This window comes from Exiguobacterium alkaliphilum, from assembly GCF_018138125.1.
GTDB classification, from domain to species: Bacteria; Bacillota; Bacilli; order Exiguobacteriales; family Exiguobacteriaceae; genus Exiguobacterium; species Exiguobacterium alkaliphilum.
On record NZ_CP073101.1, the window covers coordinates 928,195 to 1,043,537 of the forward strand.

The 115,343-nt window shown below is 56.2% G+C and carries 109 protein-coding genes, 2 pseudogenes and 1 other annotated feature (2 of these 112 only partly in view); of the genes and pseudogenes, 63 read left to right on the top strand and 48 right to left on the bottom strand.

What is annotated here, in order from left to right:
• The 5 genes and pseudogenes from istB to KB235_RS04915 form a co-directional block, all read left to right on the top strand.
• Positions 1-258, top strand: a pseudogene (gene istB / locus KB235_RS04895) (IS21-like element helper ATPase IstB) (it extends 532 nt beyond the left edge of the window).
• A 54-nt stretch (positions 259-312) separates the two neighbouring features.
• The gene (locus KB235_RS04900; protein WP_246514344.1) at positions 313-468 is read left to right on the top strand and encodes a hypothetical protein; all 156 of its coding nucleotides are present in this window, start codon (positions 313-315) and stop codon (positions 466-468) included.
• Positions 465-1,403 carry a glycoside hydrolase family protein gene (locus tag KB235_RS04905; protein WP_211780597.1) on the top strand — a complete coding sequence of 313 codons (939 nt, stop codon included), beginning with the start codon at positions 465-467 and terminating at the stop codon, positions 1,401-1,403. Before KB235_RS04900 ends, KB235_RS04905 begins: the two co-directional genes overlap by 4 nt.
• Entirely contained in the window at positions 1,400-1,816 is a 417-nt protein-coding gene (locus KB235_RS04910; RefSeq protein ID WP_034817327.1) for a GNAT family N-acetyltransferase, read from the top strand. The genes KB235_RS04905 and KB235_RS04910 overlap by 4 nt, the downstream gene beginning before the upstream one ends.
• A gap of 120 nt (positions 1,817-1,936) precedes the next feature.
• Positions 1,937-2,581, top strand: coding sequence for a DsbA family protein (locus tag KB235_RS04915; protein WP_034817326.1), 645 nt, complete (start codon positions 1,937-1,939; stop codon positions 2,579-2,581).
• 18 nt (positions 2,582-2,599) lie between these two features.
• Here KB235_RS04915 and KB235_RS04920 read toward each other — a convergent pair whose 3' ends face one another.
• The 6 genes from KB235_RS04920 to KB235_RS04940 form a co-directional block, all read right to left on the bottom strand.
• Complete coding sequence (locus tag KB235_RS04920; protein WP_034817324.1) at positions 2,600-3,259, bottom strand: hypothetical protein; 660 nt, start codon at positions 3,257-3,259, stop codon at positions 2,600-2,602.
• Positions 3,260-3,360: 101 nt separating this feature from the next.
• Positions 3,361-4,212 carry a polysaccharide deacetylase family protein gene (locus tag KB235_RS04925; RefSeq protein ID WP_211780598.1) on the bottom strand — a complete coding sequence of 284 codons (852 nt, stop codon included), beginning with the start codon at positions 4,210-4,212 and terminating at the stop codon, positions 3,361-3,363.
• Positions 4,209-4,673, bottom strand: coding sequence for a poly-beta-1,6-N-acetyl-D-glucosamine biosynthesis protein PgaD (gene pgaD / locus KB235_RS04930; protein WP_211780599.1), 465 nt, complete (start codon positions 4,671-4,673; stop codon positions 4,209-4,211). Before pgaD ends, KB235_RS04925 begins: the two co-directional genes overlap by 4 nt.
• The gene (locus KB235_RS15755) at positions 4,631-5,266 is read right to left on the bottom strand and encodes a glycosyltransferase family 2 protein (protein ID WP_276514419.1); all 636 of its coding nucleotides are present in this window, start codon (positions 5,264-5,266) and stop codon (positions 4,631-4,633) included. The genes pgaD and KB235_RS15755 overlap by 43 nt, the downstream gene beginning before the upstream one ends.
• The gene (locus KB235_RS15760; RefSeq protein ID WP_276514420.1) at positions 5,263-5,868 is read right to left on the bottom strand and encodes a glycosyltransferase family 2 protein; all 606 of its coding nucleotides are present in this window, start codon (positions 5,866-5,868) and stop codon (positions 5,263-5,265) included. Before KB235_RS15760 ends, KB235_RS15755 begins: the two co-directional genes overlap by 4 nt.
• A 202-nt stretch (positions 5,869-6,070) precedes the next feature.
• Complete coding sequence (locus tag KB235_RS04940) at positions 6,071-6,307, bottom strand: hypothetical protein (RefSeq protein WP_034817380.1); 237 nt, start codon at positions 6,305-6,307, stop codon at positions 6,071-6,073.
• Positions 6,308-6,500: 193 nt separating this feature from the next.
• On the opposite strand from KB235_RS04940, the gene KB235_RS04945 reads away from it, so the two are divergent.
• Positions 6,501-7,742 carry a UDP-glucose dehydrogenase family protein gene (locus tag KB235_RS04945; protein WP_211780600.1) on the top strand — a complete coding sequence of 414 codons (1,242 nt, stop codon included), beginning with the start codon at positions 6,501-6,503 and terminating at the stop codon, positions 7,740-7,742.
• A 14-nt stretch (positions 7,743-7,756) separates the two neighbouring features.
• Here the strand turns inward: KB235_RS04945 and KB235_RS04950 are convergent, their stop codons facing one another.
• Entirely contained in the window at positions 7,757-10,483 is a 2,727-nt protein-coding gene (locus KB235_RS04950) for an EAL domain-containing protein (RefSeq protein WP_211780601.1), read from the bottom strand.
• 129 nt (positions 10,484-10,612) lie between these two features.
• Positions 10,613-11,086: a DinB family protein gene (locus KB235_RS04955; RefSeq protein WP_211780602.1), complete on the bottom strand. Its 474-nt coding sequence runs from the start codon at positions 11,084-11,086 to the stop codon at positions 10,613-10,615.
• A 125-nt stretch (positions 11,087-11,211) separates the two neighbouring features.
• Between KB235_RS04955 and KB235_RS04960 the strand changes: the two genes are divergently transcribed.
• Positions 11,212-11,940: a DUF3784 domain-containing protein gene (locus KB235_RS04960; protein WP_211780603.1), complete on the top strand. Its 729-nt coding sequence runs from the start codon at positions 11,212-11,214 to the stop codon at positions 11,938-11,940.
• Positions 11,937-12,197 carry a hypothetical protein gene (locus KB235_RS04965; protein ID WP_211780604.1) on the top strand — a complete coding sequence of 87 codons (261 nt, stop codon included), beginning with the start codon at positions 11,937-11,939 and terminating at the stop codon, positions 12,195-12,197. The genes KB235_RS04960 and KB235_RS04965 overlap by 4 nt, the downstream gene beginning before the upstream one ends.
• Positions 12,198-12,230: 33 nt before the next feature.
• Here the strand turns inward: KB235_RS04965 and KB235_RS04970 are convergent, their stop codons facing one another.
• Positions 12,231-14,930 (bottom strand): EAL domain-containing protein, encoded by a 2,700-nt coding sequence (locus KB235_RS04970; RefSeq protein ID WP_211780605.1) that lies wholly within the window; start codon positions 14,928-14,930, stop codon positions 12,231-12,233.
• Positions 14,931-15,044: 114 nt separating this feature from the next.
• The gene (locus tag KB235_RS04975) at positions 15,045-16,865 is read right to left on the bottom strand and encodes a C40 family peptidase (protein WP_246514346.1); all 1,821 of its coding nucleotides are present in this window, start codon (positions 16,863-16,865) and stop codon (positions 15,045-15,047) included.
• Positions 16,866-17,141: 276 nt separating this feature from the next.
• On the opposite strand from KB235_RS04975, the gene KB235_RS04980 reads away from it, so the two are divergent.
• The 3 genes from KB235_RS04980 to KB235_RS04990 all read left to right on the top strand — a co-directional run bounded on the left by KB235_RS04980 (position 17,142) and on the right by KB235_RS04990 (position 20,490).
• Positions 17,142-18,974, top strand: coding sequence for a bifunctional diguanylate cyclase/phosphodiesterase (locus tag KB235_RS04980; RefSeq protein ID WP_211780606.1), 1,833 nt, complete (start codon positions 17,142-17,144; stop codon positions 18,972-18,974).
• 438 nt (positions 18,975-19,412) lie between these two features.
• Entirely contained in the window at positions 19,413-20,135 is a 723-nt protein-coding gene (locus tag KB235_RS04985) for an ABC transporter permease family protein (protein ID WP_211780607.1), read from the top strand.
• Between the two features lie 13 nt (positions 20,136-20,148).
• Positions 20,149-20,490, top strand: coding sequence for a YxeA family protein (locus KB235_RS04990; protein ID WP_034817826.1), 342 nt, complete (start codon positions 20,149-20,151; stop codon positions 20,488-20,490).
• A 54-nt stretch (positions 20,491-20,544) separates the two neighbouring features.
• Here the strand turns inward: KB235_RS04990 and KB235_RS04995 are convergent, their stop codons facing one another.
• On the bottom strand, positions 20,545-20,985 hold the full coding sequence (locus tag KB235_RS04995) for a MerR family transcriptional regulator (RefSeq protein ID WP_034817825.1): 441 nt from the start codon (positions 20,983-20,985) through the stop codon (positions 20,545-20,547).
• Between the two features lie 320 nt (positions 20,986-21,305).
• On the opposite strand from KB235_RS04995, the gene KB235_RS05000 reads away from it, so the two are divergent.
• The 7 genes from KB235_RS05000 (at position 21,306) to KB235_RS05030 (ending at position 26,917) form a co-directional block, all read left to right on the top strand.
• Positions 21,306-21,518: a hypothetical protein gene (locus KB235_RS05000; protein ID WP_034807491.1), complete on the top strand. Its 213-nt coding sequence runs from the start codon at positions 21,306-21,308 to the stop codon at positions 21,516-21,518.
• 72 nt (positions 21,519-21,590) lie between these two features.
• Positions 21,591-21,731, top strand: a complete 141-nt coding sequence (locus KB235_RS05005) for a YvrJ family protein (protein ID WP_081825866.1) — start codon at positions 21,591-21,593, stop codon at positions 21,729-21,731.
• A gap of 26 nt (positions 21,732-21,757) precedes the next feature.
• Entirely contained in the window at positions 21,758-21,970 is a 213-nt protein-coding gene (locus KB235_RS05010; RefSeq protein WP_034817824.1) for a hypothetical protein, read from the top strand.
• A gap of 28 nt (positions 21,971-21,998) precedes the next feature.
• Complete coding sequence (locus KB235_RS05015) at positions 21,999-22,211, top strand: DUF2922 domain-containing protein (protein WP_034807495.1); 213 nt, start codon at positions 21,999-22,001, stop codon at positions 22,209-22,211.
• Between the two features lie 120 nt (positions 22,212-22,331).
• Entirely contained in the window at positions 22,332-24,173 is a 1,842-nt protein-coding gene (locus KB235_RS05020) for a methyl-accepting chemotaxis protein (protein WP_211780608.1), read from the top strand.
• A 188-nt stretch (positions 24,174-24,361) separates the two neighbouring features.
• Positions 24,362-26,065 (top strand): methyl-accepting chemotaxis protein, encoded by a 1,704-nt coding sequence (locus KB235_RS05025; RefSeq protein WP_211780609.1) that lies wholly within the window; start codon positions 24,362-24,364, stop codon positions 26,063-26,065.
• Positions 26,066-26,170: 105 nt separating this feature from the next.
• Complete coding sequence (locus KB235_RS05030) at positions 26,171-26,917, top strand: SDR family NAD(P)-dependent oxidoreductase (RefSeq protein ID WP_211780610.1); 747 nt, start codon at positions 26,171-26,173, stop codon at positions 26,915-26,917.
• A gap of 42 nt (positions 26,918-26,959) precedes the next feature.
• Here KB235_RS05030 and KB235_RS05035 read toward each other — a convergent pair whose 3' ends face one another.
• Positions 26,960-27,841 (bottom strand): tetratricopeptide repeat protein, encoded by an 882-nt coding sequence (locus KB235_RS05035; RefSeq protein ID WP_029334427.1) that lies wholly within the window; start codon positions 27,839-27,841, stop codon positions 26,960-26,962.
• Positions 27,842-27,967: 126 nt separating this feature from the next.
• Here KB235_RS05035 and KB235_RS05040 point away from each other — a divergent pair, with 126 nt between their 5' ends.
• Positions 27,968-28,192 (top strand): hypothetical protein, encoded by a 225-nt coding sequence (locus tag KB235_RS05040; RefSeq protein WP_034817819.1) that lies wholly within the window; start codon positions 27,968-27,970, stop codon positions 28,190-28,192.
• Positions 28,193-28,210: 18 nt separating this feature from the next.
• Complete coding sequence (locus KB235_RS05045) at positions 28,211-28,375, top strand: hypothetical protein (RefSeq protein ID WP_034807509.1); 165 nt, start codon at positions 28,211-28,213, stop codon at positions 28,373-28,375.
• Between the two features lie 16 nt (positions 28,376-28,391).
• Here KB235_RS05045 and KB235_RS05050 read toward each other — a convergent pair whose 3' ends face one another.
• The gene (locus KB235_RS05050) at positions 28,392-29,606 is read right to left on the bottom strand and encodes a trypsin-like peptidase domain-containing protein (protein ID WP_211780611.1); all 1,215 of its coding nucleotides are present in this window, start codon (positions 29,604-29,606) and stop codon (positions 28,392-28,394) included.
• 171 nt (positions 29,607-29,777) lie between these two features.
• Here KB235_RS05050 and KB235_RS05055 point away from each other — a divergent pair, with 171 nt between their 5' ends.
• Positions 29,778-30,059, top strand: coding sequence for a hypothetical protein (locus KB235_RS05055; RefSeq protein WP_211780612.1), 282 nt, complete (start codon positions 29,778-29,780; stop codon positions 30,057-30,059).
• A gap of 4 nt (positions 30,060-30,063) precedes the next feature.
• Here the strand turns inward: KB235_RS05055 and KB235_RS05060 are convergent, their stop codons facing one another.
• Positions 30,064-30,975: a cation diffusion facilitator family transporter gene (locus KB235_RS05060; protein WP_211780613.1), complete on the bottom strand. Its 912-nt coding sequence runs from the start codon at positions 30,973-30,975 to the stop codon at positions 30,064-30,066.
• Between the two features lie 234 nt (positions 30,976-31,209).
• On the opposite strand from KB235_RS05060, the gene KB235_RS05065 reads away from it, so the two are divergent.
• On the top strand, positions 31,210-31,632 hold the full coding sequence (locus KB235_RS05065; RefSeq protein WP_211780614.1) for a hypothetical protein: 423 nt from the start codon (positions 31,210-31,212) through the stop codon (positions 31,630-31,632).
• 93 nt (positions 31,633-31,725) lie between these two features.
• Positions 31,726-32,286, top strand: a complete 561-nt coding sequence (locus KB235_RS05070) for an AAA family ATPase (protein ID WP_211780615.1) — start codon at positions 31,726-31,728, stop codon at positions 32,284-32,286.
• Positions 32,287-32,320: 34 nt separating this feature from the next.
• On the opposite strand, the gene KB235_RS05075 is transcribed toward KB235_RS05070, so the two are convergent.
• From KB235_RS05075 to KB235_RS05090, 4 genes are read right to left on the bottom strand one after another with little or no spacing between them, the layout of a single operon-like run.
• Complete coding sequence (locus KB235_RS05075) at positions 32,321-32,719, bottom strand: ChbG/HpnK family deacetylase (RefSeq protein ID WP_211780616.1); 399 nt, start codon at positions 32,717-32,719, stop codon at positions 32,321-32,323.
• Positions 32,712-33,005, bottom strand: coding sequence for a PTS sugar transporter subunit IIB (locus KB235_RS05080; RefSeq protein ID WP_211780617.1), 294 nt, complete (start codon positions 33,003-33,005; stop codon positions 32,712-32,714). Before KB235_RS05080 ends, KB235_RS05075 begins: the two co-directional genes overlap by 8 nt.
• The gene (locus KB235_RS05085; protein ID WP_276514422.1) at positions 33,002-33,334 is read right to left on the bottom strand and encodes a PTS lactose/cellobiose transporter subunit IIA; all 333 of its coding nucleotides are present in this window, start codon (positions 33,332-33,334) and stop codon (positions 33,002-33,004) included. The genes KB235_RS05080 and KB235_RS05085 overlap by 4 nt, the downstream gene beginning before the upstream one ends.
• On the bottom strand, positions 33,331-34,269 hold the full coding sequence (locus KB235_RS05090) for a PTS sugar transporter subunit IIC (protein WP_246514348.1): 939 nt from the start codon (positions 34,267-34,269) through the stop codon (positions 33,331-33,333). Before KB235_RS05090 ends, KB235_RS05085 begins: the two co-directional genes overlap by 4 nt.
• Between KB235_RS05090 and KB235_RS05095 the strand changes: the two genes are divergently transcribed.
• From KB235_RS05095 to KB235_RS05120, 6 genes are all read left to right on the top strand, one after another.
• Positions 34,216-34,590 (top strand): GntR family transcriptional regulator, encoded by a 375-nt coding sequence (locus KB235_RS05095; protein WP_246514398.1) that lies wholly within the window; start codon positions 34,216-34,218, stop codon positions 34,588-34,590. The genes KB235_RS05090 and KB235_RS05095 overlap by 54 nt on opposite strands.
• Positions 34,591-34,713: 123 nt before the next feature.
• Positions 34,714-34,941 (top strand): DUF6440 family protein, encoded by a 228-nt coding sequence (locus tag KB235_RS05100; RefSeq protein ID WP_211780618.1) that lies wholly within the window; start codon positions 34,714-34,716, stop codon positions 34,939-34,941.
• A gap of 27 nt (positions 34,942-34,968) precedes the next feature.
• Entirely contained in the window at positions 34,969-35,673 is a 705-nt protein-coding gene (locus KB235_RS05105) for an ABC transporter ATP-binding protein (RefSeq protein ID WP_034817811.1), read from the top strand.
• Positions 35,670-36,443, top strand: a complete 774-nt coding sequence (locus KB235_RS05110; RefSeq protein WP_211780619.1) for an ABC transporter permease — start codon at positions 35,670-35,672, stop codon at positions 36,441-36,443. Before KB235_RS05105 ends, KB235_RS05110 begins: the two co-directional genes overlap by 4 nt.
• A complete protein-coding gene (locus tag KB235_RS05115; RefSeq protein WP_211780620.1) occupies positions 36,440-36,802 on the top strand; it encodes a VOC family protein in 363 nt (120 codons plus the stop codon). Before KB235_RS05110 ends, KB235_RS05115 begins: the two co-directional genes overlap by 4 nt.
• Positions 36,803-36,981: 179 nt before the next feature.
• Positions 36,982-38,622, top strand: a complete 1,641-nt coding sequence (locus tag KB235_RS05120; RefSeq protein ID WP_246514308.1) for an IS1182 family transposase — start codon at positions 36,982-36,984, stop codon at positions 38,620-38,622.
• Positions 38,623-38,653: 31 nt separating this feature from the next.
• On the opposite strand, the gene KB235_RS05125 is transcribed toward KB235_RS05120, so the two are convergent.
• The 4 genes from KB235_RS05125 to KB235_RS05140 are packed head-to-tail and all read right to left on the bottom strand — an operon-like array spanning position 38,654 to position 40,196.
• Positions 38,654-38,995: a nuclear transport factor 2 family protein gene (locus KB235_RS05125; protein ID WP_211780621.1), complete on the bottom strand. Its 342-nt coding sequence runs from the start codon at positions 38,993-38,995 to the stop codon at positions 38,654-38,656.
• Between the two features lie 22 nt (positions 38,996-39,017).
• Entirely contained in the window at positions 39,018-39,353 is a 336-nt protein-coding gene (locus tag KB235_RS05130; RefSeq protein ID WP_034805809.1) for a DMT family transporter, read from the bottom strand.
• 11 nt (positions 39,354-39,364) lie between these two features.
• Positions 39,365-39,673: a DMT family transporter gene (locus tag KB235_RS05135; protein ID WP_211780622.1), complete on the bottom strand. Its 309-nt coding sequence runs from the start codon at positions 39,671-39,673 to the stop codon at positions 39,365-39,367.
• A 1-nt stretch (position 39,674) separates the two neighbouring features.
• Positions 39,675-40,196, bottom strand: coding sequence for a TetR/AcrR family transcriptional regulator (locus tag KB235_RS05140; protein WP_211780623.1), 522 nt, complete (start codon positions 40,194-40,196; stop codon positions 39,675-39,677).
• Positions 40,197-40,512: 316 nt separating this feature from the next.
• Between KB235_RS05140 and KB235_RS05145 the strand changes: the two genes are divergently transcribed.
• From KB235_RS05145 to KB235_RS05165, 5 genes and pseudogenes are all read left to right on the top strand, one after another.
• Positions 40,513-41,514, top strand: a complete 1,002-nt coding sequence (locus KB235_RS05145; RefSeq protein WP_211780624.1) for a siderophore ABC transporter substrate-binding protein — start codon at positions 40,513-40,515, stop codon at positions 41,512-41,514.
• 107 nt (positions 41,515-41,621) lie between these two features.
• A pseudogene (locus KB235_RS05150) lies at positions 41,622-42,521 on the top strand (ABC transporter permease).
• Positions 42,518-43,579, top strand: a complete 1,062-nt coding sequence (locus KB235_RS05155) for an iron chelate uptake ABC transporter family permease subunit (protein WP_211780625.1) — start codon at positions 42,518-42,520, stop codon at positions 43,577-43,579. Before KB235_RS05150 ends, KB235_RS05155 begins: the two are co-directional and overlap by 4 nt.
• The gene (locus tag KB235_RS05160; protein ID WP_211780626.1) at positions 43,576-44,328 is read left to right on the top strand and encodes an iron ABC transporter ATP-binding protein; all 753 of its coding nucleotides are present in this window, start codon (positions 43,576-43,578) and stop codon (positions 44,326-44,328) included. The genes KB235_RS05155 and KB235_RS05160 overlap by 4 nt, the downstream gene beginning before the upstream one ends.
• A 20-nt stretch (positions 44,329-44,348) precedes the next feature.
• Positions 44,349-45,071: a dihydropteridine reductase gene (locus KB235_RS05165; RefSeq protein ID WP_211780627.1), complete on the top strand. Its 723-nt coding sequence runs from the start codon at positions 44,349-44,351 to the stop codon at positions 45,069-45,071.
• Between the two features lie 105 nt (positions 45,072-45,176).
• Here KB235_RS05165 and KB235_RS05170 read toward each other — a convergent pair whose 3' ends face one another.
• The 4 genes from KB235_RS05170 to trpE form a co-directional block, all read right to left on the bottom strand.
• Positions 45,177-45,617 carry a small multi-drug export protein gene (locus tag KB235_RS05170; protein ID WP_211780628.1) on the bottom strand — a complete coding sequence of 147 codons (441 nt, stop codon included), beginning with the start codon at positions 45,615-45,617 and terminating at the stop codon, positions 45,177-45,179.
• 96 nt (positions 45,618-45,713) lie between these two features.
• On the bottom strand, positions 45,714-46,757 hold the full coding sequence (locus KB235_RS05175) for a Fic family protein (RefSeq protein ID WP_246514350.1): 1,044 nt from the start codon (positions 46,755-46,757) through the stop codon (positions 45,714-45,716).
• Positions 46,758-47,000: 243 nt separating this feature from the next.
• Positions 47,001-47,576 carry an anthranilate synthase component II gene (locus KB235_RS05180; protein WP_211780630.1) on the bottom strand — a complete coding sequence of 192 codons (576 nt, stop codon included), beginning with the start codon at positions 47,574-47,576 and terminating at the stop codon, positions 47,001-47,003.
• Positions 47,573-48,904: an anthranilate synthase component I gene (gene trpE / locus KB235_RS05185; protein WP_211780631.1), complete on the bottom strand. Its 1,332-nt coding sequence runs from the start codon at positions 48,902-48,904 to the stop codon at positions 47,573-47,575. Before trpE ends, KB235_RS05180 begins: the two co-directional genes overlap by 4 nt.
• Positions 48,905-48,958: 54 nt before the next feature.
• Positions 48,959-49,190 (bottom strand) — a binding site (T-box leader).
• A gap of 173 nt (positions 49,191-49,363) precedes the next feature.
• Here trpE and KB235_RS05190 point away from each other — a divergent pair.
• The gene (locus KB235_RS05190; protein ID WP_211780632.1) at positions 49,364-52,048 is read left to right on the top strand and encodes a S8 family peptidase; all 2,685 of its coding nucleotides are present in this window, start codon (positions 49,364-49,366) and stop codon (positions 52,046-52,048) included.
• A 36-nt stretch (positions 52,049-52,084) separates the two neighbouring features.
• Here KB235_RS05190 and KB235_RS05195 read toward each other — a convergent pair whose 3' ends face one another.
• Positions 52,085-52,777 carry a DUF4956 domain-containing protein gene (locus KB235_RS05195; RefSeq protein WP_034817794.1) on the bottom strand — a complete coding sequence of 231 codons (693 nt, stop codon included), beginning with the start codon at positions 52,775-52,777 and terminating at the stop codon, positions 52,085-52,087.
• Positions 52,774-53,514 carry a polyphosphate polymerase domain-containing protein gene (locus KB235_RS05200; protein ID WP_211780633.1) on the bottom strand — a complete coding sequence of 247 codons (741 nt, stop codon included), beginning with the start codon at positions 53,512-53,514 and terminating at the stop codon, positions 52,774-52,776. The genes KB235_RS05195 and KB235_RS05200 overlap by 4 nt, the downstream gene beginning before the upstream one ends.
• Before the next feature lie 116 nt (positions 53,515-53,630).
• Between KB235_RS05200 and KB235_RS05205 the strand changes: the two genes are divergently transcribed.
• The 5 genes from KB235_RS05205 (at position 53,631) to KB235_RS05225 (ending at position 64,076) form a co-directional block, all read left to right on the top strand.
• Positions 53,631-55,919 carry a CotH kinase family protein gene (locus tag KB235_RS05205; RefSeq protein ID WP_211780634.1) on the top strand — a complete coding sequence of 763 codons (2,289 nt, stop codon included), beginning with the start codon at positions 53,631-53,633 and terminating at the stop codon, positions 55,917-55,919.
• 168 nt (positions 55,920-56,087) lie between these two features.
• Positions 56,088-56,462 (top strand): nuclear transport factor 2 family protein, encoded by a 375-nt coding sequence (locus KB235_RS05210; RefSeq protein ID WP_024370639.1) that lies wholly within the window; start codon positions 56,088-56,090, stop codon positions 56,460-56,462.
• 158 nt (positions 56,463-56,620) lie between these two features.
• Positions 56,621-58,036 (top strand): Ig-like domain-containing protein, encoded by a 1,416-nt coding sequence (locus KB235_RS05215; RefSeq protein ID WP_211780635.1) that lies wholly within the window; start codon positions 56,621-56,623, stop codon positions 58,034-58,036.
• A 642-nt stretch (positions 58,037-58,678) separates the two neighbouring features.
• On the top strand, positions 58,679-61,279 hold the full coding sequence (locus KB235_RS05220) for an Ig-like domain-containing domain (RefSeq protein WP_211780636.1): 2,601 nt from the start codon (positions 58,679-58,681) through the stop codon (positions 61,277-61,279).
• Positions 61,280-61,478: 199 nt separating this feature from the next.
• Entirely contained in the window at positions 61,479-64,076 is a 2,598-nt protein-coding gene (locus KB235_RS05225; RefSeq protein WP_211780637.1) for a hypothetical protein, read from the top strand.
• 73 nt (positions 64,077-64,149) lie between these two features.
• Here KB235_RS05225 and KB235_RS05230 read toward each other — a convergent pair whose 3' ends face one another.
• Both KB235_RS05230 and KB235_RS05235 read right to left on the bottom strand, forming a co-directional pair.
• Positions 64,150-64,425, bottom strand: coding sequence for a hypothetical protein (locus KB235_RS05230; protein ID WP_211780638.1), 276 nt, complete (start codon positions 64,423-64,425; stop codon positions 64,150-64,152).
• Positions 64,426-64,595: 170 nt separating this feature from the next.
• Positions 64,596-66,467 carry an SH3 domain-containing protein gene (locus tag KB235_RS05235; protein ID WP_211780639.1) on the bottom strand — a complete coding sequence of 624 codons (1,872 nt, stop codon included), beginning with the start codon at positions 66,465-66,467 and terminating at the stop codon, positions 64,596-64,598.
• A 182-nt stretch (positions 66,468-66,649) separates the two neighbouring features.
• Between KB235_RS05235 and KB235_RS05240 the strand changes: the two genes are divergently transcribed.
• The 12 genes from KB235_RS05240 to KB235_RS05295 all read left to right on the top strand — a co-directional run bounded on the left by KB235_RS05240 (position 66,650) and on the right by KB235_RS05295 (position 85,892).
• On the top strand, positions 66,650-68,776 hold the full coding sequence (locus tag KB235_RS05240; protein ID WP_211780640.1) for a heparinase II/III family protein: 2,127 nt from the start codon (positions 66,650-66,652) through the stop codon (positions 68,774-68,776).
• Between the two features lie 238 nt (positions 68,777-69,014).
• Complete coding sequence (locus KB235_RS05245) at positions 69,015-71,078, top strand: bifunctional metallophosphatase/5'-nucleotidase (protein WP_246514352.1); 2,064 nt, start codon at positions 69,015-69,017, stop codon at positions 71,076-71,078.
• A gap of 180 nt (positions 71,079-71,258) precedes the next feature.
• Positions 71,259-74,342, top strand: a complete 3,084-nt coding sequence (locus KB235_RS05250; RefSeq protein ID WP_211780641.1) for a CgeB family protein — start codon at positions 71,259-71,261, stop codon at positions 74,340-74,342.
• Positions 74,339-76,498: a glycosyltransferase gene (locus tag KB235_RS05255; protein WP_211780642.1), complete on the top strand. Its 2,160-nt coding sequence runs from the start codon at positions 74,339-74,341 to the stop codon at positions 76,496-76,498. The genes KB235_RS05250 and KB235_RS05255 overlap by 4 nt, the downstream gene beginning before the upstream one ends.
• A 54-nt stretch (positions 76,499-76,552) precedes the next feature.
• Positions 76,553-78,517 carry a hypothetical protein gene (locus tag KB235_RS05260; protein ID WP_211780643.1) on the top strand — a complete coding sequence of 655 codons (1,965 nt, stop codon included), beginning with the start codon at positions 76,553-76,555 and terminating at the stop codon, positions 78,515-78,517.
• Between the two features lie 10 nt (positions 78,518-78,527).
• Positions 78,528-78,881 carry a hypothetical protein gene (locus KB235_RS05265; protein ID WP_211780644.1) on the top strand — a complete coding sequence of 118 codons (354 nt, stop codon included), beginning with the start codon at positions 78,528-78,530 and terminating at the stop codon, positions 78,879-78,881.
• Positions 78,878-80,176 carry a glycosyltransferase family 2 protein gene (locus KB235_RS05270; protein WP_211780645.1) on the top strand — a complete coding sequence of 433 codons (1,299 nt, stop codon included), beginning with the start codon at positions 78,878-78,880 and terminating at the stop codon, positions 80,174-80,176. The genes KB235_RS05265 and KB235_RS05270 overlap by 4 nt, the downstream gene beginning before the upstream one ends.
• Before the next feature lie 145 nt (positions 80,177-80,321).
• Positions 80,322-81,611 (top strand): nucleotide sugar dehydrogenase, encoded by a 1,290-nt coding sequence (locus tag KB235_RS05275; protein ID WP_211780646.1) that lies wholly within the window; start codon positions 80,322-80,324, stop codon positions 81,609-81,611.
• A gap of 17 nt (positions 81,612-81,628) precedes the next feature.
• Positions 81,629-82,426 (top strand): ABC transporter permease, encoded by a 798-nt coding sequence (locus KB235_RS05280; protein ID WP_034798952.1) that lies wholly within the window; start codon positions 81,629-81,631, stop codon positions 82,424-82,426.
• Between the two features lie 13 nt (positions 82,427-82,439).
• Positions 82,440-83,297, top strand: a complete 858-nt coding sequence (gene tagH / locus KB235_RS05285) for a teichoic acids export ABC transporter ATP-binding subunit TagH (RefSeq protein ID WP_024370615.1) — start codon at positions 82,440-82,442, stop codon at positions 83,295-83,297.
• Positions 83,294-84,403: a non-hydrolyzing UDP-N-acetylglucosamine 2-epimerase gene (gene wecB / locus KB235_RS05290; RefSeq protein ID WP_211780647.1), complete on the top strand. Its 1,110-nt coding sequence runs from the start codon at positions 83,294-83,296 to the stop codon at positions 84,401-84,403. The genes tagH and wecB overlap by 4 nt, the downstream gene beginning before the upstream one ends.
• Positions 84,404-84,461: 58 nt before the next feature.
• Positions 84,462-85,892 (top strand): MBOAT family O-acyltransferase, encoded by a 1,431-nt coding sequence (locus KB235_RS05295; protein ID WP_211780648.1) that lies wholly within the window; start codon positions 84,462-84,464, stop codon positions 85,890-85,892.
• A 309-nt stretch (positions 85,893-86,201) separates the two neighbouring features.
• On the opposite strand, the gene KB235_RS05300 is transcribed toward KB235_RS05295, so the two are convergent.
• Positions 86,202-87,461 (bottom strand): alginate O-acetyltransferase AlgX-related protein, encoded by a 1,260-nt coding sequence (locus KB235_RS05300; RefSeq protein ID WP_029334470.1) that lies wholly within the window; start codon positions 87,459-87,461, stop codon positions 86,202-86,204.
• 121 nt (positions 87,462-87,582) lie between these two features.
• On the opposite strand from KB235_RS05300, the gene KB235_RS05305 reads away from it, so the two are divergent.
• Positions 87,583-88,083 (top strand): YdcF family protein, encoded by a 501-nt coding sequence (locus KB235_RS05305; protein ID WP_034798955.1) that lies wholly within the window; start codon positions 87,583-87,585, stop codon positions 88,081-88,083.
• A gap of 24 nt (positions 88,084-88,107) precedes the next feature.
• Here the strand turns inward: KB235_RS05305 and KB235_RS05310 are convergent, their stop codons facing one another.
• The 5 genes from KB235_RS05310 to KB235_RS05330 all read right to left on the bottom strand — a co-directional run bounded on the left by KB235_RS05310 (position 88,108) and on the right by KB235_RS05330 (position 93,286).
• The gene (locus tag KB235_RS05310; protein ID WP_211780649.1) at positions 88,108-89,871 is read right to left on the bottom strand and encodes an acyltransferase family protein; all 1,764 of its coding nucleotides are present in this window, start codon (positions 89,869-89,871) and stop codon (positions 88,108-88,110) included.
• Between the two features lie 156 nt (positions 89,872-90,027).
• Positions 90,028-91,119 (bottom strand): IS200/IS605 family element RNA-guided endonuclease TnpB, encoded by a 1,092-nt coding sequence (gene tnpB, locus KB235_RS05315; RefSeq protein ID WP_211780650.1) that lies wholly within the window; start codon positions 91,117-91,119, stop codon positions 90,028-90,030.
• A gap of 5 nt (positions 91,120-91,124) precedes the next feature.
• Positions 91,125-91,523, bottom strand: a complete 399-nt coding sequence (gene tnpA / locus KB235_RS05320; RefSeq protein ID WP_211780651.1) for an IS200/IS605 family transposase — start codon at positions 91,521-91,523, stop codon at positions 91,125-91,127.
• A 264-nt stretch (positions 91,524-91,787) separates the two neighbouring features.
• Positions 91,788-92,972: a chromate efflux transporter gene (chrA, locus tag KB235_RS05325; RefSeq protein WP_047374589.1), complete on the bottom strand. Its 1,185-nt coding sequence runs from the start codon at positions 92,970-92,972 to the stop codon at positions 91,788-91,790.
• A gap of 5 nt (positions 92,973-92,977) precedes the next feature.
• Positions 92,978-93,286 carry a PadR family transcriptional regulator gene (locus tag KB235_RS05330; RefSeq protein WP_024370608.1) on the bottom strand — a complete coding sequence of 103 codons (309 nt, stop codon included), beginning with the start codon at positions 93,284-93,286 and terminating at the stop codon, positions 92,978-92,980.
• Between the two features lie 204 nt (positions 93,287-93,490).
• On the opposite strand from KB235_RS05330, the gene KB235_RS05335 reads away from it, so the two are divergent.
• The gene (locus KB235_RS05335; protein ID WP_246514354.1) at positions 93,491-96,175 is read left to right on the top strand and encodes an HD domain-containing phosphohydrolase; all 2,685 of its coding nucleotides are present in this window, start codon (positions 93,491-93,493) and stop codon (positions 96,173-96,175) included.
• Positions 96,176-96,213: 38 nt separating this feature from the next.
• On the opposite strand, the gene KB235_RS05340 is transcribed toward KB235_RS05335, so the two are convergent.
• From KB235_RS05340 to KB235_RS05350, 3 genes are read right to left on the bottom strand one after another with little or no spacing between them, the layout of a single operon-like run.
• Complete coding sequence (locus KB235_RS05340) at positions 96,214-97,317, bottom strand: ABC transporter permease (protein WP_211780652.1); 1,104 nt, start codon at positions 97,315-97,317, stop codon at positions 96,214-96,216.
• Complete coding sequence (locus KB235_RS05345) at positions 97,304-98,443, bottom strand: ABC transporter permease (protein ID WP_246514356.1); 1,140 nt, start codon at positions 98,441-98,443, stop codon at positions 97,304-97,306. The genes KB235_RS05340 and KB235_RS05345 overlap by 14 nt, the downstream gene beginning before the upstream one ends.
• Before the next feature lie 5 nt (positions 98,444-98,448).
• Positions 98,449-99,381 (bottom strand): ABC transporter ATP-binding protein, encoded by a 933-nt coding sequence (locus tag KB235_RS05350; RefSeq protein WP_211780654.1) that lies wholly within the window; start codon positions 99,379-99,381, stop codon positions 98,449-98,451.
• Between the two features lie 136 nt (positions 99,382-99,517).
• Between KB235_RS05350 and KB235_RS05355 the strand changes: the two genes are divergently transcribed.
• Positions 99,518-99,916 (top strand): hypothetical protein, encoded by a 399-nt coding sequence (locus tag KB235_RS05355; RefSeq protein ID WP_034804603.1) that lies wholly within the window; start codon positions 99,518-99,520, stop codon positions 99,914-99,916.
• A gap of 56 nt (positions 99,917-99,972) precedes the next feature.
• Complete coding sequence (locus KB235_RS05360; RefSeq protein WP_211780655.1) at positions 99,973-100,173, top strand: CsbD family protein; 201 nt, start codon at positions 99,973-99,975, stop codon at positions 100,171-100,173.
• A 28-nt stretch (positions 100,174-100,201) separates the two neighbouring features.
• Here KB235_RS05360 and KB235_RS05365 read toward each other — a convergent pair whose 3' ends face one another.
• On the bottom strand, positions 100,202-101,128 hold the full coding sequence (locus KB235_RS05365; protein ID WP_211780656.1) for a CAP domain-containing protein: 927 nt from the start codon (positions 101,126-101,128) through the stop codon (positions 100,202-100,204).
• Positions 101,129-101,314: 186 nt separating this feature from the next.
• Here KB235_RS05365 and KB235_RS05370 point away from each other — a divergent pair, with 186 nt between their 5' ends.
• Positions 101,315-101,968 (top strand): SMI1/KNR4 family protein, encoded by a 654-nt coding sequence (locus tag KB235_RS05370; protein ID WP_211780657.1) that lies wholly within the window; start codon positions 101,315-101,317, stop codon positions 101,966-101,968.
• A 67-nt stretch (positions 101,969-102,035) separates the two neighbouring features.
• Here KB235_RS05370 and KB235_RS05375 read toward each other — a convergent pair whose 3' ends face one another.
• From KB235_RS05375 to KB235_RS05405, 7 genes are all read right to left on the bottom strand, one after another.
• The gene (locus KB235_RS05375) at positions 102,036-103,214 is read right to left on the bottom strand and encodes an exo-beta-N-acetylmuramidase NamZ family protein (RefSeq protein ID WP_246514399.1); all 1,179 of its coding nucleotides are present in this window, start codon (positions 103,212-103,214) and stop codon (positions 102,036-102,038) included.
• Positions 103,215-103,437: 223 nt separating this feature from the next.
• Entirely contained in the window at positions 103,438-104,994 is a 1,557-nt protein-coding gene (locus KB235_RS05380; protein WP_211780659.1) for a C39 family peptidase, read from the bottom strand.
• Positions 104,995-105,102: 108 nt separating this feature from the next.
• Entirely contained in the window at positions 105,103-105,861 is a 759-nt protein-coding gene (locus KB235_RS05385; RefSeq protein WP_211780660.1) for an ABC transporter permease subunit, read from the bottom strand.
• Positions 105,858-106,703, bottom strand: a complete 846-nt coding sequence (locus KB235_RS05390; protein ID WP_034804592.1) for an ABC transporter ATP-binding protein — start codon at positions 106,701-106,703, stop codon at positions 105,858-105,860. The genes KB235_RS05385 and KB235_RS05390 overlap by 4 nt, the downstream gene beginning before the upstream one ends.
• Positions 106,700-106,906, bottom strand: a complete 207-nt coding sequence (locus KB235_RS05395; protein ID WP_051690367.1) for a PLD nuclease N-terminal domain-containing protein — start codon at positions 106,904-106,906, stop codon at positions 106,700-106,702. The genes KB235_RS05390 and KB235_RS05395 overlap by 4 nt, the downstream gene beginning before the upstream one ends.
• Before the next feature lie 109 nt (positions 106,907-107,015).
• Positions 107,016-107,429, bottom strand: coding sequence for a universal stress protein (locus KB235_RS05400; RefSeq protein WP_034817869.1), 414 nt, complete (start codon positions 107,427-107,429; stop codon positions 107,016-107,018).
• A 71-nt stretch (positions 107,430-107,500) separates the two neighbouring features.
• Positions 107,501-108,982 carry a SulP family inorganic anion transporter gene (locus KB235_RS05405; RefSeq protein ID WP_211780661.1) on the bottom strand — a complete coding sequence of 494 codons (1,482 nt, stop codon included), beginning with the start codon at positions 108,980-108,982 and terminating at the stop codon, positions 107,501-107,503.
• Positions 108,983-109,204: 222 nt separating this feature from the next.
• Between KB235_RS05405 and KB235_RS05410 the strand changes: the two genes are divergently transcribed.
• From KB235_RS05410 to KB235_RS05435, 6 genes are read left to right on the top strand one after another with little or no spacing between them, the layout of a single operon-like run.
• Positions 109,205-109,522 carry an ArsR/SmtB family transcription factor gene (locus KB235_RS05410; RefSeq protein WP_034817871.1) on the top strand — a complete coding sequence of 106 codons (318 nt, stop codon included), beginning with the start codon at positions 109,205-109,207 and terminating at the stop codon, positions 109,520-109,522.
• 13 nt (positions 109,523-109,535) lie between these two features.
• Positions 109,536-109,895, top strand: coding sequence for an arsenite efflux transporter metallochaperone ArsD (gene arsD / locus KB235_RS05415; protein WP_034804586.1), 360 nt, complete (start codon positions 109,536-109,538; stop codon positions 109,893-109,895).
• An 11-nt stretch (positions 109,896-109,906) separates the two neighbouring features.
• Positions 109,907-111,664: an arsenical pump-driving ATPase gene (gene arsA / locus KB235_RS05420; RefSeq protein WP_211780662.1), complete on the top strand. Its 1,758-nt coding sequence runs from the start codon at positions 109,907-109,909 to the stop codon at positions 111,662-111,664.
• Complete coding sequence (locus tag KB235_RS05425) at positions 111,661-111,939, top strand: Fe-S cluster assembly protein HesB (protein WP_211780663.1); 279 nt, start codon at positions 111,661-111,663, stop codon at positions 111,937-111,939. Before arsA ends, KB235_RS05425 begins: the two co-directional genes overlap by 4 nt.
• 35 nt (positions 111,940-111,974) lie before the next feature.
• Complete coding sequence (locus KB235_RS05430; RefSeq protein ID WP_211780664.1) at positions 111,975-113,261, top strand: arsenic transporter; 1,287 nt, start codon at positions 111,975-111,977, stop codon at positions 113,259-113,261.
• Between the two features lie 12 nt (positions 113,262-113,273).
• Positions 113,274-114,932, top strand: a complete 1,659-nt coding sequence (locus tag KB235_RS05435; RefSeq protein WP_211780665.1) for an FAD-dependent oxidoreductase — start codon at positions 113,274-113,276, stop codon at positions 114,930-114,932.
• A 234-nt stretch (positions 114,933-115,166) separates the two neighbouring features.
• Here KB235_RS05435 and KB235_RS05440 read toward each other — a convergent pair whose 3' ends face one another.
• Positions 115,167-115,343: the end of a GGDEF domain-containing protein gene (locus KB235_RS05440; RefSeq protein ID WP_211780666.1), read on the bottom strand. The gene runs 954 nt beyond the window's last position; the window shows 177 of its 1,131 coding nt (coding positions 955-1,131); its start codon lies beyond the right edge, outside the window; its stop codon occupies positions 115,167-115,169.

Here is a 115,343-nt window from a genome sequence, read left to right on the forward strand (position 1 = left end):
TCGACGCAGAGGACGCCAAAATCTTCTTCCAGCTGATTGACCAACGGTACGAAAAAAAAGAGCACCATCCTAACCACTAACATCAATTTCGGTTCGTGGGAGGAAGTGTTCGTATACCCAAAACTGGCAAACGCCATCTTGGACCGGATCCTTCACCATGCGACCGTCGTGCCGATATCCGGGGACTCATATCGATTGAAGGACCATCGGACGGAACAAACCGTGTCTGACGAAACCGACAATATTGAACATTATTAAACGAGCAAAATTGTACATATAAAGGTTGACATTTATACGCGGGATGACGCGGTCATGAAGTTCACGCGCGCCGAAGCAGGGTTCGACGACGAGATGGTCGCCTATCCGCATACATTCACTGTGAATGGGAAACGCTATCTGCTCTACCTCGGCAACGAGGTCGGACGGGCCGGTTTCGGCATCGCCGAACGGAAGGAGGGGACGACATGAGATGGAAGAAGCTCGGACACATCTTCGACCCGGAGCCGTACGGCTTTTTCGGGGACTATTCGGCGTTCGCGCAGTCGCCGCAGGCGCTCGTGTTTGACGACTTCGTCCGCATCTACTTCTCGACCCGCGAGCGAGATGGGAACCTATTCAAGAGCCACGTCCGCTACGTCGACATGACGCCCGACTTCGACGTGATTCACGTCTCGAGGGAACCGGTCATCCCGCTCGGCAAGCTCGGCACGTTCGACGAGGACGGCATCTTTCCGTTTCACGTCACCCGGACAGAGGACGCCTTGTACGGCTACACGAGCGGCTGGAGCCGGCGTGAGTCGGTGTCGGTCGAGACGGGAATTGGCCTCTCGGTCAGCCATGACGACGGCGTCACGTTCGAGCGGCTCGGGGACGGGCCGGTGCTGTCGGCGAGCGTGGATGAACCGTTCCTCGTCGGCGACCCGTTCGTCTTCAGCCGGGAGCGACACTACATGTATTACATTTACGGGACGACGTGGAAAGAAGGACCGGACGGGGTGGCCGAGCGGACGTATAAAATCGCCCTCGCCACGTCCACAGACGGCCAGACGTTCACGCGGCACGGTCGGGTCGTGCCGGACGCGATCTCCGACGAGAGCCAGGCGCTCCCGACCGTGTTCGAGGCGGGCGGTCGCTATCATATGGTGTTTTGTTTCCGCGACACGTTCGGTTTCCGGACCGATCCGACGCGCGGCTATCGGCTCGGCTACGCCTACTCCGACGACCTCGTCGACTGGACGCGGGACGATGCGGCGCTCGGCTTCGAGCGGAGCGATGACGGCTGGGACGCCGATATGGAATGCTATCCGCACGTGTTCACGATGAAGGGGCGCCACTATCTGCTCTATAACGGCAACGCGTTCGGCCGGGACGGGTTCGGTGTCGCCGTATTGGAGGACGTATGATCACGCTCGGTCGCGGGTCGGTCGCCGACTACGTGGCCCATCTCGAGGCGTGTGACGGCTTGTTCCCGACAAAACTGTCCGAGCGGGTCGACTTAAAGGCGTACGCCGCGAAACTGCACGACCGGGCGACGTCGTTCGAGCTATGGGAAGACGGCCGGCTCGTCGGCTTATTGTCGGCGTACATGGACGCGGACGTCGCGTTCATCAGCCATGTTTGCGTGTTGCCGGAGGCTCCGCGCGGGAGCGGGCACACGCTGTTGAACGCCTTGTTTGATGAGATGAGGCGGACCGCGAAACATGTCGTCCGGCTTCACGTCGAGGCCGATAACGCCCGGGCGATTGCATTTTATGAACGGCACGGGTTCATCGAGATCGGACGGCTGAATCGAGACGTCATCATGGAGCGGGCCTGACACGCGTCGGGACGCTTCTTTTCGTCTGACCGGACAATTGTCGCAAGAACGTCACTCGAGGTTTGGGCGGGGGCATGGTATAACTACTTATGTGAAACATTGAACAAGAGGGGGTTTTTTATGAAACGGCTAGGATTTCTTATGATTGGACTGATATTTCTACTTTCCGCCTGTACGACGAGCGAGGCGGGTGATGCGACCGAGACGTTCACGTACGTCGAGTACGCGCTCCCGCTCGACGAAAAAGTGAAGCTCGGGGACGGGGCCGACGAGATCGTCTTCGTCTTCGACTACAGTTGCCCGTGGTGCAAGAAGTGGATGGAGAGCGTCTTGCCGGAGATCGAGGCGCGGTGGATCGAGACGGGGAAGGTGTCGTTCAAAGGACAGGCGCTCGCCTTGTTGAACGAACGGTCGCAACGGCTCGCGAGCGTCGACGCGAACGCCGAACGGTTGATGCCGGACCGCTATTACGCGCTTCAGCGCCAAATCGGGATGGACTCGGGAACGGACGACTTCGGGACGGAGGCGTACGTCCATCGGCTCGCCGCCTTGTTCGACGTGGACGCTGAGCTGCTCCTCGCGCCGCAGATTGACGAAAGCATCCAAAACGCGCGGCTCTACACACGTGACCTCGGCGTCGAATATGTCCCGACCGTTTACGTGAACGGCATCAAGTTGCTCGATGCGTTCAGCCTCGATGAGATGGAGCGCGTCTTGAACAAAGACATCCAAGCGGGTGACGTCGTCGACGTGCCGGCTGAGTGAACGACACCCGCTGATTGCTCAGCGGGTGTCGTTTTGTCCACAGGCGATGCCGTCGAGATCGGTGTCGAACGTGAGGAGATAGGCGTCGTGTTCGAGCGGGACGCCTTCCGGATAAATCGCGTTCAAGTCCTCGCACGAGCCGTACGTCTCAAAAAAGACGATGTCTTCCGTTTCGTCGGGCGTTGTGTCCATCAAGCGCTCGGCGTCCGCGAGGGCGAGCGTGAGCGCCTCGTTCATCGCCTCGGCCTCACGGAGCCGGTCCTCGAGGGCATAAATCTCACCGCGCTGCGCCTTGATGACGTCTTCTAAATCAATCACCTTCAAGAACAGGTTGTCTTTCATCGTGTCCTCGCGGGCGGCGTAGCGGGCCTCGAGCTTCTCGGTCACGTCGCGCTCGATTTGAATCGCTTGCCACGCCAAGTCGTCGGCATGTTCTTCCTCTAAGGCGAGCAACCGTTCCGCGTAGTCCGTCTCCGTCATCACGCGCGCGTTCGAGGCGTCGCGCGACTCCCGTTCAAGTTCGAACGTATACGTGCTCAAGCCGATGAGGAGGAGACAGAGGACGGTGGCGAACACTTGCAGTTTGATGCGTTCGACGGGCTCTTCGGCGAGCCAAATGAAGATCACGCTCAGCGTGGCCGCGACACAGGCGGCGATGATCCATGTCATGACGGTCATCCGTATCCCTCGCTTCCATAGTCTACTCGTCTTTTCCACGTTCGATTCAAAATGAAAGGGAACGAACGAGCTCATGAAAAAAACACGCCGGCATGGCGTGTTTAGCGTGACAGGTACGGTTTGACGAACTCGTCGAAGACGTGTTTGTCGAGTAAGTAACGGTCGATGAAGTATGGGGCGTTGTCGTTCGTGATCGGGTTCGGGCTCAAGATGAACGCATCGGTGAACCCGGCCGACTCGGCGATGGCGGTGACGGCGTCGTCCGTCTCCCCGAACGGATAGGCGATGGCGGTCGCGTCAATCCCGAGCTGTTCGTTCAAGGCGGCCCGGCTCGCCTCGAGGTCGCGTTTGAACGCGTCGTGGTTCGCCGGGTCAAGGAAAACGGCCATCCCGTCCTCGATGTAATGCATATCGTTCGTGTGCGACCCGAAATCGGCGAGTCCGCTGTCTTTCATCGCTTCTAACTCATGCCACGGAGCGAGGTTCAAGTTTTGGAACGTCTCGCCGACGTGGCCGGTGATGACGAACAACGTGAACGGGACGCCTTCTTCACGGAGGACGGGGAAGGCGTTCTCGTAGACGGTATGGTCGACGTCATCGAACGAGAGCCAGACGCACTTCTCAGGAATCGCTTCGCCGCGCACGTATCCTTCGATTTCACCGAGCGTCGCGAAATGGACGCCGGCTTGCTTCATCCAACGAATCTGGTCTTGGAACTCGTCGGCGTAGACGTTATACCGTTTCAAGTCGTCCGACCCGGTCAACGTCTCGACGATCTTGTTCCATGCGTGTGGCTTTTTGACACGGTGATAGTTGAGCCCAAGGCAGACGCCGTCTTTCGCGACGAGCATCGGGTCCGGCGTATCCGGCCGCTTCGAGGTGACGTCGTTCACTTTCCACGTCACCCCGGCGATGATGACAAGGGCGAGGAGGAGTTTAAAGACTTTGCTCACTTCGTCAACTCCTTTACCGGGTTATCGGTGAAGACGATGACTTTCTCGGTCTGTAGGCGCACGATTTCCGACTCATCAATCAATCCGAGCGCTACGAATTCTTCCGTCGTCGTCGGGGTCGGGGGCTTACGGCGTCTGAGTGAGCCATAGCGTTGCTTATTGTACGTGCGCCAGACGAACAAGATGAGCGCCGAGGCGAGGAGTGACAGGACACCGAAGGCGAGCAGCCCACGGATGTCGGCGTTCGTGACGTTCAACGCGGTCTTGAGCGTGGCGATGTTGCGGTCGTTTTGACCGAGCGCCGCACTGAGGAAGAACCAGCTGACGACGAACGTATACGTCCAAAATACGAGCGTCAAGAAAACTTCGATACTTTTTCGGATGAAGGAGCGCTTCGTCTTGACGAGGACGTCTTGACCTATAAGCTGCTCCGTCTCGTGCCGCGATCTGGAGAGTTCCATGTCGCATAGCCTCCTTTCACTGTCGAGCGGATGGCCCGCGGCGTCGCCGCGATGACGACGAACGTGTTGAGCATCCAATAGATGACCGGGTACCAGGCGGCCCAGACGTAATAGCGGAAGACGTTATCGTACCGCGCATCGTTCCAAAGCGAGATGAGCAACTGGATGTGGCTAATCAAGACGAGCGCGAACGAGTTGTACGTGAACCAGACGAGCATCTGTTGTACCGTGTCGGCCGTCACGAACAAGTAAATCGTGACGACGAGCCACGCATACGCCCAGAGGACGCTGATGACTTGTTCGATATAGACGGGCCAGATGCGGCGTTGGCGCCAGTCTTTGAAGATGTCGAAGTGACGCAAGACGACTTCTTGCCCGCCTTGCGACCAACGGACCCGCTGCTTCCAAATGCCCGACAGTGATTCCGGGACGAGCATCCAGCAGATGGCGCGCGGCTCGTAGCGAATGTCCCAAAATTTCTTTTGGAGCTTCCACGAGACGGCGATGTCTTCGGTGATCATGTCCCGGTCCCACAGCCCGACCGTGAGGAGCGCTTTTTTGCGGAACATGACGATGACGCCAGAGACGGTCATGATTTTCCCATGACGCGCTGCGTGCGCTTAATCGATCCGATAATCGAGGCGTACTCGACGATTTGCATCCGGCTGAGAAGCGTGTCGCGGTTACGGATGCGCGGGTTGCCGGTGACGGCACCGACCCGTTCGCCGCCTTTTAGGAAGTGGCGGACGAGCTGGTACGGGGCTTCTTCGTCGAGGAACGCGTCCGAATCGACACAGAGCAAGTATTCGGAGTGGGCGGCATGGGCGGCCATGTGGAGGGCGTTCGCCTTGCCGCGGTTCTCATGGCAGTCGATGACCCGGAGCCGATCGTGCTTGTCGGCGAGCCCGATCAAGAGGTCGCCGGTTCGGTCCGAGCTGCCGTCATTGACGGCGATGATTTCAAGGTTTGGATACGTCAGGCGATCGAGATATGTAATCGTCTCTTCAATCGTCTCTTCCTCGTTGTAACATGGGACGAGGATGCTGATGAGCGGCCATTCGCGCTCGTTCAAATCAAGCGGTTTCTCTTGTTCACGCGTCAAGCTGAACAAGACGGCGCCAGAAATCCAAAACAGCGCCATGAAAAACGGGTACCAAAAGACGAACTGTGCGAGCGGTTCAATCCATGGTGCCAAGTCGAGCAAATAAAATTGTATAAAAAGGTCCCCTTCGTACGGAATAAAAATGAAAGATGCTTGTATGATAGCACCGTTTAAACTGATTCCTATATGTTTTAATAACTTGTGAAAGACGTCACGATACTAGAATGAATACGTCTTTTTGCAAGGGAATTTTGGTAAAGAAAGAGAATACATCAAAAAAAGCATTTGACGGTCGTCAAACGCTCTTCTCTTGCCGATTGCGATCTCTGCGCCACTTCCAAACGATGAGACCGATGATGAGAAGTAATGGGGCGGCCACCCATGGACGGGCTTCCAAAATGGAGACGATTTCGAAGATGGAGAGCCAACCGCTCACCATGATCAAGATGAGAAGGAAGGTTTTCAGTCCCCCCCGGACCGGAAACCAATAATAGATGAAGAGTGTAACTAAAAAGAAAGCGAGTAAGCCCATGCGGTTAGTCCTTTCTAGCGTCATTTTGACCCATTATAGCACTTCCCCGCGCCAGCGCGCACTTCCGAGCCGACCCGTCACCCTACCAAATGAAAAAAGTCAGTCCCGAAAGAACATTCGAGCGCGTTATCGCCTTCCCTTCATCCCGGCTTTTCGCTACTGTTGAAGGGAGCATACCGAAGGAGGAACTAGCGTGAAATTTGGAATCATTGGTTTAGGCTACGTCGGATTGGCCACGTTGTGCGGACTCGCGAAAGCGGGGCACGAGGTCATCGGCGTCGAGAAACACATACCAAAACTCGAGCAGTTGAAAGGCGGCACGGTCCCGTTCCACGAACCGGGTATGGCCGAAGTGCTCTCCGAATATCAAGACGCGATCACGTGGACGGACGATGTCGGGCTCGCGTCAGGTGCCGACTACGTCATTCTCGCCGTCGGGACGCCGAGCCGCGAAGATGGCAGCTGTGACTTGTCACACATCGAAGCGGCGCTCGCCGCGTTCAAGACACCGCAAAAGATCATCATCCGGAGCACGGTGCCGCCGGGGACGACGAACGTCTTGAAGGTGATGTATCCGGCGCACACGTTCGCCATCGTGCCGGAATTCTTACAGGAAGGACGCGCCTTGGCGGACGTATTGAAACCACATCGCGTCGTCATCGGCAGCGATGACCTCGAGATGTGTGAAGAACTCGCGGGCATTTACGGCCGCCTCGGCGTCCCGCTCGTCTGCACATCACCGATTAACGCCGAGTTCATCAAGTACGCCTCGAACGCGTTCCTCGCGACGAAAATCAGCTTCATCAACGACTTGTCTCGTCTCGCCGACAAGGCCGGGGCAGACATCACGACGATCGCCGACGGCATGGGGCTCGACCCCCGCATCGGGCGTTCGTTCTTGAACGCTGGGCTCGGGTACGGAGGATCGTGTTTCCCGAAAGATATGGCCGCGCTGCTTCACGTCGCGCAGGAGAACGGTCTCGACTTACCAGTCATCCGGGCGGCTGCGGAGACGAATGACGCCCAAATCCGTTACTTGTTGTCGAAGCTCGACGTGACCCGCGGCATGCGCGTCGCCTTCCTCGGGCTCGCCTTCAAACCGGGGACGGACGATATGCGTGACGCCCCGTCCATCGCGCTCGCCCAGCAGCTGCTCCTGCAAGAAGTCGAAGTCATCGGCTACGACCCGCTCGCGACGTGGGACTACCGCCAAGCCGACACGGTGGAAGAGGCGCTCGACGGAGCAGACTACGCCATCCTCGTCACCGAGTGGGAAGAACTCGTCAACTTGAAACCGGAAGCGTTCGCCGGCATGCGTCAACCGCGCTTCATTGACGCCCGCAACGCATGGAAGTTCGCCCGCGACCCGCGTGACGTTCAATACGAGGGCGTTGGTCGGATGCAACAGAAGGTGAATCCTTCGACGTCGAAATGAACAAAGACGAGACCTCAACTGGTCTCGTCTTTTTGTATGCGTGCTTCTGCCCACGCCATGAACGTCATGGCGTCGAGCGGTTCGGTGAAGTAATACCCTTGCCCAATCTCGACCCCTTCCTCAATCATCCGCTTCAACTCAAGTTTCGTCTCGATTCCCTCGGCGACGAGGACGAGCCGTTGTTCCCGTGTGAAGCGGGCGACGGCGCGCAGGAACGACAACGAGTCTTTCGCCTTGCCGCTGACGTACATACGGTCGATTTTCACTTCATGAATCGGAAGATGCCAAATCGCCTCGAACGACGCGTAGCCGGTCCCGAAGTCGTCGATGGAGAGGCGATAGCCGTTTCGGGCAATCGTCTCGAGCTGGCTCAAATCGGTCGGGTACGTCAACAAGTCGCTCGACTCGGTCAACTCGATGACGAGCCGGTCGGTGATCCACGGATGCGTCTCGGCCGTCTCCGTCAACAAGTCGACGATCGCTGCGTCGAGACAACGGGGGGACAAGTTGTAGGAGACGGTGAGCGCCGACAGCGACGTGTCATGCCAACGGAGCAACTGTTCAATCACTTGTTCCAACACGCTGAGCGACAGCCATAAAATCTGATCCGACTTCTCGGCGATGCGGATGAACTCGTCGGGACTGATTTTCCCGTGCGTGTCGCTGTCCCAGCGGGCGAGTGCCTCTGCCCCGACGATGGCGCCCGTCTTCAACTCGATTTGCGGATGGTAGGCGACGTGAATCGCGCGTTTCTTTATGGCGTCAGGCAGAGTCCGCTCAACCAAGGCGAGCCGCTCGACTTGCCGGAGCACGTCCGCGTCGTACCAGACGAAGCGGGTCCGTTGCTCGATGGCGAGTTGCAGCGCGTTCATCGCTTGTTTCAACGCCTCGTCATACGACTGCATCCGGACGACCGTCATCCCGCATTGGCTGTCGAGCGCTTGGCGTCGCGTCCGTTCATCCCAGTCACGGGGGAACAAGTCCTCGACCTCGTCCTTGTCTTCGGCGTCCAAGTCTTGAATGTAGAGGAGGAGGGTGTTGTCACGGTAACGTCCGAGCAGGCTCGTCGCATATTTCTTCAGACGGGCCTCGAGCCGGGAGACGAGCCGTTTGAGCGCCGCTTCCGCGTAAGCCGTTCCGTACCAGTCGGACAAGTGTTGATAGTCGTTCACTTTGAAGACGAGGAACACGCCGTTCGTCGCCGTGAGCCCTCGTTTTCGATACGTCTGAGCGAATCCGTACGCGTTCAACAGGCCGGTCGCGTCATCGTAACGGACGAGCCGGTCGACTTCTTGCTCGCGGACGATTCGCTCGGTCACATCCTCTAAAATGATGTAGTAATGTCGGTGATTGCCGACCTCGAGCGGCAACAGCTTGACGCTCATGTAGCGCCGCGGCGTCTCTTCAAAGAAGAGGAGGAACTCGCTCGGCCGCTGTTCCCGTTTGACGTGGGCGAGGCCATCCTCCCAGATTTTGCGCCCGGTCGCTGTCAGTAGCTGAGTGAACTCGTACAAGTTCCGATTGCCGAGCAGTCGTTCGAACACGTCGTTGCGTTCGATAATCTCGAACTTATCGTCAATCCAGGCGATGGCGAGCCCGGTCTCCGTGAACAGGGACGCCCAACGCTCATGCACTTCGGCGAGCTCGAACGATTTCGCTTCGAGATGGCGGACGGTGAGCGACATGTCGCGAGCGATTCGTTTCAACTCCTGTTCGACCGGTGCGAAATCGTGCCGGTCCGGGAACGAGTTGGCCGGGGGTTCAAGCATCGGGTCGATGGCGAGGGCGCGTTCCTGCAGATGGACCAAGTCGAACCGATAGCGGTAATAATAGCGGACGAACCCGTACGACAGCAAGGCGAGCGTCAACATGCCAAAAATCAAGGTGAACACATAAAATGACTGTTCTTGACGTCGTTCCGTCTCGAGCGCCGCAAGTGCCTTGTCGCTGATGGCGTCGAGCATACGCTGGGTCTGGTCGTAGAAGGCGATGGCGCTCACGTAGCGCGCCTCGTACGGGACGTCGGGGTTCGACAGTTGGTCGAGTGCGGTGAACGCCTGATTGATGCGATCGTCGACCGTGTCTGACAAAATCGGGCGATCGAGCACGAGATTTTGCAACAAGGCTTGTTCCGGGAGGAGTGACGCTTCGAACTCCGCGAGTTGGTCAGTGTCCGGGTCGGCGACGAAAACGCGGTCGATGTTTCGCGTGTACGCCATCTGGAGCCGGAGCAAGGCGTCGGTCGCCTCGTAGAGCGAGCTGTCTTGATTCGTCTGGCGCAGCCCGTCATAGATCCAACGGCGGTCGAGCGACTTCAATAAATCGAACGGCACGAGCCGGAACCAATCCGTGTCGATGCTCGTCGTCGCCGCCTCGATATTGTCGGAGAAGGCGAGCACGGCGTCACGTTCCCGATCGGAGAGGCCGACGTGGACGTCATTGATGAGCGAGCGGTTAAAGGCGAGCGCCTGATCCCGATATTGGTCTGAGACGAGTGTGAACGTCTCGGCACGTTCGATCTCATACTGCCGGGCGACATAATAAAGGATCAAATGGCTCTCGACGCCGGACACGTCTTTCGCGTACGTCATGTTCGTGATGGCTTGGCGCGACGTCTCGGCTTTTTCTTTCCAATAATAGCCGCTCCAAAACGTGAGCAACACGACGGCGACGAACGAGAGGGCGAACAAGACAGTGAGGACGGTGCGGAACGGGACATCGGCGAACGGGGAGCGGCGCATATCGGACCTCCTTTCGAATCACATAACGCTTCCTTTCTTTTCCTGATTCGAGGGAACGGAAAACGACAACGTGATGGAAAAGGCGAGCCTGTTTTCGTGAAACGACAACGACCCGCCGGGGGCGGGTCGTCACGCGTTCATCTGTTCTTTCGTCGGCCCCATGACACCGGGGACAGTGAGGCCGGCTTGCCGGAGCAGCACCGTCATCTGGCCGCGGTGATGCGTCTGATGGTCGAGCATCATCCGGAGGACGGCGCCGCGCGGGGTCATCGTGCCGTGCACGTTCACTTCTTCGAGAAGATATGATTCGGTGAACGATTCGGCCGCCTCGGCGATTTCGTTTGCATAGCGTTCGTACTGAGCGGCAATCACACCCGCCGTGGTCGGTTGGGTCAACGACTTCAGTGCCGACAACCGGAAGCCGAGCAAGTTCGTGAAGTAGCCGAGTGCCGTCGTCACGTGCCACCCGATCCAACCGAGCGAGTTGTGCCCCGGGACGATCGATTGCGTGATCGTCTCGTCGGTGACAGTGCGGAGCACGTCGAGCGTGCCGGCCGATGATTTCGTCCAATCCGTGATGAAATCTTGTTTCGTGCGATACATCGAATTCCTCCTTCTGTGTTTCTACCACCAGTATACGGGAGAACCGCTGTTTCGCGTGCATCTGACGATTGTTGGAACGAAACGTATGTTTTCACGTAGAATAGAGAAGACAGGAGGTCTCATCTATGTGGATTTTAGTACTCGCGGCACTGCTCATGTTCTTCCTCGGCTTCGCCGTCCATCGACTCGGCTGGCATTTCCTCATTTCCGGCTATAACACAATGAATCAGGAACGAAAGGCCCGCGTCGACATCAAGTCGGTCGCAAGACTCATCGGGATCATGGCGTACGGCATCGGCGTCATCTTTCTTCTCATCGCCGCTATCGAAGCGTTCCGATTGAACATCCCGCTCGAACCGCTCTTCATCGCGCTGTTGTTGTTCGTCGTCGTCACGCTCTGGCGCGCCCAGAAGTATGACGGGAACATCTTTGACGAGTCGGGCCGGCTCCGTCCGGATGGGAAGAAGCGCCTCATCCCGCTCGCGATTGTCAGCGTGCTGTTGTTGACGGTCATCCCGGGGCTCATGTTTTGGTTCTCGCAACCGACCGAGGTGACGCTCACCGAGTCGGCGCTCGTCATCGAAGGTGCGTACGGTCAGGCCGTGCCGTATGCCGACATGACGGCCATCACGCTGACGTCGTTCCCGGGCATCGAACGTCGGCAGAACGGGTCGGCGACATCATCACGCCTCACCGGCAACTTCCGCACGATTTATAAAGAAGACGTGCTCCTCTTCATCAGTCGGGACGTCGCCCCGGTCATCCGCATCGATTGGAGCGGCAAACCGATTTACTTGAACCTCGAGACGGAACAGGCGACGAGGGCGTTGTATGGGGAGGTGGTGAATCGATGAGTCCATGGTACACACGCAACATGCCCTTCTTTTTCCTGACGTTCTTCTTCCCGCCGCTCGCGCTGCTCTTGCTCGTCTGGCGCTGGGACAAGTTCACGACGGACAGGGGTATCAAGCTATTCTTCACGGTCGGGATGACGGTGTTCATCGTCTTCGGGCTGTTGCCGCGCGGGTCGCTCCCGATCGTCTTGCCGATCATCTTCAGCTTGATCATTTTGAAGCTAATCCTTAATGGAATCAAACGAAAGACCGGCTGACGAATCGTCAGCCGGTCTAGGTCTAGCGACAGGTCACTCATGGTGGCCTGTTTTTTCATGGACCCACGCCTCGAACGCGTCCGCTTTCAGCGCCGGGGCGTAGTAATAGCCTTGTCCGAGCTCGACGCCTTCAGCGAGGATACGGTTCAAGTCTTCTTCGGTCTCGATGCCCTCGGCGAGCGAGGTGAGCTTCTGTTCGCTCGCGAACCGGGAGACGGCGCGGAGGAACGACGTACTGTCTTTCGCTTTGCCGCTGACGTACATGCGGTCAATCTTCACTTCTTGAATCGGCAAGTGCCAAATCGCTTCGAACGAGGCGTATCCGGTTCCGAAGTCGTCGATTGACAGGCAGTAACCGAGGTCGGCGATATCTTCGAGACGGTCGAGTTCGCTCGTATGCGACATGATATCGGCTGACTCGGTCAACTCAATCTTCAGCCGGTCCGGTAACCACGGGTACGTCTCAATCTTATCGCGCAGTTTCGCGACGATCGACGGTTCGACCGAGTGGGCGGACAAATTGTACGATAGCGAGATCTCGGCGAACGGTGTCTGTCGCCACGTGACGAGCTGGTCGATAACCTGGTCAAGAATCGAGTGCGACAGCCAAAGGATTTGGTCGGACCGCTCGGCGATGCGGATGAACTCGTTCGGCGGGACGTGGCCAATCTCAGGGTGATGCCACCTCGCGAGCGCCTCGGCCCCGACGACCTTGCCCGTCTTCAGCTCGACTTGAGGCTGATAGGCGACGGTGATTTGGCCTTTTGAGATCGCATCCGGCAGCGCCTGTTCAATCAATGCGGCCCATTGGAGCTGGGCGAGGATGCTCGCGTCGTACCAGACGAACGGGGTTCGCGTCTCTTTGGCGTGTTGGAGCGCCTTCGTCGCCTCGAACAGACAGTCCGTATAGTTCGGCGTCGTGTGCGTCGCCCCGATTTGGACGTGGACGGTCTGGCGTTTGCCGTTGATCAAGAGCTCGGTCGGGAACAGCTCCATCAGTTCATGCTCGTCTGCCGCGGCGAAGCCCTTGACATACAGCATGAGCGTGTCGTCCCGGTAGCGCCCAAACAAGTGCTGGGCGTACTTCGCGAGCCTGTCCTCGACGTGGCGCGCGAACTCGGTCATGAGCAGGTCCGCATACGTCGCGTCATACCAGTCGACAAGATGGTGGAAATCGTTCAGCTTGATGAGGACGAACGCCCCATCGATGTCTTGTTTCGCCCAAGCCTGGACGAAACCGTACTCGTTATACAGGTTCGTCGCCATGTCGAACCGGACGAGCCGGTCGACTTTCCGCTCCCGTTCGACGCGCTCGGTCTCATCTTCAAGGATGAGGTAATACGTCAACGCCTCACCGCGTTTGAGCGGGATAATCTTCATGTTCAAGAAGCGGACGTGCTCGCCTTTCAAATGCAGGATGAACTGGGCGCTCGTCCCGTGCTCGGTCACACCGTCGAGCGCTTCGCGGAACAAGCGACGTCCCGTCTCGGTGAACAGTTGGTTGATTTCGTACAAGTTGCGGTCGCCGAAGAACTGACGGAACACATCGTTTCGTTCGAGGAAATCGTACGCGTCATCGACGAGGGCGATGGCAAGGCCAGTCTCGGAGAAGAGCGACGACCAGCGCTCGTGATAGCGCAGCAAGTCCGTCGACTGCGTCTCGAGCGTGTGGACGGTCGAATGGACGCTCACGGCAATCTCTCGGAGCTCGTCCTCGATACCGCGGAAATCATGGCTCACCGGGAACGTCGACTCGACCGGCTCCGTGCTCGGGTCGATGGCGAGCGCCCGCGCCTTCAAATGATCGAGGTCATGGGCGTACGCTTTCCGGGTGAGGCAGAGGGCGGCGAGGAGGCCGAACGACAAGAGAATCGTCAACAGGAGCGCGGCGATGGCGAGCGCCCCGTAGCGATTCCCTTCCGAGGCGAGCGTCGTCTCGGACGAGGAGCGAAGCGAGCGCAGGACGTCATGCGTGTCTTCATAGAAACTCGTGCTGTTGACGTAACGGGCCTCGAGCGTCGACTCGGACGTCGCGAGCCGGCCGAGGGCGAGGGCGCTCTCGATCAAATCGGAGACGGCGCGGGTCCGTAGTGACGGATCGGTTGCGACGATGTCTTCAATCAAGCGGGCCTCGTTCGCGAGCGGGGCGACCTCGATCTCGAGCGCCTCGGCGTCCGGTGTCTCGGCGAGCAAGTTCGGCACGTTTTGGACGAACGTCATCTGCATGCGCATGACGGCGTCCGCGAGTTCGTATGCGGTGTTCTCCTGCGCCGTGCGCTCAAGCCCTTGGTACAACCAACGCCGGTCGATCGACTCGACGACATCGAACGGGACGATGTCGAAGCGGCCCGTGTCGAGCGTCTCCTCGAGGCGTTCCGAGAAGGCGAGGAGCGCCTCGCGTTCCCGTTCGTTCACGCCCGTCTCGAAGTCTTCACGGAGCTGGATGTTGTACTGGAGCGCCCGTTCCCGGTACGGGGCCGAGAGAAGAGTCGTCGGTTGGTCCGAGTTCGTCTCATACAGCCTTGCCGTCTGATGGAGGACGAGATAGGCCTCGACGCCCGCTAGGTCGGCGGCGTGGTTCAAGTTCGTCACCGTTTGGTCGACGGCGGCATGCTTTTCTTTCCAATAATAGCTGAGCCCAAGCCCGAACGAGAGCACGCCGATGAGGCAGGCGATGGCGAGTCCCATCGTATAAATCCGATACGGGATTTTGGCGAAGCGATCTTGGCTCATCGGACACCTCCTTTTTTCTTCTTATCTTATCTCGCATTTCGCATCTTCGGTACGGAATCCTGCATATCGAAAAGAAAACCCGACTAAGGTCGGGTTTTCAAGGTGCGACGAAAGTCACGGACGCTTGTAACCGATGAGGCGCGATTGCCAGTACGGTTCTTTGCTGATTTGGTTGTAGCCGAGGCCGGACGTTCCGGCGTGGATGAACGTGTCCGCGTTGATCATGATGCCCATGTGGGACGGACCGGCCGTGTACGTGTTCTCGAAGAAGACGAGGTCACCCGCTTGCGGCGTGAACGATTTCGGCAACTGTGGGCCGAAGTAGGCGCCGGCCCAATAGTTGGCGACGTTCGTGCGCGGGATGTTGACGCCCGCTTGGTTGAACGCATAGAAGATGAGGCCGGAGCAGTCGAAACCGCCATTGACCGGACTGGACGAGGCCCAGACGTAAGGCGTGCCGACGAAGCGCTGGGCGACGGCGATCGTCGCGAGGCGGGTCGCCTGGGCAGACTGTCCGTTCACGTGCGTCACGAACGACTTGGCGATGAACCCTTCGGCGACGCGGTAATGGGTCGTCGTCTCACCGATGACGTTCAACAGGCCACCGCGAAGCGTCGAACCGACGATCGCGCTCGTGTCGCTCGCTTGGGCGCGGATGGCGGCCGGGCTCGCCGTGAAGAACGTGTGAGCGTCATACGAGCCTGAGACCCACGTCGGGTTCGCCGCTGTCCCTTTCGGCACTTGTTTCACGAACGAAGCCGAGACGAAGCCCGTCGTGTTGCCGATGTAGATTTGGTGCCATCCGTTTGACGTCTGCACGACGCGGAGCGTCTGGCCGGCCGTGACGCTGCCGATGATGGACGAGCTCGTCGTCGCCGAGGCGCGGACGTTCAATGACGGCGTGTTGACGACATAATCGACGTCCGTGTTGCCGGCGCCAGCATCCCCGAGGTTCGGGGTGACCGGTGCGCTCGGTGCGGTCGTCGTCTGTTTCAAGAAGCCAGTGCTGACGTAACCGGACTTGCCGTTATACGTCACGTACACCCACGAGCCGCTCTGTTTCGTCGCCGTCACGGTCGTGCCGTTCGGGATCGTCGTGACGAGGGCGAAGCCGGTCCCTGCGCCTTGGCGCACGTTCAAGTTCGCGGTCGTCACGTACGACGTGTTGATGCTCTCTTCTTTGATTTGCGTCGGTTGCGTCGGAGCTGGTGTAGCCGGCTGGGCCGGTGCCGGCGTGGACGCCGCCTTCGTCAAATATGTATTCGCGACGAAGCCCGTTTGCGTTCCGAATTTCACGTGCGACCATGTGCCTTCGACTTTCAAGACGGTGACGCTCTGTCCTTTCGGAATCGTCGTCAACACGCGTGCGGTCGTCGACTTCGAGGCGCGGAGGTTCAAGTTCGCCGTCGTCTTTGATGCAGTCGTTGCGCTCGGGGTGACGATTGGTGCAGTCGGTGCCGGTGCAGGCGTTGCCGGTTGCGCAGGTGCGGCGCTTAAAAAGTCGTTGTGCACCCAACCCGTGCGGCCGTTATACGTCACTTGCGTCCAGACGCCGCTCGTCTTGAGCGGGGTGAGTCGTTGGCCGCGCGGAATCGTAAGGAGGACGCTATGCGTCGTCCCGGCGCCGCTCCGGAGGTTCAAGTTCGCGGTCGTCGTACGGGTCACGGTCGCTTGCGTCGCGTTATTGTTCGCAGGTGCGAGCGTCACGGCGCCAGAGAGTCTCAGTGTCTGTCCGATGGCGATTCGGTCGGACGTCAAGTTGTTCACAGATTTCAATGTCGCGAGCGGGATATTGTGCTGCTGGCTGATTGACCAGAGCGTATCTCCGGCACGGACGGTGTGCGTGCTAGCGGCAGCGGCGTCGTCGGCCTGAACGAGGACGGTTACGGCGGCGATGGCGGCGAATGAGTACATGAGGCCGGACTTATGATCCATGGAGTCACTTCCTTCGTAGATGGCGTAGGTAACGGTTCGATAAAATCAATACAGTTATATTGTAAGGTGTTTCGAAATTGGCAGGCAATGGGGGGAAGGACTCAAACAGGCCAATTCCGTTGAAAAGGAGGTCAATATTTTTTGACAGGTAGAAATGGGATGAATTAGGTAAAAGGGGTGAATCAGAAATTGACTTTCTGTTGAATTTTGGAAACTATTCTTCCCAAGTATTCATGCTATGATGAAGATAGGATTAATGAGGAGAGTAGGGGACTTATGACCGAGGGGAACTTTTCCGCACAATCGTATCGAAAACATCAAGAGAAACTGTTCGACCTCGTACGGATGCCGGACGTGAATGAAGCGACGGTCCATCAGGCGATCAGCTATATGTGTCAAGTCGTCTCGGATATGCTCGACGTCGACACCGTCTCGATTTGGCACTTCGATGACACGTACGCGTCCATCCGTTGCCAAGTCGCGTATTCGAAAGAGGTCGGGCACACCCAACCGGACTTGATCGTCGATCGGGATGCCGCGCCGGTCTATTTCGATGCGCTCCGCACGAACCGGGTGCTCCCGTTCGACGATGTACGTAGCCACCCGTGGGTGAAGGATTTGTATCAACAATACTTTGTCGAAGGACAGCGCATCTACTCCATGCTCGACGCGCCGATCTATGCGAACGAGTACGCGAAAGGCGTCATCTGTTGTGAGACGTTCGCCCCGCGGACGTGGACGTATATGGAGGAACTCATCGTCAGCACGTTATCGGACTTCATCGCCATCCTCTACCTCCGGCTCGAGCGTCAATCGATCGAGGAACACGTCACGCGTCTCGCCTACACGGACGCGCTGACGGGACTCATGAACGAGAACGCGTTCGTCGAACACGTCGACCGCGTCCGGGAAGAGGCGGACGGCCATCTCGGCTCGCTCATCTATTTGAAGGTCGACAAGTTCCGGGCGATCGAGGACGCGCTCGGGCTCGAGAAGGCCGACGCGCTCGTCAAAGACGTCGCGGCCCGGCTTCGCCACATCGTCGACCCGACGATGCTTGCGCGCATCTCGCAGTCCGGCTTCATGGTTTGGACGCCTTACGGGGACCGCATCAAAGCGTTCGGGGTCGCCGACATGCTCGCGGAGACGGTGACGAAAGAGGCGTATGCCGTAGGCGCGCTCGATGTCGTCTTGACGATGAGCGCCTTCATCGCGATTGAGGACAAGACGTATTCGACGCTCGAGTTGATTCATGCGACGCGGCTCGCCGAGAGCGGCAACGTGCAACGTGGCATCGTCACGTTTTATGAGCCGGAGATGGGGGAGAAGGCGGCGGCCGAACTGACGCTCGAGATGAATCTTCGTAAAGGCATCGCCTTGAACGAGTTCACGCTCTTCTATCAGCCGAAAATCGATGCGGCGACCGGGCGGTTGAACGGGTTTGAGGGTCTCATGCGGTGGCTACATCCGGAACAAGGACTCGTCCCGCCGCTCGACTTCATCCCGCTCGCCGAATCGACCGGCGTCATCATCACGCTCGAAGAACAGATGTTCACCATCGCCTGCAGGCAGTTGAAGGAGTGGCACGATGCGGGGCGCAAGTACCGGCTCGCGCTCAACTTGTCGGCCCGTCACTTCTTGTCAGACGGGGTCGTCGACAAGTTCGCGCACATCGTCCGCGACATCGGCGTCTGTCCGACGTATTTGACGTTCGAGATCACGGAGAGCGTCGGCATGGAGAACCAGTTGCACGTCATCGAACGCTTCATCGACTTCCGGGACGTCGGCTTCTCCATCTCGATTGACGACTTCGGCACCGGCTTCTCGGCGTTCGTCTACTTGAAGCACTATCCGATTCACGAGATTAAGCTCGACCGGCAGTTCATCCAGGCGACAGAGAGCGACCCGACCGGGAACGTCATCGTCCAGTCCATCATCGAGCTCGCCAAAGGGTTGAAGTTACGAACGGTGTGCGAAGGAATCGAGACGGAGAGCCAGCGCCAGACGCTGAAGGCGCTCGGGTGTGATGAGATGCAAGGCTACTACTTCTCGCGTCCGCTCCCGATTGAGGAGCTTGAAGCTTGGATTAAATCATATGAACAAATGTAAAAGGGTTCGCCGCGGTGAACCCTCAGGCTGTAGACAAAACATTGTCTGCAGTTTTTTTATTTGTCCGACCGGGCACAGTTCGCTTTTCTGGGGGCAAGCAGGGAGCCGCATCGCTTAACGCTGCTGGGTCTCCCTTTGCTTGCTATTCCCCTAGAAGTCTCGCCGTGCCCTTGTTCGGTCCACGCATCCATCCCTCTTTTCGTACCCGCGCCCCTTTTTTATAATGAGAGGTAGAGAACCCGTCATGGCGACGATGCTACCCTTTGCCGCCCTCAATCTCAAGAAGATGGCAGGCTTGGCATGGAAGGACGCCCAACCCGCCTGAAAAGTCGCTCGGGCAGAGCGCCTCAAGGCCAGAAAACGAAAAAGTCACGTTTCAGTTCGCCTGAAACGTGACTTTTTCTACAATCTGAGGGTTCGCCGCGGCGAACCCTTTTTGTGTCTTCATGGAGCGTATGGCAACTCGATACGAATCGACGTGCCGACGCCGGACTCGCTCGTCACGTCGACCCGTTCTATGATGAGCGGTTCAATGATGAGATGAATCAAGTCGAAGTCGATGGCGCGACGTATCCTGTCAAAGAGCGGGTCAAAGCGACCCCGCTCAACGTCATGACGTTCGGCGGCATCTTCCTCGTCACCCGGGACGACGTCTATGAAGCGATCGAGAGTGACACGGTCGCGTATCACACGGTGAAAGTCGCCGATTATAAAGACCAGGCGGCATTGTCGGAACGCTTATCCGGACTTCCGAGCTTCTCGAGCGCGACGGACTTGTATCGCGACACGATGGCCGTGAACGGGGCGCTCCTCTTCGTCGGCAGTTTCCTCGGGCTCGTCTTCCTCGTCGCGACCGGGAGCGTCATCTATTTCAAGACGATGACCGAAGCTGAGGCGGACCGGGCGACGTATGCGGTGTTGCGTAAAGTCGGGATCTCGAAACGCGACATCAAACAGACGATTCGGCATCAAGTCGCCGTCATCTTCTTGGCGCCATATGTGCTCGGGTTGCTCCACGCGAGCGTCGCCTTGGTCGCGTTCTCCCGTCTGTTCGCGATGGACTTCACCGTGCCGGTCGTCGTCTGGATGGCGGTCTATTCGGCCGTGTACGCGATGTACTATGTCGTGACCGTCAAACGGTTCACAAAATCTGTATGTTAAGGAGGAAATGAAGATGAAGAAAATCATTGGGTTTACGCTCGCGTTCGTCCTCGTGACGGTCGGGCTGATCAACATCGACTGGCATCGGCTCGGGAAAGAGAACGCGTATGTTCAAGTCGGGGACGTGACGAACGTCGAAGAGACGACGCTCGACTCGGGAGAGGTCGTCCGTCGTTACGTCTATGAGACCGAGGCGTACACGAACGACGGAGAGGCGCGTGACGTCACATTCACGGCAGCGAAAGAATTACGTCAAGGCGCTTTTTTGATGCTCTATATGAAAGATGAAGCGGTCACATCATACGATGAGGTCGAGGCGTCTGACGTGCCGGAAGCGGCGCGGGAGAAGTTATAATCACATATCAATAAAGACCGCCTTTCCTGTTTATGTCAGGGAAGGCGGTCTTTCTCATGGTTGCGGTGATTCATCTGCGAGTTCAAGTTGGAGTATGTACGACAATTCGTTATGGGCCAATTGCGAGAAGTTCGTCTTTTTGACGTGCGTCCGCGGCCGCAGTCCGCATTCCAATGCGATGTCGACGATGGTCCGAATCTGATTTTCTGTATAGTACCGTTTGCGCCCAATCGTGAACGGGGTCGGCGGCAAGATGCCATCGGTCTCCCATTTGATCAATTGTTGCTGGCTGCGGGGGATGCCGGCGATGTGAAACGCCCGGCTCAACTCTTTGAGCGGGTAGACGTTCAGATGCCGGTTGTTCAGCTGATACGGTTTCCCGTGTTCGGGACGGTACGTATCCCATTCGGTCGCACGAAATGTCAGGTCGGTATGGTCGAAGTCGAGTTGAGCGGAAGGAATAAGGGGGTTGAGTGTGATGTCTAAGCTGTTCATCTAAGGTATCTCCTTCTTCAAATCAAACTGGTCATTTCTGAAAATGCCCTCCCTCGTATAGTACCCCATTTTCAAATCATTAACTGTAAGTTTTTTGAAAGTGGGGAAATGAATTCGTGGGACTATTGACGGATTTTCAATGCCGGTTCAACGTCTTTTACAATACCCTAAAAGGTATGAAAACTCAATCACAAAGCGGAGTATGATAAAATGAACTAATATTCAGAATAAATAGTTCGATAGTCCTTGAATCACAAAAACAAATAAATTGAGCAAACTTCTACCATCTTTGGTTAATAGGGGCGAAGGAGGTGAGACATATGGCAATTTATCGAGAATACGCAAGCATTTTTTACCTCGACACGAAACGCGTCGTCGATGGGAAAGACAAGCGGCAACTCGTCCGGTTCGGTCCACTTGGCGCCCGGATGGAGACGGCGGAGATTAAGCAGTTCGGTGATCTCGTGACGCGACTCTTGTCCGTCGACTCGGCTACGTACGTCGTGTCCCGTGAGTTCCACGTGACGGTCTAAATTGGAGGAACCCTCTATGCGCATCCCCCCTCGTCCCGCCGCCGGCAAACGGCACGATGAGCAGGTGGTCACATGAGCTGGCCCGAACTCATCTCGAACCTCGGATTTCCGATTGTCGTCTCGCTCTACTTGCTCCACCGGATCGAGACGCGGCTTGAGCGCATGATTCAGCTGCTCGAGCGCTTGGACTCCACTTACCCTTCTGACTTGTAATCATCCCCCGAAAGGAGCCATCCCCCATGGCACAGCTATCAGAAAAGAAAGCGACGCTCGTCTTGACGACGCATCACAACTTGGAAAGCTTAAAACCGACGAAAAAAGCGCAACGGTTCGGCCCAATCCGTGCGGCGCTCACGGCGAACGAGGCCGAGTCGTTCGGTCACCTCATGCTTGAGTTGATCGTTCAAGAAGACTTCACGCTCGCCGTCGTCCGCGAATACGACCTCGTCTAATCACCCACTTTAAGGAGGAGAATGAACCATGACTGAAACAAAACTCGAAATCGCCTTTTTGGATACGTTTAACAAAGTGACGCGCTTCCGCTTGAACAACGTGAAGCAACCGATTGACCCGATGCAGGTAAAGGCGCTCGCCGACTTCATGGTCGCGAACGACCCGCTCGCCAAGAACGTCGTCAAATGGACGGAAATCAAGATGATCGAAGGCTCGACGACCGTATTGAACGTCCAATAATGGGTTGAAAGATGGCTGAACGTTCAGCCATCTTTTTTTAATGTTGGTCAATCGTCTTCAAAGTTTTCTGATAACGGTCGATATAGGAAGAAACGTTGGTTTTGAGAGGGGACTTTACATATGAAGAGAAAAGTAAGTTGGTCGGCGACGGTGCAACGGGTAAGACGTCGCCTGAGCCAAAAACCTGCATTCCGGTTGCCATCACTCAAATGGCCGGTCAAAGTGCGGCAACGTCAAACCGAAGGGAAAACGAAAGGGCTCACGATTCGCCAGAAGCTATGGGGGCTCGTCCTCCTGTCGCTCCTCATGGTCATCGGGGTCGGCGGCTATTCGCTCGTGTCATTGAACGATGCGAACAAGCAGGCTGGTGAAATCGTCGACGTATGGAACCGCGGACTCGATTATGCTCATGAATTGAACACGCTCGCCGCGAATTATCGGGCGCTCGAACTCGAGCATATCGTCACCGAGGACGCGGCCGGGAAAGACGAACTCATGACGAAGATGCAAGACATCCGGGCTCGCATCAATGAAATTGCCCCGAAATACGAGGCGACGGTGACGAGTGCGACGGACAAAGAACTGTTCGACTACTTCTCGCGTCAATGGGAGATGTATCAGCGAGTGTCCGACAACATGCTCATCTTCAGTACGTCCGGCAACAACGGGATGGCGCGATCTTACTATGACGCCCAGTCCCAAGCGACGTACGACAACTTCACCCAGCGCTTGACGGCGCTCGTCGCCTATAACTCGGAAGAGTCGGTACGGGTCGGTGCCGCTATGGAACGTGAGTTCAAACAGTCGCTCATCGCCCTCATCGCCGTGACGGTCGGCGCGGTGTCGTTCCTCCTCTTCCTTGGCTTGAGCCTGCTCCGTTCGATTATCCGGCCGATGCGGACGCTTCAGACGAAGTTTGACGAGCTCGCGACGCAAGGCGGTGACTTGACGATGTCGATTCCGGTCACGTCGAATGACGAGATCGCACAAGTGAGCCGCTCGTTCAACACGTTCATCGCCTCGCTTCGTGACATCATGATTGACGTCGACGAGACGGCGAAAGTCGTCCTCGTCTCGTCGAAAGAAGTCGCCGCCGAAGTGACGCAGCTCAGCCGTTACATGGAAGAGACGTCCGGCACGGTCGAAGAACTGACGGCCGGCATGGAAGAGACGGCCGCTTCCTCGCAAGAGATGAGCGCATCGACGACAGAGATGGGCAGTTCAATCGATTCAATCGTCGACCTGTCGAACGACAGCGCCGAGACGGCGCAACATGTCGAACAGCGCGCCCATGCGATGCGCACGCAGGCCATCCAATCAAAAACGGAAGCGACCGCGATCATCGAGGCGAAGCGGGTCGAACTCGACGAGGCGATTCGGGGGGCGAAGTCGGTCGAAGAGATTCGCGTCTTGACGACCGCGATCCTCGCCATCGCCGATCAGACGAATTTGCTCGCCTTGAACGCTTCCATCGAAGCGGCGCGGGCCGGGGACGCGGGACGCGGTTTCGCCGTCGTCGCCTCGGAGATTCGGAAGCTCGCCGAGAACTCACGCCAGACGGTGAACGAGATTCGAGACGTATCGAACACGGTCATCGACTCGGTCGAACGGTTGAATACGAGCTCGGCCGATATGTTGTCGTTCCTCGACACGACGGTCTTGTCGGACTACGACCGGCTAGAGGCGTCGGCGACGCAGTATGAGGCGGACGCGACCGTGTTCGGTGAGACGGCGAAGACGTTCGAAGGAAACGCGCTTCAACTACGTCATATGACCGATACGATTCTCGGTGTCATCCAAGAAGTCGCGACGACCGTGACGGAAGGGGCGGACGGGACGCAGTCAATCTCGGAGAAGGTCCAACGCTCGGTCGAACGGTTCAACGACGTGCAAGAGCGGATGCAGGAGACGGAACAGCGTGCGGTCGAACTCTCGAACCGGGTATCGCAGTTCAAACTATAAAGAGGAGACCGCAGCGGACGTCCGTTGCGGTTTTTTTGTCCATTTCGAGAACCAGAAAATCAAAATATAGGTCAATCCGAACAAAAAGTAGTGCTAGCATTGGAAAAACGTTTGCACCATCCGATAAAATCCATGTAGTTCCAAAAAAAGAGAAATAGAGGTGGAAGAGGACACGTTCCTCGAACGACATGAAACGATTCAAAACACTATCGTTAACGCAAAAACTATTCAGTGGCATCGGCTTGATTCTCCTGTTCGTGACGGTTGGCATGGGCTATAACCTGTGGACGCTTCACAACATGACGAGTCAGTATAAGACGATGATTGCCGAGGACGTCATGAAGATGAAGGCGGCCGATGACTTGTCGCTCGGCATGACGCGGCAAGCGTACGGCGTACGCGGCTATATCCTCGACCAAAACGACGAGCGTCGTGAACAAATCGAACGCGGTGGGACAGAGAAGACAGCCGCGATCGAGGAGTTGATGCGACTGGCCAAGACGGACGACGAACGGAGCGAGTTCGAACGTCTGTTGGCTTACGCGGCAGGCTATGACGAGCTGGCGACGCAAGCGATCGCAGCGGCGGATGCAGGGAACGCGGAAGACATCGAGCGACTGACGCTCCGACTCATGCCAGACGTGACGAAGTCGATCACCGAGACCGGTGAAACGCTTCAAGCCGAGTCGGAGGCGGCGATGCTCGCGAAACAAGACGAGCTCGAGAATCTTGGCGAGAGCGCTGTTCTGTATTCGGCCGGCGTCGCTATCCTTATTCTCGTCCTTACGCTCGGAGCGGGCTACTTCTTGCAACGGATGGTCACCGTGCCACTTCGTCTCCTCGCGAGAGAAGTCGATGTCGTCGCGAGCGGCGACTTGACACGAGACGACTTGGAGGCGCTGACGCGTGACGAGATTGGTCAACTCATGGTCGGCTTCAACGGCATGAAACTCAACTTGCGCGAGTTGATTGACGAAGTGAGCCGGAACGCCCAAGAGATCACGGCCCAGTCAGAAGAGCTGTATGCGAGCACCGAAGAGATGTCATCGCAGACGGAAGAGACGACGCGGATGATTGAGCGGGTCGTCGAGGAGACGGTCGCACAGGCGCGCGAGGCGACCGGCAGCGCCAAGGCAGTCGCCGCAGCGGACGAAGGCGTCGACCAAATCGCGCGCTCCATCGGCACGATCAGTGAAGACGTCTCGACTAGCCTGAAGCTCGCCGAGGACGGCGGGGAGACGATTCAGCAAGCTAAACAGGAAGTGCTCGCCCTCGAGACCGAGACACGCCTCACAGGTGAGTCGATCGCGACGCTCAAGCAACAGTCGGACGAGATCGCACTAATCACCGAGGTCATCCAATCGATTACCGACCAGACGAACTTACTCGCCTTGAACGCCGCGATTGAAGCGGCCCGGGCCGGCGAACAAGGAAAAGGATTCGCCGTCGTCGCCGAAGAGGTAAGGAAGCTCGCCGAACAATCGAAGCAGTCGGCGACGCAAATCGCCGGGTTAATCGAATCGATTCAAGTCCAGTCGAATGCGGTACTGACGCGTCATGAAATGAGTGCAAAGCGTGTCGACGTGAACACAAGATTACTCGAACAAGCGACGCATGCATTCGGTCAAATCGTTCAGCAGCTGCAGACGTCGGTCGACAACACGCTCCACATCCGAAAGGCGTCGAGCGAGATCGCTTTGACGACGAAACAAGTCGCGACGGCCGCGCTCGGAATCGCGAGCGAGAGTGAACAGATGGCGACGACGATGCGCAGTGTCGGAGAGACGAGCGACTCTCAGCTTGCGATGATTCAAGAGTTGAACGGGGTCGCCGAATCGCTCGGCAACATGACTGGAGATCTCCAGACGTTGATTGGCAAGTTCAATACGTGACGAAAGCCGTCTTCGGACGGCTTTTTGTACGTCCGAAGGATTGACCGGTATCCATTTCGGGAATTGCCGAAAAGAATGAACTTTAAGATGAAAAGGGGAATCGATATGAAATATACGGTCATTACAGGTGCGAGCTCAGGAATCGGATACGAGGCGGCGAAACGACTCGCGAAAGCAGGAAAGTCGCTCGTTCTCGTCGCGCGTCGTACAGACGAACTCGAGAAGTTGCGTAAAGAAATTAAGTCGATCTCACCGGATAGCGACGTCATCTTGAAGACGAACGACCTCTCGTATAGCGAGAACGTGTACGCCTTGTACGAGTCGCTCGCCGACCTCGACATCGAGACGTGGATCAACAACGCTGGGTTCGGGGACTCGAACTTCGTGAAAGACGCCGAGGTCGGAAAGATGGAAAACATGGTCCGTCTGAACGTTGAGGCGCTCACGGTGCTGTCGAACTTATACGTTCGCGACTACCATGACGTCGAAGGGGCGACGCTTTTGAACGTCGCGTCGGTCGTCGGCTACCATATCGCGAAAAAAGGCGTGACGTACAGTGCGACGAAGTTTTATGTCAGCGCCTATACGGAAGGACTTGCCCGTGAGTTGATGAACAATGGGGACAAATTGCGGGCGAAAGTGCTCGCGCCGGCAGCGACCGAGACCGGTTTCGCGAGCCGGGCCCGGGAAGAGGAGAATTTCGACTATAGCCAAAACGTCGAGAAGTACCATACGGCCGAAGAGATGGCCGGCTTCTTGATAGAGCTGCTCGAGAGCGACGAGGTCGTCGGCATCGTCAACCACGAGGATTACTCGTTCGAGTTGCGCGGACCGATTCATCCGTTTATGTGAGCATATAAAAACAACCCGCCTTCACTCAGAAGGCGGGTTTTGTTAGCGCATCGACGAATCCGCATACCCACCCGTCACACGGTGCGTGAGACGGTGGTACCAATAGCGAAGACGAAGACGATAGACATAAAACTTAGACGTGTTCGGTAAGATGACGTTGTCGACATAGTCGGCGAACATGGCGCGGAACATCTGGTCCTCGCTGTCGTCATACGTCGCGCTCCACATGCCGTGCTCTTCGACTTCGAGCAACATGTGAATCGTCTCGTCATCGAGCGTGTCTTGATCGGGCTTGCCTTTGACGAGCATGTCGACCCGGTGGCTGCAAATCGAAGCGTAGAGCGAATGGGCGTGCGGGTTGCGCGGGTTCGCGTTCAAGTAGCCGATGGCGGCTTTTAAGAGCTCATCGTTCATCTCGAGCGGAATCTCGTCATACACTTGGAAGAAATCGAGTAGCATCGGCACCGTCTCTTCATTGAATCCGGTGAGTCGGACGTAATGCATCAAATGGAGCCCGGCCTCCCCGTAGAACTTGCGGTGGAAGTAATGGATGGCGATGGCCCGCTGCGTCATCGGGACGTTTGGAAACCGTTCGATGGCGCGAAGGTAATGCTGTTCGGCCTCGAACGTGAAGCCGGCGTCGTCGCTGAGCGCGCCGAGCAGGCAATGAATGAGGTAGTGGTCGCCGAGCGCACTCGCCGCGTCGAGCTGTTGTTTCGCCTGGTCGAACTCACCTTCGCGGATGAGCGGATAGGCGCGCATCGCCGGGAAGAACGGGTCGTCCGGGAACCGGGTCTCGCCGCGCGTGACGAGCGTCTCGATCGCCTCGGCGTTATATGTCTCCGTTAATTCTTCAAGCAACATCATCTCGAGGAACGTCCGTTGAAATTCTGGGGTGTGTAAGTCGATGGTGTGTTTCGTCATCTGGGTCCCTCCGTACGTTTAGGATTGTTGCTTTATTATACAAGTGAATCGGCATCACGAGTAGAGTTTTTTCAAAAAATGGGAAAAGAAAAAGTGTACACATCCGACATGAAGGAGGGAGTCAAGATGGCCACGTTCACAGGCTATATCGTCGACATCGGGGAAGCGAAGATTCGCGTCGCCCCATCGCCGGAAGCCGAGCCGTTTGACGGAATCGTTTTTCATTTGGAAGAAGGGCTCGAGCATGAGCCGCCGCTCGCGATCGGCCAACACGTCCGGGTCGAACACGACGAGAAGATGACGCGTTCCTTGCCGCCACAGGCGACGGCGCACCGAATCGATGTGTTATGATGGGGTTGAGGTGAGGGTATGGGAAAAGGAAACATCGTTTGGCTCGGCGCGGTCATCGGATTTAGCGCCTTGCTCGTCTGGTTGTTGCAGGACGTCATGCCGTTTTGGATGTTGTCGATCATTCTGCTGTTGCTCGGTGGGCTGCTCGGCAACTTGCAACGGAAATTCAACAAAGACACGTGAAAAAGCACGTCTTCCGTCATTCGGAAGGCGTGCTTTCTTCGTCGACAGGCTCATCGGACGATGCCGCTGGGTCTTCTTTCGATTCTTCTGATTTCGGCTTGTCTTCTTTTACCGGTGGTTCGGTTTTCGGTTTATCGGTAGGCTTGTTGTCCTGCTTTTTCACCGGCTTCTCGGTGTCGGCCGCCGGTTTTTCCGGCTCGACCGGTTCGGCCGGTTCCGTTACCGGCGTTTCTGGTTCAGCCGGCGGTTCGGTCACTGGCGGCTCAGGTTCGGTCACCGGTTCCTCAGGTGGCGCCGCTTCAGCTGGTGCCTCCTCTTCAGGCGGCGGGGTCGCTTCTAAGGGCTCCTCGACAGCTGGTGCCGGTTCGGCTGGTTCAGCCGGTGCTTCGGGCTCAGCTGGTGTCTCGGGTGCTGGCGGCGTTTCTTCCGCCGGCGCAGGAGCTGGTGCTGGTGCTTCCGTCACAGGGGCCTCTTTCGGTAGCGGAGAGATCGGTGCGACCGGTGCGAGTTCGGCCGTCGGTGGTGCCGGCGTGTCCGATTCGAGGAACGACTGGACGTCTTGTTCGAACAAAATGACCGGTAACGTCAACTCGCGCAAATGGATGGCGAGCACACGCCCGTTCTCGGTGAGGAGCGGACTGCCGATCGCGTAACGCGGCAAATCGAAGTTTCGCTCATAGCCCGTCTCACTGAACGTGACCGTGCCGTTGATGCGGTCTTTCGACGTCATCGTCAGGAGTGACTCATCGCTTGCGGCGATTGCTTGAGTGAACGAGAACGGCGTCAAATCAACTTGTTCGATACGGATGACGGCGATGGCGTCGTTTCGCCCGACGACCGTCCCGGCGATCTCGTTTCCGTCCCGTTCGAGGATGATATCCGTCAAACCGGCCACGTTCGAAGCGGCCGTCAAGACGTCTTGTGGACTGATTAAGAAACCGGTGCCGTTGCTGACGGTGAAGAGGCTGTCTTGCAAGGCGTCGAGGTCGGCGGGAGTCGCCGCATCCGCCGAGACGGTGTCGTCGGTCACATTCAAGCGGACTTTGTCGGCAAGGGAGTCGGCCGAGCGCGAACTGTCCTTGAAATAAGCGTTCGTCACGACGGCGATAAACGCGATGAGGGCGATGGCAAATGGGACGACGAACCAGCGATAGCGACGTGAGCGGTGGCCACACGTCGGACAAGCAGTCGTTCGCGAGCGGGTTTTCGTTCCGCATTTCGGGCAAGTCACGAGGATGACACCTTCTTTCTCCAAAACATAAGATGTATGCCTATTCCTTAATTGTTCGGGGGATAAACAATAATTGACCAGGTTTAGAAGTCGAAATCGGGAATTGAACGATGAGCGCTTTTTTGAGATGACTAAGGGGACTTAAAATCGATGAATTCGAGGTGACTTCCCATGATTGTGAGATGTAGCCATTGCGGGCATGAACAGTTCGTCAAAGACCATAAGTTTGATCGTCACTACCGCGCAGAATATGAAACGGCGATTCTCGTATTTTGTGACCGTAGATGTTGCGACTCGTCACAAGTACCAATCCCAAGAGGCTACATTAAATTAGGCATGTGGCTTGGTGGATGGTCACTCGTCCGATTGATGACGACAGAAGAGTATAAAGCCATGAAACGGACAAAGCGGATACTAGAAGCCGGTCTTGCGCAAATGGACACCGAGGATTAAGGGTTTACTCCGCCCAACGATTGTCATGGGTGAACGAGACGGTCAGCCATTTCTCATACGGTAAGAAGGCGAGCGCGTCGAACAGCTGTTGCCGAATCTTGTCCTGGTCGGCGATCGTGTCGTACGGGTAGTCGCGCGGAACGACGAGGTCGATTTCAAGGAACAAGACGTTGCCGGACTTCGTCGTGCGGACGTATGTCTTGTCGACGTCGAACTGATGGGCGACTTGGAGTACGGTCAACCGAATTTGGTTGCTGTAGGGCGTGCCCGTGTCCATGTCAATCAGTTCTTTGATGGCCGTCCACATCTCGATGAGCGGGGTGCGGACGAGCCAAAGGGCGCTCAAGATGAGCATGACCGGGTCGATGTAAGGGGCGACGGCCTCGAACGAGAGCCAGACGAGCACTTGGGCGATGAGATATCCGATGAGGCCGCTGACGGTGAGTAGTGTATCGAGCCGCCATTGTACGACTTCCGCCGTGACGAGCCCGGAGCTCGCCTTCATCTTGAAGCTGTTCAAATAGCGATAGATGCTATACGAGATGCCGGCGCTGATGGCAAGGTAGACGAGGGCACCGCTAAGGACGAGGTCGTTCCCGCCAGCGCGGATATCATCGATTGCACCGAGGAAGGCGTTGACGATGACGAATAAGAGGACGCCGTATTGGAACAAGATGATGAACGGTTCAATCGTGCTCTTGCCGAACGGGAAGCGCTTATCGGCCGTCAACATGAAGACGCCGGCCCGGAGTGAGATCCAGCTCATGATGACGCTCAAGAATGAATACACACCGTCGAACAAGATGAACGACGAGGACAGCCAGAGGCCGACGAGAATGCCGGCGATGGCGAAGAAGAGCGAGGCAAAAACGGAGAAGCGTAAGACAAAGCGCTCGAGTTTTGGATCTTTTGGCATAAAGATGCCTCCTTATAGCGAAAACTGAATAAGATGGTAACTCTTTTCCCGTTCGCTACACATTTTAGTCTGGTCACTCTCTAGGCCAAAGAAGGAGAAAATGATTGTTTAGATAATGTTGTTAGAGCGGTGACCCGTGCTGAATGTGATAGAACTGTAAGTTGAAAACTTGAACAAAAGGAGCAAAATTCATTGAAAGACAAGCGATATATTATGATAGGAAGCCTAGTTATTGTGGCAATCTTACTACTCCTCCCACTCCAACAAATGCTTGCGATGGATGAGCCGGAATACTTGGTCTTCGAAGGACAAAGTGACTCATGGAAGGTCGTCATCGAGGTGCGGCAATCAAAAAGAAATCTTGATCAGTACGTTGTCAGTGAACGACATGAACTGAATTATAACGGTGAGCCGATAGAAGGCGAGGTCCGAGACTACCCGGTGGAATGGCGGATACAAAGTGTCCTGTCTTCAAAAAAATCATCCAGTATGGTCAGTCATTTTTCGGAGTTCCTTGGCACTGCGGAAGGCGGTACGACGATGGAGACGAATGCTAGCAGTAAAGTGGCAGACGTTGATGATGTATTCCAAGTCGATATCGTTTGGAATGAGGGGATGAATGAACAAGTCACTTTGACATGCGTTGCTTGGGAGTGAATTGCGACCCAGTTAATTGGAAAAATTGGTTACGAATCATGAAACAAATCCTGTATACTCAAACAAACACATAGAGGTTTAGGGGGGATCAGGATGAAGTTTGTGATTTTGTTCGGCCCGCAAGCCGTCGGTAAGATGACGGTCGGGCAGGAGTTGGCGAAAGAGACCGGGTTAAAACTATTCCATAACCATATGACGATTGACCTCGTCAGCCCGTTCTTCAGTTACGGGACGAAAGAGGGACGCCGAATCGTCGAACTGTTTCGGGAAGAACTGTTCGAATCGGTCGCGAAAAGCGACTTGCCGGGCATGATTTTCACGTTCGTCTGGGCGTTCGACATGGAAGAGGACTGGGCGTACGTCCGTCATGTGACGACGATTTTCGAGTCACGCGGGGCTGAGATTTATTACGTCGAACTCGAGGCGGACATCGAGGAACGGCTCATCCGCAACACGACCGAGAACCGGCTCACGCATAAGCCGACGAAACGGGACATCGCCTGGTCGGAAGGGGAATTGAAGCAGACGGCGACGATGTACCGCTTGAACTCACGAGACGGGGAGCTCGTTGTCGACAACTATTTACGAATCGACAACACGCATCTCGACGCGACGACCGTCGCGGCACGCATCAAACAACATTTCCAGCTATGACAAAAGCGAGTCCCAGGGAAGGGTCTCGCTTGTCTTATGTCCACCAGTCGGGGCGTTGATACGATTTCAGTAGTTTTTTTTCGACGAGACGTTGGTCGAGGTAAGACGTGACGCTCGGTAACATGTAATCCATGTCCGCCGGATGTACCATCACCTCGATGGATGCGCCCGGCTGGATGACGTCGAGCGTCTCTCGTGATATACCATCGCCGTAGAATTGATCCGTGAACCGTTCGGTCACCCACAACTCCCGATGTGCGCCAAGAGTCGGTAAGGCCCGAAACGTCGTCTCATATTCTTCGGCGAGCCGGACGATGACGTCTTGAATCGGGGCCCAGCCGTGAACGTGGTGATGGCTGTCGAGGATGCCGCGGTTCACGCCGGTCGTCAGTCCGAAGTCGTCGGCGTTGATCAAGACGTGCGTCTTACGCATGGACGAGACCGAGCGCTTGGTCGAGAACTTGGTCGCCTTTCATGAGACCGTACGCCATGTTGTCGATGACGGCGACCGGCACCGAGACCGACGATTTGATTTTCCCTTCGAGGTAACGGACTTGCGGTCCAATCAAGATGACGTCGACGCTCGTTTGTTCTTTCAAGCGTGACTCCGGGATTGCTTCGATTGTGGCGTCTAGGCCGCGGTTCGCGGCCTCGGCCCGCATTTTCTCTACAAGGATCGATGTCGACATACCTGCCGAACAGACGAGTAAGATGTTCATTTCGTTTCCTCCAATCGATTGAGCCGTGAAATCATATCGATCATCTCGACGGCGAGTTCTTTGACGGTCATCGCCGTCATGAGGTGGTCTTGGGCGTGGACGAGGAGGACGCTCATGTCGCTCGTCGTCCCGCGCGCCTCTTCTTGCAACAGTTCGGTCTGCATCTTATGCGCCTCTAAAAAGGCGGCGTCAGCCTCTTTCAATTTGGCCACGGCCGTCTCCACTTCACCACGCTTGGCGGCATGGATCGCCTCGAACGCGGACGAGCGGGCGTTGCCGGCATGTAGGATGATCATGAACGATAATTGTTGTAGCGTTTCAGTTTTCACGAAATCTTCTCTCCTTCGTTGACTTCTGCTTTATTTTTGTTGATTTCAGCCGTCATCGCTTTGGCGCCGGCCATGACGAACGGGATGTACATCGCCGTCGCGATCGTCAAGTTGACGAGTTGGAGCAAGACGCCGCGGACGCTGCCGCCGGTGACGAGGTAACCGCTGATGATCGGTGGCGTCGTCCATGGCACGATGGCGACCGTCTTCGGTACCATGCCTGTAGTCAAAGCGACGTACGACACGATTGTGAGCGTGACCGGTACCAAGATGAACGGGATCAACATGACCGGGTTCAAGACGATCGGGAGACCGAAGATGACCGGTTCGTTAATGTTGAAGAGACCGGCTGGTGCCGACAGTTTTGCAACTTGATGGTACGGGTGTTGGCGCTGTTTCCGCACGACGATGAAGATGGCGAGCAGGAGCGCGAACGTCGTACCCGATCCACCCATGAAGACGAACGTGTCGAGGAACGGTTTCGTCACCGTGAACGGCACGTCATACGCCGAGGCGCCGGCTTGGAATGCGGCCAAGTTCTGTTCGATGAGCGGCAAGTAAATCGGCTCGATGACCGAACCGATGATGTTCGTGCCGTGTAGCCCGAAGAACCAGAGGATATGGTTCAAGAAGGCGATGACGAGACCGGCCGCGAGCGAGTCGCCGAACCCTTGGAGCGGTTGTTGGATGACTTTGAAGATGACCTCGAAGATGCTGAGCTCGACTTGGAGCGTCATGAACAGTTGCACACCGGCGACGAGCGTCAAAATGAGCATTGATGGAATCAACGCCTGGAACGAACGGGTGACCCCGCCCGGCACCCCGTCCGGCATTTTGATCGTCAGTTTCGTGTTGATGAGGTAACGGAACAGTTCGCCGACATCTTCGCGGTCGACGAACAGGCGCCGATTCAAAAGATTGAACGGCTCCGCCACGCCGACGGGCATCCGACGCAGTACGAGATTTCATTTATTCCGTGGAGTATCGCACCGGGCATCACGAAAGAACAGGCCGAGCACTCGCTGTTTCAAACGCTCGCGAACGTCCATGATGTCCACGTCGCGAAGACGACCGAGGCGCTCGAGATTGCACTCTCGGATGAGAAGGTGAGCGGTCTGCTCGACTGTCCGCTCGGGACGCCGTGTTTTTACATCGAGACGGTGACCGAGGACGCGTCAGGGAAAACGATCGAATATTCACGGTCTTACTTCAGAGGGGACAAGACGAGCTTCGTCATCGAGCGGAGCTATTCCTAACACGCCGGCTATCGGCGTGTTTTTTTATCGATTATCTCGTCTGACAGAGAGACTTCGCTCTCCCTGATTCATTGCAACGCGCGTGTATGTTGCGTAAAGTTGGAGGTAGAAAGGCGGGATGATATGTTGTTCAAAAAGAAAGCAGAGACGGAAGAAACAGACGTGAAGCGATTCGTTGTGAAGCTGACGGAACAGTTGCCGGAACTTGGGCAAGTGACGATCCTCGTCGATACCGAGACCGGCGTCAACTATATCCAAACGTGGGTCGGCACGAGCGGCGGCATCACGCCACTTGTTGACGCGAACGGAGACGTCGTCGTCGAGAATGTGCCGCCTTATGGGCATCGATGAATCGGATTGAGAAAGGATTGAAGTCGTATGCACATCATCGAGTTTAACGGGGTCAGTCACGGGGACATCCTACATAACGTGACGGGCTACTTCCGTGAAGGGCGCATCACGACGTTCGTCGGCCCGAGCGGTGCCGGTAAGACGACGTGTTTGAAGCACATCAACGGACTGCTGTCCCCGGATTCGGGCACGGTGTATTTCAAAGGGGAAGACATTCAACAGCTCGACATCATCGCCCTGCGTAAACGGATCGGCATGGCGTTCCAAAGTGCGCCGATGATTGACGGGTCGGTGTATGACAATCTGAACTTGCCGAAAGCGATTTTCGGGGAGACGCTCGACCGAGATAAGGCGGCCTCGCTATTACAAGCTGTCGACTTGGGCGAACGGATGCTCGACAAGCCCGTCAAGACGCTGTCGGGCGGGGAACGGAGCCGCGTCGCCATCGCTCGGACGCTCGTCAACAAACCGGACGTGCTCCTGTTAGATGAGATCACGGCGAGCCTCGACTATCGGACGGTGAAAGAGATTGAACGGCTCATCGTCCGCCTGCAGCGCGAATATGGGGTCACCGTCATCTGGATCACCCATGACTTGGATCAAGCGCGGCGCGTCAGTGACGACATGTGGTTTTTACGGAACGGCGAGTTGATCGAGTTCGGGGACGCCTCGTTCATCGACGAGTCGGACAATCCGATGATCGGGCGGTTCGTGAGGGGGGAAGAGCTATGACGTTCGTCGAACTGTTGACGTCGCTCATCTTTGTCGCCATCCCGCTCGGACTGGCGCTCTATCTCAAGCTCGGGCTCGAACGTGACATCGTCATCGCGACGGTGCGTTCCATCATCCAACTGTTGGTGATTGGCTACATCTTGACGTTCGTCTTCGAGAGCGACAACCCGGTGTTCATGCTCTTCATGATCCTTCTCATGATCGGGGCGGCGACACAGAACATCATCAAAAAAGGGGACGGCATCCCCGGCATCACGTGGATGATCGTCCTCACGCTCGTCACGGTCGAGGTGCTGACGATGGGGCTCATGCTCGGGCTCGGCATCATCCCGTTCGAGCCGGACAAGGTCATCCCGATTAGCGGCATGGTCATCGGCAACTGTATGGTGTTGTCGCTCCTGTTCTTGAACAAGTTCAAAGACGAGGTCGAGCGGAGCGACGAGGTGATTGAGCTCATCTTGTCGATGGGCGGGGCGCCGAAGACGGCGATTGACCGGAGCTTGAAGAACGCCATCCGCACGAGCATGATTCCGACGGTCGAGGCGCAAAAGACGATGGGGCTCGTCCAACTGCCGGGCATGATGAGCGGGCTCATCATCGGCGGAGCCGACCCGATGGAGGCGGTATTGTATCAACTCCTCATCTTGTTCCTCATCTTGACGACGGCGACGATCTCGGCCGTCATGGTCGGGTATCTCGCGTATCCGCGCCTGTTCAATGAAAAGCTTCAGTTCGTCGGCTTGACGTATCGAAAGGGGAAAGCAACATGATTCTAGGTATCCATCACGTACAAATCACGGTCCCGACCGGGGAAGAAGCACGGGCCCGTGCCTTCTATTGCGAAACGCTCGGGTTAGAAGAGATGGAAAAGCCCGCGTCGCTACGAGGACGCGGCGGGTTTTGGCTCAAACTCGGTGACCAGAGCGTCCACGTCGGCGCAGAGGACGGCGTCGACCGCTCCCGAACGAAAGCCCACGTCGCCTATGCCGTTACGGATTTGGAGGCATGGGGACGACGGTTGGAAGCGGAAGGGATTGACCGCATCACGGGCATCCCGATTCCGGGTTTTGACCGGTTCGAGTTCCGTGACCCGTTCGGCAATCGTGTCGAGATGATTCAAGCGATATGACAAAGAGGTCGGGACATAACTCAGTAGATTTATAAGAAAGAGGCCACCTGGCGCGACTCGTTCGCGCCAGGTGGCCTCTTCTCCTTTTTATGGGTTCTTACGCACATTTCGATATAAACAGATAGGGGCGACCTCTGATAAAGTTAAAGTGACCAAACCATAACTTTGGAGGTGCCCCTATGTACAAAGAGTATACCATGAACCAGTTGGTTTTGCCCCTAGATTTAGAAGTTCGGCTCCCGGAGAACGACATCGCCTTCGCCGTCCACGACCTCGTCGAACAGATCCCGGACGAGGCGTTCGAGACGTTCTGGCGAACGACGGGCTGCCCGGCCTATCACCCGCGGATGATGATGAAGATCGTCCTCTGCGCGTACACGCAGTCCGTGTTCTCGGGTCGGAAGATCGAGGGCCTTCTCAAGGACAGCCTGCGCATGATGTGGCTCGCCCAGGGACACGAGCCGAGCTATCGGACGATCAATCGGTTCCGAGTCCATCCGGCCGTCGCCCCGATCCTGAAGTCCGCCTTCGTCACGTTCCGTTGCCACCTCGTCGAGGCGGGTGAGATCGATCAGGAGGCGATCTTCATCGATGGCACGAAGCTCGAGGCGAACGCGAACCGATACACCTTCGTCTGGAGGAAGGCCATCGAGAAATACAGCGCCGCACTCGTCGAGAAGTCGAATCGGCTATACGAGGAGCTGATGGCCGAGCAGGTCATCCCAGAGATTGAGCGCGAGAGCCCGGAGGCGCTCTCGGTCGAAGAACTCGAGGAGGTCGCGGCGCGACTCGGGGAAAAGGTCGACGCGATCGATGAGGAAATCGGTTCGACGACCGACGTCGAGGAACGCAAACGACTGCGCGCGAGACGCAAGGAACCCCGCCGCCTCGGCAAGCAGGCCTCCGACTTCGCTGCCCGGAAACGCCGATACGAGGAACACATGGCCGCCTTTGGCACGCGGAACAGTTACTCGAAGACCGACAGGGATGCGACATTCATGCGGATGAAGGATGATCACATGAAGAACGGACAATTGAAGCCCGGCTACAACGTCCAGATCGCGACCTCGGGCCAGTACACGCTGGCGTATGACGTCTTTCCGAACCCGACCGACATGAGGACGTTGGCCCCGTTCCTCGACGAGGTCGAAACGTTCCTCGAGTTACCCGCCTACATCGTCGCCGATGCGGGATATGGGAGCCAGCCGAACTACACGGACATCCTCGAGCGCCGGGGGCGCGTTCCCTTGATCCCGTACACGATGTACCGGAAGGAACAGAAGAAGAAGTGGCGCGAGAACCCGTTCAACATCTCGAACTGGGCGTACGACAGGGAGTCCGATGCGTTCACCTGCCCGGACGGGAGACGGCTTCCGTTCAGCCACGAATCCCGTAAGACCGACAGGGACGGGTTCGTCCGCGAGTCCCGCATGTATCTGAGCGAGGACTGCGGCGGGTGTCCGTTCCGCGACCTGTGCACAAAGGCCGAGGAAGGGAGCCACCGCCAGGTCGGTGTGAACGTGGCCTGGGAAGAACAAAAGCATATGACGAGAACGCTGCTTTCGGATGAGAAAACGGGTGCCCTCTACGCCAGACGCAAGACGGACGTGGAACCAGTTTTTGGATATCTGAAGGCCAATTTGGGTTTCACCCGCTTCTCCGTCAGGGGAAAACAGCGCGTGAGACGCGAGCTCGGCTTCGCGCTCATGGCGGTGAACCTGCGGAAGTTCATCGCCACCGTTGTCGCCCGAAGTACAAAGAAGGGGTCCGGTCACCGAAAATCGGTGACCGGACCCCTCTTTTTGATTGAAATACTTTAGAACTGGCTAGTTATGTCCCAGCCTCTTTGTTTTATGGAATGGGTGTTCCTTGATGAAACTTCATTTTCCACGTTCCGTCAATCCGTACCCAAATCGAGCTGCGAAGCGCAACGTTTCCGGTCGCACGGTTCTCGGTCCGATACGTGGCGAGGACAACGTCGTCACGGATGACTTCGAGGTTGAAGTCGGTGAGCGAGACGTCGATCTCGCCGAGGTCCATCGTGTTCGTGTCCTCTTCTTTGTAGAGGAGGCGTCCGGAGCTGCCGATTTCAAAGAAATCTTCGGTCACGAGTTCGCGCAACCGCTCCGGCGACGAACGGACTTCTGACGTCAACAATAACCGTTCCTTCTCTTCAATCAATGGTGCGAGCATCGCGTCACTCCTTTCTGGACGGTCAACCGTGTACCGTATTCGTTTTCCCGAAATTCATGACGATGACACCGAGCACGATGACGATGAGTCCGATACTGTTCAACGTCGACAACACCTCGCCGTAGACGAACACGCCGATCAGCCCCGTCGCGACCGTGCCGAGGCCGGCCCAGACGCTGTAGGCGATGCTGAGCGGTATCGTCTTTAAGACGATGCCCATGAGTGTGAACGAGACGGCGAAACTTGCGAGCAGAATCATGCTCGGAACGAGTTGTGTGAACCCGTCCGACAGCTTCAACATCGAGGTCCCGAGCACCTCGAACGCGATCGAGAACAGTAAGAATACATATCCTTTCATCCGTGTCCCTCCTATACTTTCATCAACACGAGCCCGACGATGACGAGTCCGATGCCGGCGACGGTCTGTTTGCGGACTTGCTCGTTGAAGACGAGAAACCCGATGAGTGCCGTCGCAGCCGTGCCGACCCCGCTCCAAAACGCGTAGGCGAAGCTGAGCGGGATGGAGAGGAGGGCGAGCGACAATAGATAAAACGCCGTCACATAGCCGAGCGCGACCCCGACAATCGGGAGACGGGTCGACGACGTCGCGTTGAGCTTGAGCATGCTCGAGCCGAACACTTCAGAGATGATCGCCAAGGCGAGATAGAGGAAGCCCATCTTAGCCACCTGCCTGTTCGAGCGCGTCACACTTCTGAAGGATGAGCCGGGCGGCCTCGTCCTTGAAGGCGTCGCTATAGCCGTACGTCAACGCGAACCAGAACCCGTCACATAACAGCCGAAGTTCGAGTACGCGCGGGTCGGTCCCGTCGGCAAGAAAGCGTTCATCCCATCGGCGTGCCGCCTCGTTCCAGATAGCACCGCTCGCATCTTCTTGCGACGAGATGAAGACGGCGCTCAGGCCGATTCGTGCCGCCTCCATATAGTCGAGTGTCGCCTGAGCGTAAGCTCGTGTGAACGGGTACGGTCCGTCCGTCATATGATGATGGATCCGTGTCTCGAACTCGGTGATGGCGAGTTCGTTCATTTGGCGGAGCAAATTGTCTTTCGTCTCGAAGTGGTAGAGCACACCGGCTTTCGTGATGCCGACACGCGCGGCGAGCCGCTCGAGCGATAGTTGTTGAATGCCGTCCTCCCGAATCATCTGGGCGGCCGTCTCGAGCAGTAATTGTTTTTTGTTCATCATGTTCACCTCATTAACTTTACTGAACGGTCAGTAAAGTCAATATATCAAGTTTGAATTGTCTTGTCGAACCGATTACTCATACATGAATGATTTTTTTGCGTATAAGGAAAGAAAAATATTCCCAGTCCCTTTTTGACAATTTGGCATTGCACATCCTTTTTTTGTTTGATATGCTTCTCAATGAAAACGATAATGATAATCATTATCAATGAGAACGAGTCCATAGAAGCGTCCATACATAGAACAGAAGACGTGGACACGTTCGAGTTGAGACGAGTGTCATTCAAACTAAATACATAAGGAGATGGACAGAATGGGGAAATTGAAAGTGTCACTCATGTTGACAGTACTCATCTTCGTGCTTGCCGCATGCGGCGGGACGACAGAGACGAAAGAAACAGGAGAAGTGGAAGGTGCCGAGGCGCCGAAAACGGTCGAGATCACCGATGCACACGGCACGATTGACGTACCGGTCAACCCGGAGAAGGTCGTCGCCCTCGACAACCGGACGTTCGAGACGCTCGCGGCGTGGGACATCGAACTCGCGGCGGCACCGATCGGATTGTTGCCGGCCGAGTCGCCATATGCGAAAGACAGCGACATCGCCGACGTCGGCATGCACTTTGAGCCGAACTTAGAGGCGATTGCAGGCGTCGACCCGGACGTCGTCATCGTCGGGCAACGTTTCGCCGATTACTACGAAGACATCAAAAAACTCGTACCGAACGCGGCCGTGATTGACTTGTACATCGACATCCCGGAAGATACGGGCACTCCGGGTGAGATTTTGGTCAAAGGGTTGACGGACACGACGCTCACGCTCGGGAAAATCTTTGATAAGAACGAAGAGGCGGCACAGCTCGTCGCGGACCTCGACAACTCAATCGATGGCGTGAAATCAGCTTACAACGGCGAAGACACGATCATGTCGGTCATCGTCTCAGGCGGAGACATCGGCTTCTCGGCACCGATTTCAGGTCGCGTCTATGGCCCGATGTATGACATCTTCGGCTGGACACCGGCGTTAGAAGTCGAGAAGACGATAGGCGACCACCAAGGGGATGAAGTCTCGGTCGAAGCAATCGCCGAAAGCAACCCGGACTGGCTCTTCGTCCTCGACCGCGACGCACCGCTCGCTGGAGCGGAAGGTGCCGTACCGGCAGCGGACGTCATCGACAACGCCCCGGCGCTTCAAAAGACGACAGCCGTCAAAGAAAAGAACATCGTCTACGCACCGAACGACACATATTTGAACGAGTCGATTCAAACGTACGCTGAAATGTTCAACGACATCGCACAAGCGCTCAAGAAGTAAGGCGTGCGATCGTGCAAACACCACTAACTCGGGCTGAGACATTGTCTCAGCCCTCCTTTTCTACCATATGGACGAAGTCGTTCATCTTCGCGACGCTCGTCGTGTTGATGCTTGCGGTCTTATCGCTCGTTACGGGCGTGTATGATATTCGCGCCGACTTCGATATGTTTTGGATCACCCGTGTCCCGCGGACGGTCGCCCTCATGTTGACGGGGGCGGCGATGGCGATGTCGGGGCTCGTCATGCAGCTCATTACCCAAAACCGGCTCGTCGAACCGACGACGACGGGGACACTCGAATGGGCCGGGCTCGGGCTCTTGACGGTGTACTTGCTCGTACCGGCACCGACGCTCATGATGCGGATGACGGGGGCGATCGTGTTCTCGTTTGTCGGCACGATGGTGTTCTTTTGGTTTTTGCGTTCGGTCAAGCTACGCTCCTCGTTGATCGTGCCGATTATCGGGCTCATGCTCGGTGCCGTCATCTCGGCCGTCTCCACGTTCCTCGGTCTGTTCTTCCGGATGAGTCAGACGCTCGAAGGTTGGTTCGTCGGCTCGTTCGCCTCGGTCCAAGTCGGGCGCTATGAGTATTTATGGCTCATCCTCATCGCGACGGTGCTCATCTTCTTGCTCGCGAACCGGTTGACGCTCGCAGGACTCGGGGAAGACGTCGCGACGAGCCTCGGGGTGAACTATAACCAGCTCATGATGGTCGCGACGGGGCTCATCGCCCTCTCGGTCGGGGTTGTGGCGACGGTCATCGGCAACTTGCCGTTCCTCGGCTTGATCGTCCCGAATCTCGTCTCGATGTTTCGGGACGACGACCTCCGCAGCAACTTGCCGTAGGTGTGTGTCGTCGGCATGGGGACGATTCTCGTCTGTGATTTGATTTCGCGGACGATTATCGCGCCGTTCGAGCTGCCGGTCTCACTCATTCTCGGGACGGTCGGTGCGTTCGTCTTCATCGGGATTTTACTTAGACAACGGAAGCGGGGAGGGGTTCGATGAGTACGGTCATCGAGAAAGAAGTGTATGAAGTGGACGTCCATCCGCTTCAAGAAAAGGAGCGGAGCGCGTCGGCGTTCCGTTCGAGGCGGGAGGAGCGGCGCTATTGGCTCTTCCTTGCCGCCTTCATCATCGGTGGCGTGTTGTGCGCGCTCGGGCTGTTGCTTTACAACAATCCGGTTCCGATTGACTCACCGTCGTTTTGGCCGGTCGTCGAGCGGCGCGTCGTCGCCGTCACGACGATGGCAATCGCGGCGCTCTGTCAGAGCCTCGCGACCGTCGCGTTCCATTCAGTGACGAACAACCGCATCATCACACCTTCGCTCCTCGGGTATGACGCGCTCTATTCGACGATTCAGACGAGTATGATTTTCTTCTTCGGTGCCGGCGCCTTGGTCGGTTTTACGGGGACCGGTGCGTTCTTGACGCAGGTCGGACTGATGGTGCTCATGAGTCTTTTGCTATACGGCTGGTTATTGTCGGGGAAATACGCCAACCTGCAGCTCATGCTGCTCGTCGGGATTATCATCGGGACCGGGCTCAACTCGGTGTCGACGTTCATGCGCCGCATGCTCGCCCCGTCCGACTTTGACATCTTGCAGGCGCGGCTGTTCGGTTCGGTGACGAACGCGGACGCGGCCTACTTCCCGATCGTCATCCCGCTCGTGCTCGTCGTCGGGGTATTATTGTACGCGTTCTCGAACCGACTCAATCTCGTCTCGCTCGGGAAGGACGTGGCGACGTCGTTCGGGGTGAACCATCGCGGGAGCGTCATCTATACGCTCATTCTTATCTCGCTCCTCATGTCGGTGTCGACGGCGCTCATCGGGCCGCTCACGTTCTTCGGTTTCTTGGTCGCGACGCTCAGCTACCAGGTCGCCTCGACGTATGACCATAAATACGTCTTCCCGATGGCGTACGCGCTCGGCTTCTTCGTTTTGACGAGCGCCTACTTCTTCATGTACCACATCTTCAACACGCCAAGCGTCGTCTCCGTCATCATCGAACTGTTCGGTGGCATCATTTTCTTGGCAGTCATTCTTAAGCGGAGGTCCTTATGATACAACTCGAACAAGTGAAAAAATCGTATACGGATAACGTCCACATCGGGCCGATCGACCTCGATATCCCGAAGGCCGGCTTCACGTCACTCATCGGTCCGAACGGGGCCGGGAAGTCGACGACGCTCATGATGATCGGCCGTCTGCTCCATTTAGACGCGGGTCAGATTCAAGTCGCCGGGATGGACGTGTCGAGCACGAAGTCGAAAGACTTGGCGAAAATCATCACGATTCTCCGGCAAGAGAACCATTTCGTGACGCGCTTGACCGTGCGCCAACTCGCCGGATTCGGACGTTTCCCGTACTCGAAGGGACGATTGACGAAAGAGGACGAGGCGATCATCTCGAAATATATCGACTTTCTTGATTTGACGCATCTCGAGCACCGCTACCTCGACGAACTGTCGGGCGGTCAGCGCCAACGGGCCTACGTCGCGATGGTGCTCTGTCAGGAGACGGAATACGTTCTCCTCGACGAGCCGCTCAACAATTTGGATATCGCCCGCTCGGTACAGATGATGGGATACTTACGTCACGTCGCCGACGAGTTCGGCCGGACGATCGTCACCGTGCTCCACGATATCAACTTCGCGGCCAAATACTCGGACCGAATCTGTGCGATGAAAGACGGGCAAATCGCTGCGTTCGGGACGGTCGACGAGATTATGAACGGGGACATCTTGTCCGACATCTTCGAGACGAAGCTCGAGGTCATCCAAGGCCCGTACGGACCGATCGCGGTCTACTAATATAGAAGGAAGTGACGACGATGCAAATTTATTGGACACCAATTTTAGAGGTCATCGAAGAAGCGGCTGATACATACACGTTCCGACTCGAACGACCGGACGGCTTCACGTGGGAGGAAGGGGCGCACACGCATTTTGCGCTCAAAGGGTTCAACAAAGAGGAGCGACCGAACCGGAGTCTGATTCGCCACATGTCGATCTCGACGTTGCCGCGAGAAGGCGTGATTGGCATCACGACGCGCATCAAAGAAGAATGTTCCGAGTTCAAGTCGATTCTCCGGGAAATAGCGCTCGGTGAGAACGTCGCCATCTTCAAGACGCATTCGAACGTTCCGTTGAAGCGCGCCGGGAAGAACGTCTACTTGTTGTCGGCCGGGGTCGGGCTCGCGACGTTCCGCCCGCTCGTCCTCGGCTATGTGGCGGATGGGGAAGGGGTGCCGCACCTCCATTCGTTAAACGTCGACTCGTCGGCGAACTATCTATTTCAAGATATCTTCACATCGACCGATACGTTCACGGCTGACTTCGTCGACAGTCGCGTTCGTTACCACGAGGCGGTCAAGACGCTCGCGCAGGATATGGACGGGCTGTATTACGTCGTCGGGAGCGATGACTTCTTGCGCGAGACGATTGCGATGCTATGTGAGCGGGGCATTGCGCGCGAACAGATTGTGCTCGATAAGCATGACTTTCAAATGGATGCATTTTTCACAGAAAGAGACGAGGACGTGATTTCCTCTTAATGCAGAAAATCAGACTTGAGTAATCTAGCACAAAAAAGGTATTAGATCCATTCATGTCAGAATGAGTCCGATACCTTTTCATTTGCGAACGACGTCAGGCGTGTCTCAGAATGTGAACTCGATGCCTTTCGAGGTGAGCCAAGCGATGATCACGCCATACCCGAATATGCTGATAGCTGAATAGATGAGGAGTGTAGAACGCCTCATCCCAATCGAATGCCCAATCACACCGACGACCCATGACCCGAGTAATGGCGTGACGAGGATAATCGACCAGCTGCCATGCTCGCGCATCAAATGACTGAATCGGTGTTTCTCGAGACGATCGAGCCAGCCGCTGAGGCGTTTGAAACGATGGAGCCAATCGTAAAAGTACGCGAGCAGGGGAACCGGCAAGAAGTTACCGAACCCGGCCCAAAGCACCGCAGAGACATGATCGAGACCGAGTAACATCGTACTCGGGATGGCCAAATAGATTTCGAACATGGGGAAGAATCCCATAAACCATGCAGTTGCAGACAGACTGATGTATTCAAATAGACTCATGTCAATTCTCCTTGATCATATGTCTTTTCAAACGTAAACGTTGTGAAATGAATTTCCGCCTCTGGTTGAGGAAGCGTGCTACCCTCTGCATTCGAGTCATTGCTTAATCCATTTCGCACTCCGGCCGAGTCCAGATGGAGCGATTTCCCCTTCATCCCGCAATTCCCGAAGAACTCGGTTGATGGTTGCCTCACTGATGTCGGGGCAGGCGTTCCGAACATCCGACTTGGTAAACGGCCCGATTCTCCCTTCTACGAATCGTCTAATCCGGATGCTCTTGCTTTGACTTCCTGACGTGACGAGGCCAACACGTTCCTCAAGCTCTTTATAAGCCGCAAGAATCACGCTCAACAGATAGTTGATCCATGGGAACGGGTCTTGTCGGTTCTCATGCCAATGGATCGATGACAACCGTAGAGACTCATAGTAGTCCTCTTTCCGTTCCTCGACAATCTTTTCGAGACTAATATAGCGGCCGACCTCAAAGCCGAATTGATACAACAGCAACAAAGTCACCAGCCGGGCCATTCGTCCGTTCCCGTCATTGAACGGATGAATCGATAAAAAGTCGAGGACGAACATACTAGTCAAGATGAGTGAATCGACGTCTTCGTTTTGCCGACGTTCTTTTACACTGTCGCATAAGGCCTGAACAGCCGTCGGGGTCTCGAATGCTGGGACAGGTACGAAGCGCGTCCGACGCGTACCGTCGGGGAAGGTCTCGCTAATCTCGTTATCGATATTTTTCCAGCGCCCGCCTTCGACCGGAACAAATTTGTAGAGTTCTTTATGAAGCTGGAGCAGGATGTTCGGGTTGATTGGGATATCTTGAGCTGAAGCATGGATTAAGTTCAATACATCCCGGTACCCGGCAATTTCAGCTTCTGAGCGGTCGGCCGGATCCGAGGTCTTCGACATGATGGTGTGTAGGCGGCTCTCGGTCACGACGATTCCCTCAATTGCATTGGAAGCCTTTGTCGATTGAATGACCGCGACGTCACGTAACGTGTTCAAGATTTGAGGCGCCTGTTGTTTATATAGGTCTTGTTTGCCTTTATATTCATTGATGCGACCAATCAATCGTACGGTTTCCATCGGCAAGGCGAGATTTCTTAAATATTGATAATCGTAATTTCGCATAACACTCATCCCCATTTATAATCAAAATTGATTAAATATAGTCATTTGATTGATTTTTGAGTATGTTTAATTCTAATATAACTGATTTATGATGGTATGTACGTGATAAACATACTCATTTTGAACAGAAATAAGTATGTTTAGAGAATGGTGAGCTATATTTCAGGTTATGATTGAGAAACGGTAAAAAAGCGCATCTCCGATTTTCGTGGAGACACGCTTGAGTGATGTATTTCGTCATACTCAGACCGAGGACACATGCCCCGCACTTTTCACGCAACATGCAACGAACCGCTCGAACAGATTTTGTCCCTCGGGCGTGCCGATTGACTCAGGGTGGAACTGGACGCCATACGTCGGATGCTCGGGATGCTCGAGCGCCATGATGACACCGTCTTCCGTGCGAGCGGTCACGATGAGATCCGTCGCGTGAACGACGAGTGAGTGATAGCGCATGACATTGAGCGGATCGCCATCGAATAAGACGGACGGGATCGTCAAAATGCGTGACGTTTTCCCATGCATGACTTGATTTGCTCGGCCGACCGTCCCACCGAACGCCTCGGCGATGACTTGGTGGCCGAGACAGATACCGAGTATGGGCATCACGCCGGAGAGCTCCCGGACGACGTCGAGCGAGACGCCGGCGTCCTGCGGGCCGCCGGGGCCAGGGGAGATGATGATCCCGGATGGATTGACGTCCCGAATCGCCTCGACCGAGAGTTCATCGTTCCGGACGACGGTGACGTCACTAAACCGGGCGACGTCTTGATAGACGTTATACGTGAACGAGTCGTAGTTGTCGATGAGTAAAATCATGCGAACACCTCCAAAAGGGATTTGGCCTTATGCAGCGTCTCTTCATATTCCGACACGGGGTCGGAGTCATAGACGATCCCGGCACCGGCTTGGACATGGGCCGTGTCGCCTTGCACGACCATCGTCCGGATGGCGAGGGCGAAGTCGAACCCGCCCCGGACGTCGAGATACCCGACCGCCCCGGCGTACACTTCGCGTTTCACCGTCTCGAGCTCGTCGATGAGCTGCATCGCCCGAATCTTCGGCGCCCCGGACACGGTGCCGGCCGGAAGACAGGCGCGCAACGCGTCAATCGGATTCAAGTCGTCACGCAGCTCGCCTTCGACCTCGGAGACGAGGTGCATGACGTTTTTGAAACGTTCGAGCTCGATCTGTTTCGGGATCGTCACCGTGCCGACCTTGGCGACGCGGCCGATATCGTTTCGCCCGAGGTCAAGGAGCATCCGGTGCTCGGCGAGTTCTTTTTCGTCAGCGAGGAGCGACTCCCCGTGACGGACGTCTTCTTCGACCGTCTTGCCGCGCGGGCGAGTGCCGGCGATCGGGTTCGTCGTGACCCGGCTCCCGCTCACTTGGACGAGGCTCTCCGGGGAGGCGCCGAGGACGATCGCTTCGCCGAGGTCGATATAGAATAGGTACGGGCTCGGGTTTTGTTTCCGGAGTGTCCGGTAAAAGTGGAACGGGTCGCCGGTGAACGTCGCGTCGATTCGTTGCGACAAGACGAGTTGGAACACCTCGCCTGCAAGAATCGCTTCCTTCGCCTTCAAGACGCGTTCGATGAACTCATCCTTCTCGGTCAAGATGCGCTCGCTCGTCCGGACGACCGGTTCGAGCGTATGTGTCTGTGCCGTCTCGAGTTGGTGTTGAATCATGTCGAGCCGTTCCGTCGCGTCCGACTCGCCGGTGTCGATCAAGATGACCTGTTCCTCGAGGTGGTCATATAAGACGACCGTCTCATAGCGCTGGAACAACGCGTCCGGCAAGCCACGCGTCTCGCTCGGCGTGTTCGGGATCGGTTCGTAGACACGTTGCATGTCGTAACCGATATACCCGATGGCGCCGCCGATGAACGGATACGGGGCGTCCGGGACGTCACGGGTGATGAGCGCGGACAAGTGGACGAGCGGATCGGCCGTCTCAATCGTTCCGTTCGCGTCCGAAACACTCGTCCCGTCGACACGAATCGTCTCGACCGGATTCGCTGCGACAATCGAGTAGCGGCCGTGCTTGCCTTCGGCGCGGCTTTCGAGCAATACTTTCCGTTCACCTGCTAGACGGTGGAAGATGGCCACCGGTGTCAGTTCGTCGCCATTGATGATTCGTTGTTCCATAAGATTGACCTCCTTAAAATAAAAAATCTCCTCGCCCGACATGCCCAAACGGACATGAAGGACGAGGAGATTCCCCGTGTTGCCACCTTCGTTGAGAGACGACGTGTCTCCCCACTCATCGCGAACAATCATTCGCTGTCCTCGGTAACGGGAGGACCCGTCAGAGCCTACATATCGGTCTGAACGCTCAAAAGCCCATTCACGCAAGACACGTCACCGGTTCGCATCGACCACCGGCTTTCTGAAGACGTCCCTTCGCGCTACTCTTCTTTCTCATCGCGAGTTCGTATGATGTTATCGTCACTTTACCGGGCGCGGGACGACTTGTCAATACGCTGGTGTTCAAAATTCCGAAATCAAGATGAAATCTTTTCGTAACACAATTGAAACATTTTCTGTCATATCCCGTATACTATATCCAAGGTGATTCACCTAATACTTGGAAAAGAGGGAAACAAGATGAAACGAATGGTGCAACGGACCGTTGCGACATTGCTCGCGGTCCTACTCGTCGTCTCGCTCGTCCCGCCACGCATCCACGCCGATGCCGGGGCCGGCATGAAGCAGGCGGCACGGCTTGAGGCCGGGAAGGCTGTCACGTTCACGACGGGCGTCGAACCGGTCAATACATACTGGTTCAAGCTAGAACGGAACGGTCCGAGTGACATGACGCATATGCAAATCGTCATGGAAGCGACGAAGCTCGCTCACATCTCGGTCTATCCGAGTGCGGACATGGGCGCGAAGGACGAGACGTTTTACCCGTATCGGGCGAGCGCCTCGAAAGAGGACGGGAAAGCGACAATCAACCTCCCATACGCTTGGGAAGGACCGTACTATGTGAAAGTCGAGTATATGCCGATGGAGACGCCGGACATGTACCCGCCGGAAGAGAGCTTCTCGCTTGAAGAAGGGGAAGAATCAGAAGAACCGCCGGGCGAGCCGGACTTGTCCCAGTTCGCCTCGGAGATCGAGCTCGTCTACAACCCGGTCAAACTGCCGGTGAAGTATGAGCAGCAAGGCGGTGACATGTGTGCCGTCGAAACGATCTTCATGTCAGCGAACGATAAAAAGACGATGCTCGAGTTGATTCGCCACGTCCAGACCGGTGTCCTCAACCAGTCGGAACAAGGGCGTGAGCTCGCGGCACTTTACTACCGCGCCTCGCCGTATATCGTCAAGGCGGTCACGTTCGACAAGGCGAAACGTCAAACGGCCTATCAAGACCTCATGACGTTGAAACCGCTCTTGACGGCGCTCGTCGACCGGAAACAGCATACGGTCTCATCAAAAGAAGCGACGGCAATCAACCGGATGCACGCCCTCGTCAACCAGAGCGTGCCGGAAGGCTTGAAGGCGGACATCGCCTCGGTCGCAGGCAGCGTCGGCATGGATCAACTCGCCGGGACACCGATCACGGACGTGTTCAACCGCATCGGCATCACGGTGAACGTCTCGGACGCGCCGCGTTATATCGTCAAATACAAGTCGTCACCGAGCCAATCGATTGGCAAGATGAACGCGTTGCGTGACGTCTCGGCCGAGCGTCTGTCAATCGGGGCATCGGGCGACCACTTCGCCCTCATCGACGTCGAGGCGGCGTCAGCGAAGACGCAAGCGTCCGCCCAGACGATGCTCGAAAGCGACCCGAACGTCGAGTATATCGAGCCAATCGAGAAATACTCCGCGTTCATGGCCGACCCGACGTACAGCTATCAATGGTCGGTCAACAGCCGTTCCATTTTGAAGCCGTTCGCGGATGCGGGTATCGGGCTCGACAAGTATGAGGCGCTCAAGCTGAACGCCCGTACCGTCAAAGTCGCCGTGCTCGATACCGGGGTCGACTATCGACTCCTCGACTTGAAAGGGAAAGTCGATGTCGCGAACGGCAAAAACTTCGTCGACCCGAACGGGGAAGGCGATGCGATCGACGACCACGGCCACGGCACCCACGTCGCCGGTGTCATCGCGGCCACGCAAAACAACGGCACGTCGATGCGCGGCATGATGCCGAACGTGTCGATCTTGCCGGTGAAAGTACTCGATTCATGGGGTTACGGGGAGACGGACCAAATCGCACTCGGCATCAAGTATGCCGTCGATGCGGGGGCGAAAGTCATCAACATGAGCCTCGGTGGTTCAGAGAGCCGGACGATCGGCTACATGTTGAAGTATGCCCATGACCGCGGTGTCATCATCGTCGCCGCGACGGGGAACGACGGCCAATCGCTCTTGTCGTACCCGGCCTCGTCGAAATATACGATCTCGGTCGGCGCGACGAACACGTTCGGTCTCGTCAGCGACTATTCGAACTTCGGCCTCAACGTCGACGTCGTCGCCCCGGGCTCGAAAGTCGCGAGTCTCGTGCCGGACGGCAACGTCGTCTATATGGACGGGACGAGCATGGCGACCCCGCACGTCGCCGCATCCGTGGCGCTTCTCGTATCACAACACCCACGAATGACGGTGGAAGGTGTTCGTTCGATCCTTCGCCGTTCGGCCGAACCACTCGCCTTCACGGGTGGGGACGCGCCAAAAGATCCGCGCATGTATGACGGGATGCAGCAAGTGCTCGACGAATTGAAGGTGCCGCTCCTCCCATACTATGACGTCGTCAGCGGATATGGGAAAGTGAACGTCTATCGAGCTGAGTCGATGCTTCAAATCGCGCCGAAGCCAGGCCGCGTGTTCGACAACGCGCCGGTGTTCACGGTCGCGGCGAAACCGGGCACGGTCGTCAACGTCTATAACGGGACGAAGCGCATCGGATGGGGGACGGCTCGAAACGGAAACGTGACGATGTCGCTCACGCCGCAAAAGCCGGGCACGGTGCTCCGCGTGACGTATACGAACGGTTCGCTCTTCACCGGGGAGCGCGTCACGGTCGCGAAAGGGCTCCGTCCGAATGCACCGAGTGTCACAGCTCCGCGTGCGAACGCGAAACAAGTGACAGGGAAAGCACAAGCCGGCATGACGGTCGTCGTCCGTGACGCACAGAACCGCGTCATCGGCAAGTCGAAAGTGACGCTCGCTGGCACGTACACGGCGAAAACGCGCGCCTTGAAAAAAGGCGAGCGCTTGTCGGTCCATGTGGAAGATGTGACGAAAAAAGTCAGCAAGATCACGACGGTCATCGTCAAATAAAAAAATCGGTCCTCTCGCGAGGGCCGATTTTTCATGTCAGAAGATTTCCGTGTTCAAATAGTTGACGGACACTTTCAAGTTGCCGTTCATCTTACGGAGCTCATCGATGATCTGTTTGTCTTTGACGCCGTCCTTGTTTTGGACGATATAGACGAGCTGGATCATCGTGCCGAGGTTCGTCGTCTCGACCGAGCGGAGCGCATAATACTTGTAGTGCGCCGAGAGCACCCCGTCAAACGCCGTCTCGTCATGCAGATTCTCCGGCACCGTGATCGACAACCGCTTCTTGTCCGAGCCGCCGCGACCGAAGTCGAACGTGTACAACAGGAGGATGATGACCGACAGCGACACGGTGAACAGGATGGCGAGTATGTAGAAGCCGAGGCCGCACGAGATGCCGGCCGCCATGCCGAAGAAGATGAAGGCGATGTCTTTCGGGTCGCTCATCGCGCTCCGGAAACGGATGATCGAGAACGCCCCGACGAGACCGAAGGCGACGGCGACGTTGTTGCCGATGACGATCATGATGACCGACACGGTGACGCCCATGATGATAATCGTCTGGACGAACGACTGCGAGTAACGGGCGCCGGTATGGGTCCGTTTATACAGATAGGCGATGCAAAGCGTCAAGATGAAACTGAGGAAGATCGCCGCGGCCGCCTCGAGCACGGTTAGGCGCGAGGTGACGTCGGCGAGCTGGCGTACTTCGTTAAAGAAATCGGTCATGACAAAATCCTACCTTCGCTTGAGTTTTCGTGTTCCAATAATTCGACGCTCGTACAGAACTTGGAGACGCTCTGTTTGTTGCATTCGAGGTCCGACAAGATGCGGGCGAGCCAAAACGGGACGACCTCGGACACTTTCACCTCGAGGACGACGAGCCCGGGGTCGATGAAGTGATGCCCTTCTGGCCCGTGTTCGATTCGCAAGTCGTCGTTTCGGCACATGAGGTTGTAGTCGAACGTGACGCGGAGGTCTTTCTCGAACGTCCCGGAGAACGCTTGGCGATCATAGCTGACGACCGTGTTCGGTTTTAAGTCGTACAAGTGCTGGAAGTGGAGCGCCTCTTTCAAAATTTGCGGGTTCGATGCCTCGACCGTCTCGAGCGGCTTGTTCGGGTCGCGCAGGATGTCGTACGCCTGATGGAGCGGGAGGATCGTCCGGCGCTTGTTGACGACGTTCTTGAACTTCTGTTTCACCTCGATGAACGAGGCACTGCCGAGGTCGGCCTGATCGTATACGCGCAGGCGCAACTTCTGGCGGAACGGGAGCTTGTTGCGCGTCTCGTAATAAATCGACTTGTCGTCGGAGTCGAAATAGAGGCTGACGATATTATATTTCCCTTCCGGGTTGCCATACGTGTCGTAATGCATGTACGGCATGATGAGCTCACGGAGCTCAAGGTACTTCGCAAATGGGATTAAATATTTGATCTCGTATCGCTTGAATATCTCTTGGGCCACGGTGTCTCTCCTTCATAAGGGATTATTAAATATTTGTTAAGGTGTGTTAGAATTCAAGTATACTGTTCTACTACATAAGACGCAAACGCATATCGACATCGGGAGGCTCGTATTATATGAAGGTACTAAAAGTCGGATTGTTGGCCGCCGTGCTCGCCGGGACGTGGGGCGGCATGTATTACATCGCCGAAGAGAACGCGACGGCCGGGGCGGCGTTCGAGGCCGCGCTCGCCGAGGAGTTGAACATCCCGGTCGGCTCGTTCAACCAGAACAAGGTCCGAGGCGTCACCGCGCTCGACTTGTCCGGCTATCAGTTGACCGACTTGACCGGGCTCGAACATTTCCAATCGCTCGAGACGCTCGACCTGTCCGGCAACCGGCTGACTGACGTGTCGGCGCTCGCCAACTTGCCTCATTTGAAAGTGGTCGACTTGAGTTTCAACCGACTGACGGACGTACCGGAACTCCCGGACACGCTCGAGACGCTCAATTTAGAAGGGAACGACGTGAGCGACCTGTCGTTCTTACCGGCTTCCGAGACGCTCACGACGCTCAACTTGCGTGACAACGACGTCAGCTCGCTCGAGGCGCTCGAACGGACCCCGAACGTGACGCATCTGAACGTCCGTGGCAACGCCATCGAATCGATTGGACCGCTCCAAGGCCTGACGGGACTCGTCAACGTCAATCTGCGGGACAACCGCATCGCCGACTTCTCGCCGCTCGAGAATCTCGACATCTCGGAACGGCTGTACGTGACGGGGAATGCGACGCACGACTATTCGAGTCTCGACGGGATCGCCGAGCAAGTCGCCGACCGCGACTTCGAACGATTGCCGGACCGACCGACGTTCTCGGTTGACAGTGGCATCATCGCACCCGGGACGACGCTCTCGCTCGAGGCGACGGACGGGGCCGACATCTTCTATACGACAGATGGGAGCGACCCGACACCCGAGTCGACCCGCTATATGAGCCCGATCACGCTCGACCCGTCGCTTACCGCGGACGTGCCCGTCTTATCGAACAATCGGACGGCGACGAACCGGACCCCGCCGACGTTCGAACGGAGGGCGGCCGAACGAGCCCTCGTCATCCGCGCGATCAGCGTGAAGGACGGGGCGACGAGCGCGCTTTCGACGCGGACGTATTTGCTCGACGCGGACTTGTTCACGTCGAACCTCCCCGTCGTCTCGCTGACGACCGATGCGAGGAACTTGTTCGATGAGAAAATCGGCATCTATACGCCGGGCGACGTCCCGGACGGCCCGCTCGAGATCGGGCGCGGCAACTTCTTCGAGACGGGGCGGGAGTGGGAGCGACCGGCCCACCTCGATTACTTCGAAGGTGGCGAGCACGTCTTCGGCCAAGACATCGGCATCCGTATCCATGGCGGCTTCTCGCGCGGTCTCGCGCAAAAGAGTCTACGTCTATATGCACGGAGCGAGTACGGGCAGAGCCGCTTCTACCACCCGTTCTTCCCCGGGAACGACGAGACCGAGTTCAACCGTCTGCTCCTCCGGAACGCCGGCAACGACTGGCAAGGGGCGATGGTCCGGGACGCGTTCATGCAGGAACTCCTCAGTGAGCGACTGCTCGACTTCCAAGACTATCAGCCGACGATCGTCCTCGTGAACGGGGAGTATTGGGGACTTCATAACTTGCGGGAACTGTATTCCCCAGACTATTTCGAAATCAAATACGATATCGACGAGACCGAGCTCGCCATCCTCGAAGCGGACCGCGACATGCCGGACGGTTTTGTCATTGAGACGGGACAAGACGCCGATTTGATTCATTACCGGGAGATGGTCCGTTTCGCTGAGACGAACGACTTGGACGCGCCCGAGGCGTTTACTGAACTCGAACGCAGGATGGACGTCGACAACTTCTTGGAGTATGTCGCTTATCAAGCGTTTTACGGGAATCTCGACAGCATGTTCAACAACTACGTCGTCTGGCGCAAGGCGACGGAGCTGACGGACGATGACGTCTACGGGCACGATGGGCGTTGGCGCTGGGTCGTCTTCGACCTCGACCAAGGCTTTGCCGGACGTTTGCCGCTCGAGGAGAGCATCAATTACGACATGTTCGCCTACTTGACCGGTCCTGGGCCGGAGCACGCGCTGTTCCGCTCGCTCATGGCGAGCGCGGAAGGACGGGAGCGTTTCGTTGAGATCTTCAACGAGCTGCTCGCCGGGCCGTTCACACCGGAGGCGATGACGTCGAAACTGGACGAGGTCGCGAGTACGATCGCGCCGGAGATGCCGCGCCAAATCGCGCGTTGGGGGAACATCCCGTCCGTCGACGCGTGGGAGGCCGAACTCGCCGAGATGCGCCAGTTCGCCGAGCGTCGTCCGGCCGTCGTCCGAGCGCAATTAAATACCCGATTCGGGAGTGAATGAGAAAGGCCGGCTGAGCCGGTCTTTTCTATAGGTATAAGAAAACGCACAGACGGGTATAGACCGGAAGATGATTCACCGTTCAGGTTTGGTAAAAACTAGGTGCTAGGAATCCGGATGAAGCCGGTACGGATTGTATGGTATGATGAACGCTGAAAGGAAGGTACATCTATGGAAACATTGAATATGAAACAACTTTCTGACGACCGGGCCACGTTCCAGACGGGCGGGGACCTCGAGGCGATGCGCGGCATCATGCACGACTCGTTCCGCTACGTCGACTCGAGCGGCCGTCAGTTCGATAAAGAGACGTTTTTAGACCAGTTCGTCGATCCGGCCTCGGTGCAGTGGATCGCCCAAGAGACGGTCACGTTCGACGAGACGGTGAAAGGCGACCTCGCCATCGTCCAACTGTTGTTAGAAGAGCGGTTCATCCTTGGGACGAACGCGTATGAGGGACGCTTTTGGGCGCTCCACCTGTATGTGAAAGAAGGCGAATCGTGGCTCTGGCAAGGCGGTCAGGCGACGATGATTCATGAAGTATGAGCCTGAGGCATCTCCCATTTCGGAGGTGTCTTTTTTTACGTCTCCCAAAGATGAAAAACATACGCATAATTTAGAAATTTATGTACCTATTTTTAAAATAATCCAATATAATAAATTTGTTGTCTATTGCTACATTATTTTAGGAGGAATTCATAAACATGAAACAACCGAAGTATTTATCACTTTTCCTCGCCGGGACACTCGTCATCGGCGGCTTCAGCCCATCGTTCGTCGCGGCTGAAGGGAACACCGAAACGGTCGAGCCTGTCGAACAGACGGAAACGAAAGAAACGGTCGACACGACAGAAACACCTGAATCGACGGAGACGCCGGTCGACACGACACCGGAAGCCGAAGCTGACGTGACGGCACCGGACGCCCCGATCGTCTCGGCCGTGCTCCATACCTCGACGTCACTCACGATTAAAGGTGAAGTCGGCGCGAGAGCGGAAATCCTCGTCGCTGGGAAGACGTATGAGCGCGTCATCCGCACGAACGGCGAAGCGATCTTCACGATGTCACCGCAACCGGTCGGGCGCGTCATCGACGTCCGCTTGGTCGATGCGAGCGGAAACGTGAGTGAGACAACGACGGTCGTCGTCGCAGAAGATGCGACGGCACGTCCGAAAGCCCCGGTCATCGGGAAAGTCGATAACTCGTCACGTGCCATCGAAGTGAAAGGGACTCCAGGCCTCGCCGTCACGGTCACGGTCGGCGGCAGCACGTTCAACGGCTCGTTCGATGCGAACGGGAACTACCGTCGCGTCATCGCGCTCCAAAAAGTGGGCACGGTGCTCACGGCACAAGCGAAGAAACCGAACGGCGCGATCAGCGAGCTCGTCAAGTCGACGGTCGTCGCGGACACGGTCGCACCAAACAAGGCCCGCCTCACGCAAGCCGTCACGACAGTATCGAACGGGATTGCCGGAACGGCTGAGCCGCTCGCGACGGTCATCGTGACGATTGACGGGAAAGCATACACGGCCCCGGTCATGTCGACAGGGAAGTTCGTCTTGCCGATTCCGAAACAACCGCTTGGCAAGAAGATGTCGCTCGTCGTCCGTGACGGTGCCGGCAACCGCAGCGCCGCGGAGACGCTCACGGTGCAACATGCGCTCTTCAACAACTTCCATCGTGTCAACATGGACGGTTTCCGCATGACGCTCCACAAGGAAGTGTTCGCTGCTGACGCGTCGGTCCGTTACAACGAGACGTTCGCACCGCTCTTCTTCGACCGTCCGACGAAAGCCAACATAGGCTTCTTGTTGAACTACATCGCGGAAGACGGTGAGCCGCTCGAGTTCGAGAAGCTCCGCATCCGTGTCGGCTCCGCATCGTTCGTTCACACGATCGACCCGTATGACGTCGACATCTACGAGTATGACGACGGCACGGTCGAAGAGTCGTACCTGTTCCAACCGGACGCTAAGATGATCGCCTTCATCAAGCAACACGTCCGTCCGGAGAACCGGATCGTCGTCACGATCGAGGGCTATGACTACGAAGTCGAATGGGCGCTCCTCGGTGGCGAGAAGCGTGCCTTCATCCACTCGCTTCAGTACGCTGGGTATTAATAATAGAAGAAAGTCGCAAGACGATGAGCTGTCGGCCCCGTGCCGACGGCTTTTTTTGTATGTGGACATGACGATAGAGGGCCAAAAGACATTCCCCGAAATTCAAACTAGGTGATTTGATTCATTTTTAAAAGTTTGGTCAATGTAAAATTAAGGATGATAAATTGGCTGTTTTTATGCTAAACAAATTTTAAACATGGAAATTATACATTAATCCATTAAAAGGTATTAAATATCCTTTTAAAGTAAATAATAAAGTGAATTCAGCTGAAACGGCTTAAAAACGGCATTTTTCGACCGTTTTCGACATTTATAAAAAAGGGAAAATAGTAATTAAATAATCTCGAAAGCTCCGAAATTCAAAATCATTCCCATTTTTGCGAAAAAAAACGCTTGTGCTGTTTGGAAGCGTTATGTATATTATGGATGTAAGGTTTTCCAAGTTCATACTTGGTAAATTGTTCAAGAGTCACATCTTGAAAAATACCTACTAGTTTCGGTGAAGCTCAAGACCTAAAGGATCAGGTGGGATAAGTCATTCGTTCGAATGGCGTATACATATGGAATCATTTAGTGGGGGGAGCAGAGCTTGCAAGCTGGTAGCGCAAAATCGCAACATACCAAAGGGAGGATTTACACAAGATGGCAAAGAAATCATTCAAGTTAGTCAAAGCATCAGCAGCACTCGCTGTGACGGCAGCGGCCCTTACTCCAGTAATGGCAGCAGAAGCTTCAACAGCGAAAGCAGTTGAACTCAAATCAGAAGTTGTACTCGGCGGCAAGTTCAAAGAGGCACTCGCTCTTAACAACCCAGCTGGCGTACAAATCACATGGGGCAAGCACCTCGTAACAGCAATCAACAAGTGGCAAACAGTTACTGGTAAAGGTTCTGATGGCAAGACGTACATCAAGAAACTTTACGCTCGTAACTACCCACTCTACGTTCTTGACCAAGACCTCGGCGAAGTCGAAGCTGGTTCTGAACTCGTAAAACCATCGATCCGCGTTATGTACCGCGATGGCAAGATCTACACACAAGCTCCTGAGCGCTACACAATGAGCTCGAACTACAACACGAAAGATGAAGGCGAGCAAAAAGTCCTCATCTCTTACAACCACAACGGTAACCGCATCACGAAGTTGCTTACTTACACAGTAGTAGCTGGTGCAGTTGAGTTCGAAAATATCTCTGCTTCAGTCAACCAAGCGACAGAAGTTCTTTCGGTAAACGCTGACGTGAAGAACCTTAAAGAAGGCGAAAAAGTTGAACTCCACGTTTTCGCTAACAAAAACACTGCTTCAACACCGATCGTAACTGAAGCTACTGTGACTAAAGAAGGTAAATTGTCTGTATCGCGTCAATTCCCAGTTGGCACACACTCGTTCCAACTCGTATCTGGCGATGTGAAATCTGACCTTAAAGACTTCACAGTTGAAGCAGCTATGGTTAAAGATGTAGCAGCAATCAACGCGAAAGAACTTCAAGTTACTTTCAACAAGCCTGTCGATAAAGAGGATGTTGCTGGTAAAGTAACACTTGAAGGCGTAACTTTTGGCACGCCAGTACTTTCTGAAGATGGATTGGTTCTTACGCTTACTGCAACAGCGACAGTAGGTTCAGTAACACCAAAAATTGAAGTTACTAACGCTAAGTTAACTGTAGCGCCAATCAAAACGAAAGCAGACGCTAAAGTGTTGACTGCTGCATACAACGCGATCTTCTCGGCTGCTGATAAGACTGCTGCTTCTGTAGCTGGTGTCAAAGCTGAAGGTACAACTGCTGAAATCACTTTCTCTGAGCCGGTTCAATCTGCTGGAGTTGTAAACGTTAATGCAGTTCAAACAACAAACTATGAACTTAAAGATGGCGGGAAGAAGCTTGTTATTTCAGGCCTTGCTGCTGAAAAAGCATACCGCGTTGACCTTGTTGGCGTAAAAGATTTCGCTGGTAACGTCTCAAACCCAATCGCCCTCAACTTCACAGTTGCAAAACCTGTTGTTGATAGCGTGAAACCAACTGTTTCTGGATCTGTTTCAGGAACTACAGTTACACTTAACTTCTCTGAAGAACTTAAGTCTGCTGGTAAGTTGACTATCGGTGCTTCTGAGTACGCATTGGTTCAAGACAAAGACGTGAAAACGAAGTACACTGCTGACGTGAAAGCTGCACTCGGAACTGCAACGTTCTTGAATGCATCATTCAAAGTAGCGGGTTATGAAGATCTCGCTGGAAACAAAGGCGAGGACTACTCGTTCACTGGTTTGATCCAAGCTGACACTACAGCTCCTACGTTCGCTGGTGCATCTGCTGCGATCCTCGTTGCAGACAACAAGTCAGTTACGACTGATGTCGATGCTGTTTACCTCACATTCAGTGAGAAAGTTAACTTCAAAGGCGCACTTAACATCACATCAATCAACGGAATCATCCGAAGCACACCAATTGCTGTAGCAGTTGATGCGACGGCTGGCTACGATGTGGATGGAAACGGCAAAATCGAAGGCGCTGAAGCGTACACAGTGAAGGTTCCTGTTGACCTCGACGAGTCGACTTCTTACGGATTCTCTGTTGCAAAAGACTCAGTTAAAGATCTTTCAGGTAACGCGCTTGCTTCGACATTGGCATTCAACTTGACTACAGGTAAATTTGTTCCTGCAACGCCAGAGAGCAAAGCAACAGTTACTGGTACTGTAGCTGAACCAGTGTCAAATTCTACACTCATCGTTACATTCAACGAAGACATGACTCAATCAGCACTTCAAGCTTCAAACTACACACTCGGTGGCCAAGCGCTTCCTGCAGGAACTACGCTTAACTTCGTGGACAGCTTGAAGAAGGTTCACGTGAAGTTGCCAGCTGGCTCTGTAGCTGTTAACGGTTTGTATGTCTTCGAAGGTAAGAACCTTGTTTCTACAGCTGGAAACACGTTAGCTGGCGAGAAAGTTTCACAACTTCTCACATTGGCTGAAAACGTGGCACCAACTGCTACGAAGATCGACGTTGTAGCGAGCAACAAGTTCACAGTTACATTCTCTGAGAATGTTTCTGGCGCAACAACTGGTATCATCGTTAAAGTTAACGGTGTGACAGTAGAACCTACATTGTCAGTTGACGGTAACAAACTTACTGTTCAAACTGCTGCTAACTTCTCGCTCTCTGACAGCTTGTCTGTAGAGTTCAAAGATGCAGTATTGGCTGACGCTGCTGGAAACGCGATTGTTAACGCAACAATCACTAAATAATTGTTGACCCTCCCTTAGGGTTAAATAGAGCAAAGTCTTCGGACTGAGCCATCTTGTAAACCGGTAGTGCCTCGGCACTGCCGGTTTTTTTTCTATACTTTGCATAAAAAATGATTCCCCTTTTCTGAAAAACGAATTATACTTTTTTTGTAATAAAAAATATCATTTCCCATAATTTTAAGAAAAGAGGAAACTATACGTGAATCGAATTATCTTTTTCTTGGTACTTTTCTTGATGGTCGGCGGGCTCGCCTTGCCGAGTGCGAACGCTGCGACGAGCAGTGAGCCGCTCCCGCCCCATCAACGCATCTCCAACAGCCCTTACGTTCTTTTAAATGACGGAAAGGCGCTGTACCACACGACGACGGGCGAGCAGATCGCGCTCACCGAAGCCGTCACGTTCAACCGCTTCACTCAAGTCGACCAGTTCGTCAGCTCGGAAGGCGACTACCTCGTCTTCACCGAGCGCTGCACCGACTGCTCGTCGACGCTCTATGTCGTCGGTTTAGACGGGAAGGTCCAGATCAGCTCGTTCCCGGAATATGACCGCCTCATCGGGGCCGACATCGGCAACGGCCGTCTCTTCTGGTATCAGAACGACGGGAAGACCGTCGCGACGACGCTTGCCCGCGACGTCATCTGGGAGAAAAATCTCGGCACGTCGAACGTGTCGCTGACGGCGGACGGGAAGACGATCCTTGCGGCAGCGGACCAATTGGAACAAATCGAACACGTTTCTGCCGAGACGGGGGAGACGCGCTTCACCCGCACGCTCCCGAAACAAGACATCCTTGTCAAAAAGCCGTTGTCTTTCGAAAACATCACCATCTACACGGTGCACGCCCATAACCGGGCCCACTATATTTATAATGAAGTGACTGGCAGCGTGACGTTGACGACACGGAACGAGTCGGACACGAATTATGCGATGACGAAAGGCGCGATCCATTGGTACCAAGACGGCGCGTACTCGGTGTACGATGTCGCGACGACGGATATTACGACGCATCCGGTCGCCGTATCGATGAACGTGTTCCCTGAACGAATCGTCTTCAGTGACGGGGAACGGATGGCGCTATCCGACTACCGTCAGCTCCCGCAGAAACTTGAGCTGTTCGTCGACCGACAAGCGAACGAGCCAGGGGATACGACGTTATACGTCAACCGATCGTATCCGATCTTCCTGAAAGAGACGCGGATCGACGGCACCGAAGGGATGATCCCGCTCGACCGCCTGACGCCGACCTACACCGATTCCGGTATTTCTTCGCCGCTTCGGACGAACTATGCGACGTCAGTGTCTTACAACATGATGTATAAAGGGGTCAAGTTCTCGGGCACGTTCCATACGAAGCGTGAAGGCACCGTCACCGTCCAACAATATGGCATGGACGGCGAGATCATCGGGGAAACGACACCACGCGCCTCGATCACGGTCGAGGCCGTCTCAAACGGCCAACCGGTCACGTATACGGGCCGCGCCGATGCCGGCGGACGTTTCCATATCCAAACGGACCGTTTGGTGAAAGGCACGCCGCTCGTCATCTCGTCTGTTGACAGCACGACCGCCGCCTACAAGAAACGGTTCACCGTCACGGACGGCATCCCGCTCGACATGAACATCACGATCGTCGGCGATAATGCAGAGACGGGTGTCGCCTTCAAGACGGTCCCGCACGGAAAGATCAGCCTGTTCGTGAAAGAGCGTTACCATAGCTACTACGAGACGGTCCAAGCGGATGCGTCTGGGATTTTCCGAGTGACGGACTCGGTCGACCCGCTCACGAAAGGCGTTCAGTTCTACTATCGTCCGTTCGGAGGGCCCGTCAGCAGCGAGAAAGTGCTGACGATTTTTGAACGGGCCGAGCCGGAGTTCACGTTGCGGAAGACACCGACGGCAGGCGATCTGTCAATCGGTGTCAACACGACGACACGCCTCGTGACGACAAGTTACTACGTCAATGACAAGTTGCTCGGGACCGGCGGAAGCCTGCTCCATCTCGAGACGCCGCTTCAACCTGGGGACGTCGTCCGCGTCGTCATGCGCGCCGGTGATCGGACGAAGACGATCGAGCATCAAGTCGCTGCGGTTGGACCGACGATTTTAGAAGTGACGGACGTCGCGATGACGGCGACGCACACGGTCGTCAACGTTCGTCGTGACACGCGAGCCGAGCTTCAATTCTTCATCAACGGCAAGCTGACAACGGCGACACCGGTCTCGACGACGCGGTTCACAATCCCGGCGCGACCGGGCGATATCGTCCTCGTCCGCTTGGTGCGGAACGGGCAGAAGCTCGATACGCGCCTCGCGCTCCCGCAAGTGACGTTCAGTAACATCCGCCTCCACGACGAGCAGACGACGTGGGTCGGCATGGTGCTCCCGAACAGTAACGTCACGCTCCAAAACGGGACGCGACAAATCGCGAGCGGCAAGAGCTCGTCGACGGGACGCGTCGTCATGAGCTTGGCACCGCAACCGCTCAACGCGAAAATCACGCTCGTCAGCACGCGCGGGGTATACCGCTTCGTGCAGACAGTGAACGTGAAGTCCGGTCTCACGCCGGTCATGACGGTGGCCGCTCCGACGAGCACGACCCGTACGGTCACGGTCAACTCGAACGTCGACTACGGCACGGTCACGATCCATCGCGGGACGACGCTTCTCGCGACGAAGGCGGTGACGTCGAAGTCGACACCGGTCGCGATCGCGGCCCAAAAGTCAGGCACACGTCTGACGATCAAACTGACGACGCCGAAAGGGCGTACGCAGACCGTGTATGTGACGGTCCGCTAAAAAACGCCTGTCCGAATGATTTCGGACAGGCGTTTTCGCATAGAAAAACGAGGTGCGCGCGGCACCTCGTGAGTTAATCAATAACCATAATCGACAGACAAGCTGTCGCCGCCTTCAGGCAGTCGCGCTGCGAGTCGTACTTGGCTTTCATGTTCGGGAACCACTTCCAGAGCGATGCCGAATCAAAGGAATCGAGCTGTTGGAATGGTTCGGCCAACCGGGCTTGCTTGCTGACGTGGAGGGTGAACGAGAATTCGCAAGCGGCAGACTGATGCAAGTCAATCTCGGCGAGTCGTTGTAAGTTTCGTTTATATGTGAATCGCTCGGAACAAGGGAGATACATCGTCATAACGGCACCACTTTCTATCAGTTTCTTCCACTTCAGTATACAATTATCCCCAACACTTGTCGCATCGTTTTTTAATTATTTAGGTCATGAATTTGAATTTATTTACTTTCAAACTTGTTTGAATTCCAAATTCATTCATGTATATAAGTAAAGTGAAACTGGATTTCTGTTCACGGGATGGTGATGACGGCGTCATCATAGCCGTACGCTTGCAGGACGAGCTTGCGCCCGGGCACGTATGACGTGGCGTAGAGGACGTAGTACGGTGACCCGTTCCACGCCCCGGCCTCCGGTACGCGATACGTCGCGATCATGCGCGGATCGAAATACGCTGCGTTCGGGGCGACGGCTTGTTGGACACTGTCCATCCAGAGACTGTCTGACGAACGGACGAGCAAGAACTCACCAGCCCGTTTCACTTCGATGCGAGGTGGTGCCAGTTTATAGGCGGACAACGTCTCGCCATTGACTTTCGTCACGCGAGACTCGCGCCCGTTGACCGTCACGTCGAACGTGAAGTGGTGGCGATTTGAACCGATCAAAGAGACGTGGCGATACGTGCCTGACTCACGGTACGGAGCTTGTTCTGTCACGAAGTCACCTTCCTTGTAAACGCCGTGGTGTCGCACGACCTGGTTCTCGAACGTCCGCTTGAAGGCGACGTCGATCAGTTGGCCGGAAGGGTCAATCAATCCGATGAGCTCACGCTGGTAGTCGTCACGCTTCGACGTATCATAGGAAACGAGCGAACGGTCGTGACGGAGGACCAAATCCTCGAGATGACTTCGTTGCGTCGTCATGACATATGGCCGGTCTAACGGCCCGGGGCGAAGCGCCCGGTTCACGTCATCGATGAGGCGCTGCCAGTCCGCTGCGGTTGCTAGTGAGACGCGGGTGTCATAGGCGCGGGCGTTCTTCGTCAAGGCGACCTTGTATGACGGCAACCGGTCCGCTTCGACGCCCGTCAATTTGAGCGTGCGCAACCACGACGCGACGGTGTCAACGTCGACTTCCTGGTCCGTGAGGCGCATGAGCCAAGCACTCATTTGTTGCTCGGTCGGGTTCATCCACCGGCCTCGAACCGGAACGGCCGCTGGTTTCGTTCCTTTGATTAATCCGTGGGCCCCGTCTAAGATTTGGTTCGATGAGACGCCGATGACGTGTTTGACGACGGTCGAACGGCCGAGCGTCACTTGGGCGTCGGCGAACGTTGACTCGAGGTGGTTGATCGTCCCGTTTACGTTTAATTGAGCGATATAAGAACTAGGCGATGGATAAAAGTCGCCCATCCGTAAGACGACCCGTTCAATCGTCGCTTTTCCTGAAAGGCGCGACGTTCCGGTGACGGCGACTTGGCGGAACGTCCCGTTGAGCCGGAGGTCGGCCGTGCCGGGTTGGTAAGGACTTGAGCCGGCGGTCGTGACTTGCGTGACGGGACTGGCCGCGTTGACGACGATGGTCGGATTCAAATGAGAGCTCACGCTGATGACGAACGTCTCGATTCGCTCGGAGGCGGCCTTGTCGATATCAAGTGTGAATGAACCCGGATAGAACTGGTTCGGATAGAACGCCTTGAACCCGGTGATCACATTCCCGTCCGTGACGGGAATCCCGAACACGGTCTTGAACACAGGGGCGTGCTTTTTGAAGAACGGCAACAACGGCGTGTCGATTTTGTACGTCTTGCCGAGCATACTGACGATGTCGCCGCCTTTATACGTGAAGTAGCTGAACGTTCCGAAGGCGGGTGCCGGGACGACGCCTGTCACCGGTTTCGGTGCGGCGGTCTGCTTCTGAATATCCCGCTTGGCGACGAAGCCTTTCTGTTTCCCGTACTGGACGTTCGACCAGCTGCCTTTGTCAGACAGGTGCGTGACGGTTTTGCCTTTCGGGATGGTGACGAGCGTCTTCGCCTTCGTGGAGGCGGACTGTTTGAGTGCGACCTGCTTCACGGTCACGTACGTCGTCTTCGCCGAGGCGGCCGGCGGGAACGTCCCGATGACGAGGGCGAAAATCAAGGTGAATAGGATGAATCGTTTCATGAACTGGGCTCCTTTTTTCGTTTCTTTCAGTATAGCAACGCGATAATGTGAAATCCGGATGTTTTGTAAGATGATGGAAACCGATTATTTGGAAACGGAAACTAAAAAACGCTTCCCTTAATTTTGAAAAAGTTTCCTCTTTATCATGGTATGATGGTAAAAAAAGATAAAAGGGGTATTTGATGAATTCATTTATGAAAGGGACGCTCTTATCGACGGCGCTCGTCTTGACGACGACGTCGGTCGGCGCAGAAGCGAGCACACGTCCATTCTTCACAGAAGTCGGGAAAGACACGGTCGTCTATCGGCTCATGCCGGACAAGTCGATGCGACCGATCGCCACCCTCACGCCGAACCAGCGCTATGACGTCGTCGGCGTCTCGGGGAGTTACTATCAAGTCGAGGTCGACGGGCGCCGCACGTACGGCTTGAAACGGGACATCCCGCTCAAGACGACGACACTCACGAAAGCGGTCGTCGCGGACAGCCAATATGACCGCCTGCTCCATAACTACACGGCCCGCTCGGTGAAGCGCGAAGTGCCGTACTATTACGGTTTCTTGACGGAGGCGCAAGCCGTGTCTCAAGCCGACTCGGCACTAAACGGCAGTTGGCGGCTCGGGGCGGCGCCAGGGCGTCAAGCCGTGCCGGACATCGCCACGTTCGACTGGGAACGCGACATCAAAGTCGGCGACTCAACGTCGTTCATGTTCCAGGCGCAATACTGGATGGTATTGAACCAAGTGACGATGGCGTACCACTATACGAAAGACGTCAAATACTTGGCGTACGGGAAGCAGCTCGTCGAAGGATGGGTCAAACAGTACCCGACCACGCAGTACAAGCGCTACCCGAACGCCTATCATCAACAAGGGACGGCTATCCGCACGTTCCACTTGATCAACTTCTGGAACCAATACAAGCGCTCGCGTCTGAACAATGACGCCGCGTTCAGCGCGCTCGTGCTCCGTGCCGTCGAAGGGCACGGCGACGTCTTGTCGACGCCGTCGTTCTATCGCCCGCGCCACAACCACGGCATCTTCCAAGACATGGCGCTCACCGACATCGCCGAGACGTTCCCGGAACTCGAGCGTTCTGGCGAGTGGCGCGAGCTCGCGGCCGCGCGTCTGACCGAGCAGCTCGACCATTCGCTCAGCCCGGACAACGTCCATCTCGAGCACTCGCCGGGGTATCAAGTGTACACGTATGAGATGCTGTACCGGTTTAACCGCTGGATCGAGGCGAACGGCTTCACGACGTCGCCACGACTCGAAGCGGTCGAACAGATGCCTGAGACGCTCGTCCCGCTCATCAAGCCGAACCGGACGTTGCCGCTCTTCGGGGACACGACAGGCGAACCTCGCACGGCGTCGATGATCTCGACGATGCGCGACTATCCGCACCTCTTGTTCGCGGTGACGGGTGGGAAGGAAGGTGTCCGCCCAGTCGAGCGGACGAAGCAGCTCCACACGCAATACGCCGTCCTGCGCGAGCATTGGGGCGAGACGAAACCGTTCGCGGACGCGGTCTCGCTCATGATGACGGCCGGTTTCCATAACACGGCCCACAAGCATCAGGACGATTTGAGCATCGACTTGTACGGCTACGGGCGCGACTTTATCGTCGAGACGGGCCGCTTCGGCTACACGAACTTGCCGGAACGGAATCAGGCCGTCCGCGTCAACGCCCACAACACGATCAACACGGGCACGCGCCAGCTGACGCTCCATGCGAGCACGCTCGGGAAGAGCGGCATCTTGTCGGTCGAGGAGACGGACGGGTTGCAACGGGCGACCGGCTACAGCGAACTGATGGGGCAAGGCACCCATCACACGCGCAGCATCGCCCATGACCAGGCCGGCACGGTGCTCGTCGCCGACACGGTCCGTTCGGACTCACGCGCCTCGTTCACGCAGCGGTTCCACCTCGGCGTCGGCCTCGAGCCGATCGAGGAGAAAGACGGCGAGACGATGTTCCGTGACAAAGAAGGACGGACGCTCCAAGTCGTGCAGTTGCCGATTGCTTCGACCGGGGTCATGCGCCTCGAGCCGAGCTTCGTCGCCTATCGCGACTTCGAATGGACGCCGCGCCACCAAGTCGTCTCGACGAAGACGGGGGCGGGCACGTCGTTCGTCACGTTGTTCCATATGTCGAAGACGGGTACGCGCGTCACGTTCTCACACGTGACCGAGACGGAGTCGGCGTATGTCGTGTCGTACTCGCTCTCGGACGGGCGTTCGCGCACGATCGAGATGCCGAAAGGCGAGGTCGACGTGCCGGAAGAAGAGATTGAGGTCGTCGAAGAGTAAAAACGTCGAGAGGATGCCATTTGGCGTCCTCTTTTTTCAAAATCCAAAAGAAATAACGAAATATTTACAGAAAAGTAATTGTGTTATTTTATGAGATTGCGTATCTTTAAAGGTGAAGTCAGTACGGATTTTGTAATCGCTTCCATTGGCTTGAGGTCAGACATCAAGCAATGGGGAAGAAATCGCGGGTGTGACTTCGTTTCGGTCGACTTATACATATCAAAGGAGGAATAATTGCATGTTGAATTCGAAAACACGCAAGTTTTATCAAGGGATGCTCGCGGCGACGCTCACGGCATCGGTGATCGCCCCTGCGGTCGTGACAGAGGCAGCCCCGGCAAAACAAACGATCAAGTTGAAGGCAGCTTTCGTCGAGAACGGGGATCTCGACGCGGCGCTCGACAAGACATACCAAGGCAACAAGATCTACTGGTACAAATCGACGGTCGACATGGACAAGCTCGGTACATATCAAACGGTTAAAGGCTACATCAAGTGGAAGAACCAGCACTTCGAGAAGAAAGTGCGCGTCATCAACTATCCGAAAGCGATCATCGCACCGAAGGGTGAGTTGACGTTCAAACACGGCGAGAAGTTGACGGGTCAACTCAACACGCTCCAAATCCAGTTCGTCGACCGTGTCCTCCGTCAACCGGTGAAATGGACGAACTTGTCGACGGACAAGATCGGGAAATTCACGGCGACGGCGTCGTACACGCATAAAGGCCGTACGGTCACGCTCGACGTTCCTTACGAAGTGAAAGGGTACGAGCTCTCGTTCATGCATACGAACGACACGCACGCCTCACTCGACTTCGCGGCGAACCGTGCCGCTGCGGTCAAAGAACTCCGCGCGCAAAACCCGAACCGTCTCTTGGTTGACGCCGGTGACGTGTTCTCAGGGTCGCTTTACTTCAACGAGTTCAAAGGACAAGTCGACCTCAAACTCATGAACTACATGAAGTACGACATGATGGTGCCGGGTAACCACGAGTTCGACCTCGGTACTGAGACGGGCCATAAAGAGTTCTCGCAATTCGTCCGCTACGCGAACTTCCCGTTCGTCAGCTCGAACGTCGACTACTCGAACGACCAATACATGAAGTCGCTCTTCCGCGACGAAATCGCGACAAAACCGTTCAACGGCCGCTTGTATGAAGGGATCATCCAAGAAGTCGATGGCAAGAAAGTCGGATTCTTCGGTTTGACGACGGAAGACACGGCGAACATCGCGAGCCCAGGACCGATCCAGTTCCAAAACTATATCGAAGAAGCGAAGAAAGCCGTCAAGGCGTTCGAAGATATGGGCGTCGACCAAATCGTCGCCGTGTCGCACCTCGGTTACGATGACAACCCGGCGATCGACAACGACCTCGAGCTCGCGAAGCACGTCGACGGCATCGATGTCATCATCGGCGGTCACTCGCATACACGTCTCGACGCACCGGTCCTCATCACGGAAGGCGACAACCCGACGGTCATCGTCCAAGCGTATCAGTACGGCGACTTCCTCGGCACGCTCGACCTCGTGTTCGACAAAGACGGAAAAGTCGTCTCGCAAGCCGGTAAGTTGATCGACGTGAAGACGTACGCGCCAGACCCAGGGGCGGCTCGTCTCCTCGCACCGTTCGCGGCTGAAATCGACGGCATCAAGAACGCTGAAATCGGTGCTTCGACGACAGCTGTGTTCGAGAACTTGCGTGACTCGGGCGACGTGACGAAGCCGAGCGTACGGAAAAATGAGACGGCACTCGGAAACTTGATCACGGACGGCATGCTCGACCGTGCGAAGCAAGTCGATCCACAAGTCGTCGCAGCGATTCAAAACGCGGGCGGCATCCGTGCAGCCATCAACGAAGGTCCGATCACGACAGGTGAAGTCCTCACGACACTCCCGTTCGGCAACACACTCGCGGTCATGACGCTTCAAGGTAGCGAGCTGCTCGCGGCGCTTGAGCGCAGCGTCAGCGTCTATCCGATCGAGAGCGGCGGCTTCCTCCACATGTCTGGCATGAAGCTCGAGTTCGACAGCTCGAAACCGGCGAACAGCCGCGTCGTCAAGGCGCAAGTGCTCCAAGGTGAGACGTACGTCGATATCGACCCGTCTGCGACGTATAAGATCGCGACGAACTTCTTCGCGGCGAAAGGCGGCGACAACTACCTCGAGTTCAAGAAGGCTTACGAAGAAGGACGCGTCAACGACCTCGGTCTCATCGACTGGGAGATCATGCGCGACTACCTCGTAAAACTTGGCGAAGTCACACCGACGGTCGAAGGCCGCGTGGTCGACGTCAAAGAATAATGAATTGCGAAAGGACATCTACGGGTGTCCTTTTGTTCTGTCTTCGATTTGTCATCCAGTTGATTTTGCCTTTTGAATTGAGCGTTTGCTATAATCAATGGGTGTCGAAACGAGATGTTTCAAATAAGAGGGCATCGGCTAAAGAGAAAACGATGTCATTATGAATTTGGAGGAACCCCCATGAGTTGGAAACGTAAAGTGAAACGTGGTGTCTATTTAGGCATGCAGCGCGGCAAACGAATCGGCCGTCGGTTGATGAAAGGGACGAAGATGCAAGTGCAGACGAGACAGTTCGTCGAAGTCGTCCCGTCTTGGCATGCCCGGACGTCTGCAAACTATGAAGTGGACGGCGCGGCGCTCGTTTCTACGATGGCCGAGAAGCAATTTTTGACGTACGGTGAGCGCGCCTCGTCATTCCGCACGGTGCCGGGCCCGGATTCGTTCCAGCTCAACCCGTCGATCCGCGAGTTTGACGCGAGCCTGAACGTCGAGAAGAGCGGTGACATCGATGTCACGCTTCTCGTCATGATGTATAGCGACCAAGAACGGACGCGCGTCGTCCGTGTCGGGGACGGTGTCCGTACGACGGTCACACTCCGCGAAGATGAGACGAAGACCCGCTTCGTCATTCAGACGCAAGGGAAGGGACGCGTCTTGATCCAGTCGCTCCTCATCGACGGACAACCGCTTTGGAACGTCGAAGGGATGAGCAGCGCCGTCGCTGACTCAGACTTCGATACGATGATCGAGCTCGACGCCGAGTCGCTCGAACTCCTCTCCCCGCTCAGCCGCATCGTCCATGTTGACGGCGGCACGATCACGGTGACGGGACAAGGCAACCAATACGAGCACTACGGCGTCCATGAATCGGCGCTCCCGCACGTCGACACCGAACGCGGCATCGACTTCCCGCTCGCCGATATGGACGACTACGTCTATCGTTTCTATTTAAAAGGAGACGCGACCGAGATGGCGAAAGCGACGCTCTTCGTCGCGACGTACGCGCACGGCGAGCGCGACCAGCTCATCGAAGTACCGCTCGGCTTCAGCAACGTCATGAGCCTCACGCCGAGCCATGAGTCGGTCCGCTACTTCGTCCGCTTCCACGGGAACGGGACGATCTCGGACTTGAAGCTCGGTGTCATCCGCGAGAACAGTGTCCGCCGCACGGAGACGTTCGACCTCGACCCGACGTTCTGGACGATCCCGACGCCGGAGTCGATCAAGCTGAAACAAGACCCGAACGGACTCCGCCTCGTCTTGGACGTCGAGCCGGACGTGCGCCGTTACGTGTCGTACATGGAGACGAACAACCGCTTCACGGTGCTCCCGAAAGAGAAGCCGTACACGGTCCGTCCGAACCACCGCTACCGCGTCACGGTCGACGGTGAGCTCGGCGAGAACACGGGCGTCGTCCTGTACATCATCTCGTACTCGCTCACGGAACGGTTGTCGATGCAACAAGTGCAGCTCGGCAGCGAGAAGATTTTCGAGTTCAGTAAAGACGTGCGCTACCTCCGCTTCGCCCTCCGCGTCGACGGACAAGGCGAGACGCTCGTCACGAACATCCGTGTCAGCGAGGAGATCATCACCGACCGGACACAAGTGCCGGAATGGATCGACCCGCGTGAGGCCCGCCTGTTCGAGGCGACGCCGCGCGAACTGCACGAGATGAAAGTCGCGGCCATCTTCGACGAGTTCACGACCGCCTCGTACCGTCCGGAATGTGAGTTGATCACGTTCTCGCCGGACGACTGGCCGGCCGTCCTCGCCGACCGTCAGCCCGACTTCCTCATGGTCGAGTCGGCCTGGAAAGGGAACGACAAGACGTGGGAGAAGAAGATCGTCAAATATGGCACGAACACGTGGGAAGAGCTCGACGCGCTTCTCGAGTGGTGCCGTTTGAACAACGTCCCGACCGTGTTCTGGAACAAAGAAGACCCGATTCACTACGACCGGTTCATCGAGACGGCGAAACGGTTCGACTTCGTCTACACGACGGATGCGAACATTCTCGACAACTATAAAGAAGATTGCGGGCACGACCGGGTCGGCGCGCTGCCGTTCGCGGCGCAGCCGAAAGAGCATAACCCGATCCGTCTGCCGGGGACGCGTGAACCGTTCGCCTCGTTCGCCGGCTCGTATTACGCGAACCGCCACGAGTCGCGCCGCATCGACATGGACCGCCTGTTCGCGGCGGCCGACAAGTACGGCCTCGTCATCTACGACCGCAACTATGAGATGAACCAGCGCGGGGAGACGGACCAGCTCCAATTCCCGGAACAGTTCCGTAAATCGATCCGCGGTAGCCTGAAGTACAACCAGATCGCCAAGGCGTACAAAGGCTTCAAGGTCATGCTGAACGTCAACTCGGTGAACGACTCGCCGACGATGTTCTCACGCCGTGTGTTCGAAGGGCTCGCCTGTGCGACACCGGTCGTCAGCACGCGCTCGATCGGCGTCAAACAGATGCTTGGCGACTACGTCTTCTTGGACGAAGGCGACGAGATGCTCGAAGAGACGTTCCGCAAACTGTTGACGGACGACAGCTTCTACGAGGACGTCGCCATGGGCGGCATGCGTCACGTGCTCAAGTATCACACGTACACGCAACGCCTCGCTCAAGTCGTCGGCACGATCGGTCTGCCGTACCGTGTCGACCATCCGGAAGTCGCGCTCGTCGCGTTCGTCCGTTCCGCGGACGAGATGGACCGCGCCGTCGAGACGTTCCGGGCCCAAGACTACGAGCATAAACACCTCGTCGTCTTCCTCGACAAGTTCGAAGGCCACCTCGATTTGTATGAGGCGTACAACACGGAAGACGTGTCGACGTTCATGCTCAGCTACTTGCCGCAATATAACGCCTTGTCCGAGATTCTCGACGGCTTCGACTGGATGGCGTTCATCCGTCCGGGCGACTACTACGGCCCGTCGTACGTGTCGGACTACATGCTCGCGACGCGCTACGCCGACTCGAACATCTTGACGAAAGAAGACTACTTCACGTGGGACGGCAAGCTCGAGAAAATCGACTCCGACGGGACGTACCGTTACGTCTTCGACGCGACGCCGTCGCGCTCGATCATGAAACCGGACGTGCTCCGCTTCTATAGCGTGGCCGAGGCGCTCGACGTCTTGAAGCAAGACGCGACACTGGAAGAGCTCGCCCAGTCCGGGGAACGCATCTTCAGCACGGACCCGTATCAATATGTAAAAGCAGGGAGCGACATGCCGCAAGCGGTCGCTCAGGAGGTACAACTATGACGACACCACTTCGCGTCCTCGTCTATGGGGACGTCAACTTAAACTTGATCGACGGGTCGGCCATCTGGCTGACTTCCGTCGTCTCGATGTTGAACCAAGATCCATCGATCAAAGTCGACGTGCTCTTGAAACGCTCGATCACGAAACCGGAAGTGACGGCCGGCATCCGCGAGTTGCCGAACGTCCGCTTCATCGACGTGTTCGCCGATCCAACTTATCAAGACGCGCCGTACGTCGAGCGCAAGGTGCTCCAAGCCGACGAGGCAGCGGGGCTGATCGACGAGCTGATGAAAAAAGAGAAGTACGACCTCGCCTTCGTCCGCGGCTTCCAGCTCGCGTACGACTTGTCACAATATGAACAGACGATGGCGAAGACGTGGACGTACATCACAGATTTCACGCACGACCATACGCAAGCGTCCGAAGAAGAGCTTGCCCGGCTGAAACAGATCGCGTCGCGCTCGGCGCGCATGCTCTGCCAGACCGAGGCGATGAAGACGTACTTCGAGTCTTTCTTGCCGACGGACCGTCCGTTCCTCATCTTGAACCCGATGATCCCGAACGTGAAAGAGGCCGTCCCGACGTTCGCGAAACCGAACGACCGTCTCGTCTACACGGGCAAGTTCGCACCGCTCTGGTATTCGACGGAGATCCTCGACGCGTTCGCGAAGCTCCGTGCCGACTATCCGGCCGAGCTGCACGTCGCGGGAGACAAGTTCAACCAAGACCCGAACAACCCGAACTTCAAACAAGACATCCTCGCCCGCTTGAAGTCGGATGACGGGCTGACGTGGCTCAAGGGCATCCCGCGCGCCGACGTCGAGACGCTCATCGAATCGAGTGCGATCGGCGTGTCATGGCGCCATCCGGAGCTTGACGCCTCGCTCGAACTGTCGACGAAACTGCTCGAGTACGGCTCGCTCGGGAAACCGGTACTATTGAACCGGAACCCGATGCATGAGCTCATCCTCGGCCCGGACTACCCGCTCTACGTCAACTCGGAACAGGAGTTCATCGAGAAGGCGAAGCTCGCCTTGACCGATGAGGCCGTTTACCGCGACGCGGCGACAAGGCTTTATGAGATGGCGCAGTACTATACGTTCACGAACACGTACAAACGCCTCCGTGACGAGTTGTGGTCGATGAAGAAGATCAACCTTCTGTTCGCCGGGCACGACTTCAAGTTCCTGCGTCTGTTCATGGATTACTTCGAGCGCCACCCGCGCTTCAACGTCTTGATCGACGAGTGGGAAGGACACAAGATTCATGACGTGAATCACAGCAAGGCGTGTCTCGAACAGGCCGACATCATCTTCTGTGAGTGGGGGCTCGGCAACGCCGTCTGGTACTCGCATCATAAGAAGCCGCATCAGACGATGATCGTCCGCATCCACCGCCAAGAGAAAGAGACGCCGTTCCCGCGCGAGTACAACTTGCACAACATCGACCGCATCATCCTCGTGTCGCCATATATGCTCGAGGAGATGTATCGTCTGTTCCGCATCCCGCGCCACAAGATGACGATGATCTACAACGCCGTCGACGGGACGCGTCTCGTTCAACCGAAACAGCTCGACGACTTGACGTTCCATCTCGGCATGATCGGGGTCAACCCGAAGCTGAAACGGCTCGACCTCGCGCTCGACATGCTCGAGACGCTCCGCAAGGAAGACACGCGCTACAAGCTGTTCATCAAAGGACATCACCCGAACGAGATCTACTGGATCAACAAACGGGAAGACGAGCGCGCCTACTACGACCGTCTGCTCGAGCGACTCGAGGAGCCGGCGTTCAAAGACAGCGTCGTCTTTGACGGTCACGGCAACGACGTGCCGGAATGGTTGACGAAGATCGGGTTCGTCTTATCGACGAGCGACCTCGAGAGCTTCCACCTCGCACCGGCCGAGGCGATGACGTCGGGCACGTATCCGATCATCCGTCACTGGACGGGCAGCGAGACGATTTACCCGGACGACGTGTTGATGGAGAACGTCTTAGACGGCGTCGACATCATCCGCTCGTTCCGCGGCGAGTCCGACAAGCTGCTCGCCTCGACCGAACGGTTCATGGCGTACGCGCATCACCATTTCGCCATCGAGACGCTCGCGCCGAAGCTTGAACAACTCATCTTGACCGAAATGAATCGAAAACAATGAGCAAGCCCGGGCTTCCGGGTTTGCTCGTTTTACCATACTTAGAGGAGATGCATTATGAGCCATTTTATGTATGAAGCGAAGACGCATACGCTCGATTTTGAGCGCCGTGACGGATTGACGCACGTCATCTCCGAGACGCCGCTCGACGTGCGCCTCGGCCATTACGACCCGTCTCGCGAGGAGCCGAACGGGATGAACGTCGCTTTGCGCCTCGATGACGCATTCACGGTCGACGTGCCGTTCAACAACTTGCTGCCGGTCTATTATTCGGAAGCACCGGTCGTCGTCGGTTCATCGCTCGTCGATGTCGCCGATCGGGCCGGCAAGTCGACAGAACGACAGGAGTCGGCGAGCCAGATGCGCCACATCGGTCACATCTTCGGACGCGACACGCGCATCGAGGGCGTCAAACGTCTCGCTGCCGGCGAACGGCTGACTGTACAAGACGGGCACGTCACAATCGAGACGTGGGACGAGCTGCCGCGCGGGGCGTCCAAACTACGGGACGACTTCACCGACACATGGCTCACGGCACTTCGACGCGCCGCTGCCGTCCCGATGGCGTCTGTGAACATTCCGTTCTCAGGCAGTGCACTCGACGTATTGCTCGCGAAACTTTACCTCGAAGCGGGGAAAGACGTGACGCTCCACGTCCCGGACGAGAAAGGGAACGAGGCGACGCTCGCCCGTGACTTGCTCGCTGAAGCGGAACTCGCCGTGACACCGACACCTGACGAGACGATCACGCTCTCGCTCAGCCGCCGGATGGCGTCGTCCTATGAGGCGACGGACGGCAACTTGTCCGCCTACGAGAGTGTGCCGACCGGGCGCGACATCGACCATGGATATGCCGAAGTCGGCAAACACGGCTCGGACTGGTTGTACGGCAAGCACATCTTCTTGAAAGACAACATGGACGAGCACGAGGCGAAGCAACAGCTGTCGCGGAAAGCGATCCGTCCATTTGAAGGATTTGGCGAAGGCGAACGCGAACAAGTCGAGGCGATGCTCGATCGTTTGTTCGACGAAGAGACGGACCGCGATTGGAGCGGACGGCTCGAGGCGGCCTGGTTCCATTTGAAGGTCGAACATTTTCACGCTTACGCCCGGAGCGGGTTCGTGCGCGAGATGACGATCCTTCAGCCGCTCTTTGACCGGGACGTCCTCCGCCACATCATCGAGGCGCCGTACGAGCTCCGCCGTCAAGGGCACCTCGTCAAAGTCGCCCTCGACGCCTTGTTCGGCGAGAAGCCGCTCCATTTCATCAAAGAATCGTTCGCGTGGAGTGACTCACCGCTTTTGCCGACGATTATTCCGGCGCCGCTCAACTGGCGGCTCATGCTCGACCACGTCGTGCCGGGGCAAGTGAAGCAGTTGAACGAGCGGCTCGGGGTCGAAGCGGGCGTGAGTGAACGCTTCAAACCAAGCGAGACGCCGGAACACGGCTACGTCTCGCTTTGGAACGACTGGACGGCCCGTAATTGGACCGTTCAACTGGACGGGTCGGAGATCGACCCGGAACAAGTCGAGCTCGTCGTGCCGGAGTCGCACAAGCCGCGCTCGGTGACGGTCAAGCCGTTCATTTACCATTATTTCGTCCCGTTCAACGCCGACTTGTTCAACTTGCGGGAGGATCAGTTCGTCGCCAACATCGAAGTGCTCCCGCTCGGCGGGGAGAACGGGTATCTCCAACTGTTCAACCAAAGTTTCAGCGCGCCGCCGTCGTCCGAGTTCCAAAAAGACGCGACGCTCGGAAGTGCGCCGTATATCGACCTCGACGGGTCGATCGAGCTGTTGTCTGAAAACGTGACGCCGATCGAGCTGTACGTCATGCAGTATGACGCGAAAAAGAATTTGAAGAAGACGGCGTTCAGCCATGAGCTCCGTCCCGGTGTGAATGAGATCCGCCACCGGATTCCGAAAGAAGTTGAAGCGAAGTTCGTCAAGTTAGCATTCAAATTCCAAAACGACCAACACACCGTCCAATTGAAGATGGGGTCGTGGGTCATAGAAAGCTGAGGAAATCGTCATGGACCGTCAACAAGTTGAGTATGTCGAACGTGAGAATGCATTTTTACGGGAACAGCTGCAAGCATTGACCGACCAAATCGAAGCGGTGAAACAAGACGTGCTCGAAGAGGGCGCGAAACATATCCGCGGTAAAGAAAACACGATCCAGAAGATGAAAGAGCTCGAGCGGGAAGTCCGGCAGGCGAAAGCGAACGCTGACAAGTGGCGAAAAGTTGCCGCGAGCGAGAAAGCGAAGCGGGAGACGGTCGAGACCGAACTCAAACGGATCCAACAGATCGTGGAGCGCGCGAAAGCGATCCCGGTCGCCGGCAAGCTCGTCGCCAAGATCGAACGGGAAGGGAAATCGTCATGAGCGGGTACGAGGAGCAGTTGGCAGCGGTCCAGGCCGAGAAGAAGGCGTGGACACGCAAGGTCGATGAACAGTTTCAACCGTTGCGCCTCCCGACTTTCTTAGAAGGTCCGACCGTGCGCGGCGTCAGCGTCATCGTCGCCTCGCACGACTCGGTGGAACTGCTGAAGGCGTGTCTCGCCTCGCTCGAACGTCAGACGCTTCAGCCGTCGCTCGTCGAATGGGTGCTCGTCTTCAACGGGCCGAACCGACAAGCGCTCCATGATGCGAGCCTGTCTTACGGGAAAGACGTCACCGTCCATCGCCTGCTCGAAGAAGAGGCGAACGTCGGCATCGCCCGCAACCGCGGGCTCGACGCCGCGACCCGTCAATACGTGACGTTTTTGGACGAGGACGACACGCTGAGCGAATCGTACTTGGAAGCGCTGTTCGCACGAGCGCTCCCGGACCGCATCGTCATCGCTGACATTCAAGATCGCGACCCGGAAGGCAAACCGCTCACGTCACCGCTCCATCGCGAGTTTTTACGTCTCGCCGGTCAGGACTGGGCGTATGAGCAGATGTCACAGCTGTTGACGTTGAACGCCTGTAAGCTCGTCCCGACCGTCTACGCGAAACGCACGGCGTACGAGCCGAGCTTAAAGAGCGGGGAAGACGTCGTCTACTTCTCGACGTTGTTCGCCACGTTCACACCGCGCGTCGAGCTACTCGCGCCGGACACCGAGGCGATCTATTATCGGCAAGTGCGGGAACAGTCCGTCTCGAGGCAGGCGCAGAGCCACGACTTCTCGGTCCGCCAACGGATGGCGGTCATCGAGGCGCTGAATGCGTTGCTCGACCAGGCGGACGAGTCGACGCGGCGGTTGATCGAACGGAAAATCGACGCCCAGACGTCGATGATGAGTTTGTACTACCGGGACGCGGCGGACGAGCGGGCGACGATTCGCGACCTCGTCGCCGAAGCCGGACTGTCGTACTTCTCATACAGCGTGTTGAACCAGCACGCCGCATCGAGCGGTGTCGTCATCGGCGACAAGCTCGAACGAGCGGATGCGCTCATCGCGACGTATCCGGACACGGCCGTCATCCGTGTCTACTTATTGAACCCGTACACGCGCGCCAAATTAAAAGAAGTCGTGACCGATGATCAGTTCCGTCGCTTGACGTTCGCAAACGTTTCCGTCTCGAATTGGTCATTATTGCCTGAAGTTTGCTATAGTGTAGGGGATGTGCGTGCGGCAGCGCTCAGTACGGAGTATCGACTCGGTACGAACGTACGAGCGGTTCGCCCGGTATAATCCCGTTTTGTCATGAAAATGTAATTGCTTAATAAATCGTATCAGGAGTATAATGGGTTTGATTTTTGGTAAAATCCTAAACAATATGAAATGTTAAGCAATATTCAGTGACACCTGTCACTAATCTATGGAGGTAATCTCAACTATGAAAGTATGTACGATCGGATTAGGATATATTGGACTCCCAACGTCTGCGGTCTTCGCCCAGTACGGCGTCGACGTCGTCGGTGTGGACATTCACCAGTCAGTTGTCGATAAATTGAACCGTGGCGAAATCCACATCGAAGAGCCAGGCCTCGGAGACGTCGTCAAAGACGTCGTCGCGAAAGGCAAGTTCCACGCCTCGCTCGAGCCGGAGAAAGCGGACGCGTTCATCATCGCCGTCCCGACACCGAACAACGATGACGAGCACAAGTCGTGCGACCTCACGTATGTGCTCGAAGCGACGAAACGTGTGCTTCCATACGTCGAGAAAGGCAACGTCATCATCGTCGAGTCGACGATCGCACCACGTACGATGGACGACCACGTCAAACCGCTCGTCGAAGCAGCAGGCTTCGTCGTCGGTGAGGACATCTTCCTCGTGCATTGCCCGGAGCGCGTCCTCCCAGGTCAGATCTTGCATGAGCTCGTGCACAACAACCGTATCGTCGGCGGCATCACGCCAGCGTGTGCGGATGCCGGTGCGAACGTGTACGGCACGTTCGTAAAAGGTGAAGTCATCAAGACGGACGCGAAGACGGCTGAAATGTCGAAACTCATGGAGAACACGTTCCGTGACGTCAACATCGCCCTCGCGAACGAACTCGCGAAAGTATGTAACGCGCTCGACATCAACGTCCTCGACGTCATCGAGATGGCGAACAAGCACCCGCGCGTCAACCTTCACAGCCCAGGCCCAGGTGTCGGCGGACACTGCTTGGCGGTCGACCCGTACTTCATCGTGGCGAAACAGCCTGAGCTCGCGAAAATTATCAAGCTCTCACGCGACACGAACGTCTCGATGCCGGCTTACGTCGTCGAGAACGTGCAGAAGCTCGTTTCAGACCAGCCAGAAGCAAAAATCGCCGCGTTCGGCGTGACGTACAAAGGGAACGTCGACGACATGCGTGAAAGCCCGGCTGTCGAGATCATCGAATTGATGCTCGAGCAAGGCATGAACGTGGCCGTCCACGACCCACACGTCGAAGTCTCGTCATCAAAACACTTCGACCTCGTGTCGAAAGAAGAAGCAATCAAAGATGCGGACCTCGTGCTCGTCCTCGTTGACCACAACGAGTTCAAAGCGCTCGACTTCAACGAGTTGAACGCAGCGATGCGCCGTCCGATGATCTTTGACACACGTAACATCGTGAAGGCCGATGACAGCGACCTTGCGGTTGTCAACTACGGAAACTTGTACGAATACGTCAACGGGAAAGTGACGTTGGCCTAATCCGTTAGGTGCCCGCTATGATCAAAGCCTCGAAACAAGTATTCATCGAACTATGGGAGAGTCTCTATTTAATATTGAGACTCTCTCTATATGAAACGAAAAGTCGCTATTCGATGCAGTACTTCGGATACTTGTGGGAAATCATAACGCCGATCATTCAGATTGCGATTTATTGGCTCGTCTTCGGGTTCGGTCTTCGTGCGGGTCGAGACGTTGGTGATGTTCCGTTCCTTCCATGGCTCGTTTCAGGAATCGTGCCATGGTTCTTCTTTGGACCGGCCATCGTCAGTGGTTCTCGATCCGTTTTTTCGAAGATCGCACTCGTCTCGAAGATGAGTTTCCCAATCAGCACGATCCCGGCGTACGTCATCTTGTCGGAACTGTATCGACACGTGGCGATGGTCGCGATCGCGTTCATCTTGATGATGGCGTTTGGCATCAGTGAAGGCTGGAACTTGCTGTTCTTGCCGTACCTGCTCCTCAGTGCGCTCGCGTTCTTGTACGCGTTCTCGCTGTTGACGTCGGCACTGGCCACGATTATCCGCGACTTTCAAAATTTGCTGTCACAAATTATTCGGATGATGCTTTATTTACTCCCTATCTTCTGGCAACCGACTGGAAAGCTCGAAACGATTCTCATGATCAACCCGCTCTACTATTTGGTGGAAGGGTACCGGTCGATGTTCCTCGGAACGGATTGGCTCATGCAGAACTTGGGCTACGGCCTCTATTTCTGGGGCTTCACGCTCGTGACGTTCTTAATCGGGTCGGCGATTCACGTCCGTTTCCGTCGCTACTTCATTGACTATATTTAAGGAGCGGTGACGTATGAGCTACCAAGTGAAGTTTGAAAACGTATCAAAACGGTACACGTTGTACCGGAAACAAAGTGATAAACTGAAAGAAGTGTTGTTCAACCGGGCGAACGGGAAGCAGTTCTATGCGCTCCGCAACGTCACGTTCGAAGTTCCGCCGGGCGAGGTCGTCGGGATCCTCGGGATTAACGGTTCCGGCAAGTCGACGATGTCGAACTTGTTATCGGACGTCATCCCGCCGACGCACGGTAAGATCGAGCTGCGCGGGAAACCGTCGCTCATCGCCATCTCGTCTGGCCTGAACGGCAACTTGACGGGGATGGAGAACATCGAGCTGAAATGTCTCATGCTCGGGATGGACAAGCATCAAATCAAGGCGATCACCCCGGAAATTATCGAGTTCGCCGACATCGGTGACTTTATCGACCAACCGGTCAAGACGTACTCGAGCGGGATGAAGTCGCGCCTTGGCTTCGCCATCTCGATTAACATCGACCCGGACATCCTCGTCATCGATGAGGCGCTCTCGGTCGGGGACCAGACGTTCACCGACCGCTGTCTCGTCAAGATGAACGAGTTCAAAGACGAAGGCAAGACGATTTTCTTCATCAGTCACTCGGTGTCACAAGTCCGCCAGTTCTGTACGCAGGCAATCTGGCTCGAATACGGCGAGATCCGTGAGTACGGACCGGTCGACGAAGTGGCTGACGAGTACATGAAGTTCTTAAAATGGTTCCGCACGCTCGATTCGAAGCGCCAATCGGAGTTCAAGCAACAGAAGATGGCGCAACGGACGACGATCGTCGACCAAAACGACGTCGGCGAGACGATTATCTTGCCGCGAAAACCCCTCAAAGGAGAATCTGTATGATTAAAGTTATGACCGTGTTCGGTACACGTCCCGAAGCAATCAAAATGGCTCCGCTCGTCTTGGAGCTCAAACAACGTGAAGGGATCGAACCGATCGTCGTTGTCACAGCCCAACATCGGGAGATGCTCGACCAAGTGCTCCAGCTCTTCAAGATCACTCCAGATTATGACCTTGACGTCATGAAGAAGAACCAGACGCTCTTCGACGTGACGACACGCGTCCTTCACGGTCTCGATGAAGTCATGAAGGAAGCAAAACCGGACATCGTCCTCGTCCATGGGGACACGACGACGACGTTCGCCGCGTCACTCGCTGCGTTCTATAACCAAATTGCAATCGGGCACGTCGAAGCAGGCCTTCGTACGTACAACAAGTACTCGCCGTACCCGGAAGAGATGAACCGTCAATTGACAGGCGTCATGGCGGACCTTCACTTTGCACCGACCGAAACGTCAGCTGACAACTTGCTCCGTGAGAACAAGAAAGAAGCAGATATCTTCGTCACCGGCAACACGGCGATCGACGCGCTTAAGACGACCGTCCAAGACGATTACGACAACGCGTTGCTCAACCAAATCACGGCTGAAAACAAACGTCTCGTCTTGCTCACGGCCCATCGCCGCGAGAACCTCGGCGAGCCGATGCGCAACATGTTCCGTGCCGTGCGCCGCTTGATCGAGAAGTATGACGATATCGAAGTCGTCTATCCGGTCCACATGAACCCGATCGTTCGGGAACTTGCCGGTGAAATTTTGAACGACCTCGACCGCGTCCACTTGATCGAGCCGCTCGACGTGTTCGATTTCCACAACTATGCGTCACGCTCACACCTCATCTTGACGGATTCGGGTGGCGTGCAAGAAGAAGCCCCATCGCTCGGCGTACCGGTCCTTGTCCTTCGTGACACGACGGAACGTCCGGAAGGTGTGGCGGCTGGCACGCTCAAACTCGCCGGTGTCGAGGAAGAAGTCATCTTCGGCCTCGCCGATGAGTTGTTGTCAGACGCTTCGGCGCACCAATCGATGGCGAAAGCGTCTAACCCATACGGGGACGGGGAGGCGTCACGCCGCATCGTCGACGCAATCGTCGAACGCTTCACGCGTTGATGGCTTTAGACTGTCCCTCGGGGCAGTCTTTTTATTTTTCTAAGAGAGGAGGAACGTCATGCTCTTCAGTTCGACGATCTTTTTGTTTTGGTTTTTACCGATTGTCTTAATCCTTTATTATGTCTCGCCGCGCTTCTTGAAGAACACGGTGCTGCTCGTCGCGAGTCTCCTGTTCTACGCATGGGGCGAACCGATTTACACGGCGGTCATGCTCGCCTCGATCGTCATGAACTATGCGTTCGGCTTGCTCGTCGACAATAACCGTGACAATAAGAAGAAAGCGAAGTGGCTCGTCGCCGGCATGGTCGCCGGGAACGTATTGCTCTTGTCCGTCTTCAAGTACACGAGCTTCATCATCGAGAACGTCAACGCCATCACCGGGCTCGAGCTGACTGACCCGAAAATCCCGCTTCCGATCGGGGTGTCGTTCTTCACGTTCCAAGCGATGAGTTACGTCATCGACGTGTACCGGAAAGACGGGAAAGTGCAGCGCAACCCGCTCGACCTCGCGCTCTATATCTCACTCTTCCCGCAGTTGATCGCCGGGCCGATCGTCCGTTATCAAACGGTCGCCGATGAGATCAACGATCGCAAAGAGACGATGGACGACTTCGCGAGCGGGATTCAGCGGTTCGTCATCGGGCTCGCGAAGAAGATGCTCCTCGCGAACAACGCCGGCTACGTCGCCGATCAAATCTTCTCGCAAAACGCGGGCGAGATGTCGATGGGACTCGCCTGGATTGGGATTATCGCGTACTCGCTTCAAATCTACTTTGATTTCTCCGGGTATTCCGACATGGCCATCGGGCTAGGCCGGATGTTTGGTTTCCACTTCCTCGAGAACTTCAACTATCCGTACATCTCGAAATCGGTGTCCGAGTTCTGGCGGCGCTGGCACATCTCGCTCGGTAGCTGGTTCCGTGACTACGTCTATATCCCGCTCGGCGGGAACCGTGGCAGTGCGTGGAAGCTGTACCGAAACCTCGCCATCGTCTGGATTTTGACGGGCGTGTGGCACGGGGCGAGCTGGACGTTCATCGCCTGGGGGGCGTATTACGGGCTCTTCATCATGCTCGAGCGTGCGTTCCTCGGGGCGTGGCTCAAGGCGCTTCCGGCCCCGCTCGCGCATGCGTTCACGCTGTTCGTCGTCATCATCGGTTGGGTGTTCTTCCGGGCAGACGACTTCCCGTACGCCCTCTCCTACTTGTCGGCCATGTTCAACTTGAACGGTGCGCCGGTGTGGGACAACGAGGCGATGTTCTACTTCGTGCAGTACGGGGTCATCCTCGTCATCGCGATGATTGCGGCGACGCCGCTCCCGAAACTGTTCGGTGAGAAGGTGCTCCGCCTCGAGCAAGACAGCAAGAAGCTGTGGGTCAACTATATGGCTGGCTTCATGCGGCTCGGCTTCATGGCGACAATCTTCATCTTCGCCGTGTCGTACATCGTCGCGAGCAGCTTCAACCCGTTCATCTATTTCCGGTTCTAACTAAACGAGAGCACTGCCGCAAAATAGGCGACAGTGCTCTCGTTCTTTTATCTTCGTTGTCTCGGGCGTTCAGGTGCTCATCCTTTTGGCGCCTCCGCTTTACTAGGGCGAGCAGGGAGCCGCATCGCAACTTCGTTGTTGCTGGGTCTCCCTTCACTCGCTAATCCCTTAGGAGTCTCCGGCGCCACCGGATGAGCGACACGACATGTCCCACTGGAAGGGGATCTATGCGTAGACCGTCAGCGCCTCGAAGTCATTAGACAAAAAAAGACGAACCTATTCGCAAACAGCGAATGGATTCGTCGAAATTCAATCATTCAATTTCTCATGGTAGAGCGGCACGAACTCGCCAAGGTTGACGTTATGGATGAACAAGACGACGTCGATGTCGTTTTGTTTCACGTACGTCTCGATTGACGACTCGTCGAAGTGACGGATGTCGATGACCGACAGATGACCGAAATGCTCCGGTAACAACGTCAGCATCGGGTTCGCATATGAGTCTTTCAAAACGAGCGCGCGCGTGTCATTTTTCGGTGACTCCTGATCCATCGTGATGAGCGGCCAATTGCGGTGGAGGAAGAGCGAGTACATCTCGGTGTACGTCTCCTCCGACTTGAGCGGCTTCTTGTTGATCAAGTTGCCACCGCACGTCTCGGAGCGGTTGTAGCAAATGTTGTTCGGCGTGTAGCCGGCTTTTGGCTCCATCCACTCGAACGTATCACCGTCTTTGACGTATTGGAGCGTCGTGCTGCGGGCGTATGATCCGTAATATGGACGCTCGTGTGTCTTCGTCCGCAGTTCGCCAAGTTTGAGCGGCTCACCGACGCCTTGGTGGTCGTCCGCAATCTGCTTCACCGTCTGCGCATAGGCGAGATAGGCACCGTGGATGTTCCAATGGTAGTCCGTCTTATAGAAGACGTCACTCAACGTGTCGGCCGTATTCAACGGTTTGCGGTAGTCCATGACCGTCAGCCCATCGACGGTCGCGAGGCCGTCCCGGACGTCTTTGAAGATCTTGGGCGCATCGTTGCCCATATAGTCCGGCATGTTCGGTCCGACGTCGACCATCGACGCCTTGTTCGGTGCGAGCCCGAAATAGACGTCGACGCCGGACTGTTGCATCGACTGTGTGAACGTCGACAAGTCGTCGAGCAACGTCGCCGTGTCGACTCCTTCTTTCATCGGAGATTCCATCGTCCCGTCGGCCGAGACGTAAATACCGTTCTTCACCGTCTGGAGGAACAAGTCTTTCGATAAGAACGCATGGAGGCTGATCCAGCTGTCGCGGTTGACGACGTGGTCGGTCACGTACGCCTCGACGCTCTTCATGTAAGCACCGGACATGACGTTTTCGACCGAGAGCTCGACCGGCGGACCGGCGAGCTTACGGTTCTCCATGTCGGACACTTCGCGTTTCTCTGACGTGAGCGTCAAGTAGGCCCCGCCGATCAAGAAGGCGAAAAAGCCGAGAATCAACAGGCTATGGAGGACGATCGTCGTCCCTTTATGTCGCGTCTCGCGCCGTTGCCGCATGCGGTCATCGGGCGCTCGGTTTACGTTTTGCATCATCGGTACTCCTTCGATTTAAATTAATCCGATACCCATTCTACCATATATTTGCTTTAGCTACTGTAACAAAGACGTATCAGTCGAATGATATAATCATTCGTAAAGGCAGGTGCAGACGATGAAACGACAACCAGACGGCACGTATCGATACGTCCTCATCCTCGGGGCGAAAGTGAACGGGATCAAGCCATCGAAAGCACTCCGGCATCGGATCGAGGTGGCGGCAGCTTACGCGACGCGTTTCCCGCACGTTGAGCTGATCGCGACAGGCGGACAAGGGCCAGACGAAGGGATGGCCGAGGCGCTCGTCATCAAGCGGGAACTCATCGCCCGCGGTGTCAGCGAGGAGCGGATTCACGTTGAGGCCGCATCGACCTCGACGTATGAGAACTTTCTCCTTAGCCGCGTGATTTGGGACGGGGAACCGGGGCTCACCGTCGTGACGAACGATTTCCACGTCCGCCGGGCCCGGCTCGTCGCACGTCTCTACTTCGGGCTGAAGACGGACGCGCTTTATGCGTTGACACCGGCTTCGGTCAAGCCGAAATACGTTATCCGCGAACAGCTCGCCTACATCAAGCTGTTCCTCAACTACATGCGCTGGAAGTGGCGCCCATGAAAAAATGACCTAGCAGCCGCTAGGTCATTTGTCGTTCATACAGCCGATCTCGTCTTCGAGCATCCGACCGAACGCCTCGGCGCCATCGATCGTCAAATGGACACCGTCGCCTTCGAAATAGTCGCCTTTGCCGGCGGACGCCGCGTGCCAATCGAGCAGCGAGACGTTGTCGCGCTGTTCGCTCGCGCGGGCGAGCTTATCGTTCACTTCCTGCTCCCACGGACGCGGGACGCGCGTATTGATCAAGTAGACGTGGTCGGCGCCCGCGAACTGGTCGAGGAGCGTCTCGAGTTGTTCCGTCTTGAAGGCGCCGTTCGTCCCGAGATGGAGGAAGACGACGTGTCCGGACGTGTTATACGCCCCGTGCTTGGCGGCGACGTCTTGGGCGTCCCGTACTTGGCGGCCGAGCTCGGCGTCGATTTCGAGGTTCGGGAACGCATTTCCGAGGTATTCGTTTAACCCGAGAAGTACCGAATCGCCGATGGCGAGCGCCGGCGGACACGAGTCGATCGGCCGCTCGGCTTCTGTTTCTTCAGGCGGTGGTTCTGGTGCCGGATTCGGTTTGACGACCGGGATCTCTTCAGTCCGCTCGTTCGTCCCGCTGAACGCGAGAATCGTCAAGTTGCCGATGAGGACGAGCGAGAGGGCGGTCGCGACGCTGACGGCAGCGATCCGTCCGGGCGACATGACGGGACGAAACGATTGAAGCACCCCTTTGAAACCGTGACGGCGCACCGGCGTCTCGATCCAGCGATACGACAGCTCGGCGATGACGAGCGTCAATGCGACTTGGGCGAGCGCGCGGAACGGTTCGAACGTGCCGATTTGCTCGATTGGTGTCGTCAAGATGATGACCGGATAGTGCCATAAATAGATACCGTACGTCCGGGTCCCGATCAAGCGCAGCCACTCGCTGCCAAACAGACGGGACCAGACGGTCGACGGGTGAGCCGTCGCGGCAATCAAGACGGCTGATGCCAACGCGACGAGCAAGAACCCGCCGTAGTAGAGGAACGTGCCATACGCGCTCGCACGCGTCATGACGATGAGGAGCGTCGCGAACGCCACTGCGCCCCCGATGTTCAAGATACGCCGGCCGACGTCCGGCATGTCGTGCTTGAACGCGTCCGGCCGCCAGCCGAAGGCGAGGACGGCTCCGATGAGGAGGGCGAACAGACGCGTGTCCGTCCCGTAATACACCCGGCTCGGATCGACGCCTGGTGTGAAGCTGACCGCCATCCAGAGCGCCGAGGCGAACAACGTCACGCCGACGACTTGAAGGAAACGACGCTTCGACTTCAAACCGAAAAGGAGAAGGAGCGGCCAGACGAGGTAGAACTGTTCCTCGATCGACAGCGACCATAAGTTTTGGAGCGGTGACGGCTTGCCGAAGCTCTCAAAGTACGACACGTCGTGGAAGACGTACCACCAGTTGTTCACGTAGACGAGCGCGGCGAGCGTGTCTTGCCGCACCGTATTGAGCAGATCCGGTTCGAACAGCCAAACGACCGTCATGACGACGGCAAGCATGAAGACGAGCGCCGGCAACAGACGGCGGAACCGGGCGACGTAGAACTTCTTCAAGTCGAGCCGTCCTTTGACCGCCCATTCGCGCAACAGGATGCCGGTGATCAAGTAACCGGACAAGACGAAGAAGACGTCGACCCCGAGAAAGCCGGCGGTGATGTATGGTGTGTTCAAATGAAACAAGATGACGGCCAGGACGGCGAACGTGCGCAGTCCGTCGAGGCCGGGCATATATGTGTGTGAGTGGCGCAACGGTTGCATGCTCCCACTTCCTTTCGTACATTTCCCTATTGTGTGAACTACTCGCCACTTATTTGCTTCGCAAATTGAAGTGGGAGCTTCTTGGGAAGACCGCACTTTTACTAGCCACGGTTGTTTACCAAGCTCGTCGGGCAAGTCCCTGCCCTGAAGGCTTTTTTAGTCAGCCAACATCAACAAGTTGATGCTCGCGTTGATATCTCGATCATGATGAACGCCACACGTACACGTCCATTCACGGACGTCCATCGTCTTCTTCTGGCCTTTCTCGCCGCAAGAAGAACATATTTGGGTTGATGCAAACCACTGGTCTGCTTTAATAAGCGTTCGACCATAGAACTTACATTTGTACTCCAATTGGCGGACGAACTCGTACCAACTTACGTCTCCAATAGACTTAGCTACCTTGTGGTTCTTCATCATGTTCTTCGATTTCAATGTCTCCACGACGATGACTTGGTTCTCGTCAACGGTTCGTTTTGACAACTTATGAAGGAAGTCTTTACGTTGGTTTGCGATTTTCTCGTGCTTCTTGGCGAGGATCAGCTTGGCTTTTTCTCGGTTCTTGCTTCCGATCTTCTTACGTGACAGAGCGCGCTGTGCCTTCTTGACCTTTTCTTCCGACTTGCGAAGAAAGCGAGGGTTGTCGATCTTCTCAGAAACCATGTCATCATTTGTCATGATGGCGAAGTGTTCCAAACCGAGGTCGATCCCAATCTTGTTTTTAGCGGGAACCCATTGTTCGTCATCCTGATTGACAAGGATGGAGACGAAGAACTTGCCTGTCTTCGTCATCGAGACCGTCGCGGACTTGATGATCCCCTCGAAAGGACGATGTTGTGTGAACTTCACAAACCCCACCTTAGGAAGTTTCACCTTCCCGTCCTCGATCCGGACGCTCCCGTTCTGATTGTTGGTCGTGTAGGAGGCACGGTCGCTGTGCTTCGATTTGAACTTCGGGAACCCCACAGATTTGTCGCGGAAGAAGTTGGCATACGCCTTGTTCAAGTCCATCTGGGCGTTCGCCAGGGATAGACTGTCGACCTCTTTCAAGAAAGGGAATTCGGGCTTATACTTCGCCGGGGTCGGGAGCTTCTGCTTCGCGTCAGGGTTCAGCTTCGACTCTTCATATAACCGGATACGTTCTTCGAGCATCTTGTTGTAGACAAAACGAACGCAACCGAAGGTCTTCATGAAGTATTCTTGTTGTAGCTTTGTCGGGTATAGTCGAAACTTATATGCCTTCAACAAAGTGATCACTCCTTTCCTTGTTTTTCAATGTATTCCCTGATGACGTCGATCGTCGTACCGCCGGTCGTCACGAGGCAGTAGCTTCGAGACCAGAACATTTCTTTCCACAGTCGTCTCTTGACGTGTGGAAAGTCCCGTTTGATCAGTCGGCTGCTCGCGCTCTTGTAGGCGTTCAGAAACTTCGACATCGCTGTGTTCGGGTGAGCCTTGAACAACACATGGATATGATCACCGTCATGATTCCACTCAGCCGGTGTGATATGGTATGACGCGCCGATCCGTTCGAACGTCTGTCTCGCGAACCCCGAGACGGCGTCATCGATCACCTTGCGTCTATATTTGACCACCAAGACGAGATGGTAGTTCAGGAGAAAGACTGAATGTTTGTTCGTATCCATTTTCATTGATAGTTCAGTCCTTTTGATTGGTTACATCCATTATACCAAGCACATACAATCTTGCTAACACAGGCGATTCATCTCCCACCTACGCTGGGCTTCGCCCCGAGACGCTTAGAGGAGGGAGAATTCTCGCCTACTATTGTTAAAGAAAGATATCTTTTAGTATAGCGAGACGTCACCTAGAAAAAGTTTCAAAGGATTAACATTTTTCTAAAAGAAGTGGAGAAAAACAGGGAATCAAAAAAGGACCTCGAAAGGTCCCATTCGTTATAACATCCCGATAATCGTCCCGCCGATGACACCCGCGATGACGAGCGCCCACGGCGGCAGTTTCCAATAGGCGATCATGACGAACAAGAAAGCGGCGAAGACGAAGTCGACGACCCCGTTCACTGTGCTTGTGAAGATCGGTTGATAGAATGCCGCGATCAAAATCCCGACGACGGCCGCGTTCACCCCGATGAGGGCACCGCCGACTTTCGGATTGCGACGGAGCGCGTTCCAGAACGGAAGTGCTCCGAGGATCAAGAGGAACGCCGGCAAGAAGATGGCGAACGTCGCGAGCAGTCCACCCGGCACCCCGTCGATGACGGTGCCGAGGTACGACGCGAACGTGAACAACGGTCCTGGTACGGCCTGGGCCGCCCCGTAACCGGCAAGGAACGCCTCTTCGCTCAAGAAGCCGGCTGGTACGAGTTCGCGCTCGAGGAGCGGCAAGACGACGTGACCACCGCCGAAGACGAGCGCGCCGGCCCGGTAAAAGCTGTCGAAGAGGGCGATCGATTGGCTCTCGATTGTCTCGCGCAAGATCGGCAAGATGACGAGGAGCGCACCGAACACACTGAGCAGTACCGCACCGAGACGTTTCGACAACGGGAACGTCGCCGATTTGACGTCCAAGTTTTGTGGCTTGAACATTAAGAACCCGGCCACGGCGGCAAGCAAGATGACGAGCACTTGGCTATACGCCGTCTGGACGAGCAGGGCGCCGGAAAGGGCGAAAAAGGCGATCGTCCGTGTCTTCGCGTCCGGTGTCAGTTTGCCGGCCATGCCGAGGATGGCGTGGGCGACGATGGCGACGGCGACGACTTTCAAGCCGTACAACCAGCCGGCATCCGACACGTCAAGCCCTGATAGTAATAGGGCGAACAAGATGAGCGCGATGACCGACGGGGCGGTGAAGCCGATGAACGAGGTGATGCCGCCGAGGATTCCGCCCCGGACGATGCCGATGCCGATCCCGACTTGACTGCTTGCCGGTCCCGGCAAGAACTGGCAAAGGGCGACGAGGTCGGCGTACGCCTTCTCATCGATCCATTTCCGCCGTCTGACGTATTCCTCGTGGAAATAGCCGAGGTGGGCGATCGGTCCGCCGAACGACGTCAAACCGAGCCGGGTCGAGACGAACAAAATCTCAAGTAACGTCTTTAGCGTCACGCGTTGTTTTTCCATGTGTTTCACTCCTTGATTTCTTTAAATAGTTCGTACGCTTTTTGACGGGCTTCCGCCAAGACGACGAGACCTTTGTCGGTCGTCGTGTAGTTTTTGCGGATATGGCCGTCGACGTTCTCGTTTGAACGTACCAATAGCCCGTCCTTCTCCATCCCGTGCAAAATCGGGTAGAGCGTGCCCGCACTGATGGTGTAGCCGTGTTCCCGGAGCTCTTCGACCATCCAAGCCCCATACACCGGGTGTTCCGACGCATGGTGCAAGATGTGGATATGGATGAAGCCGAGGAACAGTTTCCTAAGGATGCGGTCTTCCATCATCATCAACTCCTTGAAATCGAATTCCGATATCGGATATCGATGTCATTCTAACAATTGAACCGGCTCGAGGCAACGGCTGGAGTGCATATTTACATAAACTTAATGTGCGCATATTCGCATGAATCAATTCGGAAAATATAGGGAATTTATCGAAAATGAGGTAAACTGAGTAGTAGATATGACTATGTAGGAGGGAATGACGTGACAGAACGCGACCAGACGCAATACCAATCCTTGTTGCGCCATATGCCCCAAGGCTACGTCGAGTTCAAAGTCGTTTACGACGAGACCGGCGAACCGGTCGACTATGAGTTTTTCGAAGTGAACGCTGCCTTCGAGAAGATCATGAAAGCGAAACGCGAGCAGTTCCTCGGCGGCCGCATCACCGACAAACTGAAAGACTTCGAATACAGCGAGCGGGAATGGATCGTCCAAGTCGCCCGGGCGGTGAGCAGCGGTGAGGCCATCACGTTCGAGCATTTCTCGCGCCGCAACAAAGCGTGGTATGAGCTGTCCGTCTTCAGTGAGCGGCCCGGCTACGTGTCGACGCTCTTCAACGATATCACCCCCCACGTGCAAGAGAACAACGCGCTCAAACAGCTCGTCAACGTCTCGCATCGTTTCGTCGCGACGGGGCGGGACTTGCTCATCAACCAACACTTTCTCGACCAGATCCGTGACTTCACAGGTGCGAAGGCGGTGACGCTCAATTTGATGAACGAGGACGGTGCGTCGTACTCGACGGTCGCCTTGTCCGGTATCGACGAATTGCTCGAGCGGAGCCTCGACGTGCTCGGTTTCCACCCGGTCGGGAAGAAGTGGCCGATGACGGAGAAGCGGCGCGAATTGCTCGAAGCGGAAAGCCCGCTCGTCTTTGACGAGATCGGGCCGCTCATCGACGGGGCGCTCCCGAAGCGGCTCGTCAAAAACATTTTACGCATCTTTGACCTCGGTCAAGTCGTCCTCTTCAAAATCGAGAAGGACGGTGTGTTTTACGGTGACTTGACGATTGTCATGCAAGGACAAAAACGGGCGAGCCGGCTCGGCCTCGTCGAGCTATATATCGTCCACATCCTCGAACAGATGACGAAAGCTGACCGGCAAGTCGGCGAGGCGAAAGACTCGATGTTCGAAGGGTTCGCCACGGTTGACCTCGAGTGCATCATGTCGCTCCATAAACGCGACATCCTTCACTTGAACAAACCGTGGGAGCGCGTGCTCGGCTTCCCCCTCGAAGATCTCGAGAATATGGACTTCATCGGGCTCGTCCACCCCGACGACGTCGAGAAGACGGAACGCGCCTTCGCTGAGCTCGACACGGCGCGCGAACTGTTCCGGTTCGTCAACCGTTACCGGACGGTGGATGGCGATTACCGCTCGATCGAGTGGCATTGCAAAGTACAAGGCAGTTACATCTATGCCGTCGCCAAAGACGTGACCGAGCGGGTCCAGCTCGAGGAAGAGCTGGCCGAGCGGGACCGTCTGTTGACGAAGCTGTCCGATCAAGTGCCGGGTGCGATCTACCAGTTCGAGCGCCGGCCGGACGGGTCGTTCAGCTTCCCGTTCTTTAGCCGCGGGTTCGAGGTGTTGACCGGTGTCACGCCTGAACAGGTCGATCAAGACGCAGGCCTCGTCTTCACGAAAATCCATCCTGACGATTATCCGAACGTCATGGCGACGATCGACGAGTCGTACCGCAACTTGACGATTTGGGACGCCGAGTTCCGCGTCATCATGCCGGACGGGCGAACGACTTGGATTTTAGGCTCGTCCCGCCCGGAAAAACTTGCGGACGGACACGTGCTTTGGCACGGCTATATCGGGGACGTGACCGAGAAGAAGAAGTACGAGATGGAAATCGAATATTTGAGTTATCACGACCAGTTGACCGGTGTGAAAAACCGGCGCTACTTCGATGAGGCGCTCATCACGTACGACGACCCGGCGTATTACCCGCTCGCGCTCATCGTCGTCGACGTCAACGGTTTGAAGCTGACGAACGACGCGTTCGGCCACCTCGTCGGGGACCGGTTGTTGATCGAGGCGACGAACATTTTGAAACGAGAGATCCGCGGCAAAGATACCGTCGCGCGCATCGGTGGCGACGAGTTCGTCCTGATTTTGCCGCAGACGTCACCGCGCGAGGCGAAACAATTGTCGGACCGGTTGAACCGGCTGTTCCATGAGCGGTCGATCGAAGGGTTGCCGATCTCGGCCTCGTTCGGGGAAGCCGTGAAGATCGATGAGACGATGTCGATCGTGGAAGTGTACAATTTGGCGGAAGACCGGATGTATCATCATAAAGTGTCCGAGAAACAGAGCCGCCGTCATCACTCGATCCAGCTCATCATGCGGACGCTTTACGAGAAGATCCCGCGTGAAGAGGCGCACTCCGAGCGGGTCGCCGCACTCGCCGGGAAGCTCGGCGAGGCGATGGGCTTCACGAGCTCGGAAGTGAGCGAGTTGAAGACGGCCGCCGTCTTGCACGACATCGGCAAAGTTGCCATCAGCAACGAGATTCTCGACAAGACGGGACCGCTCTCTGAGGCCGAATGGCGCGAAATCAAGAGGCACCCGGAAGTGAGTTACAATATTTTGAGCACCGTGCCCGAATACGGGGTGCTCTCGGAGATCGTGCTCGCGCATCATGAGCGTTGGGACGGGAAAGGCTACCCGAAAGGGGTGAAGGCGTACGACATCCCGCTCGCCTCGCGCATCATCTCGATCGCCGACACGTTCGACGTCATGGTGACCGGCCGCCCGTACCGTCAGGCGAAGACGATCGACGAGGCGCTCAAAGTCATCCGCGAAGAAGCGGGCAAACAGTTCGACCCGATGCTCGTCGACGTGTTCTTCGAGAAAGTCGTGCCGACGCTGCAACAATGAAAAACGAGACGCCCCGAACTTGGGGGCGTCTCGTTTTGTCATGTCGTGAGCGGCTTTTTTTTCAAGAACAGGACGGTGACCGCAAAGAGGACGCCGGTCATCGCGACGAGGACAGCGAGCGACAAGAGCGGGAACTTGCCGGCGTACATGTCGGCGACGCCCGCATTGAACCAATACGTCGGAAGCAGCCGGCCGACGACTTTGAGGGAATCGGGGAGCCACGCGAGCGCGATGAAGGCTCCCCCGGTGATTGCGGCCGCCATCGTCACGGAGATTTGCCAAATGTTCGCCTTCTCCCGGTTCGACGCGGCGACCGCGATGAGCGCCCCGATCGCGAGACAACTGCCCAAGTAGGCGATGAACAAGAGCGACAGGACAGGCAAATGTTCGATGATGTCGTCCGCATAGAGGACGGCGCTGAAAGCGAGGAGCATGAGCACATAAAACAAACCGACCGCGAAGAACGATAAGGCGAGCGAGCCGACGTACCGGCGCGGCGTGATCGGAGCGGCGAACAGACGTGAATAAATCGACTCGTCCCGGTCGTCGGCGACGAACAACGGGATGAACTGGAGGAACGCCGACATCATGACGAACGACAACAAGCCGAGGAACGCTTGCGTCCGGGCGGTCGTCGTGACGCTCTCTTGAAACGGTTCGCTCGAGACGGTATAGCCGCGTTCCGTTTCTCGGTCGGCGAGCGTTTGAAAACCGGTCTCGTCATACCCGCTCGCGATGAGGAGTTGACGTTCCCGCGACAAGTGCGCGTTCAACGCCTGTTCGATGAGGGCGGCGTCACTCCCTTCTGTCGCGGAGAACGACAGCCGGGGCGTCTCGCCTTGGAACATCGACTCGGTGAAACGTTCCGGGATGACGAGGACGATGTCTTGCCCTTCTAAGAACGTGTCTTCTTCGGCGGTCGTCTCGAGCCATGTCACCGGACCGAACCGTTCGGCTTCAGCGATGATCCGTTCGGCGATGATCCCGCCGTCCCGGTCGAGGATACCGATCGAGGCGCTGAGCGTCGACGTCGAGTTGAAGAATGACAAGACGAGGGCGAAGCCGAACATCGCCACGAACGTGAACACCCACAGCCCTTTCTTCCGGAGCATCCGCTTGGCGACATGTCTAAACAGCACCACGGCGCGTCACCCCTTTCCAGAGCAAGAGACTGAGTGCGATAAGGACGAGGACGTGAAGCGAGAGCCAGCCGAGGCTTTGCCAAAACAAGGACACGTCACCGCCGCGCAGCAAAATCGCCAACAGGCCGTCCCGCATGAAGATCGGCATGAAGACGTAGCGGGCCCACGGCGCGTACGCGAGCGTCACTTGGTCGAAGCCCGGGACGTAACCGCCCGAGAGGATCATGATGATGGCGACGAAACCGTTGACGATCGCGTCTTTCGTCGAGTAGGCGAGCCGCGGCAAGCTCGAGATGAAGAAGCCGAACGCCGTGCCGTACAAGGCGAGCGCGAACCAGCCGACGAGGAGCAACTCGAGTCGCACGTAGTCGAGCGAGAAGCTCCGATAGACGAAGTGGCTGAACGAGAACACGAGCACGAGCTGAAGGAAGATGAGCGTGTACCGGCTCACCGTGCGGGCGAGCCGATAGTCGATCAACCGCACCGGGGCGGCTTGGATGCGGAGATAGCTCCCGCGCATCGGTCGCTCCTCGTTCAACATGCCCGTGATATAGAAAGCCCCGAACAGCGCCGTCATGATGGAAATCGTGACGGTGAAGTATTCGAGCGATGTCGGGGTGCGGCCGGATAAGTCGATACTCGCGCTGTCGAGGAACGCGATGCTCTCGAACGGAGCGGAGACGCCCGCTTCGGCGAGCACGATCTGTTGATTGGCGATGGCCGTGTATTGCGTGAGCACCGCCTCGAGGACGTCGAACTCGACCGTCGTCGGTTCCTCGTATAAGAGCGTGACGTCCGCACCGTCGAGCTGGAGGATGACGTCGGCGTCCCCGTCGTTCACGGCCTGTTCAGCCTCGGCAATCGAGTCGTACCGGTTTAGCGTGAGAAAGGCGCTCAACTCATCCGACGTGAGGAACGATTCGAGCGGAGCCCGATATTCCTCGGTCGACGTCTCGACATAGGCGACGTCCGTGACCGGGAGAGAGAACTCGGTGCTGAAGATGGCCGACAGCATCGTCCCGAGTCCGAAGATGAGGACGATCGGGAAGAGGAGCATCCAAAAGAGCGTCGACCGGTCACGGAGCTGTTGTTTGACATCGTATTTGATGAACGTCCATGTCTTCATGATGATCACTCCCGGAGCGTCTTGCCGGTCAAGGCGAGGAAGACGGTGTTCAACGACGGTCGGTCGACGGTGATGGCGGTGAAGCGAACCCGTTCGTCGTGGAGCACGTCAAGGAGCGGCGCGAGCGGGGTGTCTTTCTCGAGCGAGACGTCAAGGTACGGCTCCTCGTACTCGACGCGGCGCACCCGTTCGAGCGCCCCGAGCCGGTCAAGTAGGCCAGGGGTGAGCGCCTCGACTTTGATCCGTGCCGTCTCGAGCGTCATGACTTGGTCTTTCAACTCGTCTTGCGTCCCTTCGGCGATGATCCTGCCTTCGTCGACGATGGCGACCCGGTCACATAATAGCTCGACTTCCTCCATATAGTGAGACGTGTAGATAATCGTCGCCCCGCGGCGGTTGAGCTCACGGATATTCTCGAGAATCGTGTTCCGCGATTGCGGGTCGATGGCGACGGTCGGCTCGTCCATGAAGATGAGCTCGGGCTCGTGCACGATGCCACAGGCGATGTTGAGACGGCGAAGCAGTCCCCCGGACAGTTCCGGCGGACGTTTCTTTTGATGCGCGGTCAGTTCGACGAAGTCGAGGGCGGCGAGCGTCTTCTGCTTCGCCTCGTCGGGCTTGAACCCATACAGCTCGGCGAAGAACTGGATGTTCTCGAACACGGTGAGGTGGTCATAGACGGACACGTGTTGCGGGACGATGCCGACGCGTCGTTTGATGGCGAGCTCGTCTTTTGGCATCGATTGACCGAAAATGCGGATTGTCCCGCTGTCGGCCGGATACAAGTTGAGCATGACAGAGATGGCGGTCGTCTTACCGGCACCGTTCGGTCCGAGCAGACCGAACAACGTGCCAGCTTCGACGTGGAGGGAGAAGTCGTTCAAGGCGACGGTCTCCCCGAAGCGTTTCGTCACATGGTCGAGCGCGATGATGGACACGGGAACGCAGCTCCTTTCTCGTGAAAACCTATACAAAGATTTGTTCCCGTTTGCAGGGATTTTCAACGCCTCGTCGAATGAAAAACAATAGTCGGAGTATTCAGACAACTACCGGGAGATGAAGTGAGGGATTCATATGAAAGGATGGCAATTCAACAAAGGAGAATCGGGAGAGAAGTTCCCCGACGAGATGGCATGGGCGCTGTTTTGCACGGTCGAGCCGAAACGGATGGATGCGACGCTCCCGTTTTATTATGATGAGTCGGTGTTCCGTTTCTCGAACGGGAGCGAGTCGTTTTATTTCAAAGTGTCGCCGAGTTATCACGAGTTCGAGGTGAACGTCAAAGACGAGCGCGGAGAGCTCCTTTATTACCAGCTGCTCCGTACCGTCGGCAAGGTCGAAGTGCTCGAGGACCGGCGCGACCATGGCGAGCTCTTGATCGTCATGAGCGAGGACCGGGACCGGACGGTGACGACAATCGAGCTGACGGTCCGCCCGCGTTTTCGCGTCCTCGTCAAAGAACACTATGTTTGAGTTTTTCTCACAGTGGTACATGAATTAGACACGATACCACAAGGAGGACATCTACAATGAGTAAAGAGGGGTTGAACAAAAAAGTTGATGGATTGATTGATAAGGCGGCCGGCAAGGTGAAAGAAGCGGCCGGTAAGGCGACGGACAACCGTTCGCTCGAGCGTGAAGGCAAGAAAGACCAGGTGAAAGGCACGGCAAAAGAAAAGACCGGCCAGGCGCAACAAGACCTGGACAGTCTGAAAAACGATCGTCGTTAAATGGACGGGCTCACGACGAGCCCGTTTTTCATTTGATTAAAAACACTTGGACGTGAATCGTCTGCCCTTGCGCATTTTTCGCCGCACCTGTCCCGAGGTGGGTGAAGCGGGTGTTCAAGATGTTGGCGCGGTGGCCGCTCGAGTTCATCCATGCTCGGACGGCTGTCGCAGGATCGCTTGACCCCATATAGATGTTCTCGCCCCAACCGCGATAGCTGACGTTATAGGCGTCGAGCGTGTCACCCGGGCTTCCGTTCTCACGAAGCTGGTGCGAGAACTGACCGGTGCGCGCCATCTCATCGGCCCGGACTTGGGCGACGCGGTTCGCTTCCGCCGAGGCACCGAGAACCGACAGGCCAGCCGCCTGACGCTCTTTGTTCGTCTCGCTCAAGACGGACACGTTCGCAGGTGCGGTGAACGTGACGTGTTTCGCCATCAAGTAGCCCGTTTGCGTCCCGACTTTCACTTTGTACCAACGGGTCGGACCGGTGTAGCGGTAGCTGATCGTCTCGAACTTCGTGCCTTGGCGGAGGAAGGCGAGGTTCGACGAGACGGTCGAGGCGCCCGACTTCAAGTAGACGCTCGATGGCGCGACGTAGGCCGTCTGTTTATAAGCGACCTCAGCTGTCGACAGCTTCACGTAGGCGGCAGGGACGTAGGCGAACCCGGCGCCCCATTGAATCTTGTACCACGGCGTGCCGTTGACGTTGAACGACGTCCGCACCGTCATCGTGCCGTTCCGGGGGATCAGACCGAGCCGAGCGGCCGAGAGTGACGGGGTCTTGCGGACCGGCAGTTGGCTGATGCCGGTGACGCTCCCTTTCGTGTTGACGGCGGTTTCCGTATAAGCGGCCTCGACCGTTGTCGGTTCGAGCGGCAACGGGGACGTCGACGGGGTGAACGTGAGCGTCGCCGCGAGGGCGGCGGATGTGAGGAGTGCGATTGGTTTTTTCAAGGGGATGGCTCCTTTTCAAGTAATCTACCTCCATAATATATTGAGAAGGGGAATGATGGGTATTACCATTTCGTTACAAAAAGGTGTAGCTAACTTCGTGTGAACATAACACATGTGTCTCTATTGTTGAACAGTTGGTATACTGGTTGTATCGATGAGTCAGATGAATGAAAGGAGGAGAATCTGATGAATTACGTGTCGTTCGAAAACCGAGTACATAGTATCGCTTCTAGGGTTGAACAGCTTGGTGGAGAAGTAGGGGAAGTTACGATTGCAGAGCCTGCCTCTTCTGATGAAGTGTTACAAATGGAAAAGCGCTTGGGGATCAGTTTACCCAAGAGCTATAAGCGCGTACTGTTAGAATATGCGGGAGAATTCAGCTTTTATTGGTCTTTACCTGATGAGATGGAGCGACCGCATGAATTTCGAGAGATTTTTAGCGGAACCGTCCAGTGGAGTTTGACTTCCTTACCTCGACTTGAAGAAGAACGAAAAGAGTGGATTAACGTCGTTTTTCCAGATGTGAACGATCCATACGACGTCATCTGGCACGATAAGCTCGCCTTTTGCGAAGTTGATAATGGAGATTATTTGGCTTTTGATTTGAGTGATGGTGCCGATGATGCGCCGGTTGTGTATCTGAGCCATGACGATGGGGACGGGCACGGTTATCGATTAGCCAACAACTTTATCGAATTGATTGAACACGCGTCTAGGCTAGGCTTTGTTGGGTGTGAGGATTTTCGATGGCTCCCATTCACGACGAGTTCGACGAGCGGAATTCTAGCAGACGGGGAAGCAGCCATTCGATTCCGGAGATGGCTAGAGCTCGAGGTCTAGCATAAAAAGGGCATCGAATGAACTTCTTCGATGCCCTTTTACTAGTCAGCTAAAATGTAATTCGTGATTATTTATACAACAGATACTCTTTCCGAATCGGCAAGAACGCGTCACGCTCGGCATCGACTTTCGTCATGATCGCCTCGAGCGACTCGCCGTCGAGGATCATGTCCTTGACGTAGGCGTTCCCGGTCAGGCGGGTGATGAAGTCGTTCGCGAGGAACTCGAACTCATCCGGATACAAGTCGTGCGCCGTCTTCACCATGGCGATGCCGGTCTTGACCGCCTCGAACTTCGTCGGCTCGGTGACGTACACCTCGACGCCGTGCGACAGTTTGCCCGCGTTCTTCGAGAACGTCGGTGTGAACGAGGCGGCGCGGAACGTGACGCCAGGGAGTGCGAGGTCATTCAACGTTTGGGCATATTCATGCGCTTTGATGTACGGTGCGCCAATCAACTCGAACGGCTTCGTCGTGCCGCGGCCTTCCGATAGGTTCGTCCCTTCGAATAACCCGGTCGCCGGATAGACGTTGACCGTTTCCGTCGTCGGCATGTTCGGTGACGGCATGACGAACGGGAGCCCCGTGTCCTCATACAGCATCGAACGCTTCCAGCCTTTCATCTTGACGACTTCGAGGTCCGCTTGAATCTGATATTCCGTGTTGAACAAGCCGGCGAGCTCGCCGACGGTCATGCCATGTTTGAGCGGAATCGGGTAGAGACCGATGAAGCTCGAATAGGCTGGGTCGAGCACAGGTCCGTCGACGCGGAGGCCGCCTTGCGGGTTCGGCCGGTCGAGGACGACGAACGGGATGTCGTTCTCGGCCGCTGCTTCCATCGCATACGCCATCGTGTAGATGTACGTGTAGTACCTTGTGCCGACGTCTTGGATGTCAAAGACGAGCACATCGATCTCCGCGAGCATCTCCGGTGTCGGTTTCCGCGTCGCCCCGTACAGGCTGTAGACGGGGAGGCCGGTCACTTCATCGATGTATGAACTGACCGTGGCCCCAGCCTGGGCGTCACCGCGCACGCCGTGCTCTGGACCGTAGAGCGCCGTCAGTTCGAAGCTGTCCGCGTTGTGGAATAAGTCGACGATGCTCGTCATCGACGAGTCGACACCGGTCGGGTTCGTGATTAAGCCGACGCGTTTGCCGTCGAGTAGCGATGTGTCGGACATAAGCCGTTCGACCCCGAGCTCGACTTTTGGCTTCTTCGGCACCGAGTTAGCATCCGTCTCGAGCATGACGAGCGATGAGGTGATGAGCGTCAGGGCAGCGACGCCCCAAATCCATTTCTTCATAACAATTCCTCCTTCATAAAATGTAAGCGCTTCACTTATTTAGTTGAAGTGTAGTATTCTGTATTTTTAATTCAATATATTTTATTAAAAATAGAAAATTTTATTTCTCAAAATGATTCAGAATACCTAAAAAGAGCCAGACGCGTATACGTCTGACTTGTAGGTGTTAGCGGATGGACAACGCCTTCCAGCCGGTCGCCCCCATGACGGCGCTCACTTGTGACTTCGGGATCACCAAGCGGCCGCGATACGGGTCGTTGATATAGAGGTTGTTCTTGTCATAGCCCGTCGCAAGCATGACGTGATAGTTCAAGAAGCCGGTGAACTTTTGGTTCGAGGCCGTGTACCAGTTGAAATAGCCATACGGCGTCTTAAAATCGACGCTCGCCCAGACGATGACCGGGTTCCCCATCGACAGCTCACGCTCAATCGAGGCGAGCCCTTGCCCAGACATGTCTTTCACGGGCCGATATTTGCTCGAGAAACCGATCATGCCTTTCGGATAGATACCATAGTTCCGATACTTGCCGAGCGTGCCTTTCGGGTCGCCGGTGAACATGACGTTCGGGTCGACCCAGCGGTACAATCGATTCTCGTAGCGGGCGTTCCACATGCTTTTCGGCATCTCACGATAGAGCGTCTCGGCGCTGACGACCCGTCCTTTTTTCTCGAGCGCCATCTTGAGCGAGAAGAACTCGCAGCCGGACGGATAGCCCATCTGGAACTGACGATAGAGCGGGACGTTCATCTTGTAGACAGACAAGGCAGGGGCATAGGCGCCGCGGCTGCCGAACGTGGCGTTGCCGACGCGCTTGTTTTTGTACATGACACCGGACGCATCGAAGAAGTACCAGTTGCCGTTAATCAACTGCCAATCCGTTTTCTTCGTGAGGGCGGGCGCGAAGTATTCGTATTGGGTCGTATACTTCCAACCGGTCTCACGGACGCCGGTCGAATGAAAGTGATACGTCACACCGTCGAGCGTTTGCTTGCCACGTAACCGGTAACCGTACGTCGGATGCAGGCCGTACACTTTTCCGCCGATCGTCTGGAGACCGTGACGACGTATGCCGTCCGTCCCGAAGAAATAGACGTTCGTCCCGTGCGTCTGCCAACCTGTTGCCATCTTCCCGTTCGTAAGAAATAGATATTTCTGTCCGCTGACGGTGTACATGCCGGTGCGGATGATGCCGTCAGCGAACAGATAATGGCGGTTTCCGTTAATCGTCTGCCACCCGGTCAAGAGGGCACCGTTCGGGGCGAAGTAATGCCGGTTGTTCGATACGGTCCAGAACCCCGTCAACATGACACCGGTCGAATGGAAGAAGTAGCGTTTGCCGGCGACGGTTTGCCAACCTTTTTGCATCACGCCGTCGACGCCGAACAAGTACGTCTTCCCATCGATCGGTTGAAAACCAGTTGCCATCTTCCCGTCCGGAAAGAGATAGTATCGTTTCCCATCAAGGGAGAGCCAACCGGTGGCGAGGGCACCGTCCGGATTGAAATAGTATGTAGCCTGCTCAATCAATTGCCAGCCTGTCACCATGATCCCGTTCGAATCGAAGTAATACGTCTTCCCGTCAATCGTCTGCCACCCGGTCAAAAGCGTCCCGTCCGTCGCCGTGTACACCGTCCCGGCCGGTGTCGTCTCGAACCCGGCCTCGGCGTGAATCGGCAAGAGCATGGCGAAACTAAGCACCACCATCCACACATATCGCTGCATTCGTGTCCCTCCATCACTAAATAGAATTGGAATTATTTTGTAATCATTCTATACCCGAAATGAAGAGGGATGAATGACTGAAAGGGACCCATTTTTCTAGGACGTCAATCAGGACGATTTGCTCAAAAAGCGCAAGTACTTCGAGGCGAGGAATAGACAGAGACCGACGAGCAACAGTCCGCTCAGCAACGCCCAGAGCGGCTTCACGTTAAGCAGAAGCGCTTCCCCGGACAAACCGCCGAGCCGCCACGGCAGCCAGTCCCACTCGAGCCAACTGATGAGGAGCGACAAGACGAGATGGCCGCCGAGCGTGATGACGAGTGCGACGAGGCCACTTTCGAGCAAGGCCGCGAACAAGAAGAAAATCGAAAGTTGGACGACGAAATGGGCGATCAACAGCCCGGTCGACACGAGGAAGTCTGTCACATTGAACGTGTCGAAGAGGATGAACGTATAATACGCGGCCGTTCCTTGGGCGAGTAAAAGCGAGACGGTCGAAAGGAGCGTGTAGTGTCCCCATTTACTGACGACGATGCGCGTCGCCGGGATGTTCAATGATTTCAGCCAGGCGAGCGTACCGAGTGTCCGTTCTTGGCTGAACGTATGCATCGCCGACAACAGGACGACGAGCAGACCGATTTGCCGTAACTGCTCACCGGCCGACAACAGCACCTCGGCCGGTGAAGGCGCGGGGATCTCGATGACGGCGCCTTCCGGCAAATTGCCGCCGGCTGCCAAAATGTCGGGTAAGAAGTAGAGCGTGAGCGGCTGCATAGCAGCGAGCAACATGAGTGCGACAGGGACCCAAATGAGTCGTTTGTTGCGCCAAGACTCGTTCCACTCTTGTTTAAAGATGGCGGTCTTCATGCGTTCACCTCCAAGAAGAGTGACTCGAGCGACGGATGACCGACGTGGAGAGATTGGACACGCAAGCCACGTTCGAGGATTGTTCGCAAGATTGCTTGTTCCGTCACGTCTTTCGCTGACGTCTCGAGTTCCCACGACGTCCCGGAGCGCGTCACGCGGACGACGCCAGGTAGCGCTCGCCAAACGTCCTCGGTCGTCTCGTCAGCGAACAAGCGGAGTTGGATCGACGACTTCGACCCAAGTAGGTCCGTAACTGTGCCTTCCATAAGAAGCTTGCCTTGACGGAGCAACAACACCCAATCGCTCGCTTCCTCGGCATCCGGCAAGACGTGGGTCGAATACAAAATCATCCGCTCGCGTTTCAAGTCGCTCAACAGATCGAGCACCTCGCGACGGCCGCGTGGGTCGAGCGCCGACACCGGTTCATCGAGCAAGAGCAGTTCCGGATCGTGGACGAGCGCTTGGGCGATGCCGAGCCTTTGCCGCATTCCGCCAGAAAGTTGGGAAGCAGGTCGGTCGACCGGCTCGAGACCGACGCGGGCGAGCAGTTTCACGGGATCCGGTTTTGTTCCGGTCAGTTCGCCCGCGTACCGGATCGTCTCGACAGGGGTGAGCGATGGATAGAGCGCAGGGCGCTGCGGCAAGTAACCGATACGAATGCTGTCATGACCAATCAGTTTACCAGACGTCGGCGTTGTCACCCGAGCCATCATGTTGAGCAATGTCGTCTTACCGGCCCCGTTCTCGCCGAGGAGTGACGTACAGCCGGGACGGAGCGAGAAGCTGACGTCATCGAGCGCGGTGAACGTGCCGAACCGTTTCGTGAGATGGTCCACTTTCATCGTTTCGTCCGTCCCCAGAGGAAGTAGATGATTGGCCCGAGGATATTCATGAACAAGATGACGAGTAGCCACACCCACTTCGGCCCGTTCGTCTCATTTCGCTTAAATAGGTCGATTAACGCGAACGTCAGCAAGACGAGCTGTAAAATGAGTAGCGGCAATAAGATGAGCAATAACATGCCAGAATCGTTTGCGATTTCCATATGAGTCCCTCCTTATTCAAAACATTCTTTAACTCCATTCCACATCTGCCGGTCAGTTCCTGTATCGGACACGAAAAATCCCTTTCTCGCGGCGGAGAAAGGGATTTACTCATTTGACGATGATGACAGGGGCGAGTGCACGTTTGGCAAGCTTGTGGCTGACGCTGCCGAGCACGAACTCTTGGAACGCGTTCAACCCGCGTGACCCGACGACGACGTACTCGTACGGTTCGTGGTTGGCGTACTTGACGAGTTCAACGTCCGGTTCGCCACGAAGCTCGATGTATTCATACTCGATGCCTGCTGACTCAATCAAATCGAAGAGTGGCTGTAGCATCCGCTTTCGTTTCGTCTCGAGGTCGATCTTCCCAGTCGAGTTGAGCGCGGCTTCTTTTGACTCTTTCGCGCTGACGACATGAACGAGATCGATTGTAGCGTCTGATGCCTTGGCGAGTTGAATCGCTTTCTCAAGCGCACGTTTCGAGTGGGCAGATCCGTCTGCCGCGATAAATACCTTTCCCATACAAGTCCTCCTCTTTCACACAGTCTCTTTTTAGTATATGCGATTGACCAACATGACGGACAGCAAATTCATCAATGTCCGGCGTTCGCATCTTGTTGTTTCAAATGGAGTGCGAGCGTGTTGAGCAATTTTTCCGAGTCTTTGTTCAAGTTCAACAGTTCCGGCTCGATTCCGAGGGCACGGTATTTGAAGACGACTTTGTCGATGGCACCGATGGCCGAGTCATCCCATAAATGCGTGTTCGCGAAGTCGATCGTCACGTGTTTGATTCCGGCTTCCGCGTCTTCTTCAAGGTCGAACCGGTTGACGAATTCGGACGTCGAGGCGAAGAACAGTTGGCCGTTCACCGTGTAGTGGACGTTGTCTTGCTTGACGTTCCGGTCGAGCTCGACTTTCGAGATTTTGGCCGCGAAGAGGATGGCTGCCGTCAAAATCCCGGCGAACACACCGAGCGACAAGTCGTGTGTGATGACCGTCACGAGTACCGTGACGAGCATGACGACCGTGTCTGATTTCTGCGCAGTACGGAGTCCTTTGAGCGATCCCCAATCAAACGTCGCGTACGAAACGAAGAACATGACGCCGACGAGGGCACCGATTGGGATGAGCATTAAAATGTCGCTCATCGTCATGATCATGATGAACAAGGCGAGTCCGGCGACGAACGTCGACAGGCGGCCGCGTGCCCCGGATGAGACGTTGATGACCGATTGGCCGATCATCGCGCAACCTGGCATCCCGCCGAAGAAACCGGCGATGATGTTGGCGATGCCTTGACCTTTCGATTCGCGGTTTTTATTCGAATCCGTACCGGTCATGTCATCGACGATTTGTGCCGTCAAGAGCGACTCGATCAATCCGACGAAGGCGAGGGAGATCGAGTAAGGGAGGATGATCATCAACGTCTCAAACGTCAACGGGACGTTCGGGAATAAAAATTCCGGTAGCGTTGCGGAGATCGTCCCCATGTCGCTAATGTTTTTCGTCTCAAGCCCGAGCGTGACCGCCAAAATCGTCATGACGACGATGGCGACGAGCGGCGCCGGGATGACTTTGTTGATGCGCGGGAACAAAAAGATGATGGCGAGCGATCCAGCGACGAGCGCCCAAATGATCCAGCTCTCACCTTCAAAGTTCGTCAATTGCGCCTGGAAGATTAAGATCGCCAAGGCGTTGACGAAGCCGACCATGACGGCACGCGGGATGAATTTCATTAACCGGGCGATGCCGAAGTAACCGAGCGCGATTTGAATGATTCCGGCGAGTATCCCGGCAGCGAGTAAATACTGCGACCCGTAATCGGCGACGAGCGAGACGATGACGAGCGCCATCGCACCGGTCGCGGCCGAAATCATGGCCGGACGCCCCCCGGCGATGGAGATGACCATCGCGATGATGAACGAAGCATAAAGCCCGACCATCGGATCAACACCGGCGATGAGGGAGAACGCGATCGCCTCTGGGATGAGCGCGAGCGCGACGACGAACCCCGCGAGCACGTCGGCCCGGACGTTGCCGAGCCAATCTTGTCTTACTGTATTTAGTTTTTCCAAAAGAACACACCTCTCTATATTTTTGACTTTGACCTCCGAGTCTCACGAAGATCAAAATGCGCATTATATGAAGAAAGTGTTCCTGCCGACACCTAGTTTCACAACGTCGTTTATCATACCCAACTTTTTCAGGAAAGACAATTGCTTCTCGTTAAAAACTATGTTAGTTTCATAACGTGAAGGTTATATAACGCTATTGTTATACAGATAAGGAGAATGAACATGCATACAGCAGAAGAGTTGAGCAAAGTGCTCAAGGTGCTCGGCGACCCGACGCGTTTGACGATGCTCAAGCAGATGCAAGACGGTGAACAGTGCGCCTGCAGTTTCGTCGACTGCTTCGACATCTCGCAGCCTGCCATCAGCCGTCACTTGAAGATGATGCGGCAAGCGGGGCTTCTTTTGGAGCGTCGCGACAAACAGTGGATTCACTATCGATTGAACGAGACGAGCCCGTTTTATCCGATCGTCATCGAGTTATTGAACAACGTCGAGACGGACGTTGCGGACTGTGGCTGTGAGACCGAATGTGCCATTTAAGGGGGAAACGAAAATGAAACTAGAAGTGTTCGAACCGGCCATGTGCTGTCCGACCGGACTGTGCGGTCCGTCGATTGACCCAGAACTGACACGCATCGCGACCGTCCATTACGTGTTGAAACAACGTGGCTTTGACGTCGCGCGTTACAATCTCGCATCTGAGCCGAACCGCTTCGTCGAAAACGCGCATGTACAGGCCGAGATCGCGAAAGGTCTTGATACGCTTCCACTCACGCTCGTCGACGGGGCGATTCTTAAGCGCGGCGCCTATTTGACGAACGACGAGATTGCCGAACTGACCGGACTACCGGTCACGGCGTTCGCGAAACAAGACGGAGAGAAGCCGAAAGTGCGCATCACGCTCAAAAAATAAGGAGGATGCTTATGGACCGCTTTGATTTTCAGACGATTGAGCCGACCCGTTACGTGTTCTTGACCGGAAAAGGCGGCGTCGGCAAGACGTCGACCGCATCAAGTTTCGCCTTGACGCTCGCTGACCGCGGCATGCGCGTCTTGCTTGTCTCGACCGACCCGGCGAGCAATCTGCAGGACGTGTTCGAGATGGAACTTGACGAGACACCGCGGACGGTGCCTGGCACCGCGCTCTCGATTGCGAATTTCGACCCGGAAGAGGCTGCCAAACAGTATATGGAACGCATGGTCGGACCGTATCGCGGCGTGCTCCCGGACGTCGCCATCCAGTCGATGGAAGAACAGCTGTCTGGCGCCTGTACGGTCGAGATTGCGGCGTTCGATCAGTTCACCGAGCTGTTGACGTCAGAACAGGCACGTGTGGCGTACGATCATGTCATCTTTGACACGGCGCCGACCGGTCACACGCTGCGGTTATTGACGTTGCCGAGTGCGTGGGATGAATTTTTAGAGACGAACACGACCGGTGCGTCTTGCCTCGGTCCGCTCGCAGGTCTTGCCGATAAGCAAAACCAATATAAGCAAGCGGTCGAGACGTTGTCGAACGGAGCGGAGACGACGTTGCTCCTCGTTGCCCGACCTGAAGTCTCGACCCTCGTGGAGGCGGCACGGGCCGCGACCGAGCTGCGCGCCATCGGCATCGAACGGATGCAGCTCGTCATCAACGGCGTCGTCGCATTAGAAGAAGGGACAGACCGCTATACGAAACGGTTCATCGAACGGCAACAACAAGCGCTCGGCGAACTTCCAGAAGCCGTCGCAAATCTCGAGACGTTCACGCTCCCGTATGCGTACGAGAACTTGGTCGGCGTGCCTGCTTTGCGGCGTTGGGTGAACGGGAAGACGGTCGCTATGCCGGACAAGACGTATGACGCGGGCCGTTACGGCTCGATCGATACGCTCGTCGATTCGATTGAAAAGGACGGATCGAGCGTCGTCATGACGATGGGGAAAGGTGGGGTCGGCAAGACGACACTCGCCTCGCTCATTGCCGTCGCACTCAGCGAACGGGGCCATGCGGTCCACTTGACGACGACCGACCCGGCGGCGCACGTCGCCTTCACGATCGGCGAAGACGTGCCGTCGACGTTCACGGTCGACGCGATCGACCCGAAAGTCGAGATCGAGAAGTACCGGATGGACGTGTTCCGGGAAGCGGGCGAGATGACGGATGAGCAGCGTTTGATGCTCGAAGAAGATTTACGGTCACCGTGTACCGAGGAGATCGCCGTCTTCCGCGCCTTCGCGAGTCAAGTGGCGAAAGCGAAAGATCGTTTCGTCGTCATCGACACGGCGCCGACCGGCCATACGCTTCTCCTCTTGGACGCGACCGAGAGCTATCACCGGGAGCTCGAACGCTCGACTGGCATCGTCCCAGAAGCGGTGCGTGATTTGCTACCGAAGCTTCGTGACCCGAAACAGACGCACGTCGTCATCACGACGCTCCCAGAGGCGACACCGGTGTATGAGGCGGAACGGCTCGTCGTCGACTTGGAACGGGCCGAGATTCACCCGTTCGCCTGGGTCGTCAACCAATCGTTCACACCGCTCGACGTGACGAGCACACTACTGACGGCAAAAGTCGCGAGCGAGACGCAATGGCTCGACCGTGTGAGTAAGCAACCGCGCCCGACACTCTTGTCGTGGCAAGAACAACTGCCGGTCGGTTATCCGGCACTATCCCAACTACTCAAGGAGGAAGTCAAATGAACGTGACAAATGAAGCAATCGACTTTATGAAAGCGGCGCTCGCCGAGGAAGAAACGAAATCGGTCCGCATCTGTACGGAGGCAGGGTGCTGTGGTCCGACGATTGGTCTCCATATCGCCGCGCCAGAAGCGACGGACGACGTGAAAGATTACGACGGCCTCATGTTCGCCGTTGCGAAAGACGCCGAAGCGATGGCGGAGAACGTCACCCTCGACGTCGAATCGACGGAGGACGGCGTGAGCCTCGTCCTTCGCGGTCTGCAACAAACTTGCTAACTAAACACAAATAGAGATTATTGGAGGAACACATTGTGCAGTGGATTGCTAGTATCATTTTTTTGGTGACGCTTTTCCTCATCATCAAGCAACCGAAAGGCCTCGGCATCGGTTACTCGGCGATGGGGATGGCCGCCGTCGCCCTCATCACCGGCGTCGTCAATTTTGATGACGTCGGGACGGTCTGGGGCATCATTTGGAACGCGACGTTCACGTTTATCGCCATCATCGTCATCTCGCTCATTTTAGATGAAATCGGTTTCTTCGAATGGGCCGCTCTACATATGGCCCGCATCGCAAAAGGCGGCGGCGTGAAGCTGTTCGTCTATATCACGCTTCTCGGCGCGCTCGTCGCAGCGTTGTTCGCGAATGATGGGGCAGCGCTCATCTTGACACCGATCGTGCTGGCGATGGTACGGGCGCTCAAACTGCCAGATGCAGTCGTCTTGGCGTACGTCATGGCTTCAGGTTTTATCGCCGATACGGCGAGTTTGCCGTTCGTCGTCTCGAACCTCGTCAACATCGTCTCGGCTGACTTCTTTGGCATCGGATTCGCCGAATACGCGGCTCGAATGATGTTTGTCAACGTGTTCGCCGTCAGTGGGAGTTTGCTCGTCTTGTACTTGTACTTCAAAAAGGACATTCCGAAACACTATGATGTCTCGAAGCTCGTCGAACCGGCTTCGGTCATTAAAGACCATCGGATGTTCCGTATGTCGTGGGTCGTGCTCGCCCTGCTCGTCATTGGCTATTTCACGAGCGATATCGTCGGGTCCCCCGTCTCCATCGTTGCCGGTATCATCGCTTTGTTCTTCCTGATCATGGCGAACCGTTCACCGGCCGTTCGGACGAAAACGGTCCTCCGCGGCGCGCCGTGGGCAATCGTCTTCTTCTCGCTCGGGATGTACATCGTCGTCTATGGTCTGCAAAACGCTGGCCTCACGCAAGTGCTCGCTAACTTTATTGACTGGTTCGCCGTCAATGCCTTCACAGCGACGTTTGGGATGGGCTTCTTAGCGGCCATCTTGTCATCGGTCATGAACAACATGCCGACTGTCATGATTGACGCACTCGCCATCGATTTGACGAATACGACCGGTCAGATTCGGGAAGCATTGATTTATGCGAACGTCATCGGATCCGACCTCGGTCCGAAGATCACCCCGATCGGCTCGCTCGCGACGCTGCTCTGGCTTCACGTGCTCCGGTCGAAAGGGCTCAAGATTGGGTGGGGGCAGTACTTTAAAGTCGGAATCATCTTGACGATTCCGACGCTCGCCATCACCTTGCTCGGTTTATACATCAGCCTATTACTTTATTAAGGAGAGTTTAATATGAAATTAGTCATCATCGGTTCAGTCGCTGCCGGGACATCGGTTGCGGCAAAGGCACGTCGGAATAACGAAGACGCACAAATCACCATCTACGACCGGGATTACGACATCTCGTACTCGGGTTGTGGCATCCCGTATTACGTCGGCGGAGAAGTCGAGTCGCGTGATGATTTGACACCGCGTGACGCGGCGTTCTTTAAGAAACGCTATCAGCTCGACGTGTTGACGCGCCATAACGTGACGGCGATTGACAAAGATGCGCAGACGATCATGGTCGAAAACCTCGAGACGGGAGAGACGTTCACGGACAGCTATGACGCATTGGTGCTCGCGACCGGTGCTTCGAGCATCATCCCGCCGATCCCGGGCGTCGATTCGGACAACGTGTTCCCGATTCGAAACATCCAGAACGCGGAAACGACACGAAACTTCGTCGATGCGACGAGTCCGAAACATGCGACCATCATCGGGGCCGGGTTCATCGGGCTCGAGATGGCCGAGCAGCTCAAGCTGCGCGGTGTCGACGTCACGGTCATCGAGCGCATCCCACAAGTGATGCCGCCGCTCGACAAGGACATGGCGTGCCGCGTCGAGGACCACCTCGAGAAGAACGGCATCGAGCTCCTGCTCGGCGAGACGGTGACGGAACTCGTCGGGGACGGGCACGTCGAACGTGTCGTCACGGAGAGCGGCAAGACGATTGAAACGGACCTCGTCATCCTTTCGGTCGGCGTGCGGCCGAACACGGAACTCGCCAAGTCGATTGGCGTCGAAATCGGCGAGACGGGTGCAATCGCCATCAACGAGCGGATGGAGACGAACGTCGAGAACGTGTACGCGGCCGGTGACGTCGCGGAGAGTTTCTCGCTCGTCACGGGAAAACCGATTTGGCGTCCGCTCGGTTCGACGGCGAACAAGATGGGCCGTGCCCTCGGCGACTTGTTGACGGGCGGCGACCTCGAGCATCGCGGCATCCTCGGAACGGGTATTTTCAAAGTGTTTGGTCAAGCCGTTGCGCAGACGGGACTTTCGGAACGCGAGGCTCGTGAGCTCGGCTATGATGTCGAAGTGCTCCATAACACAAAACCGGACAAACCGGCCTATATGGGCGGGAAAGATTTGACGATTAAAGCGATTGGCGACCGTGAGACACGTCAATTGCTCGGCGTACAAATCGTAGGTTTCGATGGGGTCGACAAACGAATCGATGTCTTCGTCACGGCGATGACGTTCAAGGCGAAAGTCGATGACTTGTTCCACCTCGACCTCGCCTACGCACCACCGTTCTCGACGACGAAAGACCCGGTCATGTATACGGGGATGGCGCTCGCGAACAGCATGAACAAATCGGCGCGTCTCATCACGCCGGCCGAGCTTCAGAAACGGATCGACGCAGGTGAGGACATGCAAATCATCGATACGCGGAAAGCGGCACAATTCGAGAAGGCATGCGTCGATTGCGCGGTCAACGTCCCGCTCGGCGATTTGCGTGCGGCGGCAAAAGACATGGACAAAGCCAAGCCGACCGTCGTCTACTGCAACGGCGGCGTGACGGGGAACGCAGCGCAAAACGTGCTTCGTAACCTCGGCTTCACCGACGTGTACAACTTGTCAGGCGGCAACAAGAACTATCAGTTGTTCAAGAAGTACGGAAACTAAGTCAGACGGCGTCCGCGTGATTCGGGCGCCGTTTTGTTTATAAAGAAGGATCTGGCGCATCGTCCTTTGGCGCCTTCGCTTTCCTAGGGCAAGCAGGGAGCCGCATCGCTGAACGCTGCTGGGTCTCCCTTTGCTTGCGATTTCCTAAGGAGTCTCCGGCGCCACGGACGATGCGCTCGAACGACCGTCAACTAATCGACGAAAGCGAACTAACCCCAGTGCCGTGCACTGGGGTTAGTTCGCTTTCAATTCTTTCCACTTGCCGAGACGGTTACGACCGCTCCGTTTGGCGACATATAAGCCGACGTCTGCTTTCTTGGTCAGTTGCGCAGACGTGACGACTTTCGCCTCCGACGTGCTCGCAATCCCGATGGAGACGGTGACGTCAATCGAGGATCCGTCCGGTAGAAC

Coding starts and splice junctions, on each gene's coding strand:
- tnpA (WP_211780651.1), bottom strand. CDS start 91,523: ATGAAAATGGATACGAACAAACATTCAGTCTTTCTCCTGAACTACCAT.
- trpE (WP_211780631.1), bottom strand. CDS start 48,904: ATGGAACAACGAATCATCAATGGCGACGAACTGACACCGGTGGCCATC.
- KB235_RS05035 (WP_029334427.1), bottom strand. CDS start 27,841: ATGACGAAACACACCATCGACTTACACACCCCAGAATTTCAACGGACG.
- KB235_RS05265 (WP_211780644.1), top strand. CDS start 78,528: ATGGACCGTCAACAAGTTGAGTATGTCGAACGTGAGAATGCATTTTTA.
- KB235_RS05170 (WP_211780628.1), bottom strand. CDS start 45,617: ATGAGTCTATTTGAATACATCAGTCTGTCTGCAACTGCATGGTTTATG.
- KB235_RS05025 (WP_211780609.1), top strand. CDS start 24,362: ATGAAACGATTCAAAACACTATCGTTAACGCAAAAACTATTCAGTGGC.
- KB235_RS05345 (WP_246514356.1), bottom strand. CDS start 98,443: ATGAAGACATGGACGTTCATCAAATACGATGTCAAACAACAGCTCCGT.
- tagH (WP_024370615.1), top strand. CDS start 82,440: ATGAGCTACCAAGTGAAGTTTGAAAACGTATCAAAACGGTACACGTTG.
- KB235_RS05145 (WP_211780624.1), top strand. CDS start 40,513: ATGGGGAAATTGAAAGTGTCACTCATGTTGACAGTACTCATCTTCGTG.
- KB235_RS05400 (WP_034817869.1), bottom strand. CDS start 107,429: ATGGGAAAGGTATTTATCGCGGCAGACGGATCTGCCCACTCGAAACGT.
- KB235_RS05245 (WP_246514352.1), top strand. CDS start 69,015: ATGTTGAATTCGAAAACACGCAAGTTTTATCAAGGGATGCTCGCGGCG.
- KB235_RS05000 (WP_034807491.1), top strand. CDS start 21,306: ATGGCAATTTATCGAGAATACGCAAGCATTTTTTACCTCGACACGAAA.
- KB235_RS05305 (WP_034798955.1), top strand. CDS start 87,583: ATGAAACGACAACCAGACGGCACGTATCGATACGTCCTCATCCTCGGG.
- KB235_RS05240 (WP_211780640.1), top strand. CDS start 66,650: ATGAATTCATTTATGAAAGGGACGCTCTTATCGACGGCGCTCGTCTTG.
- KB235_RS05105 (WP_034817811.1), top strand. CDS start 34,969: ATGCACATCATCGAGTTTAACGGGGTCAGTCACGGGGACATCCTACAT.
- KB235_RS05005 (WP_081825866.1), top strand. CDS start 21,591: ATGAGCTGGCCCGAACTCATCTCGAACCTCGGATTTCCGATTGTCGTC.
- KB235_RS05125 (WP_211780621.1), bottom strand. CDS start 38,995: ATGCTCGCACCATTGATTGAAGAGAAGGAACGGTTATTGTTGACGTCA.
- KB235_RS05210 (WP_024370639.1), top strand. CDS start 56,088: ATGGAAACATTGAATATGAAACAACTTTCTGACGACCGGGCCACGTTC.
- KB235_RS05235 (WP_211780639.1), bottom strand. CDS start 66,467: ATGAAACGATTCATCCTATTCACCTTGATTTTCGCCCTCGTCATCGGG.
- KB235_RS05180 (WP_211780630.1), bottom strand. CDS start 47,576: ATGATTTTACTCATCGACAACTACGACTCGTTCACGTATAACGTCTAT.
- KB235_RS05280 (WP_034798952.1), top strand. CDS start 81,629: ATGATCAAAGCCTCGAAACAAGTATTCATCGAACTATGGGAGAGTCTC.
- KB235_RS05010 (WP_034817824.1), top strand. CDS start 21,758: ATGGCACAGCTATCAGAAAAGAAAGCGACGCTCGTCTTGACGACGCAT.
- KB235_RS05130 (WP_034805809.1), bottom strand. CDS start 39,353: ATGAAAGGATATGTATTCTTACTGTTCTCGATCGCGTTCGAGGTGCTC.
- KB235_RS05080 (WP_211780617.1), bottom strand. CDS start 33,005: ATGAACATCTTACTCGTCTGTTCGGCAGGTATGTCGACATCGATCCTT.
- KB235_RS05100 (WP_211780618.1), top strand. CDS start 34,714: ATGTTGTTCAAAAAGAAAGCAGAGACGGAAGAAACAGACGTGAAGCGA.
- KB235_RS05260 (WP_211780643.1), top strand. CDS start 76,553: ATGAGCCATTTTATGTATGAAGCGAAGACGCATACGCTCGATTTTGAG.
- KB235_RS05160 (WP_211780626.1), top strand. CDS start 43,576: ATGATACAACTCGAACAAGTGAAAAAATCGTATACGGATAACGTCCAC.
- KB235_RS05060 (WP_211780613.1), bottom strand. CDS start 30,975: ATGCCAAAAGATCCAAAACTCGAGCGCTTTGTCTTACGCTTCTCCGTT.
- KB235_RS05295 (WP_211780648.1), top strand. CDS start 84,462: ATGCTCTTCAGTTCGACGATCTTTTTGTTTTGGTTTTTACCGATTGTC.
- KB235_RS05380 (WP_211780659.1), bottom strand. CDS start 104,994: ATGCAGCGATATGTGTGGATGGTGGTGCTTAGTTTCGCCATGCTCTTG.
- chrA (WP_047374589.1), bottom strand. CDS start 92,972: ATGGAAAAACAACGCGTGACGCTAAAGACGTTACTTGAGATTTTGTTC.
- KB235_RS04950 (WP_211780601.1), bottom strand. CDS start 10,483: ATGCGCCGCTCCCCGTTCGCCGATGTCCCGTTCCGCACCGTCCTCACT.
- KB235_RS04990 (WP_034817826.1), top strand. CDS start 20,149: ATGAAGAAAATCATTGGGTTTACGCTCGCGTTCGTCCTCGTGACGGTC.
- KB235_RS05435 (WP_211780665.1), top strand. CDS start 113,274: ATGAAATTAGTCATCATCGGTTCAGTCGCTGCCGGGACATCGGTTGCG.
- KB235_RS05070 (WP_211780615.1), top strand. CDS start 31,726: ATGAAGTTTGTGATTTTGTTCGGCCCGCAAGCCGTCGGTAAGATGACG.
- arsA (WP_211780662.1), top strand. CDS start 109,907: ATGGACCGCTTTGATTTTCAGACGATTGAGCCGACCCGTTACGTGTTC.
- KB235_RS05045 (WP_034807509.1), top strand. CDS start 28,211: ATGGGAAAAGGAAACATCGTTTGGCTCGGCGCGGTCATCGGATTTAGC.
- KB235_RS04940 (WP_034817380.1), bottom strand. CDS start 6,307: ATGGGCTTACTCGCTTTCTTTTTAGTTACACTCTTCATCTATTATTGG.
- KB235_RS05410 (WP_034817871.1), top strand. CDS start 109,205: ATGCATACAGCAGAAGAGTTGAGCAAAGTGCTCAAGGTGCTCGGCGAC.
- KB235_RS05370 (WP_211780657.1), top strand. CDS start 101,315: ATGAATTACGTGTCGTTCGAAAACCGAGTACATAGTATCGCTTCTAGG.
- KB235_RS15755 (WP_276514419.1), bottom strand. CDS start 5,266: ATGACCGTCTCTGGCGTCATCGTCATGTTCCGCAAAAAAGCGCTCCTC.
- KB235_RS05120 (WP_246514308.1), top strand. CDS start 36,982: ATGTACAAAGAGTATACCATGAACCAGTTGGTTTTGCCCCTAGATTTA.
- KB235_RS04970 (WP_211780605.1), bottom strand. CDS start 14,930: ATGAGCCAAGATCGCTTCGCCAAAATCCCGTATCGGATTTATACGATG.
- KB235_RS05230 (WP_211780638.1), bottom strand. CDS start 64,425: ATGACGATGTATCTCCCTTGTTCCGAGCGATTCACATATAAACGAAAC.
- KB235_RS05270 (WP_211780645.1), top strand. CDS start 78,878: ATGAGCGGGTACGAGGAGCAGTTGGCAGCGGTCCAGGCCGAGAAGAAG.
- KB235_RS05395 (WP_051690367.1), bottom strand. CDS start 106,906: ATGGAAATCGCAAACGATTCTGGCATGTTATTGCTCATCTTATTGCCG.
- KB235_RS05425 (WP_211780663.1), top strand. CDS start 111,661: ATGAACGTGACAAATGAAGCAATCGACTTTATGAAAGCGGCGCTCGCC.
- KB235_RS05055 (WP_211780612.1), top strand. CDS start 29,778: ATGATTGTGAGATGTAGCCATTGCGGGCATGAACAGTTCGTCAAAGAC.
- KB235_RS05250 (WP_211780641.1), top strand. CDS start 71,259: ATGAGTTGGAAACGTAAAGTGAAACGTGGTGTCTATTTAGGCATGCAG.
- KB235_RS05275 (WP_211780646.1), top strand. CDS start 80,322: ATGAAAGTATGTACGATCGGATTAGGATATATTGGACTCCCAACGTCT.
- KB235_RS04905 (WP_211780597.1), top strand. CDS start 465: ATGAGATGGAAGAAGCTCGGACACATCTTCGACCCGGAGCCGTACGGC.
- KB235_RS05020 (WP_211780608.1), top strand. CDS start 22,332: ATGAAGAGAAAAGTAAGTTGGTCGGCGACGGTGCAACGGGTAAGACGT.
- KB235_RS04900 (WP_246514344.1), top strand. CDS start 313: ATGAAGTTCACGCGCGCCGAAGCAGGGTTCGACGACGAGATGGTCGCC.
- arsD (WP_034804586.1), top strand. CDS start 109,536: ATGAAACTAGAAGTGTTCGAACCGGCCATGTGCTGTCCGACCGGACTG.
- KB235_RS05135 (WP_211780622.1), bottom strand. CDS start 39,673: ATGGGCTTCCTCTATCTCGCCTTGGCGATCATCTCTGAAGTGTTCGGC.
- KB235_RS04915 (WP_034817326.1), top strand. CDS start 1,937: ATGAAACGGCTAGGATTTCTTATGATTGGACTGATATTTCTACTTTCC.
- KB235_RS05075 (WP_211780616.1), bottom strand. CDS start 32,719: ATGCGTAAGACGCACGTCTTGATCAACGCCGACGACTTCGGACTGACG.
- KB235_RS05215 (WP_211780635.1), top strand. CDS start 56,621: ATGAAACAACCGAAGTATTTATCACTTTTCCTCGCCGGGACACTCGTC.
- KB235_RS05030 (WP_211780610.1), top strand. CDS start 26,171: ATGAAATATACGGTCATTACAGGTGCGAGCTCAGGAATCGGATACGAG.
- KB235_RS05205 (WP_211780634.1), top strand. CDS start 53,631: ATGAAGGTACTAAAAGTCGGATTGTTGGCCGCCGTGCTCGCCGGGACG.
- KB235_RS05110 (WP_211780619.1), top strand. CDS start 35,670: ATGACGTTCGTCGAACTGTTGACGTCGCTCATCTTTGTCGCCATCCCG.
- KB235_RS05360 (WP_211780655.1), top strand. CDS start 99,973: ATGAGTAAAGAGGGGTTGAACAAAAAAGTTGATGGATTGATTGATAAG.
- KB235_RS05390 (WP_034804592.1), bottom strand. CDS start 106,703: ATGAAAGTGGACCATCTCACGAAACGGTTCGGCACGTTCACCGCGCTC.
- KB235_RS05165 (WP_211780627.1), top strand. CDS start 44,349: ATGCAAATTTATTGGACACCAATTTTAGAGGTCATCGAAGAAGCGGCT.
- KB235_RS05255 (WP_211780642.1), top strand. CDS start 74,339: ATGACGACACCACTTCGCGTCCTCGTCTATGGGGACGTCAACTTAAAC.
- wecB (WP_211780647.1), top strand. CDS start 83,294: ATGATTAAAGTTATGACCGTGTTCGGTACACGTCCCGAAGCAATCAAA.
- KB235_RS05375 (WP_246514399.1), bottom strand. CDS start 103,214: ATGCTCGAGACGGATGCTAACTCGGTGCCGAAGAAGCCAAAAGTCGAG.
- KB235_RS05155 (WP_211780625.1), top strand. CDS start 42,518: ATGAGTACGGTCATCGAGAAAGAAGTGTATGAAGTGGACGTCCATCCG.
- KB235_RS05195 (WP_034817794.1), bottom strand. CDS start 52,777: ATGACCGATTTCTTTAACGAAGTACGCCAGCTCGCCGACGTCACCTCG.
- KB235_RS05355 (WP_034804603.1), top strand. CDS start 99,518: ATGAAAGGATGGCAATTCAACAAAGGAGAATCGGGAGAGAAGTTCCCC.
- KB235_RS04965 (WP_211780604.1), top strand. CDS start 11,937: ATGAGTCCATGGTACACACGCAACATGCCCTTCTTTTTCCTGACGTTC.
- KB235_RS05385 (WP_211780660.1), bottom strand. CDS start 105,861: ATGAAGACCGCCATCTTTAAACAAGAGTGGAACGAGTCTTGGCGCAAC.
- KB235_RS05300 (WP_029334470.1), bottom strand. CDS start 87,461: ATGCAAAACGTAAACCGAGCGCCCGATGACCGCATGCGGCAACGGCGC.
- KB235_RS05040 (WP_034817819.1), top strand. CDS start 27,968: ATGGCCACGTTCACAGGCTATATCGTCGACATCGGGGAAGCGAAGATT.
- KB235_RS05190 (WP_211780632.1), top strand. CDS start 49,364: ATGAAACGAATGGTGCAACGGACCGTTGCGACATTGCTCGCGGTCCTA.
- KB235_RS05220 (WP_211780636.1), top strand. CDS start 58,679: ATGGCAAAGAAATCATTCAAGTTAGTCAAAGCATCAGCAGCACTCGCT.
- KB235_RS05330 (WP_024370608.1), bottom strand. CDS start 93,286: ATGGAAGACCGCATCCTTAGGAAACTGTTCCTCGGCTTCATCCATATC.
- KB235_RS04995 (WP_034817825.1), bottom strand. CDS start 20,985: ATGAACAGCTTAGACATCACACTCAACCCCCTTATTCCTTCCGCTCAA.
- pgaD (WP_211780599.1), bottom strand. CDS start 4,673: ATGGAACTCTCCAGATCGCGGCACGAGACGGAGCAGCTTATAGGTCAA.
- KB235_RS05015 (WP_034807495.1), top strand. CDS start 21,999: ATGACTGAAACAAAACTCGAAATCGCCTTTTTGGATACGTTTAACAAA.
- KB235_RS04955 (WP_211780602.1), bottom strand. CDS start 11,086: ATGTATCGCACGAAACAAGATTTCATCACGGATTGGACGAAATCATCG.
- KB235_RS04975 (WP_246514346.1), bottom strand. CDS start 16,865: ATGGATCATAAGTCCGGCCTCATGTACTCATTCGCCGCCATCGCCGCC.
- KB235_RS04910 (WP_034817327.1), top strand. CDS start 1,400: ATGATCACGCTCGGTCGCGGGTCGGTCGCCGACTACGTGGCCCATCTC.
- KB235_RS05115 (WP_211780620.1), top strand. CDS start 36,440: ATGATTCTAGGTATCCATCACGTACAAATCACGGTCCCGACCGGGGAA.
- KB235_RS05140 (WP_211780623.1), bottom strand. CDS start 40,196: ATGAACAAAAAACAATTACTGCTCGAGACGGCCGCCCAGATGATTCGG.
- KB235_RS04960 (WP_211780603.1), top strand. CDS start 11,212: ATGTGGATTTTAGTACTCGCGGCACTGCTCATGTTCTTCCTCGGCTTC.
- KB235_RS04980 (WP_211780606.1), top strand. CDS start 17,142: ATGACCGAGGGGAACTTTTCCGCACAATCGTATCGAAAACATCAAGAG.
- KB235_RS05310 (WP_211780649.1), bottom strand. CDS start 89,871: ATGCAACCGTTGCGCCACTCACACACATATATGCCCGGCCTCGACGGA.
- KB235_RS05175 (WP_246514350.1), bottom strand. CDS start 46,757: ATGCGAAATTACGATTATCAATATTTAAGAAATCTCGCCTTGCCGATG.
- KB235_RS04920 (WP_034817324.1), bottom strand. CDS start 3,259: ATGACCGTCATGACATGGATCATCGCCGCCTGTGTCGCGGCCACGCTG.